Origin of the sequence: Candidatus Thermodiscus eudorianus, assembly GCA_015521085.1 — an archaeon.
Classification (GTDB): Archaea; Thermoproteota; Thermoprotei_A; order Sulfolobales; family Acidilobaceae; genus Thermodiscus; species Thermodiscus eudorianus.
This window is the reverse complement of record WAOW01000005.1, coordinates 283,837-399,179: the sequence shown is the minus strand read 5'-3', so window position 1 is coordinate 399,179 and position 115,343 is coordinate 283,837. Positions and strand designations below refer to the sequence as shown.

The following is a 115,343-nucleotide window of genomic DNA, read 5'->3' as shown; positions in this document are numbered from 1 at the left end:
GCTAACCTCGAAAATGCTGGAGAAGGCAGGCACACTACTGGCCGGGCTCGGGGAAAGCGATCTACTCTCCCAGGTATCCATGGCCATACTGATAAGGATAGAGGAGACGGGGGAGGGCCTCATAGTGGCTAGGGGAGAGGAGCTGGAGAGGGTAGCCGAGGAGGCCGGCAGGATGGGCGGCGGGGGAGGGCTAAGCGGGTTCCTAGCCAGGATGGTCGAGGAGTATATCGAGGCGACGAGGAGGGCCGTGTCGCGTGTAGGCACCTACTTCGGCGCCAGGGAGTACACATACGGGGACTCGATAAAGGATATACACTGGAAGAAGACGCTGAGCAAGCTAAGGCTTGTATCGAAGGAGTATCGGGGCGGCTTCGAGGGCGGGGGAGGAGGCCCGCTCGGGGGAGGCAACCTACTCCTAATAACAGACCTAGAGTGCACCGACAACAGCGAGCTCGATTCGGTGCTCATGAGGACCCTCAACATCCTCGTGAACATCTCCTCCAGGAACCCGGAGACTCCCTTCAACCTACTCATACTCACTAAGAGATACGGGATCATACTAAGGGGGGCATCTATAGCCGTGTTGAACCTCCTCTACAAGACCCTGAGGGAGCAGCCTATCGGCAGCCTCTACAAGTACAAGTCCGTGAACAGGTACCTGTCGGCGAAGGAGATAGAGTTTCTAACCAGCGAGGAGGCGCCCGGCGTGGCTAAGACTATAAGCGAGGTCTTCCTAAGGGATGTGAGGGGTGTACTGGAGGCTTTGGCGAGCAACGACCTGCTACCGCCCCTACGGTTCAGCCTATTCCACTGTAGGGCCTCTGCCTCGTGGGCTTCATTCCTCATACACGCCCTCATAAATTCGGGATACAGGTATACTGGCCGGTTGGAGGGATGAGTATGAACAGGCTAGCAATACTGGCAATCCTCATAATGATGCTGTCCCCAGCAATCAGCCAGCCAGTCCACGCCAGCCTGGACCCGGATGACCCCCTCCTCCAGGAGGCCATAGACCTTCTCTCACGCATCAAAGAGCTGAGCAAGATGGAGGTCAACGTGACTGGACTCGTCCACGAGCTAAACAAGTCTATAACCCTACTACAGGAGGGTAAGAGGGAGGAGGCCCAGCAGATACTAGACGAATTGAACGATAGTGTAAGCCGCTATGAGGACGTCGCGAGGAGCCACTATCTTAGGGTTAGGCTCTACAAGTACTCCATCGTCGGGGGTCTCCTAGCGATACCCGTGTTGTTCTACCTATTGTTCCCGAGGATATACCTTTACCTATGGTTTAGGTGGCGTCGGAGGTGGATTGTGAGTGGATCTCCTAGACGATGAAGTGTTCGCCGTCATAATGGCGCTTATAATCGTTGGAAGCGTCTTCGCCGCCGCGGCGCAATTCCATAGGAGCGAGCCCTTCGACGCCATAGGGCTCCTGAATAGCGACTGCAAGATAGGGGATTACCCCGACTTCGTGTTGACGGGAGAGAACATTACACTGTGCCTCTACCTCTTCAACCACATGGGAGAGCCCGAGGCTTACATGGTCGAGTATAAGTTCGGCACGCCCGACACACTACCCACTAACAAGACCCCTAGCGCCGCGCCCGTCCTGGAGAGGTACTATTTCGTGCTAGACGATAACGAGAGCTTGACCGTCCGCGAAACGCTGCCAATACCGGATAACCCCACTCTAATCGGCGAGAACGCCACTCTGATATTCGAGTTATGGAGGTATGACCCGGCTGGCCATGAATGGGTGTATACTGGGAAGTGGGTGCACCTCCATGTGAGGGTTGAGGGGGTTCCGCTGCCATGAGCACGCTGGAAGAGGTGGCCAAGGGCAAGCGGTACAGGGAGCTGCTGGAGCTCTACAAGTCTATAAAGAGGGGGGAGGTCGAGATCACGGATCCCAGCCCGCCCCAGGACTTCTACGCGTACCTGACTAGGCCGGATTACTCGGGCTGGCTCTGGACCGGGATCTTGCTGACTTCATTGACGATCCTAACCATACCCTTATCCAACTATTCAAGCATCGTACTCTACCTGAGATACATCTTGGGATCCATATTCGTGTTATTCCTCCCAGGCTACTACACGTTAGAGGCATTGTATCCACGGGAGGAGGATCTTTCAAGCCTAGAGCGCCTGGCGCTCAGCATGGGACTCTCCCTGGCACTAGTCCCGCTATTCGGGCTAGTACTAAACTATACTCCATGGGGGATTAGGCTCTGGCCTGTAGTCGAATCCCTATCAATCTACACGGTGATCATCGCATTCATAGCGGCTTATAGGAAGTACCTCATAGTGAGGAAGAGGCTGGCCGGCTAGGGGGATAAGGGACCTAAAGAGTGACGAGTAATGAGCGAGGAAAAGGAGGGGGTAGGAAGAGTAGTCAAAGCCGGTATATGGATCTATGGGCAGACTATAGTCAACAACGTGTTCGGCCTGCTCTACTGGCTCGCCATATCTAGGGTGGCTGGATCGAGGATCCTCGGGCTAACCAGTGCGACAATCGGCTTGGCAACCCTGATAACGAGCTTCATCAACCTGGGAATCCCTCTAGGCATCCAACGCTTCCTGGGAAGGGAATGGGGCAGAAACGACGCCAGGGGTTTGAATAGCTATTACTGGTCTGGCTTCATATTCGTGACACTCGTGACCCTCGCGGTGGCGGCAGCCCTCTACGGTCTCGGGGCCGCTGGATTCGCTACAGCCAACTACACGCCCGTAATGTTCAAGATGACCGCGCTACTCGTGGCACTGTCAGTTAATTTCATGACTAGTTCTTACCTCGCCTCGGTCCTCCGAACCGACATACAATTCCTCGCCGTCCTCGTAGGCAACGTCTTAAAACTAGTGGTCGGGGTTGGACTCGTCCTACTGGGCTATGGATTCATTGGAGCCGTCATAGGCTACTCCACAGCCCTAATCGTTATCCTAGCCATAGGATTATCATATATCATAAAGTCCATCGGGCTCCCCCGTTCCATAAAATACTCACTCGTCAAGGAGATCGTCAAAGCCGGCACGGCTTCCTGGATCCCGAACCTTATTATGATGGCCGGCCAGTGGCTTGGAGTCATAGCGGTCTTCGGATCGGCTGGCGCTGTATCGACCGGCTATTACTACATCGCGTTTACCCTCGGAAATCTAATCCTCATGATTGGGTTTAGTGTTATTGGTTTGCTCTTGCCGTATCTCTCCTCTCTTAGGGATGGTAGGAAGAGGACTGCGTGGAGGGCTTTCCGGCTCTCGTTGATCGCGACGTCGCCCCTCCTGTTCGTACTCCTCCTATACCCGGGTGTCCCGTTGAGCCTCTTGGGGAGGGAGTATGTTGCCGCCTCGGACTCGCTTAGACTCATACTCCTGGCTGGACCTGCCATGATGTTGTACGCTGTTGTGAATAATCTCGTCTACGCGTATGGGATGTATGGTAGGGTCTTGAAGCTGGGGCTATCCCAGAACATCCCGAGGCTCATCCTCTACCTCCTCCTCGTCCCATTGTATGGCGAGCTGGGGGCTGCAGCGTCCTTCACGCTTGGAGCCTTCGTCTCGCTCCCGGTAGTCCACTATATTGCTAGGAGGGTCGGCTTCATGATAAACTATCGGGATGTCGTCTTGAACCTGGCCCTGCCCGGGGCGCTGGCTCTCGTGGCGTATGTGCTCCACCTGGGCTGGGTTGCGGGGTCTCTAGTCGTGCTCCTATCGTATATCGCATATGCTAGGCTCGGCCTCATCTCCCGGGAGGAGGTGAAGATGCTCGCCTACACCTTCATCCCACGCGAGAAACTGGACCCCGTCTATAGGAGGTTTAAGGAGCTGATAGACCTGCTCCTCCCTCCATCCTAGGATCGAGGCGAAGCTATCCCTGGTTTATCTTGTCGAGTATGAACTCGTAGAGCCTCCTAGCGGTCCGGTCCACGTCCTCTCTCGTGGTGTCTAGTGTGAGGTCCGGGTTTTCCGGCGGCTCGTAGGGGTCGCTTATGCCGGTGAAGTGTTTTATCTCGCCTCGTAGCGCTTTCTTGTATAGCCCCTTTGGGTCCCTCTTGATGCATTCTTCTAGGGTTGCGTGGACGTAGACTTCGTAGAAGGGCGTTTCCTCGGAGACTATCTCTCTTATCTCCCTCCTTACCTCGCGGTAGGGTGATACGAAGCTGCACAGCACTATCACGCCGTTCCTCGCTAGTAGCCTGGCGATCCAGGCGACCCGGTGGAGGTGCCTCCTCCTCTCCTCCCTCGTGTATCCTGCGTCGGGGTTTATCGTCTTCCTGACCCAGTCCCCGTCTAGCACTTCGACCCGGTAGCCCTCGCCTCTCAGCATCTCGGCTACCCTTCCTGCTATGGTGGTCTTCCCGCTACCCGGTAGCCCTGTTAGCCAGACCACGATCCCCTTGTCAATGCACCTAGTCTGCCTCACGACTCTACACCACTCGCTTTATAGCCCCTTCCCGGGACGGTTTTTGCAGTCATCTGGTATAGAGGCTGGCTCGCTTAATTAAATTTAATTAACTATGGCTTCCAACGGTATCCCCCAGGGTGTAGCATGGAGTTGCCCAAGAAGACAGGGTACACGACCGTGTCAATACCCGTCACGCTATACGAGAGGATACGCAAGCTGATAGAGGATACCGGGTTCACGAGCGTCTCCCAGTTCGTCACATACATCCTGAGGGAGGTCATAGCCGAGATGGAGGAGGAGAAGCTGAGGAGCGAGGCCGTGACCGAGGAGGAGAAGAAGGCGATCATAGAGAGGCTCAAGAAGCTGGGATACATCTAGGGGTGCATGAGATGGTTTCCAGGCCGCATGGAGGCAGGCTAGTGGATAGGACCGTGTCGGGCAGGCGTAGGGAGAGGCTCCTGGAGGAGGCCGGGGAGCTGGCGAGGATAGACCTTTCAGCCAGCCTGGCGGCTGACGCAGCCAACATAGCGCACGGCGTCTACAGCCCCCTGGAGGGCTTCATGGTGCAGGAGGACTACATCAATGTCGTATCCCAGATGAGGCTCTCCAACGACCTGCCATGGACCATCCCGATAATCCTAGACGCCGATCCAGACGCCCTAAAGGGCGTTGTGGAGGGGGATGACGTGGCCCTATCCTATAATGGAAGAGTCATAGCGTTGATGAGGGTCGAGGAGATCTACGGGTGGGACAAGGAGGAGTACGTCCAGAGCATCTACAAGACCAGGGACCCCGCCCACCCCGGGGTCCGGAAGACGATGGCGAGGAAGGAGTTGCTGGTCGGAGGCCCCATCGACCTCCTCTCGGACCCCCCGGAGCCCTTCGAGCACACGAGGCTGTGGCCTAAGGAGACCCGTGTGCTCTTCAACGCGAAGGGTTGGAAGACGATAGCGGCGTTCCAGACTAGGAACGTGCCCCACACCGGGCATGAGTACGTGCAGAAGGCGGCGTTGACGTTCACGGATGGGCTCTTCATCAACCCGTTGGTTGGCTGGAAGAAGCCCGGGGATTATAGGGATGAGGTTATAGTGGAGGCCTACAAGGCCCTCATAAAACACTACTATCCAAGGGATGTGGTGGTGTTGAGTGTCTTGAGGATGGAGATGAGGTACGCCGGGCCCAGGGAGGCCGTCCACCACGCCATTGTCAGGAAGAACTTCGGCGCGACCCACTTCATAGTCGGGAGGGACCATGCGGGGGTGGGAGACTACTACGGGCCATACGAGGCCTGGGACATATTCAGGGAGTTCCCAGACCTAGGCATAACCCCGTTATTCGTCAGGGAAGCCTTCTACTGCCGGAAGTGCGGGCAGATGGTCAACGAGAAGATATGCCCGCACCCGGAGGAGTACCGGGTGAGGATAAGCGGGACAAGGCTCAGGAAGATGATAATGGAGGGTGTGAGGCCCCCGGAGTACATGATGCGGCCCGAGGTGGCGGAGGTCATACTACGCCACCCGAATCCATTCATAACCGAGGACAGCCCTGGAGGGACCCCCTAGGAGGCGCTGGAGGATGCCTAGGAGGCTCTTCATACTCGGGCTCGACTCCCTCCCGCCGAGGGTACTCTACGAGGGGATGGACGGCGGCGGATTCCAATACCTGAGGAGCCTAGTCGGGGACAGTCAGAGGTGGCTCATGAGGACCAGCCACCCCCCGATAACCGTGCCGGCGTGGATGGTCATGTTCACGGGCAAGACGCCGGGAGAGCTTGGCGTGTACGGGTTTAGGCATAGGAAGCCCGGCGAGTTCAACTACTACATTGTGAACAGCAGGTACATCAAGTACCCTACTCTATGGGAGGAGGCCAGCAGGAGGGGGCTGCGAGCCGGCGTGTATGGTGTACCCCCTACATACCCGCCTAAACCCCTCAACGGGTTCATGGTGACGGACTTCACCACGCCGGGCCCGGATAAGCCCTACACGTTCCCGCCATGGCTCAGGCGGGAGCTGGAATCGATTACGGGCCCCACGGTATTCGACGTCACCTATAGGAGCCACGACAAGTCAAGGGTCGCGAGAGACCTAGAGCGCATGCTTGAGAACCACTTGAGGCAGGCGGAGTACCTTGCTACCAGGAAGAAGTGGGACCTCTTCACGTACGTTGAGATAACGGTTGACAGGGCGCACCACGCCTTCTGGAAGTACTTCGACGAGAGCCATCCAAGGTATGAGGCCCACGAGGAGTACAGCAGGGTCATACCGGGCATCTACAGGAGGATAGACGAGTGGTTCGAGAAGCTGCACAAGAGGCTGCCGAGGGATACCATAGTGGTTGTCGTGAGCGACCACGGCATAAAGGCGATGAAGGGTGCCTTCACCATAAACCAGTGGCTGGTAGAGGAGGGATACCTCAGCCTCAAGCCCGAGTACAGGAGTGTAGAGGCTGGGAGCGACCTCAGGGAGGAGATGATAGACTGGAGCCGTACAATAGCGTGGGCCTGGGGAGGCTACTACTCCAGGGTCTTCATAAACCTGAAGGGCAGGGAGAAGAACGGTATAGTCGAGGAGAAGTACCTTGACGAGACCGTCAAGCAGTTGAAGAAGGATATAATGGCTATAAGGGGCCCCAGCGGGGAGCAGTGGAGCAACGCCGCCTATAGGCCGGGCGAGCTCTTCCCAGAGGTCCGGGGGGACGCGCCCGACCTGATGGTGTATCTCGATGACTTGTGGTGGAGGCCCGCCGGCACGATAGGGTGGCCGAGCAACTACCTCCCGGAGAACGATAGGGGGCCCGATGACGCGGTTCACGACTGGCTCGGAGTATACGCGGTGTACGATCCCGAGGGGACCCTTTCGCCAGGCGATATGGGGGAGATACCCATACACCAGGTGAGGAGGCACCTGCAAACGCTTTTATTCCAATGACGAGCAGGTTATTGAAGGTAGACTGCCTGGAGAGGATGGTTGTTATGGCCGAGGAGAAGGTTACGGTGGAGATAAGGAAGGAGGTCTACGAGAAGGCTAGGAAGTTCATAGAGGAGCAGGGCGGCTTCAACTCTGTCGAGGAGCTAATCGAGTTCCTAATAGAGGAGGTCACTAGCGAGGGAGAGGGCGAGGCGGGGCTGAGCCCCGAGGACGAGGAGAAGGTCAAGGAGCGCCTCCGCTCCCTGGGCTATCTCTAGATGTCGAGCCCGAAGTCCCTGATGACCCCTGCTAGCCTTGATATGTGCTCATAGAGCTCCACCCCACGCCTGGTTATCTTGACGAGCCTCCTACTATCCTCCTCGTACACCTCCACTATACCCTTATCCACTAGGTCCTCCAGCAGGCTGCTCAGCCTATCATAGGCCAGGCCCGTGGCGGTGGCGATCCTGGTGGCGTAGTCCTCGCCGCCATTGGCCAGGAGGTGCCCCAGTATATCGTGTATTATGAGGAGCCTAGACCTCCTCCTGCGCATGGCCGGTTGCACCCTTGAGATACAGGGCTAGCAGTGACGCGGCGAAGGCCGCCCTCATGGACTCCACGAGCACGAGCGACGTGTACACCAGGTTTAGGCCTGGGTTGAAGACTGTGGAGGCGATTACCAGGCCCCTGGCTAGGAATGTTGAGGCGACGAGCGACACCAATATCCTAGAGGGCCCCGAGGCCTGGGCCCCGGCCCTAAACCCTAGTATCCCAGCGGCCACGTCTGGAACAGCTATTAAGGCCTTGTAGGCTGTCGCCAGTATAGCCCAGGCCCCCTCGACCCTGCTGTTCTTGGCTGGTTGGTGGCCTAGGGGGTAGAAGCCTAGGGCCGCTGCCGTGCCCGATGCCACGTAGAGGGAGGTTGAGAGGGCTGGCCTGTCTACTAGTGTGCTTACCGCCATTAGGTACTGGGATAGGGCTAGTAGGGAGAAGGCTAGCGTCGCCTCTTCCAGGCGGGGTGACTTGAGGAGCCTGGCTATGTTGTATATTGTTACTGCTATGGCCGTGAATCCCGTGGCGCCTGCCAGCTCTAGCGTGAAGAGCGCTATCGAGAGGGTGGTCGCGGCTATTATGGCTCCGTCACCATCCATCTACAGGGTTCCCGTCCCGGGAGGGTCCCTCTCCCCGCGGGTTGAGGCTTAAAGAGTGGGACTCACCATTAGTGAGTCTGCCTTATATATTATTAATCCTCGCTTGTATCTCTTGAGGCGATGCAGTGTGGAAGGCATAACCCGTAAAATAATAATCACTACGGTTGTTTTAGTCCTGTCGCTTGGAGCAGTCGCCGCGGCGCTATCCGTGTACGCCCATGGAGAGGACGAGGACGCGGGCACATGGGCCGGGCGCCAAGCCGGGTACAGGGGTGGAATGCACGGTCCAATGATGGGCGCCATGGGAGCAGGCTACGGCCGAGGCTATGAGGGCTACGAACACTGTCCCGGGGCCGAGGAGATGGAGGAGCACATGGGGCCAGGCGGCTACTGGCATGATGGGATGCGCAACCTAACAGAGCTCTCCGGGAGCATAGTCGACGTAGACGTCGGGACTGGCATCATAAGGATGACTGACGGGTCGGGGGCGACCTACGAGGTAGTAGTGCTCCCCAGGTACGTCGACGCCAGTAATGGATACCTGGTAAGCGGGTTCTGGCTGGTGGAGAAACTGGCTGAGACCCTTGCAGACGGCGAGAACCCGGCTATAACGGTGGAGACCCCCGCCGGCCCTGCTTATAACGGCAGGGCCGTGGCTGTGTCGATACACGCGCTTGGCCTGGACCTGGTAAGCCAGATGTACTACATGCATCCATAAGAGGGTCCCTGGCGGCTGGATAAGGCCTGGGGTGCCGGGAGGGCTTGAAGCCGAGACACTATTTTTTGCTGTCGGTTACCCTGATAATAGTTGCTTCGACCCTAGCCTACATAGCCTACCCCTTCCAGGCCGATGAGCTCCTCTGTATAGAGGACAGGGCCGGTCTGGGGGAGGCTCCCGGGTTCGTTTCTGGAGTCGCTGGTGTCGCGGCGGTCGAGGGGTACGTTGAGCTGAGGGGCGTGGTTGTCGGCCACGGGTTCGTGGAGGAGGATGGCTTCAGGATCCCCGTCCTGGTTGTTAGGACCCCTGATGGCAGTGTCTATAACGTGGTCATGGGCGGGCACCTGCGGGGCTATCTGGAGAGGCATAGCGGAGACACAGAGATATACACTCACCCCATGTATATGGCGAATCACCAGGTGGTGGTCAGGGGGTACAAGGTCTCGGTTAACAATACGATCGTGGCGACCGCCATACAAATGGAGTGCCCTGGGGGCATGCATGGCGCTCCCATGGGGGAGTGGGGCCACACAGGGCATGGGTGTATGGGTCATGGATGGAAATATGGGGGGAGGGGTTGAGGGGTCCCTCCCTCTACTTCTTGGGGAAGAACTCCTCCTCGAAGAACTCGTGCTCTCCCTTCTCTCCCTGCTCCCTCCTCTCCTTCTCTATCCGCCTCAGCTGGACCCTCCTTATCTTCCCGCTTATGGTCTTCGGTAGCTGGTCTACGAACTCTATTATCCTGGGCCTCTTGTAGGGCGCCATGTTCTTACGGGCGAATTCGAAGACGTCTCTAGCCAGCTCTGGGCTCGGCTTGTAGCCTGGCTTGAGCACGATGAAGGCCTTTGGCACGGTCCATTTTATGGGGTGTGGGCTCGGCACGACCGCCACCTCTGCGACCGCCGGGTGCTTTATGAGCTCGCTCTCGACCTCGAAGGGGCTGATCCTGTAGTCGCTGCTCTTGAAGACGTCGTCGGCCCTGCCCACGAAGTATAGGTAGCCGTCCCGGTCCATCATGGCGACGTCGCCGGTCCAGTAGAGTCCCTGCCTGAAGACGCTCCTGTTCTTCTCGGGGTCGTCGTATCCCTTCATCAACCCCAGGGGCCTCTCCGGCTCTATCCTAATGGCTATCTGCCCGTCCTCGCCGACCGGCACGGGGTTGCCCTCGGGGTCAACCAGTACTATGTCGTAGCCTGGGGCCGGCTTGCCCATGGAGCCCGGCTTGACCTCTAGGCCCGGGAAGTAGCCTATCTGTAGAGTCGTCTCGGTCTGACCATAGCCCTCCCTTATAGTCACCCCGGTCTTCTCCTTCACCGTCTCTATGACCTTGGGGTTGAGGGGCTCCCCGGCGCTGACGGCCTCGCGTAGATTGTCCCAGTTGTAGCGTTCCAGTTCCTCTAGTATGAACATCCTCCACACCGTTGGGGGCGCGCAGAGGGTGTTCACCCCATACTCTGTTATGAACTCCAGGACCTTGGGCGGGTTGAAGCCGCTGTAGGCGTAGACCATGCTCGTGGCCTCGGCGTTGAAGGCTGAGAAGAAGGTGGACCAGGCCCACTTGGCCCATCCGGGGCTGGATATGTTGTAGTGCCTGTCCCCGGGCTTGTCGCCTATCCAGTAGACTGTTGTTAGGTGCCCAGCCGGGTAGGAGGCGTGGGTGTGGAAGACCATCTTGGGCTTCGCCGTGGTGCCGCTGGTGAAGTAGATCAACGCGATATCATCAGCTGTAGTGACGACCTTGTTGTAGCCTACCCCGCCCTCGCCCAGCAGGTCGTCTAGGAGGGTCCATCCCTTCCTGACCTCGCCTACCGCTATGAAGTCCCTAACTCCCAGCTTCTCTAGCTTACCCCTTATGCTCTCTATCTTCTCGAAGGCGTTCTTGTCGGCGAATACAGCCTTTACCCCTGCCCTCTTGACCCTGTCGAGCACGTCCTCGGCGGAGAGTAGTATGGTGGCTGGCACCATCGGCATGCCGGCCTTCAAGAGTCCTAGCATTATCGTGAACAGCTCCAGTACGTTGCCAGTCATCACAAGCATACTGTCGCCCTTGCCGTACCCGCGCGACTCCAGGGCGTTGGCCAGCTTATCCGACGACGCCCCCAGCTCGTGGAAGGACACCTTCTTACTGTCACGGGACTCCAGGAGCTCGTCGTCGACCCAGATTATAGCCGGGTCGCTCTTCTCGGCTAGCACACCGTTGAAGTACTGTACTCCCCAGTTCCACCTGCCTAGCCTGGGCCACTTGAACTCCTCCCTCGCCTCGTCGTAGAGGGGCCTTGAGAGGATGTAGTCCCTTGCCTTGAGGAAGTTGGACAACGACTCCTGGGGTGATACGTCTAGGGCCATGAAGGACCACCCTTGTGGGGTCATGCAATTAATGTCGTGGTGTTCGATAAATAAGGTATTGTAGGCGGCCGATATATGTAGGGGGCTAGGGATCTAAACAATTAGCCCCTTCCCGGGGGGGCGCCTACCCTATCCTTCCCCCGCCTTCCTCAGCTCCTCCTCCTTCAGGACCCTCCTCAGTATCTTCCCAACCGCGGTCTTCGGCAGGTCGTCCCTGAACTCGATTATCCTGGGGTACTTCACCTCTCCCAGCTGCTTCTTAGCCCACTCCTTTATCTCGTCCGCGGTCACTTTGCCCTTGCACTCCTCCTTTAACACGATGAAGGCTTTGGGGACCTCGAAGTAGTCTGGGTGGGGGACTCCTATCACTGCGGCCTCCCTTATGCAGGGGTGCTTGTAGAGTATCTCTTCTATCTCCCGTGGGTAGAGGCTGTATCCCTTGTACTTGATTATATCCTTCTTCCTGTCCACTATGTAGAAGTAGCCGTCCTCGTCCATCCTGGCAATGTCACCGGTCCTAAGCCACCTCCTACCACAGCACTCGAAGAAGACGGCCCTGTTCTCCTCGGGCATGTTGTGGTACTGCTTCATGACCTGGGGCCCGCTTATAACCAGCTCCCCCACCTCGCCAGCGGGCAGGAGTTCCGGCTCCTCGACCTTGGCCACGGCCGCCAGCGTGCTCGGCACTGGAAGACCTATGCTACCCGCCCTGGCCTCTCCCAGTATAGGGTTCACGTGTGTGACTGGGCTCGTCTCGGTGAGCCCATAGCCTTCCCTAAGCTTGGCCCCGGTGATCTCCTCGAACTTCTCCCGTACAGCCACTGGCAGTGGGGCCGCGCCGCTTATGCAGACTTCGAGGCTCTTGAGGTTGAACTTGTCCCTCTTGGGGTGGTTTATTATGGCTATGTACATGAGGGGGACCCCGTGGAACACGTTGGCCTTGTGCTTCTCGATAGCCTTCATAACGCTCTCCACATCCCACCTCGGGAAGACTAGTATCGTAGCGGCCTTGTAGACCCCAGTGTTGAGGACCGCCGACTGACCATAGATGTGGAACCATGGCAGGGCCCCTACGAAGACGTCCACACCCTTCTGACCCCTCTTATACCACGCGTCGATCTGCACGACGTTAGCCAGGAGGTTGTAGTGGGTCAGCTCGGCCCCCTTGGGGACTCCTGTCGTGCCCCCGGTGTACATGAGAGCCGCTATGTCCTCGCGCGGGTTTATATAGGGCTTCTCCCTTATCCTCTCGCTCGACGCTAGTATATTCTTGAACTGCTTGTTCCTCGCGTCCTCGCGTATCTTGGGTGGCTTGGCCTTGAGCTTGTATAGGAGGGATTTCACGCCTGGCAGGTAGTCCTGTATCCCGGTCCATATGATCTCCTCTACGCCTCCCGGCACCCCAGCGGCTACCTTCTCCTTGAATAGGTCTATCGCGACCAGTATCCTGGCCTTGTTATCCTCTAGCTGGTGCCTTATCAGGGCCGGCCCGTAGAGCACGTTCATGGGGGACACGGTGGCCCCCGCCATTAGGGCACCGTAGTAGGCTATAGCGAACTGGGGCGTGTTGGGGAGGAACAGTCCAACCACGTCTCCCGGGCCTATCCCCTTGCCCCTGAGGTAGCCGGCGAACCTCTCAGCCGACTCCAGTAGCTCGCGGTAGCTCATCCTGTAGCCGAAGAAGTAGAGGGCCGTCCTATCCGGGTACCCCCGGGCTGCCTCCTCTAGGATCCAGTAGAGGGGTTTCTCGGGGACCTCCACGTCGGCTGGAACACCCTCGTCATAGTTCTTCAGCCAGGGCCTGCTGGCGTATACTCTAAACGCGTCTTCCGACCCCACAATAGGACACCGTCGAATAGATGCCCGGAGAAAGGGTATTTATCATTGGCAACGATCCGGCCCTGGAGGAGGAGAGGGTCAAGGGTTTTAGAGGGAGAGGGTCCCTCCCAGAGTCACTATATCCTCCAGTACCTTGTCGCCCGGGTGCCCTATCGGCTTCCTCGGGAGCACGTACTCCTTGAGAAGCGCCGCCACGTTGTGATACCTCTCATCTCCCAGCCTTGAGGCCATGTTCTCTAGTATGATTATGGAGGCAGCATGGCCAAGGTCCTCTAGTATGTACTTGGCGTTGTACTCGGCTAGGCTGGGCGGGGTCTCCATTAGCCGCGCCAGGGTCTCCTTCATGCTGGCGAGCGCCGCCCCGGCAGTCTCCCTGTCGAAGGCTTCCCGCGAGAGGGCCTCCATGTCCTCTAGCAGGGGTTCGTTGGCCCTCTTCTTGGCTATCGCTTCGAGCATGTCTAGGGCCTGTATGTTGCTGGTCCCCTCCCATATGGGCGTGATCAACGCCTCCCTATGCCACCTCTCGACCATGTACTCGGAGAGGAAGCCTATCCCGCCGAACAACTCCATCGCCAGCATGGTGGTCCTCGCGGCGTTCACCGCCGTTATGTTCTTGGCTATATGGGTCATTAGCCTGGCGTAGTGGTATTGCCTCGTATAGGGCGGGGTGTCCCTCCTTGCCTTCTCGAAGAGGTCTACCGCCTTGTGGGTTATCGCGAGGGACTCCTCCGTGAGGAGCTCCATCTCAAGCAGGTCCCTCCTAACCAGCTGGTGCTCGATGAGCCTCTTGCCGAATGCCCTCCTGTGCAGCGCGTACATATAGGCCTCCAGGTAGGCCTTACGCGATATACCGACTGCCCCCGCGGCGTTTGCTAGCCTGGAGACCATCAGGTCCTCCAGGGTATAGTATATGCCCTTCTCAGCCTCCCCCACCAGATAGGCCTCTGTATCGATGAACTCGACCTCCCCAGTGGGCACTGGAACCGTGCCGCTCTTCTCCTTAAGCCTCCTCACGTAGAAGTTCAGCGATCCATCACTCCTATAGCGTGGGACGACGAATAGGGCTAGGCCCTTCGCGCCGGGCCTCCCGCCCCGGGGCCTCGCGGTTGCTAGTGCTATGTCGGCTATCCCGGCCCCGCTTGAGAAGTACTTGTAGCCGTTGAGCAGCCACCTCCCATCCCTGTAGTCTGCGGTCGTGGTATTGGCTCCCAGGTCGCTCCCGCCCTGTACCTCGGTGAACCAGGTGGCCCCCAGCATTAGGGGCTTCTGTAGCCCGGCTAGGTTCTTGTAGTAGTCCCTTACCTCGCTTGGCCCGTACTTCTCTAGGGCGTAGGCCGTCTGTATGGTTATTGTGAGTATGCAGGAGAGTCCTGGGTCTCCTATGAGGTTGAGGCCCGCGTAGTGCTCGTGCCAGCTCCCCCCGTCGAAGGGGTACTTGTTCACGCCGTACTCCTCGACCAGGTCGCGTATTATCCTCCTCTCCATGGGGTCGAGCCAGGAGACGTCGACCCTCTCGCCACGCACACTCCACATCACGTGGACCGGCTGGCTCATCCTGTCGACCCTATACATGGCCTCGTAGACCGTCGACCCCGTGTACTCCCCGAGACCCTCCATCGAGGGCTCGCGGCCGAGGAAGTAGTTGAGCACGTCCCTCAAGGGCTTGTCAAGCCTGTAATGGTTGAGGCCGTAGGCCATGGATAAGTGCTCGGGTCCCTCTAGGGGCATAGGATCCACCCCGAGCCTATATGCGGGATGCCTGGAGGGGTCTTATCGGTTAGACTATGCATGCTAAGGACACGACCGGCCCGGTGTGTAATATATCCCCCAGAGAGCTACTGTATCACGGAGGAGCGCCTCCGGAGGATCCGTGTATTGGAGGATCTAGCCATCCTAGACGGCTCCACGCTCAGGAGGCTATTCGACTACAAGGGGCTAGTCGACGACATTAGAAGAGTCCTACTGGGCGATGCGACCGCGCCCATGAGGGCAAGCCTAACCCACGGGAACGCCTGGCTAGGCGCAATGCCAGCCGCGGGCCTCGGCCTGCAGGTCGTCAAGGTGGTCGGAGTCTACTACGATAACCCCTCTAAGGGACTCCCCCTAGTACGAGGACTCGTACTAGTCCTCAGGGAGAGCGACGGGGAGCCACTCTATCTCATGGACGCTGGCGTACTGACCGGCTACAGGACCGCGGCCGCCACATGCCTGGGAGCGAGCCTGCTCGGCTACGAGGGCCAGGAGCCGGTAGGCCTCATAGGCTCCGGCGTACAGGCCCGCTACCACGCGGAATGCCTCAGAGAGGTCTATGGCGTCGGAGAGTTCCTGGTGTACGACGTCGACCCAGAGAGGGCTGGAGAGCTGGCCCGGGAGCTCGGAGGCCATACAGCGAGTCTAGAGGAGATACACTCCAGGGCCAAGCTCATAGTAGCGGCCACAACCAGCAGAGAGCCCGTGGTTAGGGGGTCCCTCCTGAGGGACGACGTGATAGTCGCTAGCATAGGGGCTCCAAAACCCGTCTGGGAGGTCGACGAGGAGGCCATGGAGAGGGCCGGGTGCATACTAGCCGATACACTAGAGGGGTTCCTAGGAGAGGCTGGAGAGGCCGAGCACAAGCCAGCCAGCGTGAAGGTAGTCGGGCTGAGGGAAGTCCTACAGGGAGCCATATGCCCGGGCAGGGGACCCAGGATATACAAGTCCGTGGGGACAGGCCTCTTCGACCTAGCCGCCGCATACCACGTCCACAGGAAGAAGACCGGGCTAGAAGCGGGTAGCACGCCGGCCTAGAGGGTCCCTCGCCTCGGGGGCCTGTGGGCTCGTGCAAACTTTTTATGGCCTCAGACGGTGCATCCACTATACAGGGATGGACCCGTAGCTCAGCCAGGAGAGAGCGCCGGCCTCCTAAGCCGGTGGTCGGGGGTTCAAATCCCCCCGGGTCCGCCACAGGGGGCGAACCCCCTCAACCCGGCTCCTACCATTAGTTATAGTATCCCCGGCGCCTGGACCCCACTGTAGCCTCGGCTATGCCAGATAGACTAGCCCTGCTTCGAGCTAGTCAAGCGGGCGGCGGAAGCCCGGATCCTAACCCGTTTATTGGCTCAGACACCATGTGTTGCCTGGTGTGCTGGTTTGCGGGTTTTCAGGAGGGATGGTGGCGGTACGGTTGTTAGGCTGAAGTTAGACGATGAACTCAGGGGGCTTGTTGGCTACTTTATGAAGTCTACCGGGGTCAATTCTATAGATGAAGCGGTCCGTGCCCTGGTCAGGAGGGGGTATGACTACTGGCTACTTGAGAGGAAGTACGGTGGAGACGTCGACTCTATGAGGGTTTGGGACGCGGGTTTCAAGTGCATGGAGCTTGAGGCCGGGTTCCTCTACTATAGGATGAGGGTTAGAGAGGTCATCGAGGAGTTGAAGAACGCGGTCCTCATATTATCCGGCGTACTGGCCGACTTGGAGGCCTGCTACAGGGAATGCGGGGCCGGGGGAGTAGACCTGGACCGTATCAGCGGGTATAGGGCGGAGTTATCCCGGTATATGGACGAGTATATCAAGCCGCTCAGGGATGACGTCGAGGAAGGGAAGTACGTTGACGAGGCAGAGATTGTCAGGCACGTCGAGGAGCTCGTCGAGAAGTACAAGGAGAAGCTCGGCATGACTAGAGGAGAGAAGGAATAGCGGTTAGGGGGCGGGGCCCCACTGCCAGCAGTGTAAAGATCAAGACTCTTAGAGGAGCCCCCTAACGCGTCATTGAGTAGGGACTGACGGGGATGAGGATCCTCTATGCGGTATCAAGCATCGGGCTCGGGCACGCCGCCAGGAGCAGGCTCCTAGGAAAGCTACTACAGGACATGGGGGCGGAGCTACTCTACTATGCTCCAGGCAGGGCGGGAGACTACCTGGCCAGATGGGGCATGCCGGTCTCACGGGGCTCCAGGCTCTCAAGCGACCTATCAAGTATAGCGGAGGACTGGTACCGTAGGACTGGTGAGGCCCTGATCGGGCTGAGGGCCGCCCTTCAAGAGCATAGGATCGCATTGGAGAATGCCCGGTGGCTGCTTAGGGATGTTGAGGAGTTCAAGCCGGACCTGGTCGTGTGCGATGAGAGCTGGGAGGCTATAAGCGTCGCCGAGAGGATAGGGGTTGCGAAGGCGTGGATAGCGGACTTCCCCCTCTACCCGCCCATAGGGGGTCCCTCCCGTATCGCGGCGGCGGTGGCGGTTAACCGGTTCCTCCTGAGGAGGCTCCCGCTCTTCGATGAGAGAGTATATGTGGGGCTCGAATGGGAGCACGGGGATCTGAGGGCGTTCAGGGTTCTGGGGCCGAGGCTCCGCGAAGTGCTTGAGGAGTTCCACGTTATAGGCCCAGTGCCCGCCGTGTCGAGCAGTGAGGCACTCGACAGGGAGGCGGCGTTATCAAGCCTAGGCCTCGACCCCGGGGAGCACTATATCCTGGTGCAGTCTGGAGGGACCCTCATGGGCCTAGAATACCTGGCCGAAGCCGCCAGGGCCCTGGAGGGCCTCGGCTACCGGGTGGTCGTGGCCTCCGGGATGGATCCCGGGGCTGGGAGGTGGATTGGCTTGAACCCAAAGCTACCCCTCTATCTGAGGGGTTTCGACTGCGTTGTCAGCAATGCTGGACTGACCACTGCCTCTACACTGGCTCACTTGGGCGTTAGGGGGCTCCTCAAGCCCCTTCCAGGCCATTTCGAGCAGGAGCATGTTGCCGTGGCCGCCTCTAGGCGCTGGGAGTGTCTCAGGCCCCTTAGGGATTCCTCGGGCCTGGAGTGGTGTCTCGGTGGAGGGGTGTGTGGTGGGGATCCTGGGTTGTTTGATAATGCTTTGAGGGCGGCTAGGCTCCTGTACTCTCTCGTCTAGCAGCTGTGGCCTGTGTGGTGTTTGTGGTGGCTCGTCTCTCCCGGCATTCCCTGTGGGCCGTGTTCTAGGTAGTAGTCTGGCCTCGCCTTGAACTCTTCTAGGCATGTCCTGCTGCAGAAGTAGTAGACCTTGCCCTTGTGTATTGTCTTGTAGGGCGTGGTCGAGTCGACCTCCATTCCACAGACGGGGTCTATGTGCTTAGCCATCGAGTTACTCACCGGTTAAGAGGGATGGGTGTGAGCCGGCAATTAATACCTAGTATATACTATGTCCTAGATTTATAGATTTGCCAGGGTAAGCCTATACCATGGCCCTCCTCGGCCTCCAATAAAGGATCCTAGCACTGTTCGAGGTCACCGTTATCGAGCTAAGGCTCATGACCAGCGCGGCTACCTCCGGGCCTATAGTGACTCCCAGAGGGGACAAGACCCCAGCTGCGACCGGTATAAGCACCGTGTTGTAGGCGAAGGCCCAGAACAGGTTGAACCTAATCGTCCTCGCCGCCCGCCGCGCCAGCTCTATGGCATAGACCACCAGCTCCATGTTGTTGCGGGCCAACACGATATCCCCCGCCTGCCTGGCCACATCCAAGGCCTCGTTAACCGCTATACCAACATCAGCCTCCGCCAGCGCGGGCCCATCGTTGACTCCATCACCAACATAGGCTACCGGGGCCTCACGCCTAAGCCTCGATATACGCTCGGCCTTCCCCAACGGGTCCAAACGCCCGAGAGCACAGTCGCCTGGTATGCCCAGCCTCTCAGCAACCCTCTCCACGGCGGGCTGAGCATCTCCGGAGAGTATACAGGTCTTCACGCCCATCCCGTGTAGCGTCTTCACGAGCCGGGCGGCGTCTTCCCTGACCTCGTCCTCCAAGCCTATTACAGCCCGGACAACGTTATCAACCACGACGTAGACCCTAGTATAGCCTTCGACCCCTACACGGGGCTCCTCTAGGCCCAGCTCCTCCAACAGCCTAGCCCCGCCCACGGCCACGTTTAAGCCGTCAACCACGCCGACTAGGCCCAGGCCGGGCACCTCGTCTAGGGACTCGGGCCTCGGGGGATCGCCCCCGTAGGTCGTGTTGTAGTAGTCTACTATAGCCCTGGCCAGCGGGTGATTGCTACCTGATTCCAGGGCTGCGGCTAGCCTTAGGGACTCCTCTAGGGGTCCCTCAACCGGCTTGGCGTCGACCACCACGGGCTTGCCCTTGGTGAGGGTCCCCGTCTTATCGAAGGCCACTATCCCCACACGGGCCAGCTGCTCCAGCACATCGGGCCTCTTCAATATCAAGCCCATCCTGTAAGCCCTGGCTACGGATGCAGCCACCCCCGTTGGAATCGCTATCCCGAGGGCACAGGGGCAAGCTACTACCAGCACGGTAGCCGCCGCGAGCAACGCGGTGGTTATCGTCGACCCCAGTACTATGTGGCCCGCCACCGTGGCCGCGGCCACCGCCAGGACTACCGGTACAAACACGGAGACCACGCGGTCGGCGATCTCCTGTAGCCTCGGCTTGTAGAGGCCCGCCTCCCTAGCCGCCTCTAGAGCCCTAGCTACGAGCCTATACCTCCCAGTCCTAAGGGCCGTTACCTTGAGCCATCCCCTAACCAGGGTGGACCCCGCCAGTACGAGGTCTCCCGTGGCCACGTGGCGTGGCTCCGATTCCCCGGTTACCGGGCTCTCGTCGACTTCGCCCGTGCCAGAGTGTATCCTCCCGTCTACCGGTATCCTCTCCCCGGTCCTAACGACTACAGTCTCGCCAGGCTTCACCTCGCTCTCCGAGATCTCCACGAGGGTCCCTCGTCTCTCGACCCTGGCCTTCTCGGGCAGTATCTCCTTGGAGGCCGCCAGTATCCTCTCGGCCCTGCTCCTCAGCCTTTCCTCGACGTACCTCCCGGCTAGGACGAAGAGTGTTATGAACACTATCGCGTCGAAGTAGAGCGGCCCGCCCGTGAACAGGCCGTAGACGCTTATCGCTAGCGCCACTGTCGTGCCCAGGGCTAGTAGGGTGTCCATTATCAGGTACCCGTGCAGTGCCGCCTTGAGGGCTGGTATGACGAACCCGTAGAAGGATACTAGATAAGCCACCAAGCCCGCCACCGCGGCTAGTGGCGTCGAGCCCGTGAGTAGCCCCGCGGCGTATACTAGGGTCGATATGGCGACCGCGGCTAGCGCGTGTCGCGTGTAGTCTCTTTTGGACTCGCTCTCCAGGGGCTCCGCCTTCAACCCCATCGCCGCGAGCCCGCCGACTATATCGTCGCTAGAAGCGGCTAGGGGGTCGAACTCTACCCTGACTATCCTCCCGGCCTCGTAGACCCTTGCATCCACTACGCCGGGGATCCTCTTGAGCTTCTCCTCAAGGGGCTTCCCCATCCCCTCCTTTAGACCCTCGACGCGGAGCACGAGCCTCTCAAGCACTATATCGTATCCCACCCGGCGGACCGCCTCGACTATCTCCCTCCTATCCACGCCACCTGCCAGGGCCAGGGTTAGGGTCCCCGTGTTGGGGTCCACCTCGGCCCTCTCTACCCCCGGTATCCTCGATAGCTCCGTCTCTATGACCCTCTTGCAGGAGACGCAGTGCACTCCCACGAGCCGGTATTGCTCTCTGGCCTTGTCCATGGATTCCCTGGTTATCCTGAGCGTCACTCCAATGCTACCAGTTCCCCCTAGTACGGGGATATAGTATATATACCTGGATACATGTATTTACAAGGGTATATAGCTACTGTAGCGTGGCCTCCCTCCACACACCGCCACCAAACTCTACACCCCCCAACAGGCCCCGGGGAAGTCACTAAGCCCCCGGGCCATGTCCCCCCGAGAGACCCTTCAAGGCAAAGGATTATAGCCCGCGGCAGGAAAGAGATAAGCCATTGGGAGCGGCGGGTCAGCGGCATCGAGCCTCATCAAGCGTCAGCTCGTGCGGTGTTCATCATCCCGCCGCCCCCGTCACATAACATAATCAGGTAATACTACTAGGGTATCTGCTAGTCAGAGTCGCCGCCTTCATATTCCAGCCATTTTTATCGTAAGGAAACAACATGCCTGGAGGAGGCTCCTTCACCGGCATATAAACAGCAACTATGTCCAGAAGCCCGGGGGCTCCCCGCATTAATTAAGCCTGCTGACACCCGAGTCATCGCCTTGGGGAGGCTGATGGATTCGAGGACCCTGGCTATAGCTGGTGTGTTGGCTGTCCTGTTGGTTGCGGTGGGCGTTGCGTTGTACTTCGGCCATCACGGCGGCCAGTGCGGTGGGTTGGAGGTGGCTCATGCCTGCTTCCTCACTAACAAGATCATCATTGACATCGAGGGGGAGTGCAGTAAGCCTGTGACGCTCAAGTTCTACGATGACTCTGGCAATCTAAAGGCCGAGGTGGAGGTCCCCGTTGGTAGGAGGGTCGTTGTCCCGGTTACTCCTAACCTGGCGCCCGGCGAGTACACGGTGGAGTTCTACGTCGACGGCAAGCGTGTTCATGCATCCGAGGCCAGGGTATACCTTGCCCCGTACTTGGTCAACGCTAAGGCCATCGCATGGCCTAACGGAACCATAACCATAGACTACACGAGCAACGCGCCGCCATGCCTCAAGGACTACGGGATAACAACAGTCCTAGTAAGGGTCAACGGGACCCTATACAACGAGACAGGCCTGTGGAGGCCCACGGACACGATAAGGATAGACCTAAACACCACCATAACACCAGACACCATGGTAACGATAACGATGATAGACTCCCTCGGGCAGGTATACAATAACGTCCCCCTGGCAAGGCCAATCTAGGGGGGATCCTGGGATGGAGGAGCCCACAGGAATACCGGGCCACGTGGGAGCCGAGGGACCATCCAGGAGACTCCAAGAAACACTCAAGACACTCGGCATAAGCTTCGAAGCCGAAGGAGAGGTAACCAGGATACACCTGGGAGAAGCCATCATAGAGGTGAAGGATGATCCCGAGCACGGATACATAACACAGGTACAGGTGCCACTACCAGTGCCTGGAGATGACCCCTCGGGGGCGCTGGAGGCTTTCAGGGTGCTCGCAGTCATCCTATCAAGCCTGGAAGGCGAAGTACACTACAGCGTAGAGGAGATAGTCCCAGGATACCCGAGCCTCATCGGCTTCGTCTCCTACCATGACAGAATGAGGCAGGTGGAGGAGCTGCTCCTAGCCCTCTACAGGTACCTGGAGGAGGGAGGGGCCAGCTCCTAATATTGTTATTAAACTCGTGTTTTTCCGGGTTTGATGCTATCCGTCAAACCCAGAACTTATCACAACACGCCGCCAAGCACCAGCCACGAGTAGGCTCGTATGGTGATCGGGTTATGGGTATCCGCCTAGGCCCCCTGCTACTGGCCGCCATGATACTACTGGCCACGATACCAGCAGACCTCGTCCCACTCCTCTACCCCGCGGGAGCCAGCGGGTTAACAGTGACTGGAACCCAGGTGATCGAGAACCAGACGGTACACGTTAGTGGCAGCGTAGTGGTGGAGCCTGGAGGGACCCTCAGGCTACGGAACGCCACTCTAGTAATCAACGAATCCAGCAACTGCCAGTACAGCATTACGGTCAAGGAGGGAGGCACGCTGATACTAGAGGGGGGATCCAAGATCACCACCAACTCCTCGCAGGGCTACCAGATACTAGTCAATGGAACACTAAACGTTACCGACTCGACACTGGAATACCTGGGGGGATGCAACCCCGGCATACTGGCGAGGGGCCCCTCACCCCTCCTATACTTCAAGAACGCACTCATCAAGTACACGGGCTCCAGCATCAATGTAATCCAAGTAAGTGGGGATGAAGACTCGGACCCCACTACACTCGCGAGGCTAGAAGTCCACGGGCTAAGATTCCAAAGCCTAACTGGATACGCCATATACAATCTCTTCTACATAAGCGGCGACACGGTATTCAATATAAACAGGCTAGACACCAGCCACCCCTCAGTCTCTATAAGCAGTTACGACGTAAACGTGAACTATGGAAACAACGCAAGGTCCAACGCCACCACGCTATACATAAGGAACTCCTGGATACACAAACTCTATTACCGCGCAGACAACAAGGCTACAGACCTCGAAATAACCAACCTAACAGTAGAATCATACACCGACATCAATGGCTTCCAATGGAGCGATCACACCAACGCCACGATAACTCGATCCGAGCTAAACGGTACAGTCAAGCTAACATACCTAAACGCCCATATAAGCAGTACGAGATTCGGGAACGGCAGGCTAGAAGTCAGGGACTGCAACCTTACAATGGACAGCGTCAACATAACTAATCCCCAAGCGAGCCTGGGAGACCCCTTCAAGATAACCCAAAGCTTGTATGTGACCAGCACGATAGACATAAACAGGTTGCTGATCGAGGGCGTAGCCAATAGTGGCACCTACCTCCGCAACGGCATATACATATACTCCGAGTCGATACCAAGCAGAACTGCGAGCAGAATAACAATAGCAAACCTGCAAATACAGCCGGCCCCGGGTGAAAAGGTAGTCGGCGTCTACATCGACAAGAATAGTGGAACGCCCATCACGATCAGGGACTCGAAGCTCCCGGGCATAGCCTTCGGCTACTACCGAGACGCCTCTTATAACTCGATGAACCTGTACCTGGACAACGTGACTACTCTGGACAATAAGCCCATAGTCATAATCAGGGACGCGAATGGAGTGACGGTGACCGGCTCCTACGGCCAGGTCCTAATATACAACTCCTCCAATATCGTCGTCGACGGCGTATCATTCACTACCGGAGTGCCAGGACCGATAGCTGTAAGCCACTCGGACTCCATAACCATCAGGGGTGTAACCATTACACGTGACTCCTACCTCTACGGGATAAAGGTATTCGACGCGAGAACCGTATCCATAGAGGATGTAACGGTAAACGGGTCAATAACGTTCCCCAAACTCCTGGGCGTAGAGGTGAATAACGCTACAGTCCATATAAGGGATTCAAGGCTTGAGGGTTCAAGGCTGATCAACATCGACTATGGCGGGAGTGTCACGGTAAACAATTCAACCCTGAGAAGCACGGACCCTGATGTCCTTGTCAAGGCGATAAGCCTGGTGAGGCATTCTAACCTCTGGATAAATGGATCGGTTGTGGAGTCTGAAGCCGTAACGATCTACTCGTGGATCCCTTCTTCAACCGAATCCGCCTGTGATAATGTGACGGTCACTTATTCTCGGCTAGAGAGTTCGCAGAAGGTGATCGATGTAGCCTATCATGGGGAGGTTAGAATCCTCCATTCTAGTATATCTCGTAGGGCTGGCTCCACCTCCACTGATAGCCTGTTACGGTTCTATCCCAGCTGGGGGTCTAGAGATCTAATAATAAGAGGTTCGAATATAACTAATAATGGGGTTGAGGTGGGATCCCTCATATACACGACTGGAAGCTATAACATGCATATCGAGGACAACCGGATAATTGGCCCCGGGAAGATGGGGATCGATATATCCTTCTTCTCCAATTCAAGCGGGGTGGAAGCTGTCATTGCAAGGAACACCTTCGAGGGGCAAACTATATCAATACACATTGCAAACTCCATAGGCGTTCAAGCAGTCAACAACACGATATACTCGCGGCCAGGGTACCCCGGCGGGATACTGATAGATGGCGTCTCGTATAGCTACTTGGACCGTGCCAGGCATGCTATCACTGGTAACACGATAGACGGTAAACCGATAGTCTACGTGTATGATGCAACCACGACGATAACCAGTGCGAGCCAGGTCATTGCGCTAAACGCGAGGGTAACCATTAATGGGTTAACCATGGATTCGAGGCCTGGCCTCATCCAGGCCTATACATCTAAAATCACTATAAATAATTCAGTAATCAATGTGAGAGACTACCTCTCAAGAGCGGACTCCTACGGCTATTACCCTGTGATTAGGGACTGGCTCGACTCCCACATAGAATTCGTCAACTCGCGCATAGAGTCGAACTCGCAGTACGTCACCGTGATATACCTATCAAGCTCAAGCGATAACGAGGACCATTCAACGCTTGTCTTCAACGGGGCCAACATAACTGGCAGTGCATACAGGTTCCTCTACTCGTCGAGAACCAGCTCGCTGCCCAGACTATACATATCAAACTCTATAATAACGATAAATGGCACCAACCCAACGCTAAACAACTTTTATTTGGCGTTTATAGATCAGCTTGAGATCAGAGATACAGAGATAAACACCACTGTATACAACGTCCTGGATATCGATGACGGGAACAGGGTGCTAATGAAGAATGTATCCGTCCACTCGCCACAGCCGGGAACCATAATAACAAACTATGCCTTCGACCTCAGAAGCATCTACTCATTGACGCTCAGCAGGGTAGAATTCATCGACACCAGGGGAATCTACCTGGTGGACACACACGTATTCTACGCCAGAGAAATGAATATATCGACTAGCGACAGAGGCGCTGGAGCATTATTTACAATATGGAGCAGCGACACGGTATTCGACCAGCCAAGAATAACGCACACAAAAGACACAATCTTAGACGTTCGCTCGGGGACAACCAACGTGATCTCACCCATCCTCGACGAGACGACATGGACAAATACTGACCCAGTTAGCGGCTGGGCGGTGTTCCAGGCTAACGGTGGGAACCTTAGGATAGCGGGGCTGAACGCTACAGGTATAGGAGGCGAGCCCCTCCGTATAACCGGAGGGACCCTCACAGTACATGAGTCGGTGGTATCGAGGAACCCGGGGTATGGATTAACGGTTAGAGGCGGGACGGCGAATGTCACGGATAACTACTGGGGCGGCTCCGATGGGCCTAACGTGACGACCCTAGGAGCCGATGCCACGGATCCCGAGGAGATCTACTATTCCTCTGGGATTGGGAGCTTAACGTACTCGCCCTACCTAGGGGCGCCTCCTAGCGACTCTACCCCGCCAGCCATCAACGTGACTGCTCCAAGTGATGGTGTTGACGTCCGCGGCTTGATAGATGTCAACTTCACTTACAGCGACGACTACGGGGTCATGGTGGTTATGGTGTTCTTGAACGATTCAATAGCCGGTGTAGCCTATCCCCCGGCGGGCACGGTTGGTGTTGATACCTCCAAGTTCCCAGACGGATACTATAACTTGAGGGTTGTAGCCCTTGACTGGGCCGGTAATAGGGCGGAGAGGGTTATTGGGATTAATGTGAAGAACTATCATCCCTCTGCCCGTATACTAGAGCCCGAGAATGGTGCTCTTGTAAGTGGCCGAGTCGATGTGCGCGTTTATGTCTACGATGACAACCTCAAGAATTGGACGCTCAAAGTCGACGGCACGAGTATATGGAGTGGCTACACGACAGGCTACTTCACGGTCTCCTGGGACTCCTCACGGGTAGCGGATGGAAGCCATACTCTAACCCTGGAGGCCTGGGACCTGGACGGCAACTATGATTCCGACTCGATAACGCTCACAGTGGACAATACGGCTCCCGCGCTAACGGTTACGGGGCCAGCGAATAACTCGGTGGTCTCTGGGGATCTCAGCCTGGGGTTCACCGCGTCGGAGGTTCACCCGGATAGCTACATGGTCTACTTGAATGGTACCTTGATAGAGCAGGGCGCGTTGTCCTCGGGGACCCACACGATAACCGTGGCGACAACCGACTACGCGGATGGCACCTACAACATCACGATCATAGCGAATGACACCGCCGGGAACAGGGCCAGCGAGTGGAGGATCTACAAGTTCGACAACACGAGGCCAAGCGTATCGATAACAGAGCCAAGCGATGGGGACCAGGTTGCCGGGACCGTTACGATAACTGTTGACGCGAGCGACGCCAACGGGATAGCCTGGGTGGCCATATACATCAACGGGACCCTGGTGTCGAACCAGACGGGCCCAGGACCATACACCTACGACTGGAACACGACCAGGGAACCGCCGGGGAGCTATACCATACAGGCGGTCGCAGCCGATCCTGCGGGAAACACCAAGACAGACTCCGTAAACGTGTTGGTTAATCCAACACCAGTCCCAGAGCCGGGCTACACGCCCCTAGCAGCCCTGCTGGCCATCGCCACCCTATTAGTAGCCTATACACGCAGAAAACGGCCGTAGACCACTACTTTCTTTTTAATCCTAAGCGGGTCTTTGCGGACGCTCTTGTCGAAACTGTAATATTATGGTGTGGTGTACTAGTGGCTGTGGACTGGGGAGAGGGGTAGGCTGTTGGCGATTGATCCGAGGAAGGTGCTGCCGACGAAGATAAACCTGATACGCCTCAGGAGAGAGGAGAAGATGCTTAGGAAGATCCGTGGCGTGATGGAGGAGAAGAGGGAGGTCCTCCTACACTACATCAAGAGCGCGGGGGAGGAGTATAACAAGTATCAGAACGAGGTTTTCAGGGACATATACAAGCTCTTCGCATACTACTATCAGGGCCTCGCGGAGGAGGGGGAGGCTAGGGCCAGGAGTTATACGATGGCCATACCGCCTAGCACCAGGGTCAGGGTCGGCACGAGGGTGCTCTTCGCCGTGAAAACCCCTACCTTCCAGGTGGTGGAGGAGACCATACCGGGTAACCCGTACCCGCTTGACGCGAGCCCGAGGCTGAGGGAGAGTAGGAACATGCTGGCCAGGCTCCTCCCCTCAATCCTAAAGCTAGCCGAGTACGAGGAGATGCTCCGCCGCCTCATAGACGAGCTGAGGGAGACGCAGAGGCTGGTGAACGCCATGGACTACGTGATCCTGCCCAGCTACCAGTCAGCTATAAAGTTCATCAAGAGCGTGCTCGACGAGCGTATGAGGGAGGACTTCGTCAGGCTGAAGATGTTGAAGAGAAAGCTTGAGGAGAGGGAGGCAGAGGCTATGGCCAGATAGCTCCCAGGACTATCAACACGATCGCGGACGCGAGTAGGAACTTGGCGAACTCCCCCGTCTCCATGTATGATATGTTCTTGAGCCCCCTGTAGACCAGCATTCCTCCTATAAACAGGCCCGCTACGACCAGTATGGCGAGGCCCGCCGCCGCCAGGTAATACCCTATGTTCCCAGCGCTGAAGCTGATCGCGTGCCTGAGTGAGTCTATCACCGCTGCGAGGTCGTGTAGAGCCATCTACCACACACCCAACCACTATATAGTGCGCGTGGCTTGTAAAGGCCCGACCAGGACATAATACCAGGAGACATATGGGGGTAACACCGGTAGTGACGATATTACCCTCCCAGGAGGGACCCTTAATGGTATGGAGGGACCCTCTACTAGGGGGCCTGGTGGTGAGTGCTGAAAGCTGAGAGCCCGGTGGGCTAGAGGGTCCCTCCGGGTTGTGATCGGGGCCAGGACATCAGATAAGGCCCCTGGTAGAGGGTCCCTCCCCCTGGGGGGTCCCCATTGAGGGTTACATGGAGTATGCATTCGAGCCTCCAGGCCCGGGCCCGGTCGACCCTGGTGTCGGCTTGGAACGACTATTATGCCAGGGACTATGAGTGGGCTATTAGGAAGGCTTGGATCTCTGCCTCAACTGCCCTACTGGGCCTTGACACCTCGGGTGCGAGCCCCCTGGCCTCAAGGGTTTACGGATCCAGGTGCAGCGTGCTGCTGGATCAGTATCGGGAGGCGCTCCTGTTAGATTCCTATTATGCCCTGGCACGTGACGAGTGGCTGAAGCTAGTCCTCTGGGGCGACACGCATAGTCCTGGCAGGAGGCATGCACTAGCGGCTATAGAGTCGGCCGTGAAACTCCTTGACGCCTCTACCGCCTGTGGGCCGGGGGATTGGAGCCCGAGGGGCTTCTCTAGGCAGGGCGAGTATGATATGGTGCGTGTCGGCTCCCTCCTACTATTGATTGTCGAGGGCGTGGAGGACTCCCCCATCTACGACAGGGTAACGGGCTACCTGGACTACTTCGACCCCTACTACTATAACATAGTGCTCACGGGTGACGAGGCCCTCGCATACCTCCAACTCCCCAACAGCCGCACGCTATACGAGCTGGGAGAGGTCGAGGCCATGGTCGATGCCAGCGGGGTTGCATCCATAATAGCGTCTGCACCGCGAAACGCTGCCGGCTGAAGCTGAAGGAGCCCGCTGCGTGGCCATATGTCAACCACATGAACCAGTATTGACTTGAGTTGTAACGGAGAGTACTTCCTGGTTAACGTTTAATACGGGTTTCGGTATATTCTGTAATAGAGGTGTTTAGGGTGGTTAAGGTTAAGACGAGCATATATATCAATAAGGAGTTATGGGAGAGGTTTAAGAGGTATGCATCTAAAAAGGGTGTGGAGGCTAGCAGGCTCCTCGAAGAGATGATTAGTAATGAGATTATCGAGGATGCATTGGAGGATGCACTATTAGACCTAGCTGGCTCCGAGAACTACGAGATAGATTTTGAGCCAATAAAGGCCCGGGAGGGTACTGTAAGCGATTTAATCCGGGTTATGAGGGATGAACGATCAAATAATTTATCTGGATAGCAGTGCTATAATAAAAAGATATATTGAAGAGCCAGGCAGTGATTTTGTGAGAAAGCTCTACATCAAATCATACTCGGGAGAGGTTAAGCTATCCTATAGTATATGGAATATCGGAGAGGTTCTAGGGGCCTTCGATAAAGCCAGAAGCACCGGTAGAATCGATGATCATGCGTTCAAGATTGTCAAGAACAGGTTCCTACTAGAGGCTAGGAGGATGATAAAACTAGGAGTTGCATTGATTGTGCCATTGAAGATAAAAATTCTAAGAGATAGTTGGAAGCTAATAGAAAAATACCACATCTACGAGGCCGACGCAATACAAATTGCGTCAGCAAAATATGTTGATTCAAGCCTATTCCTAACCGGGGACAAACGGTTACATGAGATAGCTGTAAAAGAAGAAATAAACAGTAAATATTTAAATATAATTTCATAAGTAAAACTACGTGCCAACCTAGCTCGGAAGGACCAGGACAAGCTACGCCATAGACAACACCACTACACACGACGACATCATCAGGCTAGACCTGCCTAGAGCATCGAGGGAAGAGCTAGTAAAGCCCCCAAAGGGAATGGAGTACCGTAGCCATGAGAGCCGTGTTCATAAAGAATTAAACCCCTAAGACCAACAGAGCAGGTAAACGGCACGCTGGGGCCCGGGATGAGCCCCTCTATGGGGGCGGTGAACTACTATCTGGGCGGTCGAGCATGGCCCGGGTAGCTCAGCCTGGTTAGAGCGCCGGACTGTGGATCCGGAGGTCCCGGGTTCAAATCCCGGCCCGGGCCCCATCTCCTAAACATAGAACCACTCTCCACCATCACTAACTCCCCTCTAACAGACTCCCTTCACTAACCCTTGTCAAGATCTTGTCCAGGAACCTGGACAAGACCCCCTGGAAAACTACTCAACACGAATCCTAACCCTAAACAGGCCATCACCAAGACCTTTAGCCTTCCTAGCAGACAACTGGATAAACTTACAACTCCTCTAAACCCTTAACAACACCACGCAACACATACCCTATCCCAACAGAATAGATCACAGTAACCCTCTACAACATCTCTACAACATTACTCCTATTACCTAGTTTACTATTGAACTAGGATCAAATCTAACATATTAAACTTTACTCCATAGAAACTCCGAAATATTAAACAACAACAATAACCAAATAGCCAAAAAGAGGTGAACACAAATGCCCAGGCTCGAAGAAACCCTCTCAAACCTAAAACTAACACTAGAAGCAATAGCAGCAGGACCCATAAACATACAAGAACTAGCAAACAAAACAGGCCTAAACTACAACGCAGCCTCACGATGGGCAGAAGCCCTAGAACGACTAGGATTCATAACAAAAACACTAGAACCAGGACCACCACGACAAGCACTCCTAAAAATAACACAAAAAGGAGAATGCATACTCAAATGCCTAAACCAATAACTGCAACACCACACCCCGAACCCCGTGAATCAATAACTCCTAGCCAATAAGAAGAACAAATCCTCCATCAACCTAACCCAATGGTATCTCAGCAGGATGAGGGATAAAGATTCGGAGGCCTATCGAAGGAAGCTTCGAGCCTAGCTCTATCCAGCCAAAGAGGACTCCTGTCCCTATAGATTTTAATGATGCTAATGCCATGTTCTCCCATAAACTCAGCAAACCTATCATTAAGGCCTATTAAAAGCTCCACTCGGACAATTCTTTTAGCACCATGTAGTACAGCTAAATCTAAAGCTTCATCCAAGTAGGCGTTTCTACCATACTCTTTCTTACTCCAAACCTAGATTACGCCTCCGAGCTCGTTTTCAACCCTGAAGTTCTCAACCATTATAGGAACTTTTCCAAGCTTCCTTGAAATCCAGCAGACACCATTACAAGAATCTACGAGCCCTCAAACCTTAAGCCTTTTTCAGAGCTACCCATACTCTTCTTAACTGCATCATCCCATACTCCAAGTTGCTTTATAACTTCTACAAAATACTATGAAAAAGAGCTCTGCCGTTTAGGCCCTTTAAGGCACCGATAATTACTCTCTGCGTCCTACAGAGCCTCAAATACCCTTCAGAGATAATTGAGGGTCCCTCATCTTCATCATCGGGTTTCTCGAATAGTCTACGGGTTGTTGCGACATTTACAAGTATCAGTGGACTCTCCATTATTACTACAATAATATCCTAGAACCGCTCAAATGCGTGTTATTCGGGTTCTAGGCCTCAAGCCAGAGCCAGAGAATTCTTCCGGTCCTATAGTAGCCCCACCCACGCTTCCGATAATATAAGATAATCGATAGGAGCAACTGCTCTCTCACTGAAAGTATACCTATACCCTCTATAGTCACAGTATACTATTGAACCGATGAATAGATATAAAGGTTAACCGGGAAATTGAAGGATTACAACTTTTATTTTGTAGGATAACGTAAATATCATGGAAGGTAGAGAAGAAAACGTCTTGCAAAATATAATAATTAAATGAGAGTGATTAGAATGGTTCAAATTGGTACGTGTGATACAAAGTTTATTGAGCTGTGCCTAAATAATGGTCACTGCAAGGTGTGCCGATGTGATATAGACTATCGTAAATTTATAAAATATCTAGACATGATAGAGGATCATATAGAAGAAGTTTTAATAAATTTTGAAAATAATAAAAAATTTAAGAACTGGTTCAATAGGCTAGCGCTTCCATACCAATGTCCATTTAGGAAATCAACCTTAGATTTAATAAAAGGGATAAAAGAAAAACTTGAGGAATGCGAAACCGAATGCAATAATGGAGATCTTAGTAAAATATTAAAGAAAAATTGTCCAGAGGCCGTCTACTGTAATGAAGATGAAATCGCAAAACTCTACATGATAAAAGGAGCAACTTTTAAGAATCCGGACTACATAATTATTTCAGCAAAAGGCCTCACACTAATAATAGAAGAAAAAGAGAATCCAGGCTCGAGATCGCCTGTAAAATTCCAAGATCAATTAATATCATCGTACACTAACTTGCCAAAAGAACTTAAAAAATCATGTACCTTCATAGTACTTATAGCCACAAGAAGATCTGCTCTGCCTAAAGGCTTAGAAAGGGATAAGTCTACTGGTTTCCTTACAAAGGTAGGGAGTAGAGGTCTATTTCCGGTTCCAGTGATCTATATACCAGCTGGTATTAGAAAATATATGACAAGTAGCTAGGAATAAAGTTTTTCTTTAATCTTTTTTACAGCATTTTCAACTAGTCTATTGAACTGCCTCTCATCCGCGAATGGTTCTAACATTATTTTAATTATTTTTAAAATATTACCATAAGCTTGACTTAAAGTTCCATCCCTAGCCACGACTATATAGCTACCCTGTGAAGTTTCTACGCCAGAGTTCCTATATTCTTTTTCAAAAGCTTCCATAATGGTTTTAATGTTCCGTTTAGCTATAAAGGCACCGACGACCTTGTTAAAGTTATAAATCGATCCAAGTTTCTTCACTATATCAGACTCAACTTCATAATACTCTGATCTCCTCCTTAGGGTATCTACTCTATATTTCGCGTATCTCCTAATTAATGCGATGTGGCTTTGAAACGCTTGGCCAGTCGGCCCTCCATGTGCAGCAATTAACATAGATCCATAGCCGTACTTAATCGAATCATCTACTCCCATTATTGTAGTAAACTTAACACTACCAATTTCGTTAAGGATATATTCAGACAAATCAGCTAGCCGAGTCGCTATATATTTATCCTGCTTAATATGCTCTCTCAGCAAGTCGAAAAATTCCGTCTCTTCGTCACCGTCTAACTTATAAAGATATAGTTCAATATCGCCATAATTTCTCTTTTCAAACCCTGAAATCCTTATAGTTAAAGATCCGGCCAGATTTTCATCCAAAGCCTTAACGGCAAGATAAATCTTTAATTGCGAATTTCTAGCTATTAAATTTTTATTACGATCGGAATAAGCTTGAGATATCTTATTAGCTAATTCTACTAGTTTTGAGAACTCTGTCGTTTCTAGATCCCACAGCTCGGTGTAAGGAGCTACAAGGGGAGAAGGGCCATAAATAGCTCGAGGATATGCTGAGAACACTGCTCTTATGAAGAAAATATCATTAATAAATTTCATATCCTCCATTTGTTTTATGATTCTTGCTGCCATCTTTATTTTTTCTCTATATTGCTCTGAAGGCCAGCCACCAATGCTAGTAAGTAACCGCAATCAGCTTCACCAGTGTTCATTTACCACAGTACTACAGTAATACTATTATATGTCTTGTACCTAAAAGAACGGGCGTCCAAGTCTTACCTAACACCAGATAATAGAGATGTTATCGGCTAAAGGTAGGCTCTTGTGCTAGTAGGTCTTCTAGCTCCGCCTTGTATATTTCTAGGCGATCTAGTGCTTTTCTTTTACACTCGTTGCACTCAGCCAATACTCTCGCTAGGTCTCTTTCGAGCTTTACTAGTACCTTAGAGAATTATCTTCTAGGAGCTCTTTAGTTATAATCCATAAAATGTGCGGTGAAGCTTGTGGGGGTGTTCTGCGCTTTGACTTAGGGTTTCCCTCAAGTATAGTATATCTCCTATTAATAAAGACGTCTTAGTTGGTGTGTCCTTGTTTGTGCATTAGTTCGCCTATTAGTATTCCTGTCCCGGCTGCCCCCCTGATCGTGTTGTGCCCTAGTATTATCATTTTTATCGTGTTGTTCTCCTGGTCTATCTTGATCCTCCCGGCTGTGACTGTCATGCCGTCTCCGGCGTTCCTGTCTAGTCTTGGTTGTGGCCTGTTTTCTTCGTGTTTGACTATTACTGGTTTCTGTGGGGCTGTGGGTAGCTTTAGGTTTTTGATCTTGTTGCCCCTGTATTCTTCCAGCGTCGCCGCGACTTCTTGGGGGGTTTGGGGTGTTTCCTCGACTTCTATGAATACTGCTTCTAGGTGGCCGTCTAGTACGGGGACTCTTGTTGTGATGGCTGTCACCGTCATGTCTGCTTGTGTTATCTCGTTGTTTCTTAGGCGGCCTAGTATCTTGCGCGTCTCTCGGGCTAGTTTCTCCTCCTCGCCTGGTATGTGTGGTATTATGTTGTCGGTTATCATGGTGGCTGGGACGCCTCGGAGGCCTGCGCCGCTGACTGCCTGCATGGTGGCTACCATCACCCTCTTTATCCTGTATTTGTCGTGGACGGGCTTTAGGGCGAGGGTTAGTATTGCGGTGGAGCAGTTGGGGACCTTGGCTATCCACCCCCTCCACCCGCGCCTGGCCTGCTTCTCGACTAGCACTGCGTGGTCCGCGTTGACCTCGGGGTTCAACAGTGGTATGTCCCTTTCCATCCTGTAGGGGCTGGCGTTCGACACGATCCTAGCCCCCAGCCTAGCCAACTCAGCCTCGACAGCGGCGGCCACGCTTGAGGATAGGGCGGAGAACACCAGGTCGAAGCCCTCTCGCGCCACATCTTCCACCCTGAGCTTTCTGAGACGCATCTCCCACACGTCCTCTCTCGGCTCCTCGTCGATCACCCACTCGACGACGTCACCATACCTGTAGCCGGCCTTCTCTGGCGATGCGTATAGGGCTTCGAGTTCAAACCATGGATGGCGCGATAGCCTGGCCACGAACCTCTGACCCACTATGCCCGTCGCGCCTAGAACCGCTACCCGGAGCTTCTCCACCATGCTAATACACCCCTACTAGGCCGTGGAGCGCGTTCACTAGAGCCGTCTCTAGGCTTCTGTCCACCTTGAAGGCCAGCGACTGGTTCCCGGGGGAGAGGATCATCTCGTGGAACTCCAGTCCAGCATTCCTGACCGCGGCGACTGCTCCCGAGACAAGCTCGGGAGAGGCGAGTCCAGAGCCTATGAGGGAGACGTGGGCCACGCCGTCTACCCTCCTTGAGGCGACTAGCTTGACCCTCGGGGGCTTAACCTCGGGGACCCCGGCTATCCGGGTCCACCTGGTCCAGGCCCCGATCCTAACCTCGACGGGCCTGATAGTGTTTATGGGCTCGAAGGTCCTCGGGTGCAGTTTCTTCACACCATAACTCGCGGCGACCGCGGCCTCCCTGTAACCGAGGGCCTCCACGCGGCGTGGCTTTGGGACGATGGCGGGGTCCGCGCTGTATATGCCGTCCACGTCTGTGACTAGGTGCACGTGCCTGGCGTCGGAGAGTGCCGCCAGGGCTGTGGCCGTATAGTCGGAGCCTCCCCTACCCAAGACCACCACTCCCTCCTCACCCATAGCCACGAACCCGTCTACTACCACGGCCTGGTACTCCCCTAGCCTCCCCGCGATAGCGCTGAGCCTGGCCGAGGTCTCCCGGTAGTCTATCCTGGAGTTCAACGGATCTCCCCAAGCCCTCACGAGTTCAGGCGCTGGGATTTCCACGGCCTTAACTCCCAGGCTCTGGAGGCTTTGGACCAGGGTCATGCGGCTCGCGGCCTCGCCTATCGAGAGGAGCCTAGCCTTCACCCAGGGATCTACAATGCCGCCTCCAACTTTTTCAAGGGGCTCCAGCACCTTGCTTATCATCGATTCGAGGCTTGCCCCTCCAACCCCTCCCGCTATGGATAGGACCCTGTGTATCGCCTCCTCTTTGGCCTCCATGGAGCCCTTGAGGGCCTCTAGTATCAGGTCTGTCACGCCGCTCGCGGCCGAGACCACTGTGATTACCCTAATGCCCCTCGATAGATAGTGTCTCTGCAGCGACTCGGCTGCTCGTAGATAGTCTCTGGCGGACTCTAGTATCGAGCCCCCTATCTTCACGACCACCCAGGCCATCGCTATCACCAGCTACTGCAACGCTGAGAGAACCGTTGCCACAGTGGTGGACCTTGCACAGTCTCCAGTGTCTCTTGTCGACAATGATTCGCTTCGTTATTACGATGGTAATCAAAACCATACACGATTAGCCTCCTTGGTAGATGCTGACTATCCAGGCAACAGCAACCAGTTGTGGGAGAGGTTAGAAGTGTCAGCCCCAGAGCCACGCTATAGAGAGAGCCATGGCCTATACAGTTTAACGGAGTAAACCCTATGTAGCCCGGAGGAGAGAGGAGTCCGCGGACAGCTACCTCGTTTGGAGCAACTGCCTCACCTAAGCCATCCAAGACAACACTATACATTATAAGGATTCGGAAGAGACGCTATATATAACCACATATTACAATTTATGATGAAATGAATGGGGATGCTTAATTGAGGATATTTAACAATATTTATTATTTTATTTTAATATTCGAAGTGCCGCTGGTAAAGGCTGAAAAGAATAGAGAAATCTTATAGCTGGTGTCATACTACTGCTAATCGTGGGGTAAGTGGGAGAGGTGGGATTTGTGGAGATAGTTGTTATTGACAAGAAGGGTAGGATTGTTATCCCTAGTCGAGTTAGGAAGAAGCTTAACCTGAAGAACGGGGATAGACTACTTGTCTTAAATATTAGAGATGACGCTCTAGTTCTTAAAAAGATTGACGTTGAAAAGGTGCTACGAGAACTCGCCGAAGAGGTCGCAAAGGCCGGGCTAGACCTAGAGAAGATTTCTAGCGAGGTCGAGGAAGAGGCTAACAGAATTGCAAAAGAGAAGATTTCTTCTAGATACTAACGTCTTTATAGCAGCCTTTAAATCAGGCTATACCGAGACGACACGCCTTATCCACAAACTTCTCAGTGACCCCAGCATAGAGGTTGTTATTAATAGTGTTCTTCTCGAAGAGTACAGGTCTTGGCTGGATAAACTCTCAAGCAAGCTTCCACATATAAGAGAGCAAGCAGGAAATCCTTTATTCACTAATCGTAGGTAAAGCGGTTCTAGTCGAACCAGATCATAATCATATAGATATATGTAAACCTTTTATTCCAGAAAAGAAATACGCTGATCTATACCATGCTGCAACCTGTCTAAAAGCAAATGCTATACTCATAACAAACGATAATGACTTTAACAGAATAGCTGAAACTGGAATTATAAAGGTGTGGAGTATAACAAAGGCTATAAGAGAACTTCTTAAATAAAAATAAAGAAAACCTATCACAACTCACCAACGTTTCCTTCTACGATGATTTTAATTTTTAGGAAGGCTTCGACATCTACCTATGCCTAACCGTTGTCCCAAAGCCCTAGGTGGAAAGCGTGATGTCATGATGGAGCTAGTATGGATACACGGGCTCTCGGTACTTGTCCGAGTAGTCTTGGCAGGTTCCTCTTGGGTACCAGGTATGTCCAGGGCGCTATTCTTCGCCCGCCGAGTTCTTTGATGAGGCCTCCGACATGGTATGTCTTACCCTTGACTGTCACTCTCTTGCCCTCTAGTAGAACTCGTAGCTTCTCCCTTCCCCGCTTATCCCTTGGAGGCTCTACCTTGACTATAACTGGCTTGTCTAGGCTCAGTATTCCCTGCGCGTAGAGTATTCCCTTGTAGAGTACTGCCTCCCATACATAGGGTCCCTCGTCCTCAACGGCTCGCGGGACCTTGGAGGTCGTCCTGGACTCTCTGAAGCCCCGTAGTAATATCTCTGGCTTTAGCGCAACCCTGTTCTTCACCATATAGATATGCATGGCGGCGGCCAGCCTGTAGTCGAGTAGGCGTCTGGAGGCGATGTAGAGGGCCAGGTATACTCTCTCACGCTCGCCGAGCTCCTCCGCCCACTCCGGTAACTCAATGCAAATCACACACTCACAAGTGGGCTCGTCGATGCAAAGAGTCCAATCTCTGAGGGCAGGTATGAGGGCACCGAGATCGACTTTCACTTGAATCACCTTTCTTTATTTGTTAAATATCTTTTGATGAAGGCATCTATTCTTCTCTTAGCAACCTCATATCTCGAAGGCTCTACTTCGCCAACAATGCATTCGAGAAGACCGAATAGTCTCTGGGGTTTGACTTCAGCACTCATAGCTTTAATAATTGGAGCCAGGTGCTCGATAGAGGAGCCAAGAGCCTTAGCGACTAGCGTAGCATGGCCCTCAAGCACCCTCAATTCTCCAACTACCACAGTGTGCTCCAATAGGACTCTCGGAATGAAGAAGTCGTGTATAGGGTAGACAATTTCCACGGGCTTGCCAGCGTCTACATAGAAGCCACCGGACTCCGATCTTCCTATACTAAGCCCGAGAGCTAGCATCCTCTCCTCAATCCTATCGTCGAATACTACCATGGGCTCGTCGATATACACATCAATATCCTTGGTTTCCTCTAGATACCCCGATGGGAGCCAGCCCTGGAGGATTAACGCATAGGTGCCAATAATTACCGGCTTATAGCCTAAACGCTCAAGCTCCCGGTATATGCTCCTGATAACACCCTCCAGGCCATACACTCTTTCACCCCTATATACTGTTTTCTGCCGGTTGCATATAACAGCTGTGTTAGCTGGACGGTTATGGCTGGTACCATGCTTTCCTGATGGTGCCCCTGCATACCTTTAACCCTAGCTCTTCAAGGCTTTTGATTAGGTTTAGGGTCTTCTCTAGTGGTGGCTCTTGTAGCTTGTTGCCCCAGTTGTCGTATCCTATGTATACTCCCCGGGGCTCTATCCTGGCTATCCACCTGGTTAGGGTTTCCTGGTCGAAGTCTAGTATTGGCTCGACCACCACTAGCTTCTCCCTCCACTCTAGCCCCGCCATGGCCCTGTATCTCTCGCTGGGCGGTGGGGCCTTTGAGAGGCTCCTGGCGAGTTCGTCCCTGTTGGTTTCTATTGTTGCGCCGAGCACCACGTTGCCGGGCATGGAGTCTAGGAACTCATGGTACCTGGAGGGGTTCTTGGTTAATAGGAGGAACCGGGTGCCCTTGTTCTTCCTGATCGTGTTTAGTACGAGGGCTATCCAATCCCTGGGCACCCAGTCTCCGAAGAGGTCTCCCATGTCGCTCACGAACACGTAGGAGCCGGGCTTGAACCTCCGCCTCAGCTCGTACCTGTGTAGCTTCGGCTTGAATCCCACATCCCTATACTTCCTGGTGTCCTTGAGCCGTGTTTCAACGAGCCTACGGGCGTAGCAGTAGGTGCAGTCGTGTAGGCACCCGGTGACTGGGTTCCACGTGAGGGTTATCTTGCAGACGTCGTCCATGCTATCCGCCGCCAGCAGCCTTCTCCCTCGTGTGGTGTATATGCCCTGGGAGCTAGAGGGTCCCTCCACCCCTGCCGGCTAGCTCTAGTATCTCTTCGACGGTATTATCGTCTGCACGCCACAATCCACGGGTCCTCAGAGTCTTGACCCCCAGAGGCCTGTAGACTTCTAGGTCGTAATCACTGTCTCCCACGAAGACGATCTCGCACCTCCTAAAGCCGGCCTCCAGGAGCATCTCCAGGTGGGGCTTGCCCTTCCCAATCCCCCTGTCGGGGTCGTGGCAGAGTATATAGTCGAAGAGCCCCTTAACCCAGTCTAGGCCCTCTATGACCCTGCACTCGTTGTTAGTCGAGAGCGCTACCCTCAGGCCGGAGCGCTTCAACAGTTTAATCCTCTCGACGACCCTCCCGGCGGGCTTCACATCTCTCAGAGACTTGATCTTGGATTCCTCGAAGCGGGCGGCGATTCCTTCTATCATCTCCCCCGGCACACCCATCGCCTGTAGCTGGTCTCGGAAGCTACGGCCAGCCGTGGCCAAGTACACCTCCCTGACATAGTCTTCGTCAAAGCCTCTAACAATGTTGGAGACTATCTGGGAGGCTAGCCCTGCGTACACCTCCATGGTGTCGATGATGGTGCCATCTAGGTCAAACATTACAAGCCTCAGCCTACACCCAGACTCCACTAGAGGGACCCTCTCTGCAACCGTCATAGGAAACCCTCTAGCAGCCCCGTTATAAGAGATGGGGGGAGGGTCCCTCTAGGGGCCACCCCCGAAGGCCGGATAGGACGGATAAGGGAGATCCCGAAGCCCGGAATATGGAGAACGGTTTTCCTGCGCGTGACTGTATGGTAACCTGTATAACTCGTTTATGGTGCCTATCTTTAGTGGGTCGGGTATCCCTTGTCTGGTAGGCTCCTAGCCGTTTTAAGGAGTCTCTCCGAGGCCGAGCTGGGTACTGTGAGGCCCGTTGAAGTATTCGGGGAGAAGATGATCCCCGTCATCGACAGGGGGCCTAGGAAGCTGTTGAACACGGCGTCTCTACTGGTTAACCTAGCCCCACTGAAGAGTAAGCTGAAGACCTTCAACAGGCTGAGCGTGGAGGAGAGGCGGGAGTGGCTGGAGAGGCTGAGTCCCGAGAGCTTGATCAGCGATTTGATCGGGATGTTCGAGTTCCTCCTGCTCGCAGCGTACTATACCGATGAAGGGGAGGCTGGGAAGATAGGTTACAGGAGGAGCAACCGTCTCCCGCCCGTCACCGAGTGTAGACACGTCGAGCTCTCCGCGTCCAAGGGGCCTGGAGAGAGTTATGACGTCGTGGTTGTCGGCAGCGGTGCTGGCGGTGCCGTCGTGGCGTGGAGCCTGTCGAGGGAGGGGTACCGTGTCGCAGTCTTCGAGGCGGGGCCGGAGCCCAGGCTTGAGGAACTGTACGGGGAGCACCCAGTCTACAGGGCTTTGAAGTATTATTGGGATAGTGGATTGACGTTCACCTGGGGAGTCCCTAGCATCAGTCTCCCCTTTGGAAGGGTCTTAGGCGGGACTGTAACCGTCAACTCCGGCACCATGTTCCGGGTCCCCGAGGACGCCTTGGCCGAGTGGAGGAGGGAGACGGGGGTGAACATCGGCCTTGACGAGCTAGGGGAGGCATATAGGATAGTCGAGGAGAGGCTCAATGTAAAGCCCGTCCCCGAGGCCCTCCTAGGCGGTAACGCGATGGTCATGAGGAGGGGCGCCGAGTCCCTAGGGCTCAGCCATGGCCCAGTTCGTAGGCCCATCTCCGGGTGCAGGGGGCTCGGGGAGTGCGCCTTCGGCTGTCCATGTGGTGGTAAGGTTGATATGAGGCTCGGCTTCCTGAGGGAGGCGGTTGAGAACGGGGCCGAGATCTATACCGGCGCCGTCGTCGAGAAGATACTCGTGGGGAATGGCAGGGCTGTCGGCGTGGTTGTTCGTTTAGGGAATGTATCGAGGAGGATCGCGGCTAGAGCCGTGGTTGTCTCTGCTGGCGCACTCAATACTCCAAGGCTGCTGAAGAAGTCCGGGGTCGGGTCTAGGAGCCTGGGGCGCCACCTCCATATACACCCGGCTGCTGGCGTCAGCGCCGTTATGCCGGAGGCCATCTATGGCTGGAGGGGTACCATGCAATCATACTACGTGGACGACCTCCTAGAGGAGCATCACACCCTGCTCCTGGCGACTTTCCCCCCGCCCGGCATTGGGTATAGTGCTGCGAGCCTCCCAATAGGCGAGCTAGCTAACTATCCGAGGCTGGCCTCTATCGGAGTCCAGACCAGTGATTCGTGCGTTGGCAATGTCTTCGGGTTCAGGCTCTTCGGCGTCGCCAGGTACAACCTATGCACGAACGACCTGGAGAAGGTGAAGGCCGGCATCAGGCTGTCGGCCGAGATCCTATTCGCGGCCGGCGCGGAGAAGGTCTATCCACCGTTGAAGAGGGGCCGGGGCGTTAGGAGTCTCTCCGAGCTCGATAGGCTCCTTGAGTCTACAGGGCCCCGGGGCTACAAGCTGAGCGCCTACCACCCCATGAGTACTGCCAGGATGGCTAGCGACCCCGATGCGGGTGTCGTCGACGGGGGTGGTAGGGTTTATGGAGTGGAGAACCTTTACGTGGCTGACGCCTCGGTCCTCCCGTCGACGACCCGGGTGAACCCACAGCTTACAATTAACGCCATTGCACTGATTATTTCGAGGAGTATCTCTAGGGACTTGGGTGGCCCGAGGTGAGGTTCTGGGGTATAGTCAGGGTCTTGGCCCTGCTGGCTTTTCTAGGCTTCGTCATCGTCGGCCTAGTCTTCGCCTTCTCGCCCACGACATTCCCTGGCACGGGCGTGGACAGCGATGCAGCGCTGTGGCACTCTCTGGCTCTCGCATTCATGGCCACTGTATCGATTCTAGCCCTGCTGGTGGCGGTGAACCCGGAGAGGTACTGGGCCATGCTGCTCCCGCTGGGGGTTGGAAAGCTTGTTTCGTCGGTTTCAAGCATGGCCTGGTACGCTAGGTATCCTACAGTCGGGGCCCTGAAGCTGAACTCGATGGTCGACGGCGCTATAGCGCTGGTCTCGCTCGCGCTATACGTGGTGGCTCTCAACAAGTCGAGGAGGTGCTAGTAGAAATCCAATGCCACGATCATTTACCTCCCCATGCCCTCCGAGGGCTTCAAAGGCTTTTCCCCGCGGGGCAGCCTGTTACATGTGGTGGGGCCATGTTATGGCGAGGCTCAGGTTCCGGGTGGAGATAAACGCGCCTGTAGACAGGGTGTTCGGGTTCATCGCGGATGGCGTGAACGCGCCAAAGTGGCATCCATCGATAGTCAGCGCTGAGAGGATAGAAGGCACGGTTCTAGGGGTCGGATCGACTGTCAGGTACCGGGCCAGAGTCGGGCCGCTAGACCTCATCTGGGTGACGAGGGCTGTGGAGTTCGAGTGGAATAGGGGGTTCCGAGACGTCATGGTTAGGGTTGAGAAGGGTCCCCTCGCCTGGTACGAGCTCACAGGCATATTCAAGCCGGGAGGCAGAGGGACCCTCGTGGAGATGGAGCTAGACTACAGGCTTTCATGGGGGCCGATCGGGCCGGTCCTCGACTCCCTCGTGGTTGCTAGGAGGATAAGCGCCCACATGCATGAAGGCCTACAGAAGGCGAAGAAGCTTCTAGAATCTGGGGAATGGTATCCACTGGCTTGATATGGCTTGAGGGTCCCTCCCCAGCCCTTCCAGGTAAGGAAGCCGTAAATTGGGACTGGTAGGGTCGATAGCTTGCGTAGACATGTGTTCGGGGAGAGGCGAAGAAAGTGGGGGTTAGCGGTTCCTCCTCGTCTTGGCGAGGAGAACCAGGAGGGCTATGGCTAGGGCTACGAGTGCTAGGAGGCCGCTCTCCGGTACTGGCTGTGCGTTTAGTACCTGCACGGTTTTCTGGTCTGTGTCGGTGTTGCCGGCTAGATCGTAGACTACTGTTGTGATGTTGTAGGTGCCGTCTTGGTATTTGGTGGTGTCCCATTCATAGGTGTAGGTTGGGTCTGTGGGGTTGTCGGGGTCGACTGTCTTGTTGAATACCAGGGTCCCGTTGATGTATATGGTTACGTATCTTAAGCCTATGGCGTCGCTGGCGTCGACTGTTATGTTGACGGTCCCCGTCAAGTCTTGCCCGTTGCTGGGGGACTGTATGGTTGCGCTGGGGGGAGTGTTGTCTATAGTAATGAATCTTGTAGTCGCGTTAGCGTTGCCGGCCCTGTCTACCGTGTAGATCGTCAGGTTGTACCGCCCATCCTGGTACCTCGTGGTGTCTAGGTTGTAGGTGATGGTTCCTGTGGAGGTGTCGTTCTCTATGAGGGTGCCGTTGAGGTAGATCCTGTACTCCTTCGGGTGCCTGTCGTGGGTTGAGAACTTGACCTGCCTGGTGCCCCTGATGTAGGAGTTGTTGCCTGGAGTGTCTACGATCAGCGAGGGCGGGGTATTGTCTATGGTCACGAGTATCCTGTACTCGGAGGTCTGCCCGTCCTCGTCTACCGCTGTGACTTTGAGCCATAGTGGGCCGTCACTGTAGCTCTTCGTGTTGAGCGTGTAGCTCGTGTAGCCGGTCCTCGTCGTGGATGAGATGACCGTGTTGTTGGCGTAGAGCCTCGCGGTGTCGAGGTTATCGTCGTAGACGTAGTACCTGATCGTCAGGTAGCCGGATACAATGCTGTTGTTGATGGGCTCCGTTATGTTCGCAGAGGGCTTGCTATTCTCGATTTCCACTCCTATGCTAACGATGCTTGTATGGCCTGCGTAGTCGTATGCGATAGCGTATATCGTGTGGTTGCCGTCCTTGAAGATGGACGTATCGATCCTGGCAGAGTTATTGCCCTCGAATAGGATCGCGGCGGGCTGCTCGTCCACAAGGATCACAACCGCCATAACACCATAGTCGTCGCTGTAGGATACGTTAAACCATGCCAAGCCCTTCAAGACGGCGTTGTCGGCTGGAGATGTGATGCTAACTGTCGGGGGAGTAGTGTCGTTCTCTCGCGGCAGGTTTACCAGAGGGGGCCTATAGTATATGGTTGTCGTGTTGTAGACCTCCTCTGGATCCTTGGCGTCACACGACTCAGTAAACACTGGACCATTCGAGTCTCCCCAGTAGTTGTGTGTAGCGTTTACAGCCCCTCCCTGGACTCTGAGGCCGTAGCAGGTGTTGTTCGTCAGCGATGAGTAGTGCATGTAGAGTGTTCCACCGTTCACGTATATCGGCGTGCCAGTGGAATGGTTGGCTACTAGGTTGCCGGTATAGACTGTCCCCCTGTACATTAATGAGAGGAAGTAGCTATTGCTGGAGCTACTCACTGTAGCGTCCAACCCAATATTCGCTAGCCCGAACTCTCCTCCACTACTGCTATAAACGTAGATCATCTTGCCCGTAACATTATTAAACACGACCCCGTCGATGAAAGCACGGCTAGTATAGTATCTTGCATCGAGCAACCCCGCGTACGCTGGATTAGTTATGTTATAGACTCCCCCTCCCGTGACGTATACGAGCGCTCTCTCAATATGCACGCCTGGGACCCCAATAAAGCTGGCATCGTCTATCCTAGCGGACCGGACATCCTTCAAGATCAACACGTTGTCGCTAATCCCGGTTTTGCTGGATGATTCTACGGTCACGTTCTTCCAGTAGACTCGTCTCACCTGTTCCAGGTCGAACTTCTTGCCACTGGCTATCGTCACCCTAGTGTTTACTAGGTCGAACTCTAGGCCTGGATTGCCGGTGTTGCAGTACATCCTGGTGATCTCATGGTTTAGGCTTCCCTCGATGGTCGCGTTCCAGTTTATCACGGAGTTGTATATGCCTATGGACACCTGGGCCGTCGTATCCACTAGCCTATAGGCTGTCCCCTCTATCCTAGTGTTGTTTAGGACTAGTCCCTCTCCAGTGCCCCCGTTTAGCTCGACTTCGAATAATATCAGGCTCGTCTTGGCGTTTATCCTCGAACCTTCTATTGTCAGGGTCGAGCTGTACTCCGTCTTGAATACAGGGGCGTCCTGCCTCTCGTAGGAGTCCAGCGCTCCATTGTCGCTGTAGGGGGCCGTTATGCTAGCGTTCTTGACCGTCATTGTGGAGGAGTAGAGCTGGACCACCCCTGGGTATCCCGTGATGCCGGTATTCTCTGCCTCGACGTGAGACATCACGGCTATTATCTGGCCGAATCCATGTAGGCCTATGGCGGTATCCCTGTAGAGGTATGTTATTGGACGTCCGTCGATCAGGTTGCCCTGTATCTCGTGTAGGGTCTGGCCTATGCTAGAGGGCTTCAACACTATGCCGCCAGGAGAGCTTGCCCCAGACGTTATTCTATTGTCCGTTACCGAGGCTCCCTCGGAGGACTTTAGCAGGATCGAAACTATCTGTCCCTGGAGCGAGTTATCCTTTATCACCAGGCTACTGCTTGCATTGGTGAAGGACGCGACATAGATGCCGTATTTGGCTGGCCCTGTGAGGTTGTTGCCTGTGAGTGTCAGGTTGAGGTTTCCAGCGTTACCGGCGTCGAGGTAGACTATGGAGTCTATGTACCCCGAGGCTATGGTGCTCTCAAGTTTTGAGGCGTTGACCAGCAAATACCTCGGATGCGATAGAGCTAGGACGTATGAGGATGATCGGGGGCTCTCCGTCTCGACCGTCAGGTTTGAGGACTGTATTATAAGCCTGTTATCGTTTACCACCGCCCTGTAACCGGCTGTGACGCTGGAGTGGTATATGGAGAGGGATTGTGGAGGCGATATGTCTGTTGACCCGGCCGCTTTTATCCCCGTGGAGGCGCTTGTGATGTTTGAGTCTGTGATGCTCAGGGTCGAGTACTTGATCGCCTGTACTGCTATCGAGTTGGATACAGTGGACGTGATGGAGGTCTTGTCCATTTCCAGAGTGCTATAGCTTATTAGTAGGGCGTTCGCGAACTGGTAGTCGCTTCCGCCCCATATCTCCGAGTTGTTTAAAGTCACGTCGCTCGCGTTGACCAGAGCTATGCTCCTGGTATATTGCGAGGTTGTCGACGAATTGATCCTCAACCCCTCCAGGTCTATGTTGCGTGAGTCTAGGACTAGGATTGCCGCGTGGAAGACGCTGTTGTTTGTCGTTATGTTGCTAACCTTGATGTCCGAGGACCCCGCTATTACCAGTGGGTTCGGGATGCTCTCTGTGAAGGACATGTTGCCTACCTCGATGTTGCTACAGTTGTATATGAAGATCTGCGCATAGCTTCCCGACAACTTGCTGCTGCTAGAGCCTCTGTAGACTACTATCGGCTTCCCGTCGAGGGATGACTTCACGTTTGACAGGTATAGGTTTACCCTCTCCGACATTCCACCGTCAAAGAAGTTTTTATCGGTCGATATCTCTATGCCCGGGATCTCAGAGTCTGATACGTGTATCTCGGCGCCCTTCACGTCGCCGATGTATATGCCGGGGACTCCCTCCTCTCCGGGTTTCCTGGTCACCGTTAGGTTCTTGATGTGTACCTCTGTGTCTCTGTTGGCTTGATGTATCTTTACGCCACTCTGCTCTCCATAGTAGTAGCCCTGTGTCACGTTGATTATCTTAACGTTGGTTAGGTTGATGCTGAAGTGTTCTTTGAGGGACTCGTACACGTAGACGCCGTCGTTACCCGGGTTCGTTATAGCCGAGTCTATTATGGTCACGTTTGTGTTCTCGGCTTTTATCGACTGCGCGTTTAAGTCCCTGGCGTAGAGTTCAGAGTAGTCCACGTCTATTTTACCTGTGAACGTAGAGTTCGTCACACTAGCGTTCAGGAACACATTATAGCTGCCGGACACCGTTAATGTGCCGCCTGTAACGTTGTGTATTCGTAGGTTGAGCTTCTTGTAGGAGTATACCTTGATTGTATCCGCCTTGGAGCTGGTTAGATTCAATGTTATATTTGAGGGGATTCTAGTAGTGGAGGCAGAGTAGGAGATGAAGATATCGCTCCACCCCGTCAGCTTTCCGTCTAGGAAGTCCACGCCCGTTATACTGAATACCGTGTCGCCCTCGACCTTGATCATATAGTTCTGCGGTACGTTGCCGTCCTCCGACTGGGTCCTCAGACCGTTTACGGAGAGCCTGCCCAGCGTCGCCTCCACTCCGTCAGTCTTTGTATCTACATGGACTAGGATCTTCATGTAGTATCCCTTGTAGGTTATCAGCGCGTTATGGAACTCTAGCCTCGGGGATTCGCCTGAGGCGCTGATGCCTGGTCCGCTGTTGCCGCCTATGTTCTCTAGTGCGGAGTTGTTTATGGTTAGTGTTCCGTTGTCAACGTAGACTGTGTACTTGTATCCGCTCGTAGTATTGATCTTCGAGTTATCGTTGAGGTCTAGTTCTCCCTTTACAGTCACGTTGTACTGAAAATCTTTTGTCTCGTCTAGTATTATGGTAGAGTTCTCTAGGATCAGCTTTCCGCCTGGCTCTATTATTAGGCTTCCTTGTATGGTTAGTACGCGGTTTCGTAGGGTTGTAGTGTTTGCTATAACGAGGTCGCCTGATCCTCCATCCTCTCCGTGTGTTATTAGGAGTGTTGCGGTTAGAGCCAGTGATAGTAGGATGATTAGCTTCATCCACTTATAGTTCATCGATGAGACGCCTCGCTGATATAACTAATTCATTTTATAATAAACTATGTTATAAAGTATTGTGTCGCCTCCTATTTAAGGTTCAGATGCTGCGCCTCAAACCGGCTTTATTAACCCTGATATAAAATCTTTATTAAGACCCATATTACACAATCACCCCCTAATTAAGTCTTGGATCCAGCCTAAAGCCGGTCTATTTCTATATAGAGGAAAACGCCCTCCGGGGTCCACGTATTAACACGGGGCTATGCGGCCCCCAGGGTTTACTGTCGTCGGGGCTAACCTGTCTTGGAGTCTCTCTTGCCTGCGAGGTATTGGGAGAGGTAAGATGTCAGCTCGTTATAGGCCTCGGCTCCCTTCTTTGTGAGAGCGACGATCGACCTCGGGCCCGACTCCGTGATGGTTCTACGGTAGGTCACGAGGCCGTGCCTGTGTAGGTACCGGATGTTTGAGTCTAGATCGCCCCATGACAGGTTTGTGGCCTTCCTAAGCTGGGCCATCGTGAGGGACCCCCTGATGTAGAGTATCGTTGTTATTATGAAGCGCTTGTGGTTGAAGAGTATCTGGGCCTCCCGGGATAGCTGCATGTGAGGGGTCCCTCTATCCGGCATATCTATCCGCCGAGCTCCTCCAGGGCCTTGTATGCGCTGTGCGTCCCGGCGATTAGGTATGATATGAGTAGTAGGCCTATGGCTATGTCGATGGAGCCCATGTATAGTACGAGGGGGGAGGTGGCTAGCATGATTATCGACGCTACTAGGTGTGGGAACGTGTACTCTGACCTCATTAATAGGTAGATTACCAGTAGCAGTACCGCTAGTGGTGGGTACCATGAGACGCTGCTGGCTGAGGGTATGAGTTCTCCTACTAGGTATGAGGCTATCCCTATGCCGAAGAAGATTAGCATGAAGAGTACCAGGGCGTACTTCGACCTTGAAGCCTCCCTTTCTACCCCGAGGCTTCTGACGATCTTTGAGAGGAGTGTGCCGTGTAGGTAGGTTGCTATGAGGACGCCGAGTATAATCCCGCCCGTGTTCCAGTAGTCGGGGTTGCCCCCGAGCATCTCCCCGAGCCCTTTAGCCACTAGGAGGGGGCCTATGACTCCGAGGGAGTATACGTAGAATGAGAATGATGATGCTATGTGGTTTAGGAACTTCCTTATCTTAACGGCTATGGCTGCTACATCGGACATTTCACGGATTAGGGCTTCTCTGTCCTCCTCCAACCCTCCTTCTTCCCCCTGTTAGATCCCTCCAGGGGCTTCTTATTTAGTTTATATGAGGCTCTGAAATTCAGAGTTTCGCCTGGCCCTGGCAGGCCCGTCACCCCGCTAGTATAATATCTCTCACTTGTTTTCATTAATTAGAAAGCTTTATAGCACTCCATGCTATAGGGTTAGAGTGGATCCCCGTATAGCAGGTCGAGCTGGTGGTCGAGTCGCCCGAGCCAGCCGAGAAGCTAGATGTACTGCTGAACACGATAAAGAACAAGGTAAACATCCAGATACTAATGCTACTGAGCATGAGACCCTCGTACACGAGGGAGATAGCGGAGGTACTCCAACAAGACGAGACATCGATATCTAGAAGGCTGAAGCACCTTGAGAAGCTAGGCGTTGTAAGAAGCCGCTGGAAGAGGATAGGCGGTAGGAACGTGAAGATCTACGAGTTAAACATAGAGGGATTCAGTATCAGGTTCGATGGCGGGGCCCTCGAAGTATCATTCTCCAAGGGCGAGACCTATAGAGACGTGGTTAGGCTGAGGAGGAGCATAATCCCAGAATACCAGGACCCCATAGGGAGGGAGGAGGAGCTATACGCGATACACTCCTCTAACGCTCCAATAATACACGTCTGGGGCCTGCCAGGCGTTGGGAAGTCGAGCCTAGTAGCATGGTACATTAGGCGCTATAGAGGGAGCGACCCCGTATACTGGTACACTCCAATCCCTTCAGACACTGGAGAGACGCTGAAGTGGAAGCTATCCCTCCTGGCATCAACGATAACTGGGATGGATGCGAGAAGCATACTTAACAGTGGCGTCGAAACCCTCGCCAGGCTACTGAGCATGCATTCGGCTGTGATAGTGTTCGACGACTTCCACGAGATAGGCAAGGAGCCTAGAGAGTACGCCCTCTCCCTAGCCGAGAAGATCGAGAACCCGGCTAGGGTCTTCATTATATCAAGGTATAGGGAGAAGAAGCTCCCATACTGGAAGGGCAGAGTACTCGACTTAGAGGTCGGGCCCCTACCCCCTGAGGCGACGGCAGAGCTATTAGAGACGCTAGCCAGAGATATAACCATCAACCTGTCGAGGAGTGATGTCGCTAGGATCGCGAAGTCGAGCGGGGGCATACCACTCCTAGTACACGGGATCATAAACCTGTACAAGTCAACGGGACTACCGCTGGACGAGTGCATAAACAGGGCGGTGACCTCATACTACGAGTCGGAGATAGGCGAGATACTCGGCGAGAACGACAAGCTAATACTCGAACTACTGATAGCTAGTGGAGGGACCCTGCCAGCGGAGACGCTATGCGATATACTCGCCCTCAAGCAGATAACCTGCTCCAGGCGGCTAAACGCTCTCAAGAGGCTCGGCTTCATCGAGGTATTGGATGATGAGGTGAAGGTTAGGGAGCGGATAGCCGGCTTGCCAAAAGTAGCCTCTACACACAGGCTGAGGCTCCTGGCGAGGCAAGTGGCCCGGGCCCTAAGCAGGCACCCGGACATAAAACGGAGGATGCAGGGCCTGCTCCTCATGGCAGAGAACTGCTTCATAGACGATATAGTCCCGGTGATCGAGGAACGCCTGCTATATGGTTCGAGCTGGATGACCTGCTGCTTCGGCCTATACCATAGTATAGTCGGGAAGCTCCAGTACTGCAGCGGGTTAACGCTATACCAGCGATCCCTATTCACGATAGAGAAGACTTTGATCGAGGTTTCAACAAACAAGCTAGGCCTCAAAGAAGGAGTCAAGACACTACAGAAACACGTCGAGCGGCTGAGGAGCAAGAAACCACTATACGCCAGGGTAGCTGCCCTCCTCGCAGGCCTGCTCGTGAAAACGGGAAAGATGGACGAGGGAAAGAATCTACTAGACGAGGCGAAGTCCATCTACCAGGAGCTACCCCGGGATCTGAAGAAGGTTATAGAGCCAACAATCCTTGGGAGCGATACCGTTATCGCATTCTACGAGGGCGACCTGGAGAGGGCTCTAAACAACTCGATAAGAGAGGCCCAGATAGAGCTTGAGAAAGAGGACTTCGGTAACTATGCCGTCGCACTGGTCCACATAGCAGTCATACAGAGCTACATGGGGGAGATAAGCGGTCTCAAGAAGACCCTAGCCGAGGTAGAGGAGGTCGCCAGCCTCCTCTACGGCGACTTGAGGGAGCATATAATGGCTCTCGCATCGCCGCTCTTCATATACACTAGCATCGTAGAGAGAGACCTCAGAGGAGCAAGGGCCAGGCTGGCCGAGGCCAAGGAGAACAGGTTCATCGGATACGTCGAAGGCGATATCCAGTGGGAGGAGGCGGTCCTAGACTACCTGGAGGGTGACCTGGATTCGGCGAGAGAGAAGGCGAGACGGATACTGGAGGATCCCCCGGAGGGGATGGTTGGTGACGAGCTGTTGTTGATGAGGGTGATCCTGGGCCAGGAGCCTTCCGAGGAAGAGGTGGCTAAACTCTCCGGTGGAATAATGAAGCTGTATCGCCTATTGAAAGCCCAGGGATAAAGCGGATCCGCCGAGGATGGGGGGGCTACCCGCCGCTTGTAGAGGAGTGGTTCCTGCCTCTAACCCTCTTTTCCAGTCTTCTAACCCTTAGCTCGTTCCCAACCCTGTAGAGTAGGAAGAGGGCAATCCCGGTTTCAAGCAGTGTGAAGACCGGGTCTCCCTGTAGGACCGCGTACAGGTCTAGTAGTAGTGTTCCCGCCAGGTTGAGCGTGTAGAGCCACAGCCAGTTCCTGACAGTGAAGCTGGCGAAGACTAGTAGCATCCCCGCGACTCCCAGTGCCTGTGTCGCATCAATCACTACTCGGTCGCCGGAGTGACTCACTGTTACATTCGACGGGGGATATAAGTGAAGCGTTCGACGAAGGTCTTCGTAGGAGGGTCCCTCTAACGCCCTCTACCATCCTATTCCTCGTGGAGTGGATGGCCTGGTCTCCTATAGAGTAGGATGAATGTGACCGTCGCCGCTAGGACCGTGGGGAAGACGCTTGCGAATGCCGCCTTATAGCCGAGGTAGTCTGCTAGCAGGCCCACGGTTATCGGCGAGATAGTCACTCCGAAGCTGAGCATCGCGTTGTAGATCCCGGTATATGTTCCCTCTAGGCCCTTAGGGGCTATGCTTCCTAGCAATGCCGTTGCCGCTGGGAAAGTCAACGCGCCAGCTAGGCCGAAGAGCAGCATGGAGGCGTAGATCCCTAGTGTATCCTTTGAGAGCCCAGCTAGTAATACCGCTATCCCGGCTAGCGGGTGGCTTACCACTACTAGGAGCCTCCTATCGACAATATCGGCTAGCCTGCCTGTCAGGGGTTGTAGTAGCGAGTAGGTTAGGCTGGCTAGGGCCATTGCAACGGCCAGGTCTCCCAGGCTTAGGCCTAGCTCGCTCGTCATATACCTTGGATAGATGACCACTAGGGCGCCCATCGCGTAGAGGAGTGTGAAGGCGACTAGTCCAAGGCTTATCAGGCGTGGATCCCTGACCGAGGCCCTCTTCTTCGACCGCCTCTCCCCGTAGGCCCTAGTCTCCTTTATAGCAAGCGAGGCTAAAGCCGCTAGAACTGCTAGTACCGCTGATAGTATGAAGGGGGCGTGGATTCCGAGCTTCGCGGAGACCCCTGGCCCCGCGACCGGGCCTAGGCTCATCCCGAGCCCGAAGGAGGCACCGAAGACACCCATGGCCGTGCCCATCGACTCGACCGGCAGCTCCGAGGCTAGTATTGATAGTAGGACTGGCCAGGTGGCTGCAGCCGCTATACCTTGCAGCGTACGCGCCAGCGCTAGCATAATCGTTGACTCGTCCCAGCCAAGCGGGTCTAGGGTTACGTGGAGGCCTAGCGCCTCCGCCACTTCACGGGCGTAGCCTATGAGTAGGACTGACAGGGCTACCCCTAGGCTTCCCCAGAAGACAAACCACTTCCTCCCCAGCCTGTCGGCCAGCCTGGCTAGCGGGATCTGGAATAGGGCTAGGGAGAATCCTCCTAGGGAGAATATGATTCCTATCGAGGTGTTTGGCTTGTCGCCTAGTGGTATCCCTTCTGCCTCGGCTAGGCTTGAGAGCAGTGGGCCCACTATTGATATCGAGAACATTACTGAGAAGGCTACTATCGCTATCGAGAGTAGCAGCTTCCTCAACCAGGCCGCCCCGGGGGACTACAATACGTGCTAGGATATTATAATGTTGTATTGTTATGCGGTTAAAAACCCGAGGGCTTGGAGGAGGATCGAGCCGGCTGGAGGGCTATACCCACCTCTTCTTCCGGTGATACCATTTCACGGTCTTGTAGCTGATCTTCTGGGCGCCCATGCCCAGGTAGAATTCCCTCACGTCCTTGTCTTCTCTAAGGACCTCTGCGGGTCCCTCTGTAGCTATCCTACCGTTCTCCATTATGTAGCCGTAGTCCGCTATCTCTAGGGCTTTCACGGCGTTCTGGTCCGCTAGTAGCATTGTGATGCCCTCGTTGTCGTGCATCATCTTGATGTTCTCGTAGACCTGGGTGACTATCTTAGGCGCCAGGCCAAGGCTCGGCTCGTCGAGGAGCATCAGCTTCGGCTTGGCTAGCAGTGCGAGTCCTATGGCTAGCATCTGCTGCTCCCCGCCGCTCAGGTATCCGGCCCTCCTGTTCCTGTGGACTTTGAGGCGTGGGAAGTACTCGTATACTATGTTGGGGTCCACTATGTTGCCCCATGCGAAGGCGACCGCGTCAATGTTCTCTTGGACTGTGAGCTCCCTGAATATCCTCCTGCCCTCGGCGACGTATACTATGCCTAGCTTGGCTATCCAGTCGGGGTCCTTGTTCTCTATCCTGGTCTTCTCCTCGAAGATTATCTCCCCGCGGGTGACCCTCCCCCTTTCGAGCTTTATAACGCCCGAGATCGCCTTCAGTAGGGTGCTCTTGCCGGCTCCATTGGGTCCTATGAGGGCTGTTATGCTGTTGCTCTTGACCACTAGGTTTAGGTTCTTTATTACAAGTATGAAGGGATGGTACATTATCTCCACGTTCTTCAACTCCACCATGTTCAAATCCAGTGCACCACATGACCCGACACTATAAGATACAATGGGAGGGAAAAAAGGATGTTACAAGAGTGGGCTACGCTAGCCCTGCTGGATGGTTATCTGCGCACAGTTAGCGCCCTTCGGCGGCTCAAAGGGCCCCTTGATCTTGAAGGTGCCATCAGTGTCGAGTACTACGACGTAACTCTTCACGTAGGGCACGTGGTTTCCTGGGCAGAAGCGTAGTACGTCGGCGGTCAGGCCTCCGAAGGAGAACGGCTCCCCGTTGCACGAAGATTCTAGTGCCGCCTTCAGGGCTTCTCCGCCCTTCTGCTGTAGGCTCTGGGAGTCGGTCCTCTCTATGGCCTGCACTAGTAGCCATACGTTGAGGAAGCCCTGGGTGAACCTTAGGTCTATCTTGTCGCTCGGCACGTTGAACATCTTCGCGGCCTCGCGGAGCGTCTCTATCCCCTTGGCTCCTAGGCTGTCGGCGAACATCGGGTATACGAAGGGCGAGACTCCGGCCATCCTGCCGTAGCCCGCCTCGCCTACTAGATCTACTACCCTCTCGTCGAAGCCCCAGACGTTTGCCAGTAGGATGCCGTTGACTCCTAGCTTGTGCATCGCCTTAACGGCTAGGGTACAGCTGCTTATTGTGTTGCCGCACCAGAAGCAGTCGGGGTTCTTGGTCGCCGCGTCGCTGATCACGGTCTCGGCCGTGGACTCTGTAGCCTTCAGTGGCAGGTCGAAGTCTCCGGCCAGGTTTAGGTTCAGCTGTTGGGCCACGCTCTTTATCGCTGGTATTGGGCTGCGGCTGTAGGCTACTTTGTGATCGTATAGTAGTACTAGGTTGCCTCCAGGCTTCTCCTGGGCTAGGAAGCTTAGCCCTGCGCATGCCTGTGTGCTGTAGTCTGGTGCTGGGAAGAAGTTGTAGGGCTTGACAGTAAGCTTCGCCGAGTAGCTGGCGCTTATGTATACTACCTTGTCCTTCGCCACGGTGTCGCTTAGCTTCTCGGTGTCGGCGGTTCCCCACCCGATTATCGCTATAACATGGTATTTCTCTTTGAACTCCTTGTAGAAGGCCTCTGCCTGGTCGGGCTTGTAAGCGTAGTCACGTTTTATGTAGTTTATCTTGACCCTGACACCGTCTTTGGTGTATATGCCTTTCTCGTTGAAGTATTTCAGCGCGGTCTCTGCACCGAGCGAGTATCCTTTGCCTACGTCGCTGGTCGGGCCGGTCTCGTCTACTAGGAGGCCGACGTTTATCGTGATCTCCTTCGCGGGTGCTGCGGTTGTCGTCGTCTCTGCTCCTCCGCCTCCTCCCTTGCCCATGAAGACATAGGCCGCGGCGAGTATGATTATTATTACGAGGATTACGCCTCCTGCGACTTTAAGATCCACTCGATCCCACCCTTCTCCCCTTGAGGAATATATAGTTCGATTTAAATGTGTGCCCACTTCAATATAAAAGAGTTTTTCTACGTGGCGAACATGTACATTACCCTATAATTTATATTAATAAAACATGTGATATTATATAAATATGAAGGAGGGTAATAGACGAACTAATAGCTGTAAGGCCACAGCCGCAGGTACTCCTTTATCCTCCTAAGTATAGCTATGAACCCCTCGGGCTCGATTATAATGAACGAGGCTATAAGGACTCCCAGGACAATGTACTTCGCCGACGAGGCTATTATGTCGAGGCCAGCGCTTATAAGCCACGGGCTCAAGTAGCTCTCCAGGTTCGTCCACCCAGTCTTCAAGAGGAGAACTCCAAGTATACTCCCCCACACAATCCTACCAGGCCCCCCGATCAGCACCATGCCGAGCAGCTCTATCGATGTGAGGAGGGTGAAGCCCTCCCAGCCTATACCGGAGCTGTAGATCGCGTAGAGGCCACCCGCGATCCCGGCGTAGAAGCCTCCTATGGTGAACGCGAGGGCCTTTGTCCTGGTAACGTTTATACCCACTATCTCGGCCGCCACATCGTTGTCCCTGACCGCCTTCATAGCCCTGCCCAGGCTCCCCCTGCCAATGTTGGCCGCCACCACTAGCAGTACCAGGGTGACTATGAGGCTTAGGTAGTAGAGGGGGACCCCCTCGCCGAAGAACACGCCGTTTATCTCCTTGGTCTCGAAGGGCATGCTGATGTACTGCTCCGGGGCTAGGAAGGAGTAGATGTACTCCAGTATGAATTGAGCGGCCAGGCTAGCCATGGCAAGATAGTAGCCCTTGAGCTTGAAGCTGGGGAGGCTCAGTATGAACCCGAGGCCAGCAGCCGCCAGGCCGGCCAAGGGGAGTACCAGTAGCGTGTTGAGCCCCAGCCTCGAAGCCAGGAGCGCGACGGTATAGGCTCCAGCACCCATCAGCGCGCCGTGGGCTAGGCTCACTAGACCAGCCAGCCCCAGCGTTATGTTCAAGCCGACGGTGGCCACTAGGAAGATCATGAACACGATCGCCTGGCTGAGGTAGTAGCCCTTCAAGTATAGTGGAGCGGTGAAGGCTAGTATGAGCCCTATGATGAGGCCCGCATAGTGTATAGGATACCTTAGATGGGCCATGTCAGACCTGTAGGTCTCCTTGAACACTCCAGCAGGCATCCTACACCACCTCTAGATCCTCTCGATCCTCTCCGTCCCGAACAGCCCATAAGGCTTCACAAACAAGACCAGCAAGAGTATGAAGAAGGCGATATCATACCCTATACCCGGCAGGTACTCGCCTAGCAGGAGGCTCCCCAGCTCCTCAGTTATACCCAGGGCTATGCCCCCGACCACTACCCCACCGATACTGTCTAGGCCAGCGATCAGGCTTACGGCCAGCGCCCTTATGGCATAGTATTCAAGTTCTACCGAGACCTGGTTCTTGACGGCCAGGAATATGCCTCCGAAGCCTCCGACGAGGCCTGCTAGCACCCAGCTCAGTACCAGGAGCCTCCTAACCGGTATACCGTACGCGGCCGCCCCGATAACGTCCTCCGCCACAGCCCTCATAGCAGCGCCCAGCCTGGTCCTGTTGTGGAGTATGATTATCGTCGCTAGGACTAGGGTTGTTCCCACGAGCGATACGATGTCGTTCGAGGCCATCTTGATTGCCCCGAACGAGTATACCCTGTAGGGTATTGGTAGCGCGGCCGTGGTGCCTCCTCCTATGGTTAGGGTGACGCCCTTCAACAGGTAGTATACTCCCAGCGTCGCCCCTATCAGGGCGATGGGGTTCCTGCCTAGGAGCGGCCTGGCCACGAGCCTCTCTATAGCCACGCTAGTTATTATGGCTGTGACTATCGCTAGCGTATAGGATACCAGGGGGCCGTACCTGTACGATGCCATTAGCGCGACGTAGGCTGTTAAGAGTACTATAGTGGGGTGGGCGAAGTTTATCGACTTATTGACTCTATAGACTATGTTGTAGCCGAGGGCTATCATCGCGTAGATTATGCCGATTATGGCGCCTCTAAGAGTCGACTGGAGTATAATGCCAACATCCACTATTCTTCACCTCGACACGTCTATTATCTTCACCTTCTTGGTGACCGGCACTCGCCTGCCGTCCTCCAGCTTCATGACGACGGTCAGCTCGTACTCCTCCATTCCCTGGTACATGGCCTCTATGAGTCCCGCGTACCTGGTTTCTATGACCTTCCTCCTCAGCTTCCTCGTCCTAGTCATCTCCTCGTCGTCCGGGTGGAACTCCTTGAAGAGGCTTGCGAACTTCCTGACCCTCATCTTCTCAGGGAGCCTATTGTTAGCCCTGGAAACCTCCCTCTTCAAGAGCCCGAGAACCTCGGGCTTCTGCGATAGGTCGGAGTAGCTCGTGAAGGCTACCCTCCTCCTCTCAGCCCAGCGGGAGACTGTCTCGAAGTCTATGTTGAGTAGCGCCACCAGGTACGGCTTGCCGGAGCCTATTATAGCGGCCTCCCCTATGTAGGGGCTGAACTTCAGCTTGTTCTGGACTATCTGCGGGGCTACGACAGTGCCGTCCTCCAGGACTATTATCTCCTTGGCCCTATCCTTGATCTTGAGGTGGCCGTCCTCGGTGAGCTCGCCCACGTCGCCGGTCTTCAGCCACCCGCCTACTATGGTCTTCCTAGTGGCCTCCTCGTTCTTATAGTATCCCTTCATCAACGCTGGGCTCTTTATGAGTATCTCGCCGTCCTCGGCTATGCGGACCTCTGTCAGTGGAAGCGGCTTGCCCACGGTATCCGCCCTGACGTCGTCGTCCGGGTGCACCACAGCTATACCAGCGACCTCCGTCTGCCCGTAGATCTGCTTGAGGTTTACCCCCAGCGAGTGGTAGTAGAAGATGTAGTCCTCCGCTATCATTGCCCCGCCCGTGTAGGCCCTCTTAACCCTCTTCAGCCCGTTCTTGTCGAGTATGTGCCTGAAGGCCAGCCAGTAGGCTACGTAGTGGAGTATCCTCCAGGGTAGCGTGGGCTTGGACCTGCCCTTGACGAGCCTGGTCTTGGCGGCCCTCTCGCCTATCCACATGGCTATCCTGTAGGCGGCCTTCTTTAGGGGGTCGCTGTCCTCTATCTTGGCCATTATGTCCTTCGCTATCCTCTCCCATATCCTGGGCGGCGCGAATAGGAAGTGGGGTGCTATCTCCCTGAAGTCGTGCCACATGGTGTCCGGCGTCTCTGGGAAGTTCACCCTGAACCCGGAGAGCGTGTGCCATGATATGCTCATCATCTGCTCCCCTATCCAGGCCGTCGGCAGGAAGGAGACGTACTCCCAGTCCTCGCCCACGGGGTCCCAGTCGTTTAGCTGGTAGGCCATGGCGAGCATGCTCTTGTAGGAGAGCATTGCCAGTTTGGGGAGCCCGGTGGTGCCGCTCGTGGTGAAGAGGCCGCATATCATGTCGGGGTCTAGGTCTGCGAGCATCCTCTTTAGAGCCCTGTCGCCGTTGGACTTGTAGGCCTTCCTCCCGATGACTAGTAGGTCGCCGAAGGTTATGATCTTCTTCCCGAGGCTCCCGCGGTACTGGTGGAGGCCCTTAGCCTCGTCGACTATTATCTTGTCAACGTCGACCCCCGAGTCGAGCACTCTATCTAGCTGCTCCTGGCCCTCTACTAGCACGTACCTCGAATCGCTCCTCTCAAGAACATAGGCTACCTCGTCGCTGAGGCTATCTCTGTAGATGCCTATACTGACGCCGCCAGCCGTCTGGACCCCCATCTCGTAGATTATCCAGGCCGGCCTATTGGAGGTCATGAACGCCCCTTTATCGCCCTCCTCAAGGCCCAGCTCCTTCAGGCCCAGCGCGGCCCACGCGACCCTCTCGAAGTAGTCTCTCCAGGTGAACTTGTGCCAGATGCCGTAGCGCTTCCAGCGGAAGGCCGTGCCCCGCGGCGTCTTGACAGCCCTCTCGTAGAGGAGCCATTGGAAGGTTGTCTCGTAGGGCTCCTCGCCCCTCCGGGACTTGACCTCCTCTAGTAGGACCTCGCTCGACAGCATGGTTCCACGCTCCTCTATAACCCTATGAAGGCGTGGAGGACTACCGGGTCCTTTGCTACCTCCTCGGGCTTGCCCTCGGCGATCACCTTCCCGAAGTCCATAACAACCACCCTATTGCATATGTCCATCACGACCTCCAGGTCGTGTTCGACCAGGACGAAGGTTACCCCGCGGGTCTCGTAGATCTCAAGGACAGCCCTCACCAGGTCCTCCTTCTCCTCTCTCGTCAAGCCGGCCATTGGCTCGTCCATGAATATTACTTCCGGGTCCTGGACCATGGCCCTGGCTAGGTCGACCCTCTTCTGGACTCCTGGGGATAGGCTGCCGACTACGTGGTGCCTGTACATGTGTAGGTCTAGTAGGTCTATGACGTGCTCTGTCTTCTCCCTGGCCCACTCCTCCCACTCTTGTACTCCAGGCGTCCATAGGGCGTAGGTTAGAGTGTTGCCCTTCATCCACGGGTGGAGGCCCGTCATTATGTTCTCTACAACGGTCATGCTTAGGAAGAGCTCGCTATGCTGGAATGTCCTGGATATGCCTAGCTTAACCCTCTCATGGGGAGGCATTTTGGTTATGTCCATGTCCTTGAAGTAGACCCGGCCGCTTGAGGGCTTGTAGAAGCCCGATATGACGTTTAGGAGGCTGGTCTTGCCAGCGCCGTTGGGCCCTATTATGCCTAGTATCTCTCCCCGCTCTACGCTTATCGAGACCTCGTCCACCGCCCTTATGCCGCCGAACTTGACGACGACGTCCTCGGTCCTCACCAGGGTCTCCTTCTCGTACTCCTTCTTCTCGTAGAACTCCCCCTTATCCCATATGTGGTCGACTTTAGGAGTCTCCAATCTAAGCTCTAAGGCTCGTCCCCCCAAAAGACCACCGACTAACAACATAGCCTATCCCACTGTAAAAAATCTTCCGATTTAATGAGCGAAATAGTAAAATATTATACAACTGGTAATTGTAATACGGTGTAAGGCCGTGCAACCCAGACCCTGGCACAAAGTCTGGCCCAAAGGCATACCCCACGAACTAGACAGCGAGTTCGAACCAATACACAAGGCCATACTACGCGACAAACCCCCAGAGAAATGCGCGCTAATACAAGCCGAAGACCTGACATGCATCACCTTCAAAAACCTCAAGAAGACGACCGAGTCAATAGCCTCATGGCTCCAGTCCAAAGGCGCAGAAAAGGGTACACAAGTAGCCTTCTCAGCGCGGAACACGATACAAGCCATAGCAGCACTACTAGGCTCGCTAGCAACAGGCGCCAGAACCGTCCTGATAGACCCCCTCACCATAGGCGAGGACCTGGCGATGCAGCTAGAAGGCCGCGAGTTCACAGCCTACATAATGGACAGCGAGTTCTACAGGGAGAACAAGGACGTGATAAAGGAAGCCGGGATACGCCACGTCCTCCTAACAGACCAGACTCCGGGCGAGAAGACGGGAGGCCTAGAGGTGGCAGGCTTCACAGAGGCCCTACTGGCAAGGGGCTACAGCGAGCCCGAGATAGGAGAGCTAGACGACTCCATCGCGCTCTACTACTCCGGCATAGCCGGGAGGACAATGCAGACAATACACCACCACAGAGGCCTATACACGTCGTCAAAGGCGCTGGCACTAATGGCCGGGCTCAGCGAGAAGGACTCCTCACTACTAGTAGCATCTATAACACACGTGCTAGGACTACAGCTCTCACTACTCTCGCCACTCCTAGTAGGAGCAACGGTCGTAGCTATGAGGAGATGGAACAAAAGACTGGCCAAGAGCCTGGTAAGCGAGGGCCTCGCCACGTACATCGCAGGAGCACCACTCATGCACGAACAACTAGTAGCCGAGGCAGACGAAGCAATGCATGGGAAGCTGAGGCTAGGCATCTCAGCGGGTGCACCACTAAAGCCGGAGACCCAAGACCAATACAGGGAGAAGCTCGGGGCACCACTCGTACAAGCCTATGGAATGACCGAGAGCCTCGTCATAACACTCCAGCCGATCCACCTGGCCCACGTGAAGGGCACGCTCGGAATCCCACTACCAAGCGTAGACGTAAAGCTAGTAGACCCCGAGGACCCCGGCAAGGAACTGGGCCCTGGGGAGACAGGCGAGCTCCTAGCCAAGGCCCCATGGATAATGAAAGGCTACGAATACCCCGAGGAGAACGAGAAGGCCTTCGTAGACGGGTGGCTGAGGACCGGAGACCTCATCCACATGGACGAGGACGGGCTACTATACTTTAGAGGCGTCAGGAAGAGGCTGATAAAGTACAAGGCATATGCGATACTACCACGGGATCTGGAAATCATACTAGAGAAACATCCAGCTGTAGCCAGGGCAATCGTATACGGCGAGCCCGACGAGGAGGTAGGCCAGAAGCCGGTTGCGCGGGTCTGGCTGAAGAAGGGTGAGAGGGTATCGGAGGAGGAGCTTATGGAGTACGTCAACTCCCGGGTAGCATTCTACAAGAAGATTAGAAAGATAAACATAGAGGGCTATCTATAGAAGTCATTAATCCTTGTGGTTGTTAATATAATAACATCTATAAACTAATTCTAACAGATAAGTACTATTACAAACTAATATTTAGGCATCTGTACAAAGTTTTCTAATATAAAATCCTACAGGAGATAGCCTAAGGGAGGACTGATAACCATGCAAACGAACAAAGCCAAGATAATAGCCACGGCCTTGATAATAGCGCTCGTGCTTGTAGGAATTGTAGGCGCGCAAGTAACCGTAGCATTGGGTACAAAGGGCCTCGTAACACTTGGCGGTGTAGCTAAGACTAAGAGTGTATGCGGCGATCCATCGCAAGGCCTGCTCTACGTTGTCGGAAACCAATCTAATACCGGGGTAATATACAAGGTGAATAGCCTCGATTCAACCAGGACTGGCTACGCTCAACAGGTTAATTCCACTAGTAGTACAGTGTATGTGGCCTGTAAGGTGGGGCCCGATAACAAGCTATGGGTTGCTGGAGTGCTACCCTCTAGCATAGGATCAATTGTACAGGAGATAAGGATTATCGTCTTTAACATAAATCCAGACGGAACATTGAGTTACATTGGATCGGACTCCATACAAATTAAAGGAGACTATGAGGACCCGATAGATCTGGACGTGATACCTAGTTCGGTTCCAACTCCTAGTGAAACCAGCATATACATACTCTTGTTGGCTTCAATCGACGCGGGCGGTAGGGTATATTTGTATAATATGACAGCCTCGATATCACTAAACCAGGGATTAAATAGTCTCACTTACACTCGGAATATCATTGTCTCGGGAGACGAGGTTTATGATATGGCCGTTACGAAAATAGGTACAACGTATTATGAAGGTGTGTTAGCTAGGATCGGCTATACGCTGCAGCTTCAATTGTACAGGGTTGACGGCGATGGCAGTATAGCGTCTGTTAGCAACGTGTCTATAATCTCTAGCAAGATAACAAGTGATCTTGAGAGCGCTATAGCCAACTATACTAATGGCTTTCTCGTAGCGGCTGGCGGAGACTTATACTATTACAAGTATCTAGACAAGATTGGGTGGGTATTCATCGACAGTACCGATAGTACCTCGCTAACTCCGGTAGCTTATGTAGCAGATTCTTATGATGGAGAGGCGTATGGTATCATTGTAGCTACGGGTTCTAACAGCGGAGCCGCCTATATATTCTCAAACAACAATACCGGGGTCGAATACGACATACTCGTTACAGCCATTGATCTTGTAGCTAAGGGTAGAGCCTACACCGATACCGTCTATTACTCTGGAAAAGTCCTCCGATACAGCGATCCAATAGTCGCGTGGGTCGATGGCGCTACTGGAGACATCGTTAGGGAAGGCACAGAGGGCGCTAGACCCTACTACATATACACAGCTACGGGCGCAGGACCTGGAACCCAGTCTAGCCCCAGCTATGCGCCTTCTGCTGTAGGAAGTAGCGGCTCTGGGATAACTTACTATGATTTGACGCAGGGTGGTTCGGTGCCTTATCCGGTGCCAGAGCCCTGGTATGTGGGCCTCGCAGTGCTTGCTATAGCCTTAGTAGCTGTCATGTATTATGGTAGGAGGCAATCGATGAGTCCTGGAGGCTCTACACCAGCACAGTCCTTTTAATAATAACAATAATCATTATTAAAAAGTGGATTAGGAATTGTGTAGGTTAGGGTCTGCCTCGCTACTTCTTTATGATCTTCCATACGATAACTCCTATTACCAGGATCGTGGCTAGTACTATTCCTGTGAAAGCTATCTCTGGGTAGTGGCCGTATCCTAGTAGGTGCCATGGCATCCTCTTCTCCCTGAAGCCGTGGCAGTCGAAGCAGTATAGTGCCTTGTCTGCTGGCTGTACGCCGTGGTTAACCTGCATGTACCTTACTAGGGTTACCCATTTGCCGTCCCACTCCATCCCTGCTAGCTTCGCCCCGGTCTCTACGGCTTTTGTCACGTTGCCCGTCGCGAATACTATGCCCACCTTCACCGGGACTATGGTCTTCTCGACGCTACTGTAGGGTACTACCGCGTAGTGTAGCTTGAAGGGGTATAGCTTGGAGTTTGGATCGTCCTTTGAGCCTAGGGGCTTCACGTAGATTACCTCGCCCTCCTCGTTGGGCGTCGTCGGGTTGGGCCAGAGGTATACTTGCCTTGTTCCGTTGTACCAGGCGTAGACGGGCTCCACGTTGGACTCCAGGTCTATCTCGGGCTCGTACTTGCCCGCCTTGGGGAGGAACTCGGCTTTGCTCCAGTTCCTCAGGGTGTCGGTCGGGTACTCGCCGTGGGCGATCGTTGGTATGTGGCATACCTGGCATGCGACCTTTTCGGTGTGGAAGGTGTTGAGTATCCATCCCACTACTCCCGTGTGGGGCTTGTCTCCGTGGCAGTCCGTGCAGCTCGGCACGTGTCCGGGCTCCCTGCTCCATGTGTCGGCTGACTTCGTGGGGAAGTGGTGGTCTTCGACCTTGTGGCAGTCTATGCAGCTCAGTCCGTTGGCTAGGTGTACGTCGAAGTCCTCGCTGACCTCTCCTAGCATGTCGGGGCTTAGGTTTGGCCTCTTGTAGTGGGGGCCTCCGCCGCTGAAGGCGTGGCATGCGAGGCAGTTTGTGCTGGTTGGCTTGTCGTAGATGTTGGCGGCCAGGGTCTCGACGCTTATGTCTGGGTTGACCATGTACCTCCAGACGCCGTTCTCGTCCTTGTATACTATCTTGTAGTGGTACTTCACTACGCCCGGGCCCCCGGCCATGTAGACCTTGGGGTCGGCGTGGCATGCAAGGCAGTCTATGTTCTCCAGCTGCTCCTTGGTGGGCTTGTCGCTAGGTATTAGGCCCATGCTCACTCCGTGGCACATGCTGCAGCCGCTTGCTATGAACTTGCCCTTTAGGTCTTTGTACTCTGGGGGTGGGGCTTTGAGGACTGCTTTCCCTATGTAGTTTATGTTCTTGTTTCCTTCCCAGAATATGGCGCCGCAGAAGTCGTTGTAGACGTACTTGCCCCCTACTAGCGCGTTTGTGACCCCGGCTATGTCCGTGTCTAGCCATGCCTCCTGGTAGTGGTAGCTGTGGAATACCTCGTATACATCGTCTCTGTGGCATGATATGCAGGTGCCGCTCCCGTTGTATGATGTTATCCCGGCCTCTTTCCAGAGTTGTGTGTGGTCTACTTTGTGCCTCTCGACTGGCTGGTAGTTGACCTCGTGTTCTCCTCCTGTTAGGACTAGGATCGAGACGGCCAGCAGTATGACTAGGATCACTACGGTGATCGTCCTCCATTCTAGTAGTGTATTCTCTGCCAAGGGGTTAGGCACCCCATTGATACTTGTATATACTCTACATAGACTTATTGTTTAACACCTATATAGCATATATTCTCTTAATGACTAGTATATATAATTTTATCTTTAACCTTGTTAAACACCTTTCAGTAAGAGGCAAGGATTATGAAAACAATGCTAGATATATAGACTGAAGTGCTAGTCTAGTTTAGGATGAGGGTCGGCCGTGGCAAGACTACAACTACCAAAAAGGGGAGACCTCAGGCTAACGCACATCCTCGCAATATTCATGATAGCAGCCGCCGTAACGGGATGGGCGCTCAACACGATACCAAGCCAGACCATAACGCCTCCAGCGTTAAACACTGAACTGAAGGAGATAATCTCGAATAAGACGTGCACAGCAGTAATGTTCTGGAGCCCTACATGCCCGGTTTGCGAGAGAATGCTTCCCCACTGGAAGATCCTGGAGCCCGGAGAAGACGGTATCGGCGTGGCCGACGTAGGGTACAGCGATGCCACGATACAACTCTTCACCATGTACAGGATAACCGGCACGCCGACGTTCCTAGTATTCGACGAGAATGGGGATACTGTATCGAGGCACGTAGGAGCCTTCCCAGGACCAGACCCCGCCAAGGCTATGAAGGATTGGATAGAAGAGTCCTGCTCTAAGGCCTCAAAGGACAACGGGGAGACCTCTAGACTACTCGGCTCGCTACAGACTATATGGCCCGCTGCAATGGTGGTGGCTGGCATAGGCATAGCGTTATCTCCCTGCGTAGCTCCACTAGTAGTGGCGCTTGGAGCCATAGGCAGGGGTGAATCCCCGGTTAGATGCGCGGTCGCATCTACACTGGGCCTGTTTATAGTCGCGGCTGGGGTCTCGATAGCTCTAAGCGTCATAACTGGGATCGTCTTGTGGCTCCGATACGCCGCGTCACTCTTCGCGGTTATGGCCGGGGCCTACATGGTCATGGGAGGGACCCTCCCGCCCGTCAAGACCGGCTCCGTCTCCTGCTTCGGGCTGGGACTCTTGGCCGCGCAGTGCAGCCTCCCCCTGGTGGCCGGGGCCATAGCCCTAGCCGGGTCGCTGGGCGTCACTAGAGCGCTCGCATCATCCATACTCGTAACCTTCGGGGCTGGTATAGGCCTCGCAACCCTCTACAGCGCTGGAGGGTTCTTGTCGAGGCTGACCTCAAACTATAAGCTCAGCCAGCAGATCGCGGGGGCGGTCCTAGCCGCGGCGGGCGTCATAATCCTCTGGGGGTGGTAGGGCGTGGGGCTCCACTACACGGGATACCCCTATCTTATCGGAGCGGCGGCCGCGCCGGCCGCGGGGCTACTATGCTATCGGAGTGGTGGCGGGCGGAGGTGGATTAACGCATGGAGAGCAGGTCTACTCCTGGTTATAGTTGCCTGGATACCATACATCTGGGCCTACGTGATACAAGACTATACGCTACTACCAGTCTACGAGTATAGTGGTAGACACGAGTTCATCTACAGGCTCGCGTCGAGTTGGGCCGGTGGGGGCGGGAGCCTAGCGGCCCTGGCTAGCGTGTACTCGCTCATAATCCTACTCCTCTCGCGCAGGAGAGTCAATGGAGTGCTCCTGGCCTCCAGCGGGTTGATGGTACTAGCCCTAGTAACCCTAGCGCTTGAGAACAACGCCTTCACCTACAACAGCGTGGAGGCCTATGCAGGCGCGGGGTTAAACCCCCTCCTCCAGAGCCCGTGGATATACCCGCACCCGCTCGCGACGTTCCTAGCGTACTCCTCCCTCCTAGCGGCAGTGACCGCCCTCGTAGCCGGGGACCTCCGTGGGAGGTTGGTGGCTCTGGTTGCATGGAGCATCCTATCCCTAAGCCTCCTGCTCGGCGGGGTGTGGAGCTACGAGAGCCTCGGGTGGGGAGGCTACTGGGCCTGGGATCCAGTGGAGGTCTCCGAGCTCGTCCCATGGCTACTGCTCACGGCAGCCCTACACGCTTTCCCCGTCGATAGGAGGGCCGGGCAAACGTTACTATACATGTCGGCGGCGGGGGTGTTCCTGGCCCTACTCGTGACCCGGGCTGGACTGTCGGAGCTCCACGGCTTCGCGTCTCCGGCGGCGGCTACCGTCACGGTTGCAGGGGCCGGGTTCCTGGTGTTCCTTGTCCTCGCCTTGAGGGATGTGGAAGCTCTTAGGGTCTTGGCTGTGTTTGACAGGCGTAGGCCCTACTGGCTTGGGGTGAAGGTCTCCAGCCTCTCACTCTTCTACATGGGACTCGTGACGCTGGCTATAATGCTCTGGTCCACCGTGGGGGTCCTGCTTGGCAGGATAGGGTCCGCCCCTACTGGCGATAGCGGTATACGAGTCTACCACCCCCTGCTAGCGCCAGCCCTTCTAGCCCTGCTAGTCGCTATGCCCCTCTCGATGCTCGGGGAGAGGCTCAAGTGGGACAACGCCGTGGGACTGCTAGCCTCCGGTACTGCCTCGTCTATTGCGTTGAGCCTCCTGGGGTACCTCGGCCGGGTTGTCGTTTCCCCGAAGAGTAGCCTCCTCACCAACATCTATATCCTGGTGGTGCTGCCGTGGACTGGTATAGCGTTGGCCGCGAGCCTAATGGGCATCGCCAGGTTCTTCAAGAGGAATAGACTGGTCGCTGCCAGGCTGGCTATTCACTTCTTCACGGCCGTGCTTGTGTTGGGTTTGTTGGTGAGTGGCCCCTACAGCTATAACTCCTCGTATTATACGGATACCCGGTTGAAGGTGGGGGACGAGCTAGTCCTAGATGGTGTGAGGATCAAGCTACTCTCCTACGAGTACAGACTCCAGGAGGGTGTTATAGACGCGTATACGCCCTACGCGGGAAGGAGCCCTATATTCTATGCTGGGAGCGTGGCTCCAGCGTTACTCGTTACTGGGCTCGACGAGGCCTACCAGGAGGCCGTGAAGGGGCTGGAGGAGTTGAAGCGGATGGGACTACTAGGCCTTCTGGACGGGATCCACGGACAGGGCCACCTGGAGGTCTACAACCCCACCATATCGCTTCCCACCGGGAACGTGACGAGCAATGGGACCTACCAGGTAGTCCTGGAGAACGCCACCGGCCTACTGCTTATAAGGCCGGGCGAGGAGCCAAACGTCACCCTCCAGCTCGTCGTGGTGGGCGACGTACTGGTCAGCCCGACGGAGGGCCTGGAGGGTGCCAGGTACCTGGAGGGTCCCTCTAGGGGCTCGATCAAGCTGGGAGACTTGACGGTGAACGTGACGGGGGCCTCGGTAACACTAGTCAGCCATGGGACCGGGCAGGCCCCGGCGGGCGGGCCAGCCTATAGGGTTAGGGATTCCATGCTGTCGATAAACGGGAGCATAAATGGCGTTAATCTTCCAGCGGTGCTGAGCGATGAGGCGATCTACTATGTGGGATTGTTTAGGAGCAACGAGTACACTATGCAGCTCTTCAGGTTCCTGAACGAGACGAGGCTGGGCAGGGTGCTCCTCGACGGGGGAGTGGATTCCTTCAGGAGGGAGCTGTTCCCCGCGAACTGTACGTGGCCCGAGACCTGCCTCGGGTACCCACCTACCCCGACACAGGTAGCGGAGGGCGCGATACTCAAACTGACATTCCAGGTCGAGTCCGGCCGCTCCGTGACCACCAAGACTATAGTCCAGAGGTTCGAGCTCAACGGAGAACTACAGGGGGTCCGAGGGCTTGTGGCCACGCCCCTGGTGGTTAGGCTTCCCACCGCCGACGTCTACCTGGAAGTGTACCCGCCCCTCCGCGAGGGGTACCACGAGCTGATAGTATACTACCTCCACTCGGTCTCCAAGGAGCTCGACCCGACGAGGGCCTTCTCCCTTGCCTCAGTGCTAGCAGCGGCTAACCTATACGACCAGGGCAACCCCAACTACGTGGTGCAGCTAGCCATGAACCAGCCAGCCCAAATGCTCCACGAGGCCCTCACCCTCTACACGCTATCCGAGCACTTCGACCCGGACAACTCCAGTATAGCCACCGAGGGCCTCTATATCAGGGCCAAGATAGTGCCAGGCATCAGGCTCGTCTGGATAGGGGGCGCGGGCCTGTTCCTCACGGGCATAGCCACGGCCGTGATCACAGGCCTTAGCTCGAGGAGAGGTGGTGAATCCAGTGAGGAGTAGGTTATTGTACATGATAGCCGCGCTGGCCCTGGTGGATGTAGGGCTACTGGCCTATAGCGTGTTCAGGGGACCCTACCCCGGTGTGGTCCCCCTGGGCGATCCAACAGCCTACAGGAGCATATACATCCATGTGCCGATAGCCGTGACCAGCTACATACTCTTCGCCACGGCAATGGTGCTTGCAGCCACATACTTGAAGACGGGCAGGGACCTGGAGGGTGTTGCTCACTCCTTCATACTGGTGGGCCTCGCATATTCTATGGCGACGCTCACCACTGGCAGTATCTGGGCCAGCGAGTCATGGGGGTCCCCCTGGAACTGGGACCCAAGGGAGTCTGGTGTGCTGTTGATGTTCGCGGCATACACGGTGTATCTAGTTGTAAGGTACTCGATAAAGGACCCGGCCAAGAGGAGCCGCGTCTCCATGGCATACGCCATACTAGCCTTCACGACGGTCCCCGTGAGCTTCGCGCTACCGTACCTAGCTCCCAGCCTGCACCCGGTTACCAGCGACACCGCTAGCTTCCTAGAGGGTAGGGCAGCCTTACTCTTCGGCGCCAGGATGCTGGTAGTGGTGGTGGCTAGCTTCCTCCTAGCCCTCGCCGTCTCTAGGAGGGTTGAGCTCTGGAAGGCCCTCGCCGTACCACTCGTAGCTGGGCTGGCTATAGCGGGCTACGGGTCCGCCTCTTATATGGGCGGCGAGACCGGGGTGGTTGTAAACGCGACTATGCAGGATGGTGTGTTGGAGGCCACCGTGTTCCACGGAGGCATGGAGGAGTGTATAACCTATAGGGGACCCAGCCCCATCGAGCCGGCAGTGCTTGAGTTGCCCGATGGCAGTCTTCAGCCCTCCATTATAGGCCACACTATCCTCTACAAGGGCGGTAGCGGTGGCTCGTGTAGGGCGGTGGAGGAGTTGAGGGTTCTGAACCATTGGGGGGTATACGTGAATATCCTTCTCTACATAATACTAGTATACGGGGGGACCCTACTCTTATCCAAGAGGCTGGGTGGTTAGGTGTGAGGAAGGGGAGGCTCATAATACTCTTGATAGGCGTCGTGATGATAGCGACTGCGATAATAGTGTTCTCGGGCGGAGAGGAGGGCTACAGGAGCGTATCAAGCCTGGCAGGAGCAGATAGGCCTGTGCGCGTGACCATAGAAGGGACGGTGACAGACTACTGGATCACCCGCGACAACAAACAAGTCGTGTTCGTGTTGAGCGACGGCAAGGCCTCGATCATAGCATACTACAGCCTGGAGGAGTTCATAGGGCTCCATGGCAGGAAGCCCGGGGACTGGATGATAGGCCAGCAGGTCGTCGTACAGGGGACCTTCTACCCCCACCGGATGGGAGAGTACCTGGGCTATATTGAGATATCGCAGATGCTCAAGGGGTGCCACGAGGGCTATAAGGCTCCCCAGGTCAACTCGTAATCCTCTCTCCCCCGGGCCAGGAGGGGTCCCTGGGATTGTCCTGTAGCCTGAGAGTTTCTAACGTCACCAAAACCTACTATGGCGTAGGCAAGGTGCTCGACGGGTTAAACCTGGAGGCCAGCGCAGGCGATGTCGTACTAATACTGGGACCCAACGGGTCGGGGAAGACTACACTCCTCAAGATAATAACTGGTATAGAGCCTGTTGATGGGGGAGAAGCCTTCATAAACGGCTTGAGCACGAAGAAGGCGTTTGCAAGGAGACATATAGGTCTGGTGCTCGACAAGCCCGGCCTTTACCCTGAGCTGACCGTTAGGGAGAACCTGGAGTTCTATTCCAGGCTACGCGGGGAGCCCGTGCCGGGCTGGGCCCTAGAGTTACTGGGCCTTACCGGGGTTATGGAGAGGAGGGTTGGGGAGTTGAGTTTCGGTTGGAGGAGGAGGGCCGACCTAGCCCGGGCCCTAATAGGGGAGCCCGCGCTCCTCCTAGTCGACGAGCCCTACACGGGGCAGGACCAGAATGGTAGAGAGGCTGTATCAGCCATTATTTCTAGGGTGGCCGAGGCTGGTTGTGTGGTGGCTACTAGCCCGGACGAGTCTACGAAGAAGCTCTATGACTGGTCTAGGGTGCTGGTGTTGAGGGATGGAAGGCTGGAGCCAGTTTAGGGCCTTGGTTGCGAGGGACTTCCTCCTAACCCTCCGGGGGGCCTCGGAGATAGTGGCCAGTATAGTGTTCGCCGTCATGACCTCGTCGGTAGCCGGGTACATGTCGAGCCTCTACGCTTACAGCCTACCAGAGCAGGCCCTCGCCGTCACCGCCACCCTGGCGGCGGTTCTCGTCTTCGAGGCAACCTTCCTATCGGCCTACGGGTATGCTAGGGAGGCGGCCATCGGGGTCCTAGACGTGTTGAGGAGTCAGCCCCTCTCGGCGCTGCTACTCTTCGCGGCGCGCACAGTCTACTATGCGGTTATGCTCTTCTCCATTGCGCTCGTAACGGTGGCTGCGACCAGTGTACTTGGGGGGTTGGAGGTCGAGCTGGTTAAGGCTCTTATCGCCTCTATGGCGGGGCTCGCACTCTACCTCGCGCCAGTCGCGGGAGTCGCTAGCGCCATCTCGATACACACGGGGGCCAGCCCGGTCATACCGCCATCGGTGATAGTGGTGTTATCGGCCCCTGCACTCCAGATAACTGTGACCTCCGCCTTCACGGGCTCCTTCAAGCCTGTCCTGCTGGCTGTGATAGCTGCTGTAGGCTTCTCGCTCGTAGCGGCGGTCCTGGCCGATGAGATACTGTGAGGGGGACCCTCCCTTTATCTCCTCGCGCCAGCGTCGCTATACCTGACTATGGCTGATCCCGCGTCCACTAGGCCCCCTACCAGGGAGCCAGCGGCAATCACGTAGAGTAGTATCCTTAGGTCTACCGTGGCATAGAGTACTTCCCCGGCGTACTCCACGGACCCCGTGATAAGGCCCCCGTTGGTGATGTAGAAGAGTATAATGACTCCTAGCACCTTGGAGACTAGCCTGAAGGCGGCGGCCACCGGGTGCTCCAGCACCCTCTCGAATATGGATACCATGATTAGTATTATGACTGATGCCTCTACTATGCTGGTGGAGTAGATGGTCTCTGGCTCGGCCAATAGCAGGGGTATCAGGTATTTTGGCAGTAGCACGACGTATAGGAAGTAGTAGACTAGCCCTATGAGGAGGCCTATAAGGCCCCGCATGACCATCCTGGCAGGCCTATCCAACCTTCTCGACCTCCAACTTCACGGGATAGAGCCCGCCTATCGAGAAGGAGTATTCCTTCGCTACGAGGGATCCGGTTTCAACGATTATCGAGATCCTAGTCTCCCCGTTTTTGATCGTGCCAAGGTTATACCACTTATCGCCTATCTTGACCGAGAAGTCCTTCAGGGGGACGCTCCCGCTATAGTATATGGTCGCGTTCAGCCTAGCATGGGTCTCGTTTATCTGCTCCAGCGAAGCCTGCACTTGGAGTAGGTTGGGGTTACTGTAGGCTTCGGTGGCGAAAACTATCAGTGGTATGGAGAGGGCTATCGAGGCTAGTATGAACATGAATGTTACTACCGAGCCTATGAAGCCCAGGGAGGCGCTTCCCCTCATCTCTCCTCTGACCCACGCGTGACGGGGCATTCGGCCTTCCAGTTTTCCAAGCCGTACCTCAATAGTATCGAGCCGGCCCAGATCATTATCCCTAGGAATACGCCCTTCAACCCCACCACAGCCAGCGTCTGGAGCACATAGGACAGGTTAGCCTCTAGATCCTCCTTTACCAGCTCCACGCTATACGAGCTATAAGCCTGGTATGCTATAGCGATGCCAGCCAGTATAATCAAGGCGCCAATGATGGCGATAGCGACCGAAAACCCGGATTTACTCTCCAACGCCGCACACCATCGATACCACGAGACAAGCCCCTGGAACCCGCTAAAATACCATAATGCAGGGAGACACGCAGCAATCCCTAAAAATTAACCGTGTCTCACACATTCACACATAGAAAATAAGTTTATTAAATCTATTAAATAAAATATATCTGGAGGTGGAGAACGCCTCCCAGGGATATTCCTTATAGGCGATACAACTAGCTAGTGCATATCTTAAAGCCCATCTCCCTTAGCAGCCTCGGGATCTCTCTATTCCTCGACTCGAAGTAGCCTCCCTTTCCGACGTATCGTTTTAGTAGTCTCAGGTAGTCTCTCCTCCTGGTTATCGGGGCCATTACCTCATACGCCTTGGCTAGGTCTTCGTCGGTGTACTCCCTGTATCTCTCCCTGTGGAAGAGAATTCCGAGGGGCATTCTAGGCCTTAGCGGCGGCTCCTCGGCGGGGACTCCTATTACTAGGCCGAATAACGGGTATGTTCTCTTGGGTAGCCCGAGGAGTTCTATAAGCTCTTTAGCCGCGTTGTGGACTGCCCCGATGAAGCATGTCCCGTAACCCATGCTTACGGCGGCGAGCGCCATGTTCTCGGCCGCTATCCCCGCGTCTATCGCTGCGAAGAGTAGCAGTGCGTGGTCCACGTCCCCTAGTTCCTCTCCCCTGTACTCTAGTAGCTTCTGTAGCCTGTGGAGGTCGGCTATGTAGAGGAAGAAGTCTGAGGCCTCTTCTATGTGTGGTTGCCTCGTCAGCTCTGCTATCCTCTTCTTCGTCTGGGGGTCCCTCACCCATATTGCACTCCATAGGTGTAGGGCTGCGTCGGTTGGAGCCCTTCTGGCTGCCTCCATGATCTCCTTTATGTCCTCCTCTGGAATCTTTTCGGGCTTGTATTTTCTGATTGACCGTCTGGCATAGACTATCTCTTTGAAAACCCTTGAATTGTCTCCTGTGGGGTAGTTGTTGAAGGTTATGGGTCCTCACCCGTGGGACTGGCCTGTCGGGTTTAGTCTTTCTCCTCGCCCTTTATCTTCTCTAGTCTCCCTCCGGGGGACGCCTAATATCTTCTTCCTCGACGGGGTCCACGAGGGGTATCGGTATTGTATAGTTGTTTGATATGTTGGTCGAGGACTGAGTCCTGGAGACTCGGTAAAGGAAAGATACTAGTCCGCAAGGGAATACGATTGGGGTGCCCCTCGCTTGCGAGACGTTGAATGTTAAGAGGATCCCGAGACAATACACCAGTGCGGGGGTACGCGGTTGTCTAGCACGCTCAAGGTCGCGGTGGTACAGCCTGTGCCAGTCGATAATGACCCGGCCGATAGGAGGAACCCGGAGAAGGCGGTTAAGCTACTAGACCAGGCGGCAGTTTATGAGCCGGATCTTGTTGTTTTCCCAGAATACTTCCCGTTCCATGAGACGAGGGATCTAGTAGAGGCTGTGAGGGATCTAGGAGCTTTTGTGGTTGCGGGGATTGCATATCGCGAGGGAGGGTCCCTCTACAACACGGCAACAATATACTCGCCCCGTGGAGAGGTCCTCGCGAGGCAGAGGAAGAGGTTCATCGGTAGGCTGGAGAGCAGATTGTGGGGTTTCCAGGCTTGGAATGGGCCCTATACAGTGGTTGACATTGGGAAGGCTAGGCTTGGAGTAGCGGTGTGCGCTGATTTCTGGAGCTTCCCCGAGGCCTCCCTCGAACTATTCCTGGCCGGGGCAGACGTGTTCGTTAACCCGTCATACATGTTCAGCCTGCAGGGACACTGGATAAAGGCTAACCTGTCCAGGGCCCTGGACTTCTTCACGCCAGTAATAGGCGCTGACTTCGCAGCCTATCCCTTCAGGACGAAGAGATACGTTTTCCATGGCGGCGGGTCGAGTCACGTGATAGTCCCTCCCTCTGACATGGAGGAGTATGGAGAGTGGTGGGCGTCTGGTGCCGTTGACGTCTCTGGGTGGATTAGGGTTAAGCTGTCTGAGAAGGAGGGCATTGCATACTACGAGATCAATGTGGCAGGAGTCAACCAGGTTAGGAGGGATTGGTGGAAGCGCCTCAGGGGGTCATCTCTTGAGGAGTGGCTGGCCCTGGCGAGGTCTAGGCACGCCAATGCCAAGCTCCTAAAGTATATATAGACCACGGTGTAGAGCTATGCCTGGCCCCGCCTCGTAAGCTCTATCCAGGGGGCTTCATACCTCGACCTCCTAAGAACGGCTTCTCAATCCTACCCGCCTTGTCAAATATACTCTAGAGTATACGATTTCATCGATCGAACCCCAGTTCCAAACCCATATTTATTGAAAATTTGCTTATACTATAATATACTTAGGGTAACCGGAAGGGTTGCCGGAGACTACTATAGCGGTACAGGCTACGTTAATGCAGAGGGCTGGACTAGCAGGCTTCGAACCCCACATCGACTGGATGGGAGAGAAGATCCTGGCCTAATCCTTGGAGCGCTTTATCAGGGAGGCTACCTCCTTTACGAGTTTCACTATTCTCTTCCAGGCGGTAGCGATATCCTTCCCGGTACACCAGCCTTCATAGAAGCAGGTATGCATAGCACGGCAGCATACCAGGAGTCGAGGAGTCGCTTACCCATTCTCCCAGCTCTTCCTCAAGCCTCCTCTTCCACTCCCAGAGCTCCCCGTGGCTGGCTAAACGTTTACCTTCCCTCCAGTATGCGTAGGCTTTCACCGCTAGAACGGCGGCGCCCCAAAGCTTCTCAGCCGCTTGACGAACATTACCCCTCTCAAGCTCCTCCCGGGCCTCCTCAACCGGATCCTCCGCTGCCTCGACATACTCCCGAGCCCTGTCCTTCGGGTCGAGGCTCTGGCTAAGAACCTCGACAAGGTACTCCTCAACGCTGAAACCCAGCTTCTCGGCCTCCTCTCTGACGCGTCTGGCCAGTCGGCCTCGGATGAGTAACGCATCGGCCAACTCAGGGTACCTCTCTGGAGATGGTATGTGCTCGGCGGCTAAAAAGAACAGCTAATAAAGAGGAAAGTCCGCCGGGATTTGAACATTAGAGCGTGATTAAGGGAGGAAGGATGTTAACAAATATAGGGCTATGCTAGTCTGCTGGACGACTATCTGTGCAGAGCCGAGATTTCCACTCGATTTAAGGCGAGACGCAAGTATATCGTGTATAGCAAGCATATAGCAAGGTTAATGGACCTATAAACTCAATCCCGACGCACTCTCCCTCTATCAGGCTAGCTCCACTCAAAATCAGAATACCGGGATAGGCGTCTAGAGAAAGACTAAGGTATCACTAGTAGAGTAGCGTGGGCCCACTCCTCTAATACTCAAATCCCCCCGTCAACCCTAACTCCATCCACAAGCTAGCACTCCCTAGATAACACCACGAGGACTTGACCTCGCCTCGTGCTAATCCTCGAAGTAAAACTAACTGACAGGGAACCAACTTGTCTAACTCCCTTGAGATCTCGGCTATATCTATACACGACTTTCTGTTATGTGTCTCAGACCTAATCCGCTTACACCTGCTTACATTACGTTAAATATAACTATAAACAACTATAATTATGTTATTTTATATAGGAGCAGATACCAGGAAGGTAGGTTTTTGCCTTTAGTTCGCGTAGTTGTCGTACTAATTCTTGTCTAATTTGTTCCGCCTTGCGTACTGTTTTTGAGGATTCCTCCGCTTTTGATACTAGGCTCTTGGCGTGTTTGGGTATTTCCTGTCTTAAGGTCTTCTCTAATATTTCTCTGAGAGCTTCCTGAAGACTCTCACGGGTTGCCTGAAGGGCTTCTACATGTCCTAAGGCATATACACCTATTCTTATTTCTACGTGTTCCTTGTTTTGTTTAATTACTTTATTTATTCTGAGTCCTAAGCTTTCCATAGCTTCTACCATTTGACGTAGAACCTCTTCTAGCAGAATCTCAGGCGTCCATGCAAGCTGTTTATAGTGCATGTTCTTTACAGCGTATTCTATTAGATGTCCTATGAAGCCTCTTAACCCATCTCTATTAGCTTCTAGCTCAGTATATCGGCTGCTTAGTTTCAGTAAGATAGGCTCTACTAGGTTGAGGGATACCTTATCTACCTCTCTCCTTAGAGAGCTCGTTTGGACTTCAAGCGTTTCACAGATTTCCTGTAACTTCTTCACGGGCTTGCCTTCAAGGTGATTGTCTAGATCCTCTAGAAGGATATAATTATATCCCTTAAACCCTTCGAGTGCTTGACATGGTCTCGTGGAGAACACGTCGAACTCCGTGCCTTCTAATCCATTCTTTAGGAAGGAACGGGTTTCATCCCCTTCAAGGATACGCCCGGCTAGCTCGTTCAGCTTTAGCTTATGCTCCCTCCTGCTCTCTAAGGCTTCCTGGATCTCTAGCTGAGCCAGGGACTGGGCTGTCATTATCGCGCCAGAGGATACGAGGGCTGTACCGATACCTAGGAATGCATTGCTTAATCTACTCTCCAAACTAATACCTAGAGCTAAGATTACTATACCAGCTAAGAGAAGAAGTAGCGCGTAGGTCAGTCCTGGCTTTCTTAACGTAGTCGTGAATCTGGGCATACTAGTTATACCCTTACCACCGTTAGAGACTCCAGCCTAATATTTGGGTTCTTTACCGAGGGGCTTCCCGGATAACATCACAACTCATACCTTGAATGCACGCTAATGCGTTCCCATCGAGAGATAGCATCTTATCGCTTTCAAGGAAGAAGCCATCTTGAGAAGGAGACTATAGTTAATGTTAGAGTAAATGAGGACTTCGCTAGCTGATTCCTCCAACACTTTAATTTTGCAGGTGATAACGGCGGAGAGGCGGGCTAGGTAGTGGGAGACCTAGGAGTTGCACTAGTCTCCTCGATTCCAGGCATCGTGAGCTTGCTATGGCAGACGTACGATAGAGTTCTAGCAAAGCCCAAATTGGAAATAAAAACAGGTGAGGCCTTAACCCGTCTGGAATACGCGCCTAGTTCATGGGCCTGGATACCCAGATACTCAACATCATTATGCAACCCCTACGGTGCAGTAATAAGCATTCCCATCGTGAATAAAGGGAGAAAACCAGCATTGCAATGCTTAGCTAAAATGAGGTTTAAGTTATCAGAGCTATCAGAGCTAAGGGAGGATAAAGACGTCCCAGGAGCCTGGTCGAGGTGGTTCGAACTCCACTGGGCCGATAATCCAGAGGACAACCTGCAAGCCTCGTATAAACCTATAACTATACACCCCGGAGAAGAAACGCTCGTAGACCTTATAGTATACCATACACGGATAAAAGCCAGGTGCGAGGCAGTCCACAAAGCAAGACCCGGTACCATAGCTGCAAGCATGATCCAGGCTAGTGGTTGCATACTGACATTCTATACGAAACCTTTCTTACGAGCCCCCCTAGTAGAGGATCCATGCTGCGGTGAACCTCCAACAATAGAGTACCTAAAACCCGTAACACAGACGCCTGATATTGCCACCCCCCATTACGCCCAACTATACGAGATACAACTCGAGACGATATGTGAAAACGCGCACGCACAAGCAACACTATACGTGATGCTCTTAGACACAAGCAAAACCCTAGAAATATACACATGGTCAAGCCTAAAAGAAGCCATACAAGACCTCAAAGACTCGACCAATCGTAAACCAACATACAAATACTACGCAACTCTCAACCACCGAACTCCCCCGCCATGCATCCCATAACCAAACTCAAAGTTGCATGGCCATTAATCTCCATCCCGCTATTTGAGGCTTGGTTAGGAGGCATGGCTTGTAGCTAAGACTCTAGTCGCATAATCCCTGCTCTACGCCTCTATGGAGTCAAGCGCGTACAGCGAGCATAGAGCAGATCTGAAGATTGATTGAATAATTGATAGCAGTATAGTCGAGGACTTGATTGTTTCTAATTTTAACTTGTATTGTACTCTATAATGATGTTTTGGAGCCGCCGCCGGGATTTGAACCCGGGACCTCCGCCTTACCAGGGCGGCGCTCTGCCGGCTGAGCTACGGCGGCACCAGTATAGTATTCTTGACCGTGTTGGGGTTTAAAGACGCTATGCTTCTGTAGCATAGAGTTTCTTCCAGGCGTTTATCGCTTTGAGGGCGTACTGGTCCGCGTGTCTCTCTGTACCCCTGTGGGTGCCCAGCCTGTATCTCAGGTGGTGGTAGTACTCGTGGAGGACTATGAAGGGGTTTGTGTATTCGCTGCTTGAGCGTAGGTGTATTGTCTTGTCCCTGGGCGTGTAGCATCCCAGCGCCCTCCTACACTTCTTTGGTAGCCCTATTTTGAGCCTGGGCGTTGCTATCTTGTAGTGCTTGCTTAGCAGCTCCAGCGCCTCCTCGGTTTTGGCTTGGAGTATTAGCTCTACGGCCCTAGCCAGTGCCTCGTCCTCGGTCTCCACCCTCTACCTCCTCGTTTCCCCTGGTCTCCCTCAGTACCACTATCTTCTCGGTCTCCTTGATTCTCGCCTCCGGCTTTGGGAGCCTTATTCTGCCCTTGTCGTCGATTAGGGCTACCACCCTGTAGCCTGTCTCCTCCTCGACCTCCCTCACGGTCTTGCCCTTAGCACTGTATTCCGCGAGGTCTATTCCCCCCTTGGCCGTCGTCGCGTCGCTTAGGAATGTCGTCACTGAGGGCTCGAAGGTGGCGCTCGCCAGTAGCCTGCCTAGTACCGCCATGGGCACTATGTTGTCTACCTTCATCTGCCTCAGTATCCTTATGGTCGCCTCGTCCTTAGCCAAGACCGTTAGGTTGGCCCTCGGGTTCATGCCCTTGACCAGGGCCGCCGCGTGGATGGCCTTGCTATCGTCGTTGTAGCAGACTAGCACATAATCGGCCCCCTCGACGCCAGCCCTCTTCAAGTCCTCCTCGTCAAGCCCACCAACGATATAGTCTACCGGGGGCCTCGTCTTCGGCTGGTTCTCCATCAGCCATCCAACCTGGTTCCTCAAGCCATTGGCCACAAGCTCCCTAACCGCCTCGTCGCAGACGGGTCCCTCCCCGATGACTATAATCCTCTTACCATGCAGTATCCCAAGCCCCATCGCGGCCTTCACCGTTGCCTCCATGAAGTAATCCGCCAAGGTAGATATGAAGAGCGTATACACCGCTATCCCGAACACGGCCGCGACGCTAGCAACGACCCTGCCCATACTGGTCGAGGGGACTACGTCCCCGTAGCCAACTGTGGCCATTGTTATCAAGGCCCAGTAGAGGCTCGTGGCGAAGTCTACCCCGTTAACCCTCTCATACCTGTAGAATAGTGTGGCGCTGGAGACCCATAGGATGGCGAAGACTATTAGTAGGAGTAGGAACCTCCTCCTGGCGAGCCTGTGTATTATCCTCCGTATCTTGATGTGGATTGCCGGGATCAACGTCTCCAGCCACTCCCTAGCCCTTCATCTGGGGGCGTTATTTAATGCTACCCTTACAGTACTGGCCCGCCGCCTCGGGGGTCCAGGGAGGGTCCCTCTCTCGGCGGCTAGCGGCATGAGTTGTCTTGGACTAGGGCTAGTTCCCTGTAGATGTCTTCGACCCCCTTTAGGCCTATGAGGGCCATGGTGTCGCCGTTGGATATGGCTAGTACATGGTCTGTGGCGGCTTTGTGTACGAGTACATAGGCTTCCAGTCCGTTGCTCGCCTTGAAGTATCCCGCGTAGAGGCCTGTCGACGGGTCTGCTATGCCGTTTGTCCTTATGGAGAGTAGCTTGTCTACGCTGTCTACTGGCAGGAGCGTTATGTTGGAGTCGCAGATGTTGTAGGCGACGGTTCCGTCCGCATAGAATCTGACTAGGACCTCGTCGTCCTCGATCCAAACCCCGTACTGGGTCCCGGGCCTAAATATGTATATCAGCCCGCCCATGACCGTTAGAGTCGCGATGACCGCGAAGAGTATAGCTAGGATGCGCTTGGCCCTGCCAATCCTCCTGACCTTGACTCCTATGATTACGGATATCCATAGGAGAGCTAGGACTCCTAGTATGAGCTTGCTGGCCAGCTCGATCTTCACCAGGTCGGTGCCACTTACGAGTAGAGCTGTGGATTGCAATGTGGCCATCCCCCTTCTGGTATCATGTCCTTACATATCTGTCTCGACCCAACATTTATATCTTTAGATCAAGTACTACAATTACATGACTAATACCTCGAATCCCGGGGTACTGATATGCATATCACAAGAAGGAAGACCGGTCTACTGATATACCTGGCAGTAGCCTTCATACCCGCATTCCTCCTAGACTACGCATACATACTAGAACCGCTAAAAGAGGCCATGACAAACGAGGCCACAACGACACACATCACGACGCAGTTAAAGCTACTACCAGTACTAGTGGCTAGAATGTGGCTTCCAGCAACAGGCACGCTCCTAGCCCTCTACGCGGAAGGAGTAAGGAGCATAGAGGCCGTGAAGAGCCTAGTCGGGTTGAAGGGCATAGAGGCGAGGTATATAGTAGCGGCGGCCTTAGCCCCGCTAGCAGTCTACACCCTCTCGATACCAATAGCACTAGGCCTAGGGGGCAGGCTAGGGCCGTGCAAAGGCCTCCAGGGGACCCCCTACACACTCATACTACTAACCATACCGCTCGGCGTGGTAGCAGGGGCCACGATCAACGCCGCAGTAGCTCTAGGCGAGGAGATAGGCTGGCGGGGATACCTAGTCGAGGCAATAGACGATAGAATCGGATTAACCGGTAAGGCCATCGTCATAGGTGTATTGTGGGGGCTCTGGCACGCCCCCCTAATATACTATGGCTACGACTTTAGGATCCCCCTCCCAGGCGGCTGTGGTGGATCCTCTGGTGGAGTGCCTGCTCTACTAGTCTTCACATTATTCACTGTCTCCTTTGGATCAGTCCTGCTGATCCTGAGGGCCAGGTCTGGCTCGGTCTATGCAGCGGCTATAGGGCATGGCGTCATCAACGGGATCGCGGGCTCCTTCTCGGTTTTAGTATACGGGGACAGGCTCCTAACCCCGCCAGCAGGACTAGCGGTGTCTATCAGCGCGGTGCTCGTAGCATTCATCATGGCGCGGCTCCTGGAGGGTGGGACGCGGGGAGTGTTCTAGTGGCTCGTTGATGCGCGTCTGGGCTTAAGCTTTATTCCTTGTCGAGGGTTCCTAGAGCGTCCCTTGGAGGAGGTGTGCAGGGTGCCTGGCCCCCTGATACTTAGGCTTGTAGAGGGTCCCTCTGGTAGGTTCTTGGAGGAGAACGGTAGGGTTGCATTGATCTGGAGGTACGCCCCAGAGCCCGGCACCCGGGTTAGGGTGTGGGTAGAGGAGTCGGCTAGGTGGGTTGAGGGGGTTGTGCGTGGGCAGTGGAAGGTCAACTACCAGGTTCTAGAGGAGCTCGTATCCATCAGCGGGTATGGTAGCGTTGACGAGTGGGTTTCCAGTGTTGAGAGGATGAATAAGGGTAGCCTGCCTGGGTGGGTGTTCGTAGTCGAGAGGATTTAGCGGCTAGATTAGTTGGCTGGCCTTCTCAGCTATGGTCCTGGTCACCGGGTGCAGCCTCTGCTTCTCTAGCTTGAGGGACCCTCCACCGTCCCTGGCTACTAGCCCATAGTCAATCAGGGCCGCTACTACGTCGTCTAGGGTTTTAGGGTTCCAGCACCTAGGGCTCCCCCGGTATAGTTTCTTCGCGGTATCGCGTAGCTGGTCTAGTGTTGAGGGTCCCCTCCACAGGATGCCTAGTACTAATGCTAGCGGCGAGAGGCTGCACCTCTTTATCCACTCCTCCACTCCTGTACCCCTCTTAGCGTCCCTGTCTATAGGCGCGGGGGTCCCTCCCCAGTGGATGTATAGTAGGATCCGCCTGGGGTGTATTCGTGGAGGGCTCGATAATACGATGTGAATACGCTAGTAACTGATATAATTCATGAAGCTTATACTATGGTATCTGGGGACTTGGAGGAGCAACTCCACGAATACACTTGGAGGCTTAAACCGGGTGTACAGGGGCGTTGGCCAACAATAGGGAGAAGTGCAGGTACAGGACGAAGATAGTGAAGGACGTGGTCCACCAATTCGTAGAGCTACCCTCGGACTTCTTCGACACGGCCGTCGACACGCTCACAATACAGAGGCTCAGGGACATAAAGCAGCTGAGCCTAGCCCACCTAGTCTATCCCGGAGCGGTCCACAACAGGTTCGAGCACAGCCTCGGAGTAGCCCATGTGATGAAGATGGCTATAGAACACCTGGCTAGAAACATACAGGAGCACGTGGTACCCAGCCTGGAGAAATACCGGAAGGATCCCGCGCTTGAGGCTCTAGCAAAGGGGCTGGCCAGCTTCCTAAAGGAGCTAGCCGTGAAGCTAGTCGAGCTAACCCCGGTTGCTGTGACGGCAGCCCTCTACCACGACTCGGGGCACATAGCACTTAGCCATCCGGGCGAGGATGCCCTGAGGGATCCCCTCCTCTACTTCAGCCCCGACCGGGAGGTGACTGTAAGCGAGCTGTCGATAGAGGGCTTCGACCACGAGAGCCTCGGGCTGAGCCTAGTCGCTTCGAGGGCCGACTGTATAGATAAGGGCAGGTGCCCCGAGGTTAGGTATGCCTGTGAGAGTGTTGACTTGAAGAGGGTAGCCGCGATACTTGATAAGGCCTATAACAAGGATTCCTGGAGCTCTGGCTGCGAGCCGGTGATGTTCCGGAGAACCGATGCGGGGAAACTGCTCCCCGAGTACGAGGCCGACCGCGGTAATGTTGAGAGGGTGGCCGAGTGCATTATAGCCAGCCTGTTGAGTGGGCCCATTGATGTTGACAGGGCCGACTACATTCTGCGGGACACTGTGCATACTGGTAGCAGGAGTGGCGTTTGGGACATCAACAGGTATTACTCTGTCTTGACGGTCGTCCCCCGGATAACCTCTAGCCTCAGCGGCGAGGAGTATAGGGTCAGCATTGGGCTGGGCGTGCTGGATAAGGGGGTGTCTGTTGTCGAGAACATACTCCTCTCCAGGATATACATGTATGGAGACGTGTACCTCCACGATATATCAATGATCTACTCCAACATGGCGTCACGCACACTAGCACTCCTATACTCCATTGGCCGCTACCTGCTGAAAGACCTGGAGGATGGCGAGGAGCGGGCTAGAGACCTGCTGGAGAAGTATCCCGTCCTCGAAGCACTGGCAAACCTGCCAGCGAGAGCCCGGCCTTTAATAGGAGGAGAGTACCGTGACATGGAGAGGGACCTCGCATACCTGACCGATACACCGGTTATGGAGTTGGTTACAAGGCTGGGCTTAGGAAGGGCCAGAGACCTACTAGACTACATCCTGTGGAAAGCCGACGCCTCAGCTAGGGAATCCCAGCGCGGGTGGTTTAGGAACGCGTGCGCAAGCCTAGTCCTAGCGGCTAGGGGCCTAATCTATAGGAGGCACTGGCATGGCATCATCCTCGCCGACGAGAGAGCTACCACGGTGATAGAGAGGTTGAAGGGAAGCCCACAGGAGGTGAACGCGGTGGCCAAGAACATACTAGAGAGGTGTATCGACCCCCTCTTCATAATTGGCTGGAACAGATACGTCCCCTACAAGAGCGAGGGCAGAGACAAGATATACGTGTTCAGGAGGAGAAACCCCCTAGAGCCACACGAGCTATCCAAGGCGCCGGAAGCCAAGGTAGTGGACAAGATCGCGGGAACCAGCTACTCGAAGTTTGTAATCGTAGTCCCCGACCTCAAAATGGAGCCCCCAACCCCAGGCTGGTATACTAGGAGGGGCAAGCTGCTACGCGAAGACTATGAGGTTGCTAGCCGTACCTGCGGCTACAGCGACGGGGAACTCCGTGGGGTTTTGGAGGAGGTCGGCAAGCGCAGCCTGAGAATGGCGAGCGAGCTCCTGGAACTGGCCTAGTTTCCAGGCCCGCGTCTACCTCCTGGCTAGCAACACCACGCCAGCCACTCCAACGGCTAGTAGCGCTATGCCCGCGTATAAGAGCGTCTTGTTAACACCCCCGCCGGCCTGAGGGGTGCTGGTGTTGTTTCCTAGGGGTTTGAACGCCTCTATTATCTGTTCTCCCGGTTTTATAGCATAGGCCTTGCTTCCAAGGAAGACTACAACCCAGTTCTTCCCCTCTTTGTCGGCTCGCTGTACTATGTAGTCGATCGAGTCGGGCTTGGTAACCTCGCCCAGGACTATGGCCCTTAGCCTTCCATCCTTCCATATACCGGTTAGTGGGAACGCGGGCTGTATGGGCACGTTGTAGACGTTGTTCAACCTCTTTATAATCATGGTAAAGTTACCGTTCCACTTGGGGACGTCAAGGTCGCGGAACTCCAGGCACTGCTCGCCATACGTCTCCTTGACAAACTTCTCCATCCTCTGACAGTGGGGGCACCAGTCTTGCCCGTATATCACGAAGTAGTACTTACACGTCGAGCCCCCATGCGCTATCAGGGGAGTTGCGGTTGCGAGGGCTAGGACCGTCATTGCTAGGATCGCCGGGGCTAGGGACCCTCTATAGGGCTTATACATCTCCTTAATACACCCCGCTTGGCTACTTGACCGTTATAGGCGCTTATAGATGTATGCATAGGGAGATCACGGGAGGCCTGGGGGTCCCTCTGCCGGGGGTGTGGTTTAGGTGGCTAGGGTGCGAGTTAGGATACTGCCTGGCAACAAGGTGGTTTCGCTGGAGTTGGAGGGCAGGGTTACCGGTGAGAGGATACTTAGAGAGCTAGGGCTGTCGCGTGAGTCCTATATCGTCCTGGTCGATGGATCGCCCCTGCCCGAGGACGAGGAGGTTGAGGGGGAGGAGGTCGTGCTTGTGAGAGTGATTAGCGGTGGCTAGATGCAGCTTGTGTGGAAGGCCTGCTATAGCCTACGTGCCATACCAGAGGCGGCATTATTGTAGCACGCACTATGCCGAGTTCGTGGAGTCCAAGGTTAAGAGGACTGTAAAGAGGTATGGATTGGTTAGGCCTGGGGATAGGGTTGTCGCCGCCGTTAGTGGGGGTAAGGATAGTGCTACCCTGCTCTCCACGCTAGCGGCTCTCCGGGGAGAGATAGAGTTCGACCTCATAGCCTTCCACGTCGATCTGGGCATCGGCGACTACAGCAGGGGGTCCAGGAAGATCGTGGAGGAGCTGGCCAGGCTCCTAGACGTGCCCTTAATAGTGTTTAGCCTGCAGGAGGAGCTGGACTTCACCATACCCAGCGCGTCTATGAGGCTTAGGAGGCCGGCCTGCAGCATATGCGGCGCTGTCAAGAGGTACCTCTATAACGCCGTAGGAGTGGAGCTGGACGCCAAGGTGGCTACAGGGCATAACGCCGACGACATAGCGTCGCTCGCCGTCAAGAACTTTCTAGCTCAAGAGCTCGACGCAATAAGGAAGCTAGGCCCTAGTACAGAGGGCATACCGGGGCTAGCCGCTCCACGCATAAGGCCCCTCTACAATGTGTACGAGAGGGAGTCGTTCCTCTACGTTATAGCCAAGGGTCTACCCTACCTCCACAGGGACTGCCCCCACGCTAGGTTCACGAGCCTGGACTTCCGAGTCAAGGAGTACTTGAACAGGCTTGAGGAGGAGAAGCCCAGCCTCAAGCTAGGCTTCCTGAACAAGCTGGCCGAGAGGATATCGAGCTACCCGGCCGCTGAGGCTAGGGTCGAGGGGTGCAAGTACTGCGGCCTCCTCTCTAGTAGTGGTATCTGCTCGCTCTGCAGGTTGACCTTCAAGTTGAAGGGCGAGGCTCTGGGCGCTAGGGTGAGGGAAAGAATCAGGGAGATGGTTAGGGGTCTCGGCTAGGCCTGTTGGCTCCTGTACTTTGGATGATACTTCTTTATGTACTTCTCCTTTATGTTGGTCAGCTCCTCCTCCGGTAGTATGGCTAGTATCTCCCATGCTATGTCAAGCGTCTGCTCCAGCGTCCTGTTCTCCCTTTCTCCCTGCTTTAGGAACCGCTGCTCGAATAGGTCTGCGAACTCCAGGTACTTCCTGTCCACCGGGCTTAGGCTCTCCTCTCCGACCACTGCTGCTAGGCTCCTGAGCTCTACTCCCCTGGAGTACGCCGCGTATAGCTGATTGCTCACGTCCGCGTGGTCCTCACGCGTCTTGCCGGGGCCTATTCCCTCCTTCATGAGTCTTGAGAGGCTCATGAGCACGTTTATCGGCGGGTAGATTCCCCTGTTGTGTAGTTCCCTGCTGAGGACTATCTGGCCCTCTGTGATGTAGCCTGTCAGGTCGGGGATTGGGTGTGTTATATCGTCGTTGGGCATCGTGAGTATGGGCATCTGGGTTATACTGCCCTTCTTGCCCTTGACCCTGCCGGCCCTCTCGTAGATGCTTGCGAGGTCGCTGTATAGGTATCCCGGGTATCCCTGCCTCCCAGGTACCTCCTCTCGCGCTGCAGAGATCTCTCTGAGGGCTTCTGCGTAGTTTGTCATATCGGTCAGTATCACTAGGACGTGCATGTCCCTCTCGTATGCCAGGTACTCGGCTAGTGTCAGGGCCGCCCTGGGCGTCACCAGCCTAATCATAGCTGGCTCGTCGGCTAGGTTGACGAACATGGCTACCCTGTTTAGGGCGCCCGTCTCCTCGAAGAACTTCTTGAAGAATATGAAGTCGTCGTACTTTATTCCTATCGCTGCGAATACTACTGCGAACTCTTCCGCCTCGCCCCTTACGGTTGCCTGCCTGGCTATTTGGGCTGCGAGCACGTTGTGGGGCAGGCCGCTGCCGCTGAATATCGGTAGCTTCTGGCCCCTGACCAGGGTGTTCATCCCGTCTATCGCGCTTACTCCGGTCTGGATGAAGTCCTCTGGATAGGCCCTCTCGCTCGGGTTCAGTGGGGCACCGTTTACGTCTCTCTCGTCCTCTGCCACTATCGGGGGCCCGTTGTCGATCGGCTCTCCTAGGCCGTTGAATATCCTGCCAAGCATGTCCTCGCTTACCGGTATCTCAAGGGGTCTCCCCAGGAACCTCACCCTGGTCCCGGTTGTTGTGATGCCCGTTGTCCCCTCGAATACCTGTACTACGGCTACTCCCCTCTGGACGTCTAGTACCCTGCCCCTCCTCTTCTCGCCGCTGGCCAGCTCGACCTCCACGATCTCATCGTAGGCGACGTTTGAGACGCCCTCCACTATTAGGAGGGGGCCCTTGATCTCCCTTACCCTAGTATACTCCCTCACTCCATAAGCCATCCCTTACACCCCCTCTACCCGGACCGGGCCTCCACCTCGTCCAGTGTCTTGAGGACCTTCATTCTGAGCTCGTCGAGCTTCTCCAACTGGTCGTTGGGTACCTCGAACTTCGCCTTTACCATCTCAACGTACAGCCTACCCATGGCCTCTCTTATCCTGGCCACCGGTATCCCGTGCTCGACCAGCTCCAGGGCCTTCTTGTAGTAGTCTATGAAGAGTTGCAGCATCTTGAACTGCTTCTCGGGCGTCGCGAACGCGTCTATGGGGTCGAACGCGTTCTGCTTGAGGAAACCGTCCTTCAGGACCCTGGCCGCCTCTAGTATCAGCTTGTCCTTCTCGTCCAGGCTCTCGGTTCCAACGAGTCTCACTATGTCCTGGAGCTCGTCCTCCCTCATCAGGATCTCCATGGCCTGGTCCCTGTACTCCCTCCACCTCGGATCCACGTTGCTGTGCCACCACTCGGTGACCAGGTCCACGTAGGCGCTGTAGCTCATTATCCAGTTGATGGCCGGGTAGTGCCTTGAGTACGCTAGCTTAGTGTCTAGTGCCCAGAATACTCTTATGAACCTCTTCGTGTGGCTCGTGACGGGCTCCGTGAAGTCTCCTCCCGGCGGGCTTACGGCTCCCACTATAGTCACGCTACCCCGCCTATCGGGGCTGCCAAGCGCGTCGACCCTGCCGGCTCTCTCGTAGAACTCGGCTAGCCTTGAGGCCAGGTAGCTTGGGTATCCCTCCTCAGCAGGCATCTCCTCAAGCCTACCAGCAATCTCTCTTAGGGCCTCCGCCCACCTGCTAGTTGAGTCGGCTACAAGGAGGACGTCGTAGCCCATATCCCTATAGTACTCTGCCAGGGTGACTCCCACGTAGATGCTGGCCTCTCTGGCGGCGACGGGCATGTTGCTGGTATTAGCTATGAGTATTGTTCTCTCCATGAGGGGCTTACCAGTCCACGGGTCCTTGTACTCTGGGAATCTCTCTAGCACCTCAGTCATCTCGTTGCCTCTCTCGCCGCATCCGATGTAGACTACGACCCTGGCGTCGCTCCACTGCGCGAGGCTGTGTAGAGTCACGGTCTTCCCAGTGCCGAAGCCTCCGGGCACCGCGCCGGTGCCTCCCTTGGCCATGGGGAAGAACGTGTCGATTATCCTGACGCCCGTGATCAGCGGCAGCGAGGGTTCCAGCTTCGCCTTATAGGGCCTGGGGATCCTGACGGGCCATCTATGGGCTAGCTTGACCTCTACCTCCTTCCCCTCGCTCTCGACAACTGCTATCGTTTCCTCTATCGTGTAGTCTCCCTCTGGAGCTATCCACTTGAGCCTGCCGTGGATGCCTGGGGGTATCATGACTCGGTGCTCGATTAAACTGGTCTCCGGTACAGTGCCTATGAGATCGCCAGGCTCGACCTTTAGCCCGGGCTCGATCTTCTTGCCGTTAAACCCGGGCTTGAAGTGCCACTTCTTGTCTCTGGGAATGGAGTCTACGTGTACACCCCTCTCGATGAACATCTTCCTGTGGGGCGCCTCCTTGGCTATCTTGTCTGCTATGAGTGGGAGCGGCCTCTGGACGCCATCGTAGATGTTGCCTATAATGCCTGGGCCCAGCCATACGCTGAGAGGGGCACCCGTCCCCTCGACGAGCTCGCCCGGCTTCAACCCGGTCGTGGACTCGTAGACTTGTATGAACGCCCTATCTCCCCTGATCCTGGTTATCTCCCCTATCAGCTTGTCCTCTCCTACCCAGACCATCTCGTACATCTGGGCGCCTTCCATGCCCTCGGCGACGACGAGGGGGCCCGAGATCCTAACTATCCTACCCTTAACCGCCAAATCTCTCCTCCCTCCATTAACCGGGGCCTAACCTACTCTTTAAACAATACCTTCGAGGCCACGCCCCTGAGCCTGTACTCCTCCATCTTGACGAGGAGGTCGAGGCTGTAATCGACTCTAGTAGACCCGTCTGGGGATACCGCTATGATCCCGCCGAGGATGTCAACGGCGTCCTCGGACAACTTGAGTTTTCCACCGCCATACTTTTCTAGGAGGCCCTGTACCAGCTCGCGGTCTTCTGGAGCGGTTAATACCATCATCTCGCTCTCGACTTCTCCGGAGAGCTTCTTTATGATGTTCTCCATGTAGCTATTGTACCAGTCGGCTCCTCTCTTGGCCTCCTTGATCCTGGCCTTAGCCTTCTCCAGTACCTCGTCGATATACTTGTTCTTGGCCTCTGAGACCTTGGATTTCAGCTCCAACTCCAATACTGATATCAGGCTCTTAAGCTGCTCCTCGGCCCTGGCGAACTCCTCCTTGAGCTTCTTCTCGGCCTCCCTGAGGTTGGAGGTGTAGGAGTCCCTGATCAGCTTCTCGGCTGCAGCCTTGGCTTCGCTTAGCTGTTTGATGGCCTTCTCAAGCTCTCTCTCGACGGCCTCTCTGGCGACTTTTTCAGGATTACCTGTGATCGCCATGCCCCACCACTTCCGTTATCCCAGTCCTAGGGCTTTTGCAAGTAGTTTATCAACGTTAATGGGCTCGGCCTTTGCCCACCGGGTCGGGAGTATTAGGAGCGTTACATCATACTGGTCGACCTGCCTCCTTAGCTTGTCCTCGTCCTCCACTAGGTGTTTCAGGACTATCAGGAGCTTGGCGTTCTGCTCCTTCTGCATTGCGTAGTTGATAGTGTCTAGCAAGTCCTTCTTATCCCGGGCCTCGTATACCGTGAAGCCCACGCTCCTAAAGAGCGGCGCGTTTACACTATCGGAGACCACGACTATAGTGCCCATCTCCGCCTTATCACTCAAAGCGTACCTCCCATAACAGATCCGTGCTCCGATCCCTGTTTTAAAGTAGTGGGGACTAGTATCGTTAATAATCTGGGAGAAGGCCTTAGAGGCCATGGGCTTAACTGGTAGTATGGGGTGCCAGGCGATTGCTGCTGCCGAGAAGGATCGAGGAAGTGCTGGCGAGCGTGCCCATATCGCTCTATGACAAGGCAGTCGCGGCGCTGGCTACGGCAGGCATACTCCACGTCGACGAGCCTCCGCGGGAGGTTAAGGGGGGCTACGTCTCCAGGAAGTACAGGAGCTTCTACGCTAGGGTCAACGAGAAGCTCAGCAGGCTCCAATCCTACTATAAGGTACTTGGAATAGAGCCCTCCACGGTCCAGGGGCTCCGGCTCAAGGCCGGCGGGTGGGAGGAGGCCTTCGAGAAGCTACAGGAGGAGTATAGAGACCTTGAGAGGGAATACGAGAGGGGCGTCCAGAGGCTAACGGCTATAGAGACTAAGATCAAGGAGTACGAGGCCCTCAAATCCGTGCTGGAATTAGTCAAGGATGTAGACGCTGATGTGAGGAGTGCGACTGCGCTCAGCTTCATAGGCTACGCCATAGGATACATAACCGGGGAGAACCTCGTAGAGGCCGTTAGAAGGTCGGCCGAGAAGCACGGCGTTATAGCGGCGGTCGAGACGCCGACCGAGGAGATAGCGGTCGTGGCCGTGGCCGGAGACCCCGGTAGGGTGAGGAAGTTCCTCGCATCCATGAGGCAGTTCAAGTGGACCCCAATCTCGATCCCAGAGGAGCTACCCGGAGAGCCGAGCAAGGCGTACGCGGCCCTGGTCTCGGAGATAGAGAGGCTCCAGAAGGAGGCAGACGAGATAGTAAGCGCCCTGCGCTCGCGCAAGAGCGAGCTAGACAAGTACTACACGCTCGTCTACGCGCTGAGAGAGGCCTCAAGGCTCCTCGCGAACACGGTCTTTACAAAGACTATGGCCATGTTCAGGGGCTTCGTCGACAAGGCCGATTCGAGGAAGTTTAGGAAGATACTCGATGAAGCCCTGAACGGCGCCTTCATAGTATTGAGCCTGGGGGTTAAGAGGGCCGCCAAGAAGGTGCCCACAAAGATAGAGATGCCCAGGTTCCTGAAGCCCTTCCACATGATAGTTAGAATGTACGGAGAGCCCGACGCTGACGAGATCGTCCCAACGATCTTCATGGCGATAACATTCCCGCTCATATTCGCATTGATGTTCCCCGACATGGGCCACGGGCTGCTCGTGCTCCTCTTCGCCCAATGGTATCTCAGGAACAAGGACGCCAACTGGAGATTCATCCTCTCCGTGCTCGGAGCCGCCAGCATGGTCACAGGGTTCCTAGCAGGGGAGTTCTTCGGATCCCTCGTCGCCGCCAAGGTCGGGCTCCTAGACTTCTGGCACAAGCTAGGCTTCGAGACGCCTCCACTGGCCCAGGCGACACTGGCCGTTGAAGAGCACCTAGGCCAGGAGGTGGTGAGGCAGCTGATATTCAACACCCTGAGTATAGCCCTGTGGATAGCCGCCTTCATGCTGACCCTAGGCACCTTCCTTGGGGTAGTCGATGCGTTCCTGAAGGGAGACAAGATAGGGGCGGTCCTAAGCAAGCTACCCGTATTCCTGTTCTTCTTCTCAGCGACGCTACCGTTCCTCGTGACCGCGAGCGCCAGCGAGGGGGGAAGCATACTCAACCAGGCGATCTTCCAGAAGGGGAGCGGCGGCATCATCCAGGCTATAACGTTCTATGGAGCCGTAGTGGCGATGCTCTGGAAGCTGATAGGCGAGCCCATTGGGCTGGCCCTGGAGGGCGAGAGCTTCCTACACGGCCTGGGCGAGAGCTTCATGGGAGTCTACGAGATGTTCCTGATGGCTCTCGGCAACATCCCAAGCTTCCTTAGAATCATGGGCCTCGGCCTGGCCCACTCCGGGCTCATGCTAGGCTTCACCGAACTATACTATGCCATCGCCGGGACCACTATGCTGCCGGCAGCGGTAGCTATATTCCTAGGAGCACTCGTCTACGCCTTCGGGAACCTAATGGTCGCCGCGTTAGAGGCGATTATAGCGTTTGCCCACAGCATGAGGCTCCACTTCTACGAGTACTTCAGCAAGTTCTACTCTGGCACTGGAAAGCCCTTCGAACCGGTACTCCTGCCCGGGGTGGAGATAATCATTGCAAAATAGCCAGGGCCAACCCCACTTCTCTAAAAATACCTCCTTTCCACTGTAACGCCCTAATGGCTTGGTAATCAAGCCTTATTATCAGCCGCGACGACAATGTCATATCACCGGTGACTCCTGGATTGGCTAAAAAGGGTAAGATAGTTCTCGTTGGAGTGATAGCTATAGCCTTCATGGCACTACCATACATCGCACCCGTACTCCAGTCCTTCCTAGACCCTTACCATGGGGTGACAGGGGCAGGCCTTGCAGCCAGCCCTCCATCGGGAGAGCACAATATACTCGTCGTGGGTAATGCAACGGTCGTCTGGGACGAGCATGGAATACCCCACATCTATGCAACTACGGATGAAGCCGGAGTGTACGCCATGGGCTGGGTCACCGCTAGCATGCGCCTCTTCCAAATGGACCTCCTGAGGAGAATCGGGGAAGGGAACCTCTCGGCCCTCGTAGGGGAGCCCGGCTATGATAATGACGTGTTCATTAGGAGTATAGGGTTGAACCACGTCCTAGAGGAGACGTGGAAGCAGATAGTGGAGAGGCCCGAACTCCAGAAGCTGGAGGATCTGCTCCTGGCCTACTCGGCCGGAGTCAACAGCTACATAGACTATGCCATCGAGAACAACCTGCTTCCAGTCGAGTACAGGGTCCTGGGGTTAAAGCCGGTCCACTGGAGGCCCATAGACACGCTATCGATTGCACGCGTAATAGCCCTAGGTCTAGCGTGGAACGATGAGGACCTGGTGCTAGGCAAACTTGTCGAGAAATGGGGGCCCAGGATAATAGCGTACATGGATATACCCTACTGGAGGGGGACGAGCGTCCAGGCCAAGTGTAGTTACGCCACCAAGTGGGGCCAGGTCTCATCCAAGCCTAACGCCTACGACTACTCCTCCAGGAAGAAGCTGTCGACAGTGCCAGGCGATAAGTACACCCTACCAGACGTGGACCCTGTTCTAAAATGGATCGACGAGGTCAGGGGACTATGGTCTGTAGCGGCAATGGGGTTAGCCTCGAACAACTGGGTCGTCAACGGTAGCGTGAGCGAAACCGGTAAGCCCCTGCTCGCCAACGACCCCCACCTGCAGTTGAGCGTTCCCCCCATATGGTTCCTAGCCGAGATAAACACTCCCAGCTTCAAGAGCATCGGCGCCCTCTTCCCAGGGACCCCGCTGGTAGTGATAGGGAGGAACCAGCATTTGGCCTGGGCCTTTACGAATGTTATGGGAGACTTCACAGACTACTACTATTACGTCTGGAGGGGGGACAAGTACTACTACAGGGGCGAGTGGCTAGACGCCAATAAGACTAGCGAGACAATCCTAGTCTACAACCCAATCAAGAGGACCTACGAGAAGCGCGAGATCACAGTGCTGAGGACCATACATGGACCCGTCCTAGAGCGCGATGGCACCAGGTATGCCGTGGCCTGGACCGGGCTCGACGTCAGCTTCGAACTAGAGTTCTTCGTGGAGCTAAACAATGCGTCTAGCGTGAGAGAGGCTATAACCGCGCAGAGATGGTTCCACGTGCCCATCCAGAACCTAGTTGTAGCCGACGACCAGGGAGACTTCGCGTATAGTCCTGTCGGCGCGTACCCCGTGAGAGACAACCTGCCGGTGCTGCTGGACGATGTGGTTGTAGCCGGAGTCGACATGGGCAAGCTGGTCAACAAGGGCTACATACCATTTAACGGCAGTAGGGGCGAGGGCGAATGGACCGGGTACATGCCCAAGGAGGAGTTGCCCATCCTCTACAACCCACCGATCCCCTTCATAGCGACGGCGAACAGCAAGCCCTTCGACGGGAGCTGCGGGGACTTCATAGGATGGCATTACGCTGATCGATATAGGGAGGAGAGGATAAAGGAGCTACTCACGGAGGCGCTGGCTGACGGCGTAGTCACCATTGACGAGATGAAGAGTATACAGACCGACTACTACGACTTGAGCGTAGAGGACTACCTCGAAACCGCCATACTACCCTACGCTAGCGGCGAGTACGCGGAGATCCTCAAGGCCTGGCTCGCCGCAGAAGGGCCAAACATGGATAAGGACGAGTTCCAGCCAGCTATAGCCGTGGCGTGGATCTACTCCTTCCACAAGAACGTGTGGAAACACCTATACGGCGATGAGAAAGACCTCGGCTTCCTGAGATTCCACTACTTGCTAAGCATAGTGAAGGCCGCCGCCAAGGGCGACGAGTACGCGTTAAGCCTCATACCGGGCGGAGACCTCAAGGGCCTAGCAGAGGCTAGCCTCGACGACGCCCTAAAGCTTCTATCCAGGTACTTCGGCACCAGCGACTACCGCCAGTGGAGGTACGGAGACATACACTACTACCTGGTAGAGCATCCAGCCTTCCAGATACTCGACTACAAGAGGGTCCCAGCCAGCGGCGGCCCCTATAGTATAAACGTTGCCAGGCCAACTGTAGTCGATGCAAGCCAGGGCATGCCGGTGACCCATGGACCAAGCATCAGGCAAATAGTCGATTTATCCAGTACGGGCTACATGATATCGCTTCCAGGCGGGGAGAGTGGGAACCCCTTCAGCAAGCACTACCAGGACATATACCTGTACTACTGGACACGGGGCGAGTACCTTTACTACACTCTGGGCTTGGGGCCCAACGCGTACCAAGGGCCTAGCCTCGTATTCGATCGCGAAGGGTGATGCGCGATGAGTGGGTCAAGGCTTGGGATATCATGGCTTGTAGCTACCATAGCCTACATGTTTGGCTTAATGCTGCCGCCAGCCTATGGCCTAATAGCGGCCCCGGTGCTAGTGGCGGCAGTCGTACTTGCCGGTAGAATCGGGGCTAGAGATGCGGCTCTAGTGGGCTTCCTAGCAGGACTGGCCGGGTACGTGTTACTGTTGGGGGTGGCTGGTGGAGTCGATGGCGTGAGGATACTCGCTGGGATCGGGGGCCCCGTGACGGTGCTCGTAGCGTTCAGCTACCACCTGATCGTCCCAGCGGCCCTCTCTTATATAGTAGCGTCGCTCAAGGGCTAGGAGGGGCTTCAGCCCTCTAAACCTAGCTCTTTTTTAGCGGTCTCGACTAGCCCCCATACAGTGCCCATATAGAATACCTCTTTGACGATGGGGTTCGAGTGGTTGAATGCCCTGTTAGCATCGCTATTCCTGGAGGCTAGCACCTCTGCCACTCCGCCGACGTCCACTATCCCCTGCTTCACGGTCTCGCGGACTATCTCGTACCAGCTTGATAACCGTCTTTTCTCCCTGTCGATATACTCGACCGCGTCCTCGTCCTTAACCCCGTAGTGTGCCGGGGCAGGCCTCCTAGGGTTTAACGCCTTCATCTTCTCAAGACTCTTGAGGTAGAGCCCTGGGTGGAATGGCGGCGGAGTAGTTGGCAACTCCACCCTGACGCCGTCGATGACTATCGATACCCCGGCCGAGTCGCCAGTGAAGATCACCCCCTCGGGTTCAAGGAGTATGCTCATGTGGTGGCTCGCGTGCCCCGGTGTATGGTATATCCCTAGCGAGACCCCTCTTCCAAGGTCTAGCCTGTAGCCGTCCTCTACAGCTACAATGTTTTCGCTGGGAACGGGCACCGGCTCGCCGTATATCTCGGCCACCCGGCCTAGTACCACCTTGGCGGAGTTCCATAGCTTAGAGGGATTGGCTAGGTGCTTGGCCCCCTTGGGGTGTACTAGTATCTTTACGGAGGGATAATCGCGGGCTATATGGCCCGAGGCCCCACCGTGGTCTAGGTGGATATGGGTTAGTATTACATAGTCTGGCTCTATGCCGAGGGATTCCAGGGAGCGCTTCAGCCTTTCGTAGGAGTTCCCCGGCCCCGTGTCTATCACGGCGGTCTTATCCCCCGATACTATATAGGAGGCTATAAGATCGCTGCCCCACCCCGAGGGTGTCACGTCGACTGTCTCTACTATAGACTTCAAAGTCCTAATCCCCTCTCCGGGGATTGTTGGGGTTGGGCTTGATGGTTGATAAAGGCTAGTACTCAGCCGGGTACGCCATAGTATCTCATGGCAGAGTAGAACAGCAAGCCTCCCCCGATCATTTGGAGCACCATATTAGCGGCTAGGCTGTGGTATGGGATCCTAGCTATGCGGAACCTCCCCTTGACGACATATACTCCCGTTGGGTTTAGAGCGTCTAGCAACCAGTGGCTGAGACCCCCGATTATGGTTGCGGTGTAGATCTTATAGGGCTGGGGGAGTAATGGGGATGCGATGCCCCTTTGGATCAGCCAGGCCACCGCGATGGAGATCCCGATTATCCCTGGTAGGCTGTGGGTCACCTTTGTCCTCGCGGGGGGTCTGAAGAGCCTGTGGTCGTGGCCCATGATGTCGACCATGATATTTACGGTTGCCGAGGCAATCAATGACAGTATCCAGCACGTTATACTACAGTCTAGAAGGTAAGCGGAAGCCGCGCCAGCTACTCCAACGCCGAACGCTATATGTGTAGAGAGCCTCACGCTATGCCCGCCCGCTAGACTATATCACGGGCTACATTTTGACAAGACCTCCCCTATAATAATTCGAGGACGACCAGTATACAGCCACGGTGCTACCGCGGTGGAGGCCACAATCGGTCTAATACAGCTCAACGCCAGGCTAGATAAAGCGGAGTCGTTGAAGGCGGTTCGAAGGCTAGCGACTCGCATATCGGATAACAGCATAATAGCCATGCCGGAATACGCTATGTACGATCCCACAGGCGTCAAAGCGGAGGAGCTCAACAGGATAGCCGAGACTATGGAGGGTCCCTGGGTTGAGGGGCTCTCTGAGATAGCACGCAGTAAGGGTTCCTGCATCATAGGCACTCTCATAGAGCGGAACTCTAGGGGCAAGCCCTACAACACCGCCATCATACTCGACGAGCACGGAGAGGTCATAGCCAGCTACAGGAAGACCCACCTCTTCGACGCGCTAGGCTACAGGGAGAGCGACGTGTTCACGCCGGGCGAGAGGCTATTCAAGCCGGTAAAGGCCTGTGGTCTCCGGATCGGGCTGGCTATCTGCTTCGAGATAAGATTCCCCGAGATCCTCCGATATCAGGCCCTTAATGGGGCTGATATCGTCGTCATACCGAGCGCATGGTATACTGGCCATGGGAAGGAGGAGCAATACCGCTTTCTAGCCCAGGCTAGGGCCCATGAGAACACGATATGGATCGCCGCGCCCATACTATACGGGTCAAGGTTCACTGGGAGGAGCATGGTGGTGGACCCGCTTGGCGTAGTGACTGCCGAGGCTGGATACGGGGAGAAGGTGCTCCAGGCTAGAATCGACACCAGGGAATTGGAGAGGGCCCGGGAAATCCTACCGCTACTCGGCCTGAGGAGAACCGATCTATACAGTGGAATCGGCTAGCTTAAGGCCTGGAACGCCTCTACTTATAGTGGCCGCTGAGGGGTGGTGTCTCCGAGATGGTCTTCGCTGGCGATCTTCCCCCTTTTTGCCTGGAGAGGTGGCAGAGTGAAAGAGAGACGTCGGCCGAGATCCTCCTGAGTGAAAGTGGCGTGGACCCGGTTACTCTGGAGTACCTCAAGAGTATCGGTGTTGATGTAGACCTCTACTCCGTAGATCTCGGGTACGGGTGGACTAGGGGTTCTCCCGGGCTCAGAAAGAGGATAGCCGAGCTATACTCGGTTATCAACGAGGACCAGGTACTCGTCACGACTGGCTCCGCCGAAGCCAACCTACTGGCCGTGGCGACTATAGTCAAGCCAGGCGACATTGTTGTAGTCGATATGCCGAACTACATGCAGGTACACGGGCTACTCCAGGCCAGGAGCGCCGAGATATACGAGGCGTGGAGATCGCCCCAGAAGGAGTGGAGCATGCCGATAGAGGATCTATTAGAACTGTTGAGGAAGAGGAAGCCGCGCGCCGTCTTCGTAACAAACCCCAACAACCCCACCGGCAGGGTTGAAAGGGAGGCCCTGGAGAGCCTAGTAGAGGAGGCGGCCAAGCACAACACGGTAGTAATAGTAGACGAGGTCTACAAGGGGCTCGAACACTCCACGACGCCGGCTCCATCCATACTAGAGTACGCCAGCAAGTACAATGTGCCGGCGGTGTCGGTGGCCGGTCTATCCAAGGTCTACGGGTTACCCGGCCTGAGGATCGGGTGGATCGCTAGCACCGATAGCGGCATCATTGAGAAGGCCTGGTCCATCAAGGACTATACAACCATAAGCCCGCCTCGGCTCAGCGAGGCTGTAGCCGAGGCCGTTCTAAGCCCCTATATAAGGGGTAAGCTCGTGGAGAGGGCCCAGAGGATCGTTAGGAGGAACCTGGAGCTTCTAAGAGAGGAGCTAGCTGGGGCCGAGGGGCTGGTAGAGCCGTGGTGGCCTGAAGCGGGTGCCTTCATGCTCCTAAGGATACCGTGGGCTAGGGACACTCTTAGCCTGTCGCAGAGAATATACACCGATTATAGACTGCTTGTGAACCCCGGGGAATGCTTCGAGCTGCCAGGCGTCATCAGGATCGGGTTAGGGACTAGCGATGATGAGGCGTCTAGGAAGGCGTATTCCACGTTGTTTAAGGCATTGAGAGAGTTGAAGGAAAAAGGGGGTTAGCGTCTTAACCCTCTAGGGGGACTATCTCGTATGTCAGGTAGTTCTCTGGCTGCCTCCTCACTATCTCGACCCTGACCGGCATTCCAGCCCTCAGCTTCTTCGGGTCGACCTCCCTCACCCATGCGAGGACCTGGACTCCGTTCTTGAGCCTGACTATGCCTACCGTGTAGTCGTTGTAGTGGCCGAAGCTGTATGGCTTAACGTATATGACTGTCCACGTCAGCAGTTCTCCCTCGTTTGGTAGCTCGACCCATTCGACCTCGTCTTCTGGATCGTCTGGACAGTCTACCTGCGGCGGGAATAGTATCTTTCCAGTCTTCTTGCAGCGTGTGGCCAGTAGCTTGCCCTCCCCAAGGGCCTCGAAGAACTTGAAGGTCTTCTCTATGCTTATCAGGAATCTTAGCTTAATCTCCCTCTGGTCCCACCACATCCTCACGCCGGTCTTCTGGTCCATTAGCGCTGGTATGCCTATGCTCTCCTTCATCGTGTTCGCGAACTGGTCCATCTGGGCCAGGAACATGTCCGCCTGCTCCTTCTGGGTACTCATACTACACCACCTCCTAGACTAGACCGGGGTACGGGGCTTGGAAAGCGAATAGATTGTAACGTATGCGTAGTGGCCTGTCCCCCCGATGTTGTGCGCCAGCGCTCTCCCGTTCCTTATATCGGCTTGCCTGCCCTTCTCTACCTTGCCCAGGAGCTGGCGGGTTAACTCGACGGCCATGCTCACTCCGGTTGCCGCTAGCGGGTGCCCCTTGGCCTTCAGACCACCGCTTAGGTTGACCGGTATCTTCCCCCCGATATACGTCTGTTCATCGCGTATCAGCTTGTAGCCCTCGCCTGGCTTGGCGAAGCCCAGGTCTTCGTAGGCCAGTATCTCTGCTATTGTGAAGCAGTCGTGTACCTCTGCGACGTCGAGGTACTTGGCGGGGTCTTCGGGGTCTATGCCCGCCTTCTTGTAGGCGGCCTGCGCCGCTATCCTAGCAGCCTCCAGGCTAGTGAACTGGCTCCTCTTGGACAAGTTACTGGTGCCCACCGACACGCCTATCGACTCTATCCATACCGGCGTGTCGGTCAGCTTCTCGGCTATATCCTCGCTCGCCAATACCACGGCCGCGGCCCCGTCTGTTATGGGGCTGCAGTCGAACAGCTTTAGCGGCCAGGCGATGTACCTGGAGTTCATGCACATGTCCAGGGTTATCTGCCTTGGGAACTGTGCCTTGGGGTTCATGCTGGCGTAGTAGTGGTTCTTGACCGCCACCTTACAGAGGTCCTCCTCTGTGGCACCGTACTTCTGCAGGTAGGCTGTTGCGTAGAGGGCGTAGTAGCCTGGGAACGTCAGCCCGAAGTTCTCGAACTCCCAGAAGTAGTTCCCTGCCCTTCCAATGAACTCTACGACTGTCGGCGTCGGGCTCTCGTTCATCTTCTCTACTCCTACGACGAGTGCTATGTCGGCTTCCCCGGCGGCGATAGCGTCTCTTGCAGCCTTTATCGCGGCGCTCCCCGTGGCGCACGCGGCTTCAATCCTATACCCCTGCTTCCCTGTTAGGCCAGCGTACTCCATTACTACTACGGGGGCTAGGCCTTCGCTGCTCCACCCGCCGACGTAGCCCGTTACCACTAGGTCTATGTCCTTTTTCTCAATCCCGGCCTCTGCTATGGCCTGTTTTATAGCTTCGTACGCTAGCTCTGGGAGGTTTACATCGTTCCTGACGCCGAATTTAGAGTGGCCTGTCCCGACTATTGCTACTCTTCGACCCATAAGTTATCCCTCTCTCGAACCCACGTGGATCCTCACTCGATATAGCTTGGCTGTGCGACTGAAATCAATAGTTTAATATAGACACATACCCGGGATCCATGGACGTATTTTAAAGCACCGGAGGCCCGACTGGATCGATATAAATGCTTAATGAACCACTGGTAATGAACAAGGACGCTGTTCAATGAATAGAATCCCGGGGAGACCTTACTGAAGGCATGGATATGCATGTCCCGGGTGGTCTGAGATGGCTATATATGAGAAGGCGGCTGAGGCCTTCAAGGGGATCTTCGAGAAGGCTAAGGGTACCCTCCCAGAGGTGACCAGCTGGAAAAAGGTATACCAGTTCGTTGTAGAAGACACCGGAGAGGAGTTCTACATAGACATATCAAACGGCGAGATAAAGGTTGAGAAGGGCAAACACCCCAGTCCAATCGCCACCATAACAGGGACCGCCGAGGTCCTTGAGAAGATAATAACTGGGCAGCTAGACGCTATGGCGGCCTTCATGAAGAGGCAGATAAAGATAACGGGGAACGTCCTAGACACGATGAACCTAAAGAAGCTCCTAGATGCTGGCCTAAAGGGCTAGACAAAGGATACCTCGCCTCGATCAACCCTCGCAACCATATTTTCTCTCCCAACCCTCTTCACGAGCCCATACTTAACGCTCTCAGCCCGTAGAACCCCCGTGTCGCTGGCGTCAAAGAGCAACATGTTAGCGGGCACTCCCTCCTCGACGATCTTAGGCCTCATACCCACTATGCCATAGGGGACCACATAGACCGCCTTCATGACCTTGTCGGCGAGCCACTCCCCGCTGGGACCCTTCAGCCTCGCCAGAAGCACCGCCGCTTCGGCCTCACGCCAAGGGTCGGGCGGCATCCAGGAAGCGTTATCAGAGCCTAACCCCACTAGATCCAGCCTCGACAACGCCTCTCTCACAGGCGGAATGCCCAGGCCATGCCAGAGATTGCTCCTAGGGCATAGAATCAAAGCTACCTCCTTCTCAGCCAGCAGCTCTAGGTCGCTATCCGATAGATGGGTCCCATGGATGACGGCGTCGAATCCAGCATCTAGAGCCCTCTCTAGATCGCCCTGTAACCTGGCGGCCCGGGTCTCGGCTACGTGTGTGAAGGCTGGCCTCAGACTCCTCACCAGCTCGGTGAGTCTATCGACATCGTAGTCCAGGGGACTGGAGAGCCCTAGCCCGTCGCACCCGTCGGGGAAGCCTGGCCCAGGCCTACCAAGCACTACCACGTCGAGGCCCTCCGGTGTCCTCTCGACGGCCTTCTTGGATAGACTACACCCTACTCCCCCGCCCTCCCGGAAGTCTATGAGCAGGCCCACTCCATAACGCCATGCGAGCCTGTAGTACTCTGTTATCGCGTCCTCGATCCTCGACTGCGGTGTTGCCTGCAGCCTCCTGTGCTTCAAGCCCTGCGGCGGGGCCACTAGCCTGGAGAGTTCCTCTTCGACTCCGTACTCGGGGAAGGCGTGGTCCCCGCTGTGTGTATGGGCTAGGCCGGGTTGTGGAGTCACTACTATGTCGGGCCCTCCTATGTGGTTGAGGGGGCATGAATCGCCTCTGCCTATTTCAGCTATCATGCCCTCGTCTATGACAATGCATATGTCTCTCTTTGCTTCCAGGTCCGCGCCTACCAGTGCTAGTCCCGCTTTTATTGCCGTCTCTCTCGCCATCTCTCCCAGCACGTTTATTGGGGGTTTACGGCTCAACGATTAATAGCAGTATCTGGAGCCAGAGTTTAGTGTGGGATGGATAGGGTTGGCGAACCAGATAGAGGATGTTAAGAGCAGGGTGTTGCTCGGACAGTTTTCTATTCTCCTCTACTCTGTGGCGGCTGCTATCCTGGGCAGGAACTATAAGACCTTCATACTAGTGTTTATACTAATTATTATAATAAGCGTGTTGCAGAACAGGTCTGGAAAGAACCCTCTAGGCCAGGCCAGGGTCCCTCCCGAGGAGGTGCTGAAGGGGAGGAAGCTCTACGAGGAGGAAAACGCTAGGGAGCTGCAGACCAAGGACTTGGATATAATGAAGGATATGCAGGAGCAGTCGAGGTTCACCATGTACACGAGCATGGGGATGTTCATAGCAATGCTCTACTTCTTCCTGTTATGGAAGTATGTTGACACTCTCTACCAGTACGTCTCAGTCTACACGGGTCCGGGCAAGCTAGCGGAGTTCCTAGCCTTCCTCATATACTTCGAGGGGCTCTTCGTTATAAACCAGCTGGTGTACATATGGGCGCTGAGGAAGGTCGGCAAGGTGACGATGCTACAGCCGGCCCCCTCCTACACGGTCACCGACAAGGGTATAGTGATAAAGGGCCTAGTAGGTAAGACTGCCATAACATTCCCGCTACCAGACGACATAGAGGTCAACGTGAACGAGAAGAGGAAGTTCGTAGAGCTCGTGAAGAAGTCAAAGAGGACTGTCACAAAGCTGAGGTTCTACGCCAAGAACCCGAAGAGGCTGGCAGAGGTTATCAAGAGATATGGGGTTAGAAGCTAGGCCTCTTACGCCCCAGGTCGATATGCTCCTCCACGCCAGTTATCTTCAACCCTAGGTGGCCCGCGGTAGCATAGACCAGTTCCTTAGCCCTGGACACCAGCTCCAGTAGCCTCTGCTTGCCCGTGGCCTGGGCGTATATTCTGACCTTCGGCTCGGTCCCACTAACGCGTAGGAGTATCCAGCTTGAGTCGTCGTACGTTATCCTAACACCGTCTATCTCAAGTATGTCGACTGCTCCCTTCGCTAGGATGCTCTTAGCCTTCTCTTCGAGGACGGGATATAACTTGAGCTTGTCCTCGTCCTTAGCGAGCTTGACGTTTATCCTAGCCGATGGATAGAAGGGGAGCCTCTGCACCAGTGCGGCTGGTGGCTCCCCCTCCTCCATTGCTATACGGGCGAAGAGCGCTGCCTGGTAGATCCCGTCCACCCAGGGTCCCCAGGCCGGGTCAATCAGCTTCCAGGGCTCGGCCGCCAGTATGACTCCCGGGGTATCCCTTATCTTCTCGTGTAACTTACCTAGCTTGCTCCTTACGAGGCGCCCGCCTAGGCGTTCGACTATCTCCTCGACCTCTATCCCTACATCGACCGATACGACTACCGTACCCTTTCTCTCCCTCAGCTTCCACCAGGCGAAGAGTGCTATGATTAGGTCCTGCTTTACGAAGCCCAGCCCCGGGACTGCTATAGCCAGTCTATCGGCGTCTCCGTCGTGGGCTAGTAGCCCGTGGACGTTTAGCGTAGAGGTGGCGCTTATGTAGGGGCCTATCGTGTCGGGACGCGGCTCCGGGTGTCGGCCTGGGAAGAACCCGTCTTGGTGGCAGTTGAAGCTTATCACGCTACTCACGCCGGCCATGCGTAGTATCCTGGGGGTGACTGTGCTCGCCGTACCATTAGCACAGTCTACCGCGAGGCGTAGCTCTATTCTAGGCTTGTCGACCGTCACCATCTCTAGTATATCGTATACGTATTCCTCGACTATCTCATGGCCGTAGACTAGTCTGCCCACGTTATCCCATGAGGCGTGGAGCTTCTTCAAGTCCCCATTGAATATCAGCTCCTCCAGATCCCTCTCCATGGGAAGGGTGTACTCCATGCCCGTGGAGTCAAACACCTTTATACCATTGTCCGGGGGCGGGTTGTGGCTGGCAGTAACCATGACGCCAGCCTTAGACTTCGTCTCTGGAACAGAGTATGCCAACACGGGCGTCGGCACGAGGCCGGTATCGATCGCGTCTAGGCCGCCGGCCATTAGGCCAGCCGCGACTAGCTGGGCCAGTAACGGGCTTGTAGTGCGTATATCGTATCCTACAGTGGCCGAGCCCAGCCCCCCGACGTAGGCGGCGACGCTCAAACCCACCCTGTAGGCTAGCTCGGGGGTTATCTTCTCTAGGTAGCGTCCCCTTATCCCGGCGGTCCCGAAGAGCCTGGCCAAAGGGGTACTACCTCCTCTCCTTTACGGTGGAGAGGATTCCATCTCTAGGCCCGACGTAGATGGCGGCGAGATGGCCTCTCCGGTACTTTACCACCTTTATATAGACTAGTATGTCCGGGTTCGTTAGGTCCACGGGCCTCTCTATACCCTCAGCTATGACTTTGATCGAGTCGATTTTATGCATCAACTCGCCATTGTCATCGTATAGATGGCCGTCTAGCTTGATCGCGTAACTCCCCGGGGGCGCATCCTTGATCAAGCCGTGTACCGCTTCCTTAACATCGGATACCCTGGGGTATACGACTTCGTCGACCGGGATGACCCGGAGGATGGGGGTGCTGGCTGGTAGACTCCTCCTTAGTCTTTCAACACTACCCCTAGCGTCATCGACGCGTGCAAGTATTATGTTGGGGGCCCTGTGCACGATCTCTACGCCGTCTAAGAGCCAGTAGAGGTGCTTCTCGGCATCCCTCGCGTGGGGCCATCCCGGCAGGTGTGTTATGATCAGGTTGAAGGGTCCAGTCTTTATCCTAGCATTTCCCATCGAGTCACTCCACCGCTTTAGCTGTCCCCGACCCGAGTTGAAAAAGCTACCCTGCATCCATCGTTATCAATATATATGAATCTAGACGCCAGCGCAAACTACGGAGGCGTCGAGAATGCCGGGAAGAAAGCCAACACTCTACATGTCGAGCCCCGACGAGGTCAAGACCGGTGAAGCCACAGACATCTACTTCAAGAGGACGAAACGCATCATAGAGGAGGCCGGCCTCAGCGATCTAAAGGTTAGAATGGAGGTACACGCCTACTCCATGCCCAAGGGCTACGAGTGGGCGGTGCTGGCGGGGCTGGAGGAGGCTCTAGCCATACTAGAAGGCAGAGATGTGACGGTCTACAGCATACCAGAGGGGACTATATTCTACAAGAAGGAGCCAGTAATGGTCATTGAAGGAAGATACAGTGATTTCGCCGATCTAGAGACCTCGATACTCGGCGTGTTAAGGTTCTCCTCATCCATAGCCACCGCGACTGCCAGGATGAAGAAGCTCGCAGGGGAGAAATCGATACTCTTCTTCGGCCTCCGAGCCCTCCATCCAGCAGTATATCCAGCGGCCGATAGGGCCGCGTATATAGGAGGGGTTGATGGTGTAAGTGGCGTCCTAGCCAAGAAGTACCTAGGTGTGGAGCCGAAGGGCACCATGCCGCATGCATTGATAATCGCGTTCGGGGACCAGAGGAAGGCGTGGAAGTGGTTCGCCGACCTGTATAGCGGGGAGACTCCCGTGATCGCGTTAATCGACACGTTCGACGATGAGAGGGTAGAGGCGCGTCTAGCAGTCGAGACCCTGGGTGACAGGCTGTGGGGGGTCAGGCTTGATACCCCGAGTAGTAGGAGGGGTAAGATGAGGGAGATAGTGGAGGAGGTTAAATGGATCCTTAAGCTAGAGGGATACCCGGATGTCAAGATAATCGTGAGCGGAGGTATCGGTGAGAACCAGATAGTAGAGCTGAGGGACGTCGTCGACGGGTTCGGAGTCGGGACCAGCATCGCCGCCGCGCCCAGCGTCGATCTAAGCATGGACATCGTCGAGGTTGACAGGGGCAATGGATGGGAGAAGATCTCCAAGCGTGGAAAGCTCCCAGGGGCCAAGAAAATAGTTAGATGCAACGGTGAGAGACTAACCGTGTTCCTAGACGAGACCCTGGAGTGCGGAGAGGGCTACGAGGAAGTAACCGTAAAGTACATTGAGAATGGGAAGCTGGTAAGGAGCCTCCCAAGCCTAGACGAGATCCGTGGTTACGTCTTAGAGCAGTTAGAAGAGGTATCGTTGTAGGACCCTATAAACTATTCCTGTGCAAAGGACCTAGCGCGGGGAGCCTGTTTCCACTAACATACGAGTTAGGTGGGTTACGTTAGACCCTCTATACCGAGAACCCCTCGGCCTTCATGTGTGCCTTGATGATCTTGGCCAGTTCTTCCTTCGAGGTCTGCCCCAGTATCGTCTCCACGGGTTTACCCTGGCGGAAGATTACTATTGTTGGTATATGCTGTATGTTATACTTGTCGGCTAGGCTATAGGTTCTATCGACGTCGACTCTCGCGAAGGCGACGCCTGGCCTAGAGAGTTGAAGTGCTACTTCGCGGAACGACTCCAAGAACGATATGCATGGGCCGCACCAGTCGGCCGTGAAGTAAAGTACAACTACCTTGTTCTCGTCGACGAGCTTCTCGAAATCCTTTCTAGTGATTTCCGGCACGGGGTCTAGCGCCATCTTCTCGACATACCTTGCCCTGTCTTCTAGTTCGCGTGCGAGCCTCTCTGCTAGGTCTTTCACGTCGTCCATATCCTACCCCCGGGGGCTATGGAGGGTTAGAGGCTATAGTAGATATGTCTTGCCTACAACCGCGGCGGGGCTACCGAGACCACCGGTATCCTGGAGGAATGCCTGTCCCCGGCCCCTCCACTCCCGGCGCCCTTTATTAGGAGCAAGCGTCGTTTCTAGACATCAAACACGTGTCAAGGGTTATATATGGTCCAGCACTATTCTTTAACCGAGAGGGGAATAAAAGATGACGATTAATCCTTCAACTCTGCCGAGAAAAATGATGGAGGCCAGGACACTGCCTCCACCGGGGAGGCTAGTATCGATAAACGGGAAGGCCTATGTCGAGATTGCGGGCAGGAGGATTCCCCTGGGAGGGACCCTCCCCAAGCTTAAGCCCGGAGAGAAACATGTTAGGGTTACATCGACTCTATGCCCGTACTGTATGAGGCTAGTGCCCGGCAGGATCTTCGAGAGAGACGGCAAGATCTACATACGGAAGGTCTGCCCGGAGCACGGCGAGTTCGAGGAACTGTACTATGGCGATGCAAGGCTCTACTATAGAATGATGGCGTATGAGGAGACGGGCAAGGGCCCGGGCCAGGTCAAGGCCTACGTTGGCCTTTCAGCCCCGTGTCCCTTCAACTGTGGGCTATGCTCGATGCACGAGAACCATACGGCCCTGGCCAACCTCGTGGTTACAAACAGGTGTGACCTATCCTGCTTCTACTGTTTCTTCTACGCCGAGAAGGCTGGCTACGTCTACGAGCCAACGATAGAGCAACTGCGGGCCCAGGTAAGGCAGCTCAAGAGGCAGGGAGTCACTATGGCTATCCAGATAACCGGCGGAGAGCCGATGATGAGGAGCGATCTAGTCGATATAGTGAGGATGCTCAAGGAGGAGGGAGTCAGGCACGTACAGTTGAATACCAATGGTATATGGTTCGCTAAGACCTTCTTCGATGATCCAGAATACGCTGTACACTACACCAAGATGCTTAGGGAGGCTGGAGTCAACACCGTGTACATGAGCTTCGACGGCGTAACCCCCAAGGTGAACTGGAAGAACCACTGGGAGGTACCCTTTACCTTTGAGGTCTTCCGGAGGGCCGGCATGACTAGTGTAGTCCTAGTCCCTACCGTTATCAAGGGAATGAACGACCACGAGCTAGGCGACATCATACGGTTCGGCGCGAAGCACATGGATATCGTTAGGAGCGTCAACTTCCAGCCCGTCAGCCTGAGCGGGCAGCTCAAGAAGAAGGAGAGGGAGAGGATGAGGATAACTATTGCGGACGCCATAAACAAGATAGCCGAGCAGACCGACTACCAGATACCCCCGGAGGCCTGGTACCCCATCCCGGTGGCCGCCAAGTTCGCTAAGTTCGTCGAGGCCTGGACTGCTGTGCCGCAGTTCTGCATGTCGAACCACCCCATGTGCGGGGCTGGAACCTACATCTTCGTGGAGAGGGATGCCAATGGCCTAGCCAAGAGGTTCGTTCCGATAACCGAGTTCTTCGATGTCGACGCCTTCATAGAGTGGCTCGACGAGAAGAGGATATACCTTCTTGAGGGTAAGAGTAAGAAGATGCTCATGTTGAAGAGCACGCTAGACCTCAAGAAGTTCGTCGACACCAAGAAGATGCCCAAGGAGCTCAGCTTTACCAAGCTACTGTGGAACGTGTTCATAAAGAGGAACTACGACGCCTTAGGCCAGCTACACTATCACATGATGTTCCTCGGGATGATGCACTTCATGGACCTATACAATTATGACGTGACCCGGGTTAGGAGGTGTAACATACACTACACAGCGCCAGACGGCAGGATAATACCATTCTGCGCCTATAACGTGATGGAGAGCATCTACAGGGACTATGTGCTCAAACAATACTCAACAGACCTAGAGGCCTACAAGCACGAGATAGAGGTGAAGACCTTCAACCCAGGCGAGAAATACGACAGGAGCAAGTACATAGTGCGCATGAAGAACCACCCGATCTACAAGGAGGCATACAAGGGCATAATATTCTAGAGTGGGCGGCGGGGATAGAGCACTTCAAACCTAATATTAACCCAGCCCCCGCCGCACAAGCCCACAATCTCCTTTACACGAAGCCTCGCGACCTCGTTTTCACCGTCAAACCCCGGCCCCTCAAACACCGAGACTCCAGCCCCGAATACGTAGGGAGCCACCGTGACCCATACCTCATCGACAAGGCCCTCCCGGAGTAGGGCGAAGTTCAAGTGCCCTCCACCCTCAACCATAACCCTCCTAACACCCATGTCATACAGCATAGACCATGCACCAGCCAGGTCCACCCTCTCCACGCCAGCCTGGACTATCGTAACGCCCAGCTTCCTATAGGGCTCCAACTCGCCGGGCCCATGTCCACTGGTCGTGATAAGCACTGCGCCGGGCCTCTGGAATATCTGGGCTGTGGGAGGGACCCTCAGCTTTGAGTCAACAACACCCCGCATAGGCGATCTGCCGGGGACGCGGCGTACCGTGAGCTTTGGATCGTCGATCAGCGCTGTCCCGCTACCCACGATTACTATATCGCTCGCCGCCCTGATCTTGTGTTGTAGCTCGAAGTCCTCCCAGCAGGATAGCCTACTGTATCCTGTCTTCGAGGCGATTCTGCCGTCGATGGTCATGGTGGAGAAGATTACCGTATACGGTCTAGGCAAGGATCGTCCACCCGGGTGTCAAAGAATAAGTCCAGGCGGGGATATTATGGTAGCGGGGGCCATGGCTTGTCGTGCAAAGTGTATAGGGGCCAGGTTGATGTGAGGACTAGGAGCCGCTTCGATGTAGTCGACATCACGCGTAGGGTCGAGGACGTAGTTGCCGAGTCTGGAGTAAGGGATGGCATAGTACACGTCTTCGTACCCCATACCACGTGCGGGTTAACGATTAATGAGGCCGAGCCGGGCCTCATGAGGGACATAGTGGAGTTCCTGTCAAAGCATACAGAGCCCTCGGGAGACTGGATGCATAACAGGATAGACGACAACGCCCACGCCCACCTCGGGCAATCGATGCTAGGCCACCACGCCAGCCTCCCCCTAGCCAACGGCTCGCTGGTTAAGGGAACGTGGCAGAGCATCCTCCTAGTCGAGATGGACGGGCCGAGGACTAGGAGGGTTATTGTAACGGTGATCGGGGTTTAAGGGGGAAAGGGATGACCATCACCCTGAACCCAGAGCACTGCCTTCTCTGGGTGGTGCGGTGAAGATGTGGCGGCTGTGGGACCCCCTAGAAGCCTCTAGGAGTGGAAGGGCATGAGCGAGCCGCTATTCCCGTATACAGGGTTCAGGAAGGGGCAGAGGGAGGTTGCACTCCTCGTAAAGGAGGCTGTAGAGGATGGCGCGGTGCTTGCCGTGAGGGCTCCGACGGGCTTCGGCAAGACGGCCAGTATAATATATGGCCTATTGCTAGCTGGGGCGGAGAAGGTCCTCTACCTAGTCAGGACCGTTAACGAGCTATACCCGGTTGTCAGGGAGCTCAGGAGGTTTAGACAGCCCTTCACGCTCTTATTCAGTGCCAGGAGGAGTTGCCCTCTGATGTCGCTCGAAGGGAAGCCCCCTCCCCAGGAGGATTTCTGGGATAACTGCAGGCTAGCCAGGCTGAGGGGGCTATGCAGGTATTTCTCGAACGTGGATAAGGTGGCGGTCGAGGCAGTCATGGACATGATCTCTAGGTCCAGCGAGCCTCCCCTCATGCTTGCCAGGAGGATTGCAAGGGAGCTCGACTCCTGCCCCTTCTTCACCCTACGCAAGCTAGTTGACTCGTCCACGTTCATCGTAGCCACATACCCGTACCTGTTTAGAGCCGATATATTCCAGGGAGTCCTGGAACCCTACGACTACAGTGACTTCATAGTCGTCGTGGACGAGGCACACACCCTAGCCACGGTAAACAACCTGCTGGAGCAGAGGCTGAAAACGTCCACGATCGAGAAGAGCATAGAGGAGGTCGAGAAGTACCTCCCCGAGGCCAGACTCGTGGTACAGGAGCTACAGGATCTTCTAGTCGTCTTGAGGAGGCTCAAGCCCAGGAAGCTGGAGAAGCCTAGGAGGATCGACAAAGAGGAGATACTCGGAGAGGGACTCGACCTCAGCGTTATCCTAGACGCGGCCGAGGAGGTCCGTGATAAGAAGCTTGAAGAGGCCTTGCTAAGCGGGGGGAACGTCCTCCTGGGAAGGGTTAGGACCTGGATCTCCAGGGTGGCTTCCTGGCTCTCGATCCTGGTCCTCCCCGAGTCGCGCCTGTTCGTGGAACCCGGCGAGGAGGAGCCCGAGTACGTGACACTCCCAATGGATCCAGCGGTGGTTGTGAGGACTCCATTGCAGAATGCTAGAGCTGTCATACTGGCCAGCGGCACACTCCCTAGAGGGGATTTCGTGCGGGAGCTTCTCGGCGTGGAGAGACAGGTCAAGTATGTGGATACCGATGTGGCCTTTGGGAGGTTCGTGCACTTCGACAACATCTATACAGTCGTCGCGCGGGACGTCACTACCCGCTACAGGGAGCGGTCGGCCTACATGTATAAGAGGCTCTCGGCCTATGTAGCCGCTATAGCCGGCGGGCTCCCCGGGTTGAAGTTATTCGTATACCCTAGCTACGAGGTCATGAAAGAGGTAGTGTCTCGTCTACCAGTGAATCTAGACGTCCTAGTCGAGTCGCGCGGCACCAGTATAGACGAGGTAGAGGAGTGGATCCGGGAGTCGCCCGAGGTGAGTGTGCACGCCGTGGCTAGTGGAAAGCTGGTCGAGGGCGTCGAGTTCACCGATGAACAGGGTAGGAACCTGCTCCATATAGTGGCCCTTGTGGGCGTACCATACCCACAGCCAGACGACTATAGTAGGACTATGGAGGAGGACCTTGAGGCTAGGATAGGGAGGAGCCGCGCCCGCTACTACGTGTTTGATTTCCAGACTATCGTGAGGATAAAACAGGCCCTCGGCAGGGCCACGCGTTCCCCCGAGGACCGCGCTGTCTACTTCCTCCTAGACTATCGGTATCTGAGGAGGGATCTCCGGGTGCAACTGGAGGTCCCTGTCTCCAGGGTGGTGTCCAGCTTGTCCGGGTTGGCCTCCGCTATAGCGGAGGCCCGTGCGAGGTTAGCGGTCTACTCCTCCTCTTCTAGGAACGACTCTAACGCGTCGTAGACGTCGAGTATTGCTTCCCTGGTCAGTCTTCTAACCTTGAAGCCGGCCTCTTCCAGCTTCCTGACGGCGTAATCCACCACTTGTACGAGCACCTCTACGACGTCCTCTAGCTCTGCCCTCGGATCCACTTCTGCATCCAATAGTTCCTCGATCGACTCGTCGATGCCCTCTCCGACCTTAAGCTCGACGGCATACACTCCTTCGCCTCTGGGCTCCACGATTATCCTTATAGGGTACTCGCCGTGTAGAATGACTAGCACGCCATTGTCCAGGTCGACGCTAGGCTTCAAACCGTACCTAGCAGCGTACTCCGAGATGGACTTTAATGCGTCCTCCCGTGTCATAGCCACCATTGCCTCAACACCCTATTGCTACAAGGAATGCACTCCCATAATTAATACGATACCCTGCGGCCCTAGAGGCTACGCAGCTCGACCTCGCCAGTATCGTAATCTATTACCGCGTATCTACCCTTGGCCAGGGGACCCGGGTTGACGAAGATGATGCCATCCCTCTCCTCGAATCCGGAGCTCTCATGTATATGGCCGAAGACGTGTACCCTGGGCTTCAGGGATGATATAATGTCCCAGAGCTCCTTCAAGCCGGCCCTCAACCCTATGAAAGTCCTATCCAGTACCCCGCGCGGGGGGTGATGTGATACGAGCACATCCACCCCGCTGGAGGGGCTTAGGGACTGGAGCATCCTTATATTGCCGACGACCTCCATACCCCCTATGCCAGCGAAGACCAGGCCCTCTACCTCAACCATCCTCCCATCCAGCAAAGCGCCCTTGGCGCGTAGAAGCCTAGCAACCCCGGGGTTGTCTATGTTGCCCGTAACCGCTACGGCGGGGGCCCCAGCCTCCTCTAGGAACAGCTCTACGGTGTCGACGCACTCGAAGTCGCCCGAGGAGACGACGAGGTCGTAGGAGGCTGAGTCGAATACCTTCCTGAGCTTGTCGTTGCGACAGTGTATGTCTGTCACGTGGAGGATCCGGGTCATGGATTATATTGCACCCGCGTCCGTTAGTAATGTTCAGCCGTCTATTATACCTTTATATATTAAGACTCCAGGCGCCTCACCAGCCTCCTCAACCGCGCTAGCACGCGCGACTTCGTCTCAACTCCAAGCCTAGCCTCCTCAACCGCCTCCAAGAGGAACTGGTAGGCTTTGAGAGCAGTCTCCCTGTCAAAGGGGTAGGGGACCCCGTCTTTCCCTCCGATCGCGTAGGAGTATGCGAATGGGTCTAGCGGGTGGGATAGAGGGTCCCTCACGCTAGTAGGGACCCCGTAGAGTATATCCGCGATGAGGGCTAGGGCCCTCACAACCCTGGGCCCTAGCCCGGGGGCTATGGCTAGGTCGCGTTCATCGGTGACCTGGTAGTTGCCTATGGTCTCGAACGACTTGAGGAGCTGCCTTGAAGGTTTCACGGGCCTGTAGTAGGGCTTCACCCGTGGGGGAGGGTCCCTCCCGCTGGATACGTAGTCGAGGAGCGAGGGTTTGCCCTGGATCACCCGGTTGGCTTCCTCCAGGTACCTGGCTATGCGCCGTGGCCCATCCTGGATTAGGTCAATGTACATCCTGCGGGCCTTTCTGC

108 protein-coding genes, 3 tRNA genes and 1 pseudogene (2 of these 112 only partly in view) are annotated in these 115,343 nt (G+C 55.2%); 56 read left to right on the top strand and 56 right to left on the bottom strand.

Annotation, left to right across the window (positions count from 1 at the left end; genetic code table 11):
- The 5 genes in view from F7C38_05265 to F7C38_05245 are tightly spaced (at most 30 nt apart) and all read left to right on the top strand, a layout consistent with a single transcriptional unit that may run on beyond the window.
- A protein-coding gene (locus tag F7C38_05265; GenBank protein ID MCE4600956.1) for a DUF58 domain-containing protein crosses the window boundary here: on the top strand, positions 1-898 show its 3' end. 1,553 nt of this gene lie to the left of the window's left edge; only the last 898 of its 2,451 coding nucleotides appear in the window; the start codon falls outside the window, past its left edge; its stop codon occupies positions 896-898.
- A 2-nt stretch (positions 899-900) separates the two neighbouring features.
- Positions 901-1,338, top strand: coding sequence for a hypothetical protein (locus F7C38_05260; protein MCE4600955.1), 438 nt, complete (start codon positions 901-903; stop codon positions 1,336-1,338).
- Positions 1,319-1,819 (top strand): DUF1616 domain-containing protein, encoded by a 501-nt coding sequence (locus F7C38_05255; GenBank protein ID MCE4600954.1) that lies wholly within the window; start codon positions 1,319-1,321, stop codon positions 1,817-1,819. The genes F7C38_05260 and F7C38_05255 overlap by 20 nt, the downstream gene beginning before the upstream one ends.
- A complete protein-coding gene (locus F7C38_05250; protein ID MCE4600953.1) occupies positions 1,816-2,331 on the top strand; it encodes a DUF1616 domain-containing protein in 516 nt (171 codons plus the stop codon). Before F7C38_05255 ends, F7C38_05250 begins: the two co-directional genes overlap by 4 nt.
- Positions 2,332-2,361: 30 nt before the next feature.
- On the top strand, positions 2,362-3,852 hold the full coding sequence (locus tag F7C38_05245; GenBank protein MCE4600952.1) for an oligosaccharide flippase family protein: 1,491 nt from the start codon (positions 2,362-2,364) through the stop codon (positions 3,850-3,852).
- Between the two features lie 13 nt (positions 3,853-3,865).
- On the opposite strand, the gene cysC is transcribed toward F7C38_05245, so the two are convergent.
- On the bottom strand, positions 3,866-4,420 hold the full coding sequence (gene cysC / locus F7C38_05240) for an adenylyl-sulfate kinase (GenBank protein ID MCE4600951.1): 555 nt from the start codon (positions 4,418-4,420) through the stop codon (positions 3,866-3,868).
- 126 nt (positions 4,421-4,546) lie between these two features.
- Between cysC and F7C38_05235 the strand changes: the two genes are divergently transcribed.
- From F7C38_05235 to F7C38_05220, 4 genes are read left to right on the top strand one after another with little or no spacing between them, the layout of a single operon-like run.
- Positions 4,547-4,780, top strand: a complete 234-nt coding sequence (locus tag F7C38_05235; GenBank protein ID MCE4600950.1) for a ribbon-helix-helix domain-containing protein — start codon at positions 4,547-4,549, stop codon at positions 4,778-4,780.
- An 11-nt stretch (positions 4,781-4,791) separates the two neighbouring features.
- Positions 4,792-5,964, top strand: coding sequence for a sulfate adenylyltransferase (gene sat, locus F7C38_05230; GenBank protein ID MCE4600949.1), 1,173 nt, complete (start codon positions 4,792-4,794; stop codon positions 5,962-5,964).
- 13 nt (positions 5,965-5,977) lie between these two features.
- Positions 5,978-7,330, top strand: coding sequence for an alkaline phosphatase family protein (locus tag F7C38_05225; protein ID MCE4600948.1), 1,353 nt, complete (start codon positions 5,978-5,980; stop codon positions 7,328-7,330).
- 11 nt (positions 7,331-7,341) lie between these two features.
- Positions 7,342-7,587 carry a CopG family transcriptional regulator gene (locus F7C38_05220; protein MCE4600947.1) on the top strand — a complete coding sequence of 82 codons (246 nt, stop codon included), beginning with the start codon at positions 7,342-7,344 and terminating at the stop codon, positions 7,585-7,587.
- Here F7C38_05220 and F7C38_05215 read toward each other — a convergent pair.
- Positions 7,584-7,862 (bottom strand): MarR family transcriptional regulator, encoded by a 279-nt coding sequence (locus tag F7C38_05215; protein ID MCE4600946.1) that lies wholly within the window; start codon positions 7,860-7,862, stop codon positions 7,584-7,586. The two genes, F7C38_05220 and F7C38_05215, sit on opposite strands and share 4 nt — an antisense overlap.
- Positions 7,843-8,460 (bottom strand): hypothetical protein, encoded by a 618-nt coding sequence (locus tag F7C38_05210; protein ID MCE4600945.1) that lies wholly within the window; start codon positions 8,458-8,460, stop codon positions 7,843-7,845. The genes F7C38_05215 and F7C38_05210 overlap by 20 nt, the downstream gene beginning before the upstream one ends.
- Before the next feature lie 127 nt (positions 8,461-8,587).
- Between F7C38_05210 and F7C38_05205 the strand changes: the two genes are divergently transcribed.
- Positions 8,588-9,178: a hypothetical protein gene (locus F7C38_05205; protein ID MCE4600944.1), complete on the top strand. Its 591-nt coding sequence runs from the start codon at positions 8,588-8,590 to the stop codon at positions 9,176-9,178.
- A 44-nt stretch (positions 9,179-9,222) separates the two neighbouring features.
- Positions 9,223-9,759: a hypothetical protein gene (locus F7C38_05200; GenBank protein ID MCE4600943.1), complete on the top strand. Its 537-nt coding sequence runs from the start codon at positions 9,223-9,225 to the stop codon at positions 9,757-9,759.
- Between the two features lie 13 nt (positions 9,760-9,772).
- Here F7C38_05200 and F7C38_05195 read toward each other — a convergent pair whose 3' ends face one another.
- The 3 genes from F7C38_05195 to F7C38_05185 form a co-directional block, all read right to left on the bottom strand.
- A complete protein-coding gene (locus tag F7C38_05195; protein MCE4600942.1) occupies positions 9,773-11,524 on the bottom strand; it encodes an AMP-binding protein in 1,752 nt (583 codons plus the stop codon).
- A gap of 129 nt (positions 11,525-11,653) precedes the next feature.
- A complete protein-coding gene (locus F7C38_05190) occupies positions 11,654-13,363 on the bottom strand; it encodes a long-chain fatty acid--CoA ligase (protein ID MCE4600941.1) in 1,710 nt (569 codons plus the stop codon).
- Positions 13,364-13,450: 87 nt separating this feature from the next.
- Entirely contained in the window at positions 13,451-15,091 is a 1,641-nt protein-coding gene (locus F7C38_05185) for an acyl-CoA dehydrogenase family protein (GenBank protein ID MCE4600940.1), read from the bottom strand.
- 147 nt (positions 15,092-15,238) lie between these two features.
- On the opposite strand from F7C38_05185, the gene F7C38_05180 reads away from it, so the two are divergent.
- The 4 genes from F7C38_05180 (at position 15,239) to F7C38_05165 (ending at position 18,240) form a co-directional block, all read left to right on the top strand.
- The gene (locus tag F7C38_05180) at positions 15,239-16,150 is read left to right on the top strand and encodes an ornithine cyclodeaminase family protein (protein ID MCE4600939.1); all 912 of its coding nucleotides are present in this window, start codon (positions 15,239-15,241) and stop codon (positions 16,148-16,150) included.
- 78 nt (positions 16,151-16,228) lie between these two features.
- A tRNA-Arg gene (locus F7C38_05175) sits at positions 16,229-16,306 on the top strand.
- A 186-nt stretch (positions 16,307-16,492) separates the two neighbouring features.
- Positions 16,493-17,041, top strand: coding sequence for a hypothetical protein (locus F7C38_05170; GenBank protein MCE4600938.1), 549 nt, complete (start codon positions 16,493-16,495; stop codon positions 17,039-17,041).
- Positions 17,042-17,133: 92 nt separating this feature from the next.
- Positions 17,134-18,240 carry a hypothetical protein gene (locus tag F7C38_05165; GenBank protein ID MCE4600937.1) on the top strand — a complete coding sequence of 369 codons (1,107 nt, stop codon included), beginning with the start codon at positions 17,134-17,136 and terminating at the stop codon, positions 18,238-18,240.
- Here F7C38_05165 and F7C38_05160 read toward each other — a convergent pair.
- Entirely contained in the window at positions 18,237-18,446 is a 210-nt protein-coding gene (locus F7C38_05160; GenBank protein ID MCE4600936.1) for a YHS domain-containing protein, read from the bottom strand. The genes F7C38_05165 and F7C38_05160 overlap by 4 nt on opposite strands.
- 94 nt (positions 18,447-18,540) lie before the next feature.
- Positions 18,541-20,892, bottom strand: coding sequence for a cadmium-translocating P-type ATPase (cadA, locus tag F7C38_05155; GenBank protein MCE4600935.1), 2,352 nt, complete (start codon positions 20,890-20,892; stop codon positions 18,541-18,543).
- Between the two features lie 510 nt (positions 20,893-21,402).
- On the opposite strand from cadA, the gene F7C38_05150 reads away from it, so the two are divergent.
- The 4 genes from F7C38_05150 to F7C38_05135 all read left to right on the top strand — a co-directional run bounded on the left by F7C38_05150 (position 21,403) and on the right by F7C38_05135 (position 28,119).
- Entirely contained in the window at positions 21,403-22,029 is a 627-nt protein-coding gene (locus tag F7C38_05150; GenBank protein MCE4600934.1) for a hypothetical protein, read from the top strand.
- A 13-nt stretch (positions 22,030-22,042) separates the two neighbouring features.
- Entirely contained in the window at positions 22,043-22,459 is a 417-nt protein-coding gene (locus tag F7C38_05145) for a hypothetical protein (protein ID MCE4600933.1), read from the top strand.
- Between the two features lie 113 nt (positions 22,460-22,572).
- Positions 22,573-27,357, top strand: a complete 4,785-nt coding sequence (locus F7C38_05140) for an Ig-like domain-containing protein (GenBank protein MCE4600932.1) — start codon at positions 22,573-22,575, stop codon at positions 27,355-27,357.
- Positions 27,358-27,468: 111 nt separating this feature from the next.
- On the top strand, positions 27,469-28,119 hold the full coding sequence (locus tag F7C38_05135) for a V-type ATP synthase subunit D (protein ID MCE4600931.1): 651 nt from the start codon (positions 27,469-27,471) through the stop codon (positions 28,117-28,119).
- On the opposite strand, the gene F7C38_05130 is transcribed toward F7C38_05135, so the two are convergent.
- The gene (locus F7C38_05130; GenBank protein MCE4600930.1) at positions 28,106-28,354 is read right to left on the bottom strand and encodes a hypothetical protein; all 249 of its coding nucleotides are present in this window, start codon (positions 28,352-28,354) and stop codon (positions 28,106-28,108) included. The genes F7C38_05135 and F7C38_05130 overlap by 14 nt on opposite strands.
- Positions 28,355-28,630: 276 nt before the next feature.
- Between F7C38_05130 and F7C38_05125 the strand changes: the two genes are divergently transcribed.
- The 6 genes from F7C38_05125 (at position 28,631) to F7C38_05100 (ending at position 32,905) form a co-directional block, all read left to right on the top strand.
- A complete protein-coding gene (locus tag F7C38_05125) occupies positions 28,631-29,311 on the top strand; it encodes a hypothetical protein (protein ID MCE4600929.1) in 681 nt (226 codons plus the stop codon).
- A gap of 131 nt (positions 29,312-29,442) precedes the next feature.
- Positions 29,443-29,715 carry a ribbon-helix-helix domain-containing protein gene (locus tag F7C38_05120; GenBank protein ID MCE4600928.1) on the top strand — a complete coding sequence of 91 codons (273 nt, stop codon included), beginning with the start codon at positions 29,443-29,445 and terminating at the stop codon, positions 29,713-29,715.
- A gap of 46 nt (positions 29,716-29,761) precedes the next feature.
- On the top strand, positions 29,762-30,151 hold the full coding sequence (locus tag F7C38_05115; protein ID MCE4600927.1) for a type II toxin-antitoxin system VapC family toxin: 390 nt from the start codon (positions 29,762-29,764) through the stop codon (positions 30,149-30,151).
- A 275-nt stretch (positions 30,152-30,426) separates the two neighbouring features.
- A tRNA-His gene (locus tag F7C38_05110) sits at positions 30,427-30,504 on the top strand.
- A 407-nt stretch (positions 30,505-30,911) separates the two neighbouring features.
- Entirely contained in the window at positions 30,912-31,157 is a 246-nt protein-coding gene (locus tag F7C38_05105; GenBank protein ID MCE4600926.1) for a MarR family transcriptional regulator, read from the top strand.
- Between the two features lie 1,049 nt (positions 31,158-32,206).
- Positions 32,207-32,905 carry a hypothetical protein gene (locus tag F7C38_05100; protein ID MCE4600925.1) on the top strand — a complete coding sequence of 233 codons (699 nt, stop codon included), beginning with the start codon at positions 32,207-32,209 and terminating at the stop codon, positions 32,903-32,905.
- Here F7C38_05100 and F7C38_05095 read toward each other — a convergent pair.
- From F7C38_05095 to F7C38_05085, 3 genes are all read right to left on the bottom strand, one after another.
- Positions 32,902-33,921: a hypothetical protein gene (locus F7C38_05095; protein ID MCE4600924.1), complete on the bottom strand. Its 1,020-nt coding sequence runs from the start codon at positions 33,919-33,921 to the stop codon at positions 32,902-32,904. The two genes, F7C38_05100 and F7C38_05095, sit on opposite strands and share 4 nt — an antisense overlap.
- 381 nt (positions 33,922-34,302) lie before the next feature.
- The gene (gene asd, locus F7C38_05090; protein MCE4600923.1) at positions 34,303-35,373 is read right to left on the bottom strand and encodes an aspartate-semialdehyde dehydrogenase; all 1,071 of its coding nucleotides are present in this window, start codon (positions 35,371-35,373) and stop codon (positions 34,303-34,305) included.
- Position 35,374: 1 nt separating this feature from the next.
- The gene (locus tag F7C38_05085) at positions 35,375-36,475 is read right to left on the bottom strand and encodes a hypothetical protein (protein MCE4600922.1); all 1,101 of its coding nucleotides are present in this window, start codon (positions 36,473-36,475) and stop codon (positions 35,375-35,377) included.
- A gap of 554 nt (positions 36,476-37,029) precedes the next feature.
- Between F7C38_05085 and F7C38_05080 the strand changes: the two genes are divergently transcribed.
- A complete protein-coding gene (locus F7C38_05080) occupies positions 37,030-37,296 on the top strand; it encodes an AbrB/MazE/SpoVT family DNA-binding domain-containing protein (GenBank protein ID MCE4600921.1) in 267 nt (88 codons plus the stop codon).
- Between the two features lie 534 nt (positions 37,297-37,830).
- Here F7C38_05080 and F7C38_05075 read toward each other — a convergent pair.
- The 4 genes from F7C38_05075 to F7C38_05060 form a co-directional block, all read right to left on the bottom strand.
- Complete coding sequence (locus tag F7C38_05075; protein ID MCE4600920.1) at positions 37,831-38,364, bottom strand: hypothetical protein; 534 nt, start codon at positions 38,362-38,364, stop codon at positions 37,831-37,833.
- Positions 38,365-38,447: 83 nt separating this feature from the next.
- Positions 38,448-39,011, bottom strand: a complete 564-nt coding sequence (locus F7C38_05070; protein MCE4600919.1) for a hypothetical protein — start codon at positions 39,009-39,011, stop codon at positions 38,448-38,450.
- Positions 39,012-39,072: 61 nt separating this feature from the next.
- Positions 39,073-39,759, bottom strand: coding sequence for a phage Gp37/Gp68 family protein (locus F7C38_05065; protein MCE4600918.1), 687 nt, complete (start codon positions 39,757-39,759; stop codon positions 39,073-39,075).
- Positions 39,760-39,811: 52 nt separating this feature from the next.
- Complete coding sequence (locus F7C38_05060) at positions 39,812-40,471, bottom strand: HAD family hydrolase (GenBank protein MCE4600917.1); 660 nt, start codon at positions 40,469-40,471, stop codon at positions 39,812-39,814.
- 192 nt (positions 40,472-40,663) lie between these two features.
- Here F7C38_05060 and F7C38_05055 point away from each other — a divergent pair, with 192 nt between their 5' ends.
- The 3 genes from F7C38_05055 to F7C38_05045 all read left to right on the top strand — a co-directional run bounded on the left by F7C38_05055 (position 40,664) and on the right by F7C38_05045 (position 43,456).
- Positions 40,664-42,499: a GMC family oxidoreductase gene (locus tag F7C38_05055; GenBank protein ID MCE4600916.1), complete on the top strand. Its 1,836-nt coding sequence runs from the start codon at positions 40,664-40,666 to the stop codon at positions 42,497-42,499.
- Positions 42,496-42,882 carry a hypothetical protein gene (locus tag F7C38_05050; GenBank protein ID MCE4600915.1) on the top strand — a complete coding sequence of 129 codons (387 nt, stop codon included), beginning with the start codon at positions 42,496-42,498 and terminating at the stop codon, positions 42,880-42,882. The genes F7C38_05055 and F7C38_05050 overlap by 4 nt, the downstream gene beginning before the upstream one ends.
- A 100-nt stretch (positions 42,883-42,982) precedes the next feature.
- Positions 42,983-43,456: an SRPBCC family protein gene (locus F7C38_05045; GenBank protein MCE4600914.1), complete on the top strand. Its 474-nt coding sequence runs from the start codon at positions 42,983-42,985 to the stop codon at positions 43,454-43,456.
- Positions 43,457-43,570: 114 nt separating this feature from the next.
- Here the strand turns inward: F7C38_05045 and F7C38_05040 are convergent, their stop codons facing one another.
- The 3 genes from F7C38_05040 to F7C38_05030 form a co-directional block, all read right to left on the bottom strand.
- A complete protein-coding gene (locus tag F7C38_05040) occupies positions 43,571-48,376 on the bottom strand; it encodes an Ig-like domain-containing protein (GenBank protein ID MCE4600913.1) in 4,806 nt (1,601 codons plus the stop codon).
- Between the two features lie 278 nt (positions 48,377-48,654).
- Positions 48,655-48,963, bottom strand: coding sequence for a MarR family winged helix-turn-helix transcriptional regulator (locus tag F7C38_05035; protein ID MCE4600912.1), 309 nt, complete (start codon positions 48,961-48,963; stop codon positions 48,655-48,657).
- Positions 48,964-48,989: 26 nt separating this feature from the next.
- Positions 48,990-49,601, bottom strand: coding sequence for a hypothetical protein (locus F7C38_05030; protein ID MCE4600911.1), 612 nt, complete (start codon positions 49,599-49,601; stop codon positions 48,990-48,992).
- A 203-nt stretch (positions 49,602-49,804) separates the two neighbouring features.
- Here F7C38_05030 and F7C38_05025 point away from each other — a divergent pair, with 203 nt between their 5' ends.
- Complete coding sequence (locus tag F7C38_05025) at positions 49,805-52,123, top strand: ArsR family transcriptional regulator (GenBank protein MCE4600910.1); 2,319 nt, start codon at positions 49,805-49,807, stop codon at positions 52,121-52,123.
- Positions 52,124-52,148: 25 nt separating this feature from the next.
- Here F7C38_05025 and F7C38_05020 read toward each other — a convergent pair whose 3' ends face one another.
- From F7C38_05020 to F7C38_04985, 8 genes are all read right to left on the bottom strand, one after another.
- Positions 52,149-52,421 carry a hypothetical protein gene (locus tag F7C38_05020; protein MCE4600909.1) on the bottom strand — a complete coding sequence of 91 codons (273 nt, stop codon included), beginning with the start codon at positions 52,419-52,421 and terminating at the stop codon, positions 52,149-52,151.
- A gap of 104 nt (positions 52,422-52,525) precedes the next feature.
- Entirely contained in the window at positions 52,526-53,749 is a 1,224-nt protein-coding gene (locus tag F7C38_05015; GenBank protein ID MCE4600908.1) for an MFS transporter, read from the bottom strand.
- Positions 53,750-53,855: 106 nt separating this feature from the next.
- Positions 53,856-54,632 (bottom strand): ABC transporter ATP-binding protein, encoded by a 777-nt coding sequence (locus F7C38_05010; GenBank protein ID MCE4600907.1) that lies wholly within the window; start codon positions 54,630-54,632, stop codon positions 53,856-53,858.
- 81 nt (positions 54,633-54,713) lie between these two features.
- Positions 54,714-56,012 (bottom strand): ABC transporter substrate-binding protein, encoded by a 1,299-nt coding sequence (locus tag F7C38_05005; protein ID MCE4600906.1) that lies wholly within the window; start codon positions 56,010-56,012, stop codon positions 54,714-54,716.
- Between the two features lie 164 nt (positions 56,013-56,176).
- On the bottom strand, positions 56,177-57,214 hold the full coding sequence (locus F7C38_05000; GenBank protein ID MCE4600905.1) for a branched-chain amino acid ABC transporter permease: 1,038 nt from the start codon (positions 57,212-57,214) through the stop codon (positions 56,177-56,179).
- Positions 57,215-57,226: 12 nt separating this feature from the next.
- Positions 57,227-58,102, bottom strand: a complete 876-nt coding sequence (locus F7C38_04995) for a branched-chain amino acid ABC transporter permease (GenBank protein ID MCE4600904.1) — start codon at positions 58,100-58,102, stop codon at positions 57,227-57,229.
- A 6-nt stretch (positions 58,103-58,108) separates the two neighbouring features.
- Positions 58,109-60,067, bottom strand: a complete 1,959-nt coding sequence (locus tag F7C38_04990) for an AMP-binding protein (GenBank protein ID MCE4600903.1) — start codon at positions 60,065-60,067, stop codon at positions 58,109-58,111.
- A 14-nt stretch (positions 60,068-60,081) separates the two neighbouring features.
- The gene (locus F7C38_04985) at positions 60,082-60,909 is read right to left on the bottom strand and encodes an ABC transporter ATP-binding protein (protein MCE4600902.1); all 828 of its coding nucleotides are present in this window, start codon (positions 60,907-60,909) and stop codon (positions 60,082-60,084) included.
- A gap of 136 nt (positions 60,910-61,045) precedes the next feature.
- On the opposite strand from F7C38_04985, the gene F7C38_04980 reads away from it, so the two are divergent.
- The gene (locus tag F7C38_04980; GenBank protein ID MCE4600901.1) at positions 61,046-62,569 is read left to right on the top strand and encodes an acyl--CoA ligase; all 1,524 of its coding nucleotides are present in this window, start codon (positions 61,046-61,048) and stop codon (positions 62,567-62,569) included.
- A 150-nt stretch (positions 62,570-62,719) separates the two neighbouring features.
- On the top strand, positions 62,720-64,186 hold the full coding sequence (locus F7C38_04975) for a hypothetical protein (GenBank protein MCE4600900.1): 1,467 nt from the start codon (positions 62,720-62,722) through the stop codon (positions 64,184-64,186).
- A 61-nt stretch (positions 64,187-64,247) separates the two neighbouring features.
- Here the strand turns inward: F7C38_04975 and F7C38_04970 are convergent, their stop codons facing one another.
- Entirely contained in the window at positions 64,248-65,858 is a 1,611-nt protein-coding gene (locus F7C38_04970; GenBank protein MCE4600899.1) for a hypothetical protein, read from the bottom strand.
- A gap of 205 nt (positions 65,859-66,063) precedes the next feature.
- On the opposite strand from F7C38_04970, the gene F7C38_04965 reads away from it, so the two are divergent.
- From F7C38_04965 to F7C38_04940, 6 genes are read left to right on the top strand one after another with little or no spacing between them, the layout of a single operon-like run.
- A complete protein-coding gene (locus tag F7C38_04965; GenBank protein ID MCE4600898.1) occupies positions 66,064-67,113 on the top strand; it encodes a thioredoxin domain-containing protein in 1,050 nt (349 codons plus the stop codon).
- 3 nt (positions 67,114-67,116) lie between these two features.
- The gene (gene ccsA / locus F7C38_04960) at positions 67,117-69,984 is read left to right on the top strand and encodes a cytochrome c biogenesis protein CcsA (GenBank protein ID MCE4600897.1); all 2,868 of its coding nucleotides are present in this window, start codon (positions 67,117-67,119) and stop codon (positions 69,982-69,984) included.
- On the top strand, positions 69,974-71,002 hold the full coding sequence (locus tag F7C38_04955) for a cytochrome c biogenesis protein (protein MCE4600896.1): 1,029 nt from the start codon (positions 69,974-69,976) through the stop codon (positions 71,000-71,002). The genes ccsA and F7C38_04955 overlap by 11 nt, the downstream gene beginning before the upstream one ends.
- Positions 71,003-71,004: 2 nt before the next feature.
- Complete coding sequence (locus tag F7C38_04950; protein ID MCE4600895.1) at positions 71,005-71,421, top strand: hypothetical protein; 417 nt, start codon at positions 71,005-71,007, stop codon at positions 71,419-71,421.
- 35 nt (positions 71,422-71,456) lie between these two features.
- Positions 71,457-72,086, top strand: coding sequence for an ABC transporter ATP-binding protein (locus F7C38_04945; GenBank protein ID MCE4600894.1), 630 nt, complete (start codon positions 71,457-71,459; stop codon positions 72,084-72,086).
- Complete coding sequence (locus F7C38_04940; protein ID MCE4600893.1) at positions 72,064-72,717, top strand: hypothetical protein; 654 nt, start codon at positions 72,064-72,066, stop codon at positions 72,715-72,717. Before F7C38_04945 ends, F7C38_04940 begins: the two co-directional genes overlap by 23 nt.
- A 14-nt stretch (positions 72,718-72,731) precedes the next feature.
- Here the strand turns inward: F7C38_04940 and F7C38_04935 are convergent, their stop codons facing one another.
- The 4 genes from F7C38_04935 to F7C38_04920 form a co-directional block, all read right to left on the bottom strand.
- Positions 72,732-73,172, bottom strand: a complete 441-nt coding sequence (locus tag F7C38_04935) for a hypothetical protein (protein MCE4600892.1) — start codon at positions 73,170-73,172, stop codon at positions 72,732-72,734.
- The gene (locus F7C38_04930) at positions 73,165-73,548 is read right to left on the bottom strand and encodes a hypothetical protein (protein ID MCE4600891.1); all 384 of its coding nucleotides are present in this window, start codon (positions 73,546-73,548) and stop codon (positions 73,165-73,167) included. The genes F7C38_04935 and F7C38_04930 overlap by 8 nt, the downstream gene beginning before the upstream one ends.
- Positions 73,545-73,829, bottom strand: coding sequence for a hypothetical protein (locus tag F7C38_04925; protein ID MCE4600890.1), 285 nt, complete (start codon positions 73,827-73,829; stop codon positions 73,545-73,547). Before F7C38_04925 ends, F7C38_04930 begins: the two co-directional genes overlap by 4 nt.
- A gap of 200 nt (positions 73,830-74,029) precedes the next feature.
- Positions 74,030-74,743 carry a nitroreductase family protein gene (locus F7C38_04920; protein ID MCE4600889.1) on the bottom strand — a complete coding sequence of 238 codons (714 nt, stop codon included), beginning with the start codon at positions 74,741-74,743 and terminating at the stop codon, positions 74,030-74,032.
- 337 nt (positions 74,744-75,080) lie between these two features.
- Between F7C38_04920 and F7C38_04915 the strand changes: the two genes are divergently transcribed.
- Positions 75,081-75,950, top strand: a complete 870-nt coding sequence (locus F7C38_04915; protein MCE4600888.1) for a carbon-nitrogen hydrolase family protein — start codon at positions 75,081-75,083, stop codon at positions 75,948-75,950.
- A 309-nt stretch (positions 75,951-76,259) separates the two neighbouring features.
- On the opposite strand, the pseudogene F7C38_04910 reads toward F7C38_04915, so the two are convergent.
- Both F7C38_04910 and F7C38_04905 read right to left on the bottom strand, forming a co-directional pair.
- Positions 76,260-76,725, bottom strand: a pseudogene (locus tag F7C38_04910) (PaREP1 family protein).
- Positions 76,726-77,366: 641 nt separating this feature from the next.
- Complete coding sequence (locus F7C38_04905; protein MCE4600887.1) at positions 77,367-78,368, bottom strand: hypothetical protein; 1,002 nt, start codon at positions 78,366-78,368, stop codon at positions 77,367-77,369.
- A 264-nt stretch (positions 78,369-78,632) separates the two neighbouring features.
- On the opposite strand from F7C38_04905, the gene F7C38_04900 reads away from it, so the two are divergent.
- Positions 78,633-79,505, top strand: a complete 873-nt coding sequence (locus tag F7C38_04900; GenBank protein ID MCE4600886.1) for a hypothetical protein — start codon at positions 78,633-78,635, stop codon at positions 79,503-79,505.
- A gap of 236 nt (positions 79,506-79,741) precedes the next feature.
- On the opposite strand, the gene F7C38_04895 is transcribed toward F7C38_04900, so the two are convergent.
- From F7C38_04895 to F7C38_04880, 4 genes are all read right to left on the bottom strand, one after another.
- Positions 79,742-79,817 (bottom strand) — tRNA-Thr (locus F7C38_04895).
- Positions 79,818-79,857: 40 nt separating this feature from the next.
- Positions 79,858-80,205, bottom strand: a complete 348-nt coding sequence (locus F7C38_04890; protein ID MCE4600885.1) for a hypothetical protein — start codon at positions 80,203-80,205, stop codon at positions 79,858-79,860.
- Positions 80,177-81,178, bottom strand: a complete 1,002-nt coding sequence (locus F7C38_04885) for an ion channel (protein ID MCE4600884.1) — start codon at positions 81,176-81,178, stop codon at positions 80,177-80,179. Before F7C38_04885 ends, F7C38_04890 begins: the two co-directional genes overlap by 29 nt.
- Before the next feature lie 107 nt (positions 81,179-81,285).
- Positions 81,286-81,852: a hypothetical protein gene (locus F7C38_04880; protein ID MCE4600883.1), complete on the bottom strand. Its 567-nt coding sequence runs from the start codon at positions 81,850-81,852 to the stop codon at positions 81,286-81,288.
- A 117-nt stretch (positions 81,853-81,969) separates the two neighbouring features.
- Between F7C38_04880 and F7C38_04875 the strand changes: the two genes are divergently transcribed.
- Together F7C38_04875 and F7C38_04870 are read left to right on the top strand one after the other, a co-directional pair.
- Positions 81,970-82,872 (top strand): CPBP family intramembrane metalloprotease, encoded by a 903-nt coding sequence (locus F7C38_04875; GenBank protein MCE4600882.1) that lies wholly within the window; start codon positions 81,970-81,972, stop codon positions 82,870-82,872.
- Between the two features lie 81 nt (positions 82,873-82,953).
- Positions 82,954-83,259 carry a hypothetical protein gene (locus tag F7C38_04870; GenBank protein MCE4600881.1) on the top strand — a complete coding sequence of 102 codons (306 nt, stop codon included), beginning with the start codon at positions 82,954-82,956 and terminating at the stop codon, positions 83,257-83,259.
- A 3-nt stretch (positions 83,260-83,262) separates the two neighbouring features.
- Here F7C38_04870 and F7C38_04865 read toward each other — a convergent pair whose 3' ends face one another.
- The gene (locus F7C38_04865; protein MCE4600880.1) at positions 83,263-83,544 is read right to left on the bottom strand and encodes a hypothetical protein; all 282 of its coding nucleotides are present in this window, start codon (positions 83,542-83,544) and stop codon (positions 83,263-83,265) included.
- 221 nt (positions 83,545-83,765) lie between these two features.
- Between F7C38_04865 and F7C38_04860 the strand changes: the two genes are divergently transcribed.
- Entirely contained in the window at positions 83,766-85,667 is a 1,902-nt protein-coding gene (locus tag F7C38_04860; protein ID MCE4600879.1) for a hypothetical protein, read from the top strand.
- A 15-nt stretch (positions 85,668-85,682) separates the two neighbouring features.
- Here the strand turns inward: F7C38_04860 and F7C38_04855 are convergent, their stop codons facing one another.
- A complete protein-coding gene (locus F7C38_04855; protein MCE4600878.1) occupies positions 85,683-86,288 on the bottom strand; it encodes a hypothetical protein in 606 nt (201 codons plus the stop codon).
- 109 nt (positions 86,289-86,397) lie between these two features.
- Here F7C38_04855 and F7C38_04850 point away from each other — a divergent pair, with 109 nt between their 5' ends.
- Both F7C38_04850 and F7C38_04845 read left to right on the top strand, forming a co-directional pair.
- A complete protein-coding gene (locus F7C38_04850; protein ID MCE4600877.1) occupies positions 86,398-86,604 on the top strand; it encodes a hypothetical protein in 207 nt (68 codons plus the stop codon).
- Positions 86,597-87,559 carry an adenine nucleotide alpha hydrolase family protein gene (locus F7C38_04845; GenBank protein ID MCE4600876.1) on the top strand — a complete coding sequence of 321 codons (963 nt, stop codon included), beginning with the start codon at positions 86,597-86,599 and terminating at the stop codon, positions 87,557-87,559. The genes F7C38_04850 and F7C38_04845 overlap by 8 nt, the downstream gene beginning before the upstream one ends.
- Here the strand turns inward: F7C38_04845 and F7C38_04840 are convergent.
- Genes F7C38_04840 through F7C38_04825 form a run of 4 tightly spaced genes read right to left on the bottom strand, consistent with a single transcriptional unit; the run spans position 87,556 to position 91,747 of the window.
- A complete protein-coding gene (locus tag F7C38_04840; protein ID MCE4600875.1) occupies positions 87,556-88,953 on the bottom strand; it encodes an ATP synthase subunit B in 1,398 nt (465 codons plus the stop codon). The genes F7C38_04845 and F7C38_04840 overlap by 4 nt on opposite strands.
- A 14-nt stretch (positions 88,954-88,967) precedes the next feature.
- Positions 88,968-90,779: an ATP synthase subunit A gene (locus F7C38_04835; protein ID MCE4600874.1), complete on the bottom strand. Its 1,812-nt coding sequence runs from the start codon at positions 90,777-90,779 to the stop codon at positions 88,968-88,970.
- Positions 90,780-90,811: 32 nt separating this feature from the next.
- Positions 90,812-91,414 carry a hypothetical protein gene (locus tag F7C38_04830; GenBank protein MCE4600873.1) on the bottom strand — a complete coding sequence of 201 codons (603 nt, stop codon included), beginning with the start codon at positions 91,412-91,414 and terminating at the stop codon, positions 90,812-90,814.
- Between the two features lie 15 nt (positions 91,415-91,429).
- Positions 91,430-91,747 carry a hypothetical protein gene (locus F7C38_04825; GenBank protein ID MCE4600872.1) on the bottom strand — a complete coding sequence of 106 codons (318 nt, stop codon included), beginning with the start codon at positions 91,745-91,747 and terminating at the stop codon, positions 91,430-91,432.
- A gap of 128 nt (positions 91,748-91,875) precedes the next feature.
- Here F7C38_04825 and F7C38_04820 point away from each other — a divergent pair, with 128 nt between their 5' ends.
- The 3 genes from F7C38_04820 to F7C38_04810 all read left to right on the top strand — a co-directional run bounded on the left by F7C38_04820 (position 91,876) and on the right by F7C38_04810 (position 96,950).
- Complete coding sequence (locus tag F7C38_04820; protein ID MCE4600871.1) at positions 91,876-93,939, top strand: V-type ATP synthase subunit I; 2,064 nt, start codon at positions 91,876-91,878, stop codon at positions 93,937-93,939.
- 119 nt (positions 93,940-94,058) lie between these two features.
- On the top strand, positions 94,059-96,611 hold the full coding sequence (locus tag F7C38_04815) for a penicillin acylase family protein (protein ID MCE4600870.1): 2,553 nt from the start codon (positions 94,059-94,061) through the stop codon (positions 96,609-96,611).
- Positions 96,612-96,617: 6 nt separating this feature from the next.
- Positions 96,618-96,950, top strand: a complete 333-nt coding sequence (locus tag F7C38_04810; GenBank protein MCE4600869.1) for a hypothetical protein — start codon at positions 96,618-96,620, stop codon at positions 96,948-96,950.
- An 8-nt stretch (positions 96,951-96,958) separates the two neighbouring features.
- On the opposite strand, the gene F7C38_04805 is transcribed toward F7C38_04810, so the two are convergent.
- Entirely contained in the window at positions 96,959-97,864 is a 906-nt protein-coding gene (locus F7C38_04805) for an MBL fold metallo-hydrolase (GenBank protein ID MCE4600868.1), read from the bottom strand.
- A gap of 62 nt (positions 97,865-97,926) precedes the next feature.
- Complete coding sequence (locus F7C38_04800) at positions 97,927-98,406, bottom strand: metal-dependent hydrolase (GenBank protein ID MCE4600867.1); 480 nt, start codon at positions 98,404-98,406, stop codon at positions 97,927-97,929.
- Positions 98,407-98,506: 100 nt separating this feature from the next.
- Between F7C38_04800 and F7C38_04795 the strand changes: the two genes are divergently transcribed.
- On the top strand, positions 98,507-99,304 hold the full coding sequence (locus F7C38_04795) for a carbon-nitrogen hydrolase family protein (GenBank protein ID MCE4600866.1): 798 nt from the start codon (positions 98,507-98,509) through the stop codon (positions 99,302-99,304).
- Between the two features lie 56 nt (positions 99,305-99,360).
- Positions 99,361-100,515: a pyridoxal phosphate-dependent aminotransferase gene (locus F7C38_04790; protein MCE4600865.1), complete on the top strand. Its 1,155-nt coding sequence runs from the start codon at positions 99,361-99,363 to the stop codon at positions 100,513-100,515.
- 4 nt (positions 100,516-100,519) lie between these two features.
- Here the strand turns inward: F7C38_04790 and F7C38_04785 are convergent, their stop codons facing one another.
- A complete protein-coding gene (locus tag F7C38_04785) occupies positions 100,520-101,062 on the bottom strand; it encodes a Zn-ribbon domain-containing OB-fold protein (GenBank protein MCE4600864.1) in 543 nt (180 codons plus the stop codon).
- Positions 101,063-101,080: 18 nt separating this feature from the next.
- A complete protein-coding gene (locus F7C38_04780) occupies positions 101,081-102,277 on the bottom strand; it encodes a thiolase domain-containing protein (protein ID MCE4600863.1) in 1,197 nt (398 codons plus the stop codon).
- A 247-nt stretch (positions 102,278-102,524) separates the two neighbouring features.
- Between F7C38_04780 and F7C38_04775 the strand changes: the two genes are divergently transcribed.
- Positions 102,525-102,869 carry an SCP2 sterol-binding domain-containing protein gene (locus F7C38_04775; GenBank protein MCE4600862.1) on the top strand — a complete coding sequence of 115 codons (345 nt, stop codon included), beginning with the start codon at positions 102,525-102,527 and terminating at the stop codon, positions 102,867-102,869.
- Here the strand turns inward: F7C38_04775 and F7C38_04770 are convergent.
- On the bottom strand, positions 102,866-103,978 hold the full coding sequence (locus tag F7C38_04770) for an amidohydrolase family protein (protein MCE4600861.1): 1,113 nt from the start codon (positions 103,976-103,978) through the stop codon (positions 102,866-102,868). The genes F7C38_04775 and F7C38_04770 overlap by 4 nt on opposite strands.
- 85 nt (positions 103,979-104,063) lie before the next feature.
- Here F7C38_04770 and F7C38_04765 point away from each other — a divergent pair, with 85 nt between their 5' ends.
- A complete protein-coding gene (locus tag F7C38_04765; protein MCE4600860.1) occupies positions 104,064-104,813 on the top strand; it encodes a DUF2208 domain-containing protein in 750 nt (249 codons plus the stop codon).
- Here the strand turns inward: F7C38_04765 and F7C38_04760 are convergent.
- Both F7C38_04760 and F7C38_04755 read right to left on the bottom strand, forming a co-directional pair.
- On the bottom strand, positions 104,803-106,245 hold the full coding sequence (locus tag F7C38_04760; protein ID MCE4600859.1) for a phosphopentomutase/phosphoglucosamine mutase: 1,443 nt from the start codon (positions 106,243-106,245) through the stop codon (positions 104,803-104,805). The genes F7C38_04765 and F7C38_04760 overlap by 11 nt on opposite strands.
- Before the next feature lie 7 nt (positions 106,246-106,252).
- Positions 106,253-106,789, bottom strand: a complete 537-nt coding sequence (locus F7C38_04755; protein ID MCE4600858.1) for a THUMP domain-containing protein — start codon at positions 106,787-106,789, stop codon at positions 106,253-106,255.
- Between the two features lie 115 nt (positions 106,790-106,904).
- On the opposite strand from F7C38_04755, the gene F7C38_04750 reads away from it, so the two are divergent.
- Positions 106,905-108,080, top strand: a complete 1,176-nt coding sequence (locus tag F7C38_04750) for a nicotinate phosphoribosyltransferase (protein ID MCE4600857.1) — start codon at positions 106,905-106,907, stop codon at positions 108,078-108,080.
- Positions 108,081-108,168: 88 nt separating this feature from the next.
- Here F7C38_04750 and F7C38_04745 read toward each other — a convergent pair whose 3' ends face one another.
- Positions 108,169-108,591 carry a thioredoxin family protein gene (locus F7C38_04745; GenBank protein ID MCE4600856.1) on the bottom strand — a complete coding sequence of 141 codons (423 nt, stop codon included), beginning with the start codon at positions 108,589-108,591 and terminating at the stop codon, positions 108,169-108,171.
- Positions 108,592-108,817: 226 nt separating this feature from the next.
- Here F7C38_04745 and F7C38_04740 point away from each other — a divergent pair, with 226 nt between their 5' ends.
- Positions 108,818-110,605, top strand: a complete 1,788-nt coding sequence (locus F7C38_04740) for a radical SAM protein (GenBank protein MCE4600855.1) — start codon at positions 108,818-108,820, stop codon at positions 110,603-110,605.
- Here F7C38_04740 and F7C38_04735 read toward each other — a convergent pair.
- A complete protein-coding gene (locus tag F7C38_04735) occupies positions 110,602-111,261 on the bottom strand; it encodes a 2,5-diamino-6-(ribosylamino)-4(3H)-pyrimidinone 5'-phosphate reductase (protein MCE4600854.1) in 660 nt (219 codons plus the stop codon). The two genes, F7C38_04740 and F7C38_04735, sit on opposite strands and share 4 nt — an antisense overlap.
- Positions 111,262-111,327: 66 nt before the next feature.
- Between F7C38_04735 and F7C38_04730 the strand changes: the two genes are divergently transcribed.
- Positions 111,328-111,744, top strand: a complete 417-nt coding sequence (locus F7C38_04730; GenBank protein ID MCE4600853.1) for a secondary thiamine-phosphate synthase enzyme YjbQ — start codon at positions 111,328-111,330, stop codon at positions 111,742-111,744.
- A gap of 111 nt (positions 111,745-111,855) precedes the next feature.
- Entirely contained in the window at positions 111,856-113,745 is a 1,890-nt protein-coding gene (locus F7C38_04725; GenBank protein MCE4600852.1) for an ATP-dependent DNA helicase, read from the top strand.
- Here the strand turns inward: F7C38_04725 and F7C38_04720 are convergent.
- From F7C38_04720 to F7C38_04710, 3 genes are all read right to left on the bottom strand, one after another.
- Positions 113,706-114,098, bottom strand: coding sequence for a hypothetical protein (locus F7C38_04720; GenBank protein MCE4600851.1), 393 nt, complete (start codon positions 114,096-114,098; stop codon positions 113,706-113,708). The genes F7C38_04725 and F7C38_04720 overlap by 40 nt on opposite strands.
- A gap of 62 nt (positions 114,099-114,160) precedes the next feature.
- Positions 114,161-114,748 carry a metallophosphoesterase family protein gene (locus F7C38_04715; protein MCE4600850.1) on the bottom strand — a complete coding sequence of 196 codons (588 nt, stop codon included), beginning with the start codon at positions 114,746-114,748 and terminating at the stop codon, positions 114,161-114,163.
- Positions 114,749-114,807: 59 nt separating this feature from the next.
- A protein-coding gene (locus tag F7C38_04710; protein MCE4600849.1) for a DUF763 domain-containing protein crosses the window boundary here: on the bottom strand, positions 114,808-115,343 show its end. It continues 598 nt past the right edge of the window; 536 of the gene's 1,134 nt are visible here — the last part of the coding sequence; the start codon falls outside the window, past its right edge; it ends in the stop codon at positions 114,808-114,810.

Excerpts from the sequence above, each read along its gene's own strand:
- F7C38_05260 (MCE4600955.1), top strand. The coding sequence starts at position 901 with ATGAACAGGCTAGCAATACTGGCAATCCTCATAATGATGCTGTCCCCA.
- F7C38_05250 (MCE4600953.1), top strand. The coding sequence starts at position 1,816 with ATGAGCACGCTGGAAGAGGTGGCCAAGGGCAAGCGGTACAGGGAGCTG.
- F7C38_05245 (MCE4600952.1), top strand. The coding sequence starts at position 2,362 with ATGAGCGAGGAAAAGGAGGGGGTAGGAAGAGTAGTCAAAGCCGGTATA.
- F7C38_05235 (MCE4600950.1), top strand. The coding sequence starts at position 4,547 with ATGGAGTTGCCCAAGAAGACAGGGTACACGACCGTGTCAATACCCGTC.
- sat (MCE4600949.1), top strand. The coding sequence starts at position 4,792 with ATGGTTTCCAGGCCGCATGGAGGCAGGCTAGTGGATAGGACCGTGTCG.
- F7C38_05225 (MCE4600948.1), top strand. The coding sequence starts at position 5,978 with ATGCCTAGGAGGCTCTTCATACTCGGGCTCGACTCCCTCCCGCCGAGG.
- F7C38_05215 (MCE4600946.1), bottom strand. The coding sequence starts at position 7,862 with ATGCGCAGGAGGAGGTCTAGGCTCCTCATAATACACGATATACTGGGG.
- F7C38_05210 (MCE4600945.1), bottom strand. The coding sequence starts at position 8,460 with ATGGATGGTGACGGAGCCATAATAGCCGCGACCACCCTCTCGATAGCG.
- F7C38_05195 (MCE4600942.1), bottom strand. The coding sequence starts at position 11,524 with ATGGCCCTAGACGTATCACCCCAGGAGTCGTTGTCCAACTTCCTCAAG.
- F7C38_05185 (MCE4600940.1), bottom strand. The coding sequence starts at position 15,091 with ATGCCCCTAGAGGGACCCGAGCACTTATCCATGGCCTACGGCCTCAAC.
- F7C38_05165 (MCE4600937.1), top strand. The coding sequence starts at position 17,134 with ATGAGGATCCTCTATGCGGTATCAAGCATCGGGCTCGGGCACGCCGCC.
- F7C38_05160 (MCE4600936.1), bottom strand. The coding sequence starts at position 18,446 with ATGGCTAAGCACATAGACCCCGTCTGTGGAATGGAGGTCGACTCGACC.
- F7C38_05150 (MCE4600934.1), top strand. The coding sequence starts at position 21,403 with ATGGATTCGAGGACCCTGGCTATAGCTGGTGTGTTGGCTGTCCTGTTG.
- F7C38_05145 (MCE4600933.1), top strand. The coding sequence starts at position 22,043 with ATGGAGGAGCCCACAGGAATACCGGGCCACGTGGGAGCCGAGGGACCA.
- F7C38_05140 (MCE4600932.1), top strand. The coding sequence starts at position 22,573 with ATGGGTATCCGCCTAGGCCCCCTGCTACTGGCCGCCATGATACTACTG.
- F7C38_05130 (MCE4600930.1), bottom strand. The coding sequence starts at position 28,354 with ATGGCTCTACACGACCTCGCAGCGGTGATAGACTCACTCAGGCACGCG.
- F7C38_05105 (MCE4600926.1), top strand. The coding sequence starts at position 30,912 with ATGCCCAGGCTCGAAGAAACCCTCTCAAACCTAAAACTAACACTAGAA.
- F7C38_05100 (MCE4600925.1), top strand. The coding sequence starts at position 32,207 with ATGGTTCAAATTGGTACGTGTGATACAAAGTTTATTGAGCTGTGCCTA.
- asd (MCE4600923.1), bottom strand. The coding sequence starts at position 35,373 with ATGGTGGAGAAGCTCCGGGTAGCGGTTCTAGGCGCGACGGGCATAGTG.
- F7C38_05085 (MCE4600922.1), bottom strand. The coding sequence starts at position 36,475 with ATGGCCTGGGTGGTCGTGAAGATAGGGGGCTCGATACTAGAGTCCGCC.
- F7C38_05065 (MCE4600918.1), bottom strand. The coding sequence starts at position 39,759 with ATGGACGACGTCTGCAAGATAACCCTCACGTGGAACCCAGTCACCGGG.
- F7C38_05060 (MCE4600917.1), bottom strand. The coding sequence starts at position 40,471 with ATGACGGTTGCAGAGAGGGTCCCTCTAGTGGAGTCTGGGTGTAGGCTG.
- F7C38_05045 (MCE4600914.1), top strand. The coding sequence starts at position 42,983 with ATGGCGAGGCTCAGGTTCCGGGTGGAGATAAACGCGCCTGTAGACAGG.
- F7C38_05040 (MCE4600913.1), bottom strand. The coding sequence starts at position 48,376 with ATGAACTATAAGTGGATGAAGCTAATCATCCTACTATCACTGGCTCTA.
- F7C38_05035 (MCE4600912.1), bottom strand. The coding sequence starts at position 48,963 with ATGCAGCTATCCCGGGAGGCCCAGATACTCTTCAACCACAAGCGCTTC.
- F7C38_05010 (MCE4600907.1), bottom strand. The coding sequence starts at position 54,632 with ATGGTGGAGTTGAAGAACGTGGAGATAATGTACCATCCCTTCATACTT.
- F7C38_05000 (MCE4600905.1), bottom strand. The coding sequence starts at position 57,214 with ATGCCTGCTGGAGTGTTCAAGGAGACCTACAGGTCTGACATGGCCCAT.
- F7C38_04990 (MCE4600903.1), bottom strand. The coding sequence starts at position 60,067 with ATGCTGTCGAGCGAGGTCCTACTAGAGGAGGTCAAGTCCCGGAGGGGC.
- F7C38_04975 (MCE4600900.1), top strand. The coding sequence starts at position 62,720 with ATGCAAACGAACAAAGCCAAGATAATAGCCACGGCCTTGATAATAGCG.
- F7C38_04940 (MCE4600893.1), top strand. The coding sequence starts at position 72,064 with ATGGAAGGCTGGAGCCAGTTTAGGGCCTTGGTTGCGAGGGACTTCCTC.
- F7C38_04930 (MCE4600891.1), bottom strand. The coding sequence starts at position 73,548 with ATGAGGGGAAGCGCCTCCCTGGGCTTCATAGGCTCGGTAGTAACATTC.
- F7C38_04905 (MCE4600887.1), bottom strand. The coding sequence starts at position 78,368 with ATGCCCAGATTCACGACTACGTTAAGAAAGCCAGGACTGACCTACGCG.
- F7C38_04875 (MCE4600882.1), top strand. The coding sequence starts at position 81,970 with ATGCATATCACAAGAAGGAAGACCGGTCTACTGATATACCTGGCAGTA.
- F7C38_04855 (MCE4600878.1), bottom strand. The coding sequence starts at position 86,288 with ATGTATAAGCCCTATAGAGGGTCCCTAGCCCCGGCGATCCTAGCAATG.
- F7C38_04840 (MCE4600875.1), bottom strand. The coding sequence starts at position 88,953 with ATGGCTTATGGAGTGAGGGAGTATACTAGGGTAAGGGAGATCAAGGGC.
- F7C38_04830 (MCE4600873.1), bottom strand. The coding sequence starts at position 91,414 with ATGGCGATCACAGGTAATCCTGAAAAAGTCGCCAGAGAGGCCGTCGAG.
- F7C38_04810 (MCE4600869.1), top strand. The coding sequence starts at position 96,618 with ATGAGTGGGTCAAGGCTTGGGATATCATGGCTTGTAGCTACCATAGCC.
- F7C38_04790 (MCE4600865.1), top strand. The coding sequence starts at position 99,361 with ATGGTCTTCGCTGGCGATCTTCCCCCTTTTTGCCTGGAGAGGTGGCAG.
- F7C38_04785 (MCE4600864.1), bottom strand. The coding sequence starts at position 101,062 with ATGAGTACCCAGAAGGAGCAGGCGGACATGTTCCTGGCCCAGATGGAC.
- F7C38_04780 (MCE4600863.1), bottom strand. The coding sequence starts at position 102,277 with ATGGGTCGAAGAGTAGCAATAGTCGGGACAGGCCACTCTAAATTCGGC.
- F7C38_04775 (MCE4600862.1), top strand. The coding sequence starts at position 102,525 with ATGGCTATATATGAGAAGGCGGCTGAGGCCTTCAAGGGGATCTTCGAG.
- F7C38_04770 (MCE4600861.1), bottom strand. The coding sequence starts at position 103,978 with ATGGCGAGAGAGACGGCAATAAAAGCGGGACTAGCACTGGTAGGCGCG.
- F7C38_04755 (MCE4600858.1), bottom strand. The coding sequence starts at position 106,789 with ATGGGAAATGCTAGGATAAAGACTGGACCCTTCAACCTGATCATAACA.
- F7C38_04750 (MCE4600857.1), top strand. The coding sequence starts at position 106,905 with ATGCCGGGAAGAAAGCCAACACTCTACATGTCGAGCCCCGACGAGGTC.
- F7C38_04745 (MCE4600856.1), bottom strand. The coding sequence starts at position 108,591 with ATGGACGACGTGAAAGACCTAGCAGAGAGGCTCGCACGCGAACTAGAA.
- F7C38_04740 (MCE4600855.1), top strand. The coding sequence starts at position 108,818 with ATGACGATTAATCCTTCAACTCTGCCGAGAAAAATGATGGAGGCCAGG.
- F7C38_04725 (MCE4600852.1), top strand. The coding sequence starts at position 111,856 with ATGAGCGAGCCGCTATTCCCGTATACAGGGTTCAGGAAGGGGCAGAGG.
- F7C38_04720 (MCE4600851.1), bottom strand. The coding sequence starts at position 114,098 with ATGGTGGCTATGACACGGGAGGACGCATTAAAGTCCATCTCGGAGTAC.
- F7C38_04715 (MCE4600850.1), bottom strand. The coding sequence starts at position 114,748 with ATGACCCGGATCCTCCACGTGACAGACATACACTGTCGCAACGACAAG.